Origin of the sequence: Spirillospora sp. CA-128828, from assembly GCF_050945415.1 — a bacterium.
Lineage (GTDB): Bacteria > Actinomycetota > Actinomycetes > Streptosporangiales > Streptosporangiaceae > Spirillospora.
Genome location: NZ_CP191986.1, coordinates 3,007,223 through 3,120,471, shown reverse-complemented (window position 1 = coordinate 3,120,471; position 113,249 = coordinate 3,007,223). Strand labels below are relative to the sequence as shown.

Annotated in this window: 104 protein-coding genes, 2 tRNA genes and 1 pseudogene (2 of these 107 running past the window's edge); 48 read left to right on the top strand and 59 right to left on the bottom strand. The window is 72.8% G+C overall.

Going from position 1 to position 113,249, the window contains the following annotated elements:
- Positions 1–401, top strand: the 3' portion of a protein-coding gene (locus ACQPXG_RS15500; RefSeq protein ID WP_433468377.1) for a hypothetical protein. The gene continues 196 nt to the left of window position 1, outside the view; 401 of the gene's 597 nt are visible here — the last part of the coding sequence; the start codon falls outside the window, past its left edge; it ends in the stop codon at positions 399–401.
- A gap of 70 nt (positions 402–471) precedes the next feature.
- On the opposite strand, the gene ACQPXG_RS15495 is transcribed toward ACQPXG_RS15500, so the two are convergent.
- The gene (locus tag ACQPXG_RS15495; protein ID WP_433468376.1) at positions 472–648 is read right to left on the bottom strand and encodes a hypothetical protein; all 177 of its coding nucleotides are present in this window, start codon (positions 646–648) and stop codon (positions 472–474) included.
- A gap of 69 nt (positions 649–717) precedes the next feature.
- Here ACQPXG_RS15495 and map point away from each other — a divergent pair, with 69 nt between their 5' ends.
- The 3 genes from map to ACQPXG_RS15480 all read left to right on the top strand — a co-directional run bounded on the left by map (position 718) and on the right by ACQPXG_RS15480 (position 3,386).
- Positions 718–1,569 (top strand): type I methionyl aminopeptidase, encoded by an 852-nt coding sequence (gene map, locus ACQPXG_RS15490; protein WP_433468375.1) that lies wholly within the window; start codon positions 718–720, stop codon positions 1,567–1,569.
- A gap of 103 nt (positions 1,570–1,672) precedes the next feature.
- Complete coding sequence (locus ACQPXG_RS15485) at positions 1,673–2,317, top strand: ComEA family DNA-binding protein (protein WP_433468374.1); 645 nt, start codon at positions 1,673–1,675, stop codon at positions 2,315–2,317.
- Positions 2,318–2,336: 19 nt separating this feature from the next.
- Complete coding sequence (locus ACQPXG_RS15480; protein WP_433468373.1) at positions 2,337–3,386, top strand: DNA polymerase ligase N-terminal domain-containing protein; 1,050 nt, start codon at positions 2,337–2,339, stop codon at positions 3,384–3,386.
- A 1-nt stretch (position 3,387) separates the two neighbouring features.
- Here the strand turns inward: ACQPXG_RS15480 and ACQPXG_RS15475 are convergent, their stop codons facing one another.
- Positions 3,388–4,011 carry an NAD(P)-dependent oxidoreductase gene (locus ACQPXG_RS15475; protein WP_433468372.1) on the bottom strand — a complete coding sequence of 208 codons (624 nt, stop codon included), beginning with the start codon at positions 4,009–4,011 and terminating at the stop codon, positions 3,388–3,390.
- Between the two features lie 85 nt (positions 4,012–4,096).
- On the opposite strand from ACQPXG_RS15475, the gene ACQPXG_RS15470 reads away from it, so the two are divergent.
- Together ACQPXG_RS15470 and ACQPXG_RS15465 are read left to right on the top strand one after the other, a co-directional pair.
- Entirely contained in the window at positions 4,097–4,447 is a 351-nt protein-coding gene (locus tag ACQPXG_RS15470; RefSeq protein WP_433468371.1) for a winged helix-turn-helix transcriptional regulator, read from the top strand.
- A 166-nt stretch (positions 4,448–4,613) separates the two neighbouring features.
- Positions 4,614–5,330 carry a metal-dependent hydrolase gene (locus ACQPXG_RS15465; RefSeq protein WP_433468370.1) on the top strand — a complete coding sequence of 239 codons (717 nt, stop codon included), beginning with the start codon at positions 4,614–4,616 and terminating at the stop codon, positions 5,328–5,330.
- Here the strand turns inward: ACQPXG_RS15465 and ACQPXG_RS15460 are convergent, their stop codons facing one another.
- Genes ACQPXG_RS15460 through ACQPXG_RS15450 form a run of 3 tightly spaced genes read right to left on the bottom strand, consistent with a single transcriptional unit; the run spans position 5,331 to position 7,974 of the window.
- Positions 5,331–5,852 (bottom strand): hypothetical protein, encoded by a 522-nt coding sequence (locus tag ACQPXG_RS15460; RefSeq protein ID WP_433468369.1) that lies wholly within the window; start codon positions 5,850–5,852, stop codon positions 5,331–5,333.
- The gene (locus tag ACQPXG_RS15455; protein ID WP_433468368.1) at positions 5,849–7,300 is read right to left on the bottom strand and encodes an ATP-binding protein; all 1,452 of its coding nucleotides are present in this window, start codon (positions 7,298–7,300) and stop codon (positions 5,849–5,851) included. The genes ACQPXG_RS15460 and ACQPXG_RS15455 overlap by 4 nt, the downstream gene beginning before the upstream one ends.
- A complete protein-coding gene (locus tag ACQPXG_RS15450; protein ID WP_433468367.1) occupies positions 7,300–7,974 on the bottom strand; it encodes a response regulator in 675 nt (224 codons plus the stop codon). The genes ACQPXG_RS15455 and ACQPXG_RS15450 overlap by 1 nt, the downstream gene beginning before the upstream one ends.
- 101 nt (positions 7,975–8,075) lie before the next feature.
- On the opposite strand from ACQPXG_RS15450, the gene ACQPXG_RS15445 reads away from it, so the two are divergent.
- Positions 8,076–9,803 (top strand): hypothetical protein, encoded by a 1,728-nt coding sequence (locus ACQPXG_RS15445; protein ID WP_433468366.1) that lies wholly within the window; start codon positions 8,076–8,078, stop codon positions 9,801–9,803.
- 4 nt (positions 9,804–9,807) lie between these two features.
- Here ACQPXG_RS15445 and ACQPXG_RS15440 read toward each other — a convergent pair whose 3' ends face one another.
- From ACQPXG_RS15440 to ACQPXG_RS15405, 8 genes and pseudogenes are all read right to left on the bottom strand, one after another.
- A complete protein-coding gene (locus ACQPXG_RS15440) occupies positions 9,808–10,743 on the bottom strand; it encodes a TIGR03621 family F420-dependent LLM class oxidoreductase (protein WP_433468365.1) in 936 nt (311 codons plus the stop codon).
- Positions 10,744–10,760: 17 nt separating this feature from the next.
- Positions 10,761–11,417, bottom strand: coding sequence for a response regulator (locus ACQPXG_RS15435; RefSeq protein WP_433468364.1), 657 nt, complete (start codon positions 11,415–11,417; stop codon positions 10,761–10,763).
- Positions 11,414–12,646, bottom strand: coding sequence for a sensor histidine kinase (locus ACQPXG_RS15430; RefSeq protein WP_433468363.1), 1,233 nt, complete (start codon positions 12,644–12,646; stop codon positions 11,414–11,416). Before ACQPXG_RS15430 ends, ACQPXG_RS15435 begins: the two co-directional genes overlap by 4 nt.
- Before the next feature lie 55 nt (positions 12,647–12,701).
- A complete protein-coding gene (locus tag ACQPXG_RS15425; protein ID WP_433468362.1) occupies positions 12,702–14,744 on the bottom strand; it encodes a cytochrome c oxidase assembly protein in 2,043 nt (680 codons plus the stop codon).
- A complete protein-coding gene (locus ACQPXG_RS15420) occupies positions 14,737–15,360 on the bottom strand; it encodes a copper resistance CopC family protein (protein ID WP_433468361.1) in 624 nt (207 codons plus the stop codon). The genes ACQPXG_RS15425 and ACQPXG_RS15420 overlap by 8 nt, the downstream gene beginning before the upstream one ends.
- A gap of 81 nt (positions 15,361–15,441) precedes the next feature.
- Entirely contained in the window at positions 15,442–16,551 is a 1,110-nt protein-coding gene (locus tag ACQPXG_RS15415) for a DUF5685 family protein (protein WP_433468360.1), read from the bottom strand.
- A 69-nt stretch (positions 16,552–16,620) separates the two neighbouring features.
- Entirely contained in the window at positions 16,621–17,919 is a 1,299-nt protein-coding gene (locus ACQPXG_RS15410) for a tetratricopeptide repeat protein (protein WP_433468359.1), read from the bottom strand.
- A gap of 14 nt (positions 17,920–17,933) precedes the next feature.
- A pseudogene (locus ACQPXG_RS15405) lies at positions 17,934–18,254 on the bottom strand (PucR family transcriptional regulator); the annotation flags it as partial.
- 199 nt (positions 18,255–18,453) lie between these two features.
- Between ACQPXG_RS15405 and ACQPXG_RS15400 the strand changes: the two are divergent.
- The 5 genes from ACQPXG_RS15400 to ACQPXG_RS15380 all read left to right on the top strand — a co-directional run bounded on the left by ACQPXG_RS15400 (position 18,454) and on the right by ACQPXG_RS15380 (position 23,403).
- On the top strand, positions 18,454–19,899 hold the full coding sequence (locus ACQPXG_RS15400) for an NCS2 family permease (RefSeq protein ID WP_433468358.1): 1,446 nt from the start codon (positions 18,454–18,456) through the stop codon (positions 19,897–19,899).
- Positions 19,900–20,023: 124 nt separating this feature from the next.
- A complete protein-coding gene (locus ACQPXG_RS15395; protein ID WP_433469973.1) occupies positions 20,024–21,211 on the top strand; it encodes a glycerate kinase in 1,188 nt (395 codons plus the stop codon).
- Positions 21,212–21,287: 76 nt separating this feature from the next.
- Positions 21,288–22,403 (top strand): alanine dehydrogenase, encoded by a 1,116-nt coding sequence (ald, locus tag ACQPXG_RS15390; RefSeq protein WP_433468357.1) that lies wholly within the window; start codon positions 21,288–21,290, stop codon positions 22,401–22,403.
- Between the two features lie 23 nt (positions 22,404–22,426).
- Entirely contained in the window at positions 22,427–23,017 is a 591-nt protein-coding gene (locus tag ACQPXG_RS15385) for a histidine phosphatase family protein (RefSeq protein WP_433468356.1), read from the top strand.
- A gap of 86 nt (positions 23,018–23,103) precedes the next feature.
- The gene (locus tag ACQPXG_RS15380; protein ID WP_258938790.1) at positions 23,104–23,403 is read left to right on the top strand and encodes a metal-sensitive transcriptional regulator; all 300 of its coding nucleotides are present in this window, start codon (positions 23,104–23,106) and stop codon (positions 23,401–23,403) included.
- Positions 23,404–23,406: 3 nt separating this feature from the next.
- Here ACQPXG_RS15380 and ACQPXG_RS15375 read toward each other — a convergent pair whose 3' ends face one another.
- Positions 23,407–23,937, bottom strand: coding sequence for a MarR family winged helix-turn-helix transcriptional regulator (locus ACQPXG_RS15375; protein WP_433468355.1), 531 nt, complete (start codon positions 23,935–23,937; stop codon positions 23,407–23,409).
- Positions 23,938–24,052: 115 nt separating this feature from the next.
- On the opposite strand from ACQPXG_RS15375, the gene ACQPXG_RS15370 reads away from it, so the two are divergent.
- Positions 24,053–25,594, top strand: coding sequence for an MDR family MFS transporter (locus ACQPXG_RS15370; protein WP_433468354.1), 1,542 nt, complete (start codon positions 24,053–24,055; stop codon positions 25,592–25,594).
- Positions 25,595–25,597: 3 nt separating this feature from the next.
- Here the strand turns inward: ACQPXG_RS15370 and ACQPXG_RS15365 are convergent, their stop codons facing one another.
- The 3 genes from ACQPXG_RS15365 to ggt all read right to left on the bottom strand — a co-directional run bounded on the left by ACQPXG_RS15365 (position 25,598) and on the right by ggt (position 28,849).
- On the bottom strand, positions 25,598–26,464 hold the full coding sequence (locus ACQPXG_RS15365) for an oxygenase MpaB family protein (RefSeq protein WP_433468353.1): 867 nt from the start codon (positions 26,462–26,464) through the stop codon (positions 25,598–25,600).
- Between the two features lie 88 nt (positions 26,465–26,552).
- On the bottom strand, positions 26,553–26,912 hold the full coding sequence (gene cutA, locus ACQPXG_RS15360; protein ID WP_433468352.1) for a divalent-cation tolerance protein CutA: 360 nt from the start codon (positions 26,910–26,912) through the stop codon (positions 26,553–26,555).
- Between the two features lie 50 nt (positions 26,913–26,962).
- On the bottom strand, positions 26,963–28,849 hold the full coding sequence (gene ggt, locus ACQPXG_RS15355; RefSeq protein ID WP_433468351.1) for a gamma-glutamyltransferase: 1,887 nt from the start codon (positions 28,847–28,849) through the stop codon (positions 26,963–26,965).
- A 385-nt stretch (positions 28,850–29,234) separates the two neighbouring features.
- Between ggt and ACQPXG_RS15350 the strand changes: the two genes are divergently transcribed.
- The 5 genes from ACQPXG_RS15350 to ACQPXG_RS15330 all read left to right on the top strand — a co-directional run bounded on the left by ACQPXG_RS15350 (position 29,235) and on the right by ACQPXG_RS15330 (position 35,861).
- A complete protein-coding gene (locus tag ACQPXG_RS15350; protein WP_433468350.1) occupies positions 29,235–31,418 on the top strand; it encodes an amino acid permease in 2,184 nt (727 codons plus the stop codon).
- Positions 31,419–31,606: 188 nt separating this feature from the next.
- Positions 31,607–32,440, top strand: a complete 834-nt coding sequence (locus ACQPXG_RS15345) for an NUDIX hydrolase (RefSeq protein WP_433468349.1) — start codon at positions 31,607–31,609, stop codon at positions 32,438–32,440.
- Positions 32,437–33,549 (top strand): molecular chaperone DnaJ, encoded by a 1,113-nt coding sequence (locus tag ACQPXG_RS15340; protein WP_433468348.1) that lies wholly within the window; start codon positions 32,437–32,439, stop codon positions 33,547–33,549. Before ACQPXG_RS15345 ends, ACQPXG_RS15340 begins: the two co-directional genes overlap by 4 nt.
- 12 nt (positions 33,550–33,561) lie before the next feature.
- A complete protein-coding gene (locus ACQPXG_RS15335) occupies positions 33,562–34,533 on the top strand; it encodes a hypothetical protein (protein ID WP_433468347.1) in 972 nt (323 codons plus the stop codon).
- A gap of 2 nt (positions 34,534–34,535) precedes the next feature.
- Positions 34,536–35,861 (top strand): adenylosuccinate synthetase, encoded by a 1,326-nt coding sequence (locus tag ACQPXG_RS15330; protein ID WP_433468346.1) that lies wholly within the window; start codon positions 34,536–34,538, stop codon positions 35,859–35,861.
- On the opposite strand, the gene ACQPXG_RS15325 is transcribed toward ACQPXG_RS15330, so the two are convergent.
- Complete coding sequence (locus tag ACQPXG_RS15325) at positions 35,816–37,252, bottom strand: purine-cytosine permease family protein (protein ID WP_433468345.1); 1,437 nt, start codon at positions 37,250–37,252, stop codon at positions 35,816–35,818. The two genes, ACQPXG_RS15330 and ACQPXG_RS15325, sit on opposite strands and share 46 nt — an antisense overlap.
- A 21-nt stretch (positions 37,253–37,273) precedes the next feature.
- The gene (locus ACQPXG_RS15320; protein ID WP_433468344.1) at positions 37,274–38,236 is read right to left on the bottom strand and encodes an isopenicillin N synthase family dioxygenase; all 963 of its coding nucleotides are present in this window, start codon (positions 38,234–38,236) and stop codon (positions 37,274–37,276) included.
- Positions 38,237–38,474: 238 nt separating this feature from the next.
- On the opposite strand from ACQPXG_RS15320, the gene ACQPXG_RS15315 reads away from it, so the two are divergent.
- From ACQPXG_RS15315 to ACQPXG_RS15295, 5 genes are read left to right on the top strand one after another with little or no spacing between them, the layout of a single operon-like run.
- Positions 38,475–38,897 (top strand): hypothetical protein, encoded by a 423-nt coding sequence (locus tag ACQPXG_RS15315; RefSeq protein ID WP_433468343.1) that lies wholly within the window; start codon positions 38,475–38,477, stop codon positions 38,895–38,897.
- Positions 38,863–39,204 (top strand): helix-turn-helix domain-containing protein, encoded by a 342-nt coding sequence (locus tag ACQPXG_RS15310; RefSeq protein WP_433468342.1) that lies wholly within the window; start codon positions 38,863–38,865, stop codon positions 39,202–39,204. Before ACQPXG_RS15315 ends, ACQPXG_RS15310 begins: the two co-directional genes overlap by 35 nt.
- Positions 39,144–40,151, top strand: coding sequence for an RNA-guided endonuclease InsQ/TnpB family protein (locus ACQPXG_RS15305; protein WP_433468341.1), 1,008 nt, complete (start codon positions 39,144–39,146; stop codon positions 40,149–40,151). Before ACQPXG_RS15310 ends, ACQPXG_RS15305 begins: the two co-directional genes overlap by 61 nt.
- A 39-nt stretch (positions 40,152–40,190) precedes the next feature.
- The gene (locus tag ACQPXG_RS15300) at positions 40,191–40,379 is read left to right on the top strand and encodes a hypothetical protein (protein WP_433468340.1); all 189 of its coding nucleotides are present in this window, start codon (positions 40,191–40,193) and stop codon (positions 40,377–40,379) included.
- A gap of 23 nt (positions 40,380–40,402) precedes the next feature.
- Entirely contained in the window at positions 40,403–41,107 is a 705-nt protein-coding gene (locus ACQPXG_RS15295; protein ID WP_433468339.1) for a 3-keto-5-aminohexanoate cleavage protein, read from the top strand.
- Positions 41,108–41,113: 6 nt separating this feature from the next.
- Here the strand turns inward: ACQPXG_RS15295 and ACQPXG_RS15290 are convergent, their stop codons facing one another.
- From ACQPXG_RS15290 to ACQPXG_RS15280, 3 genes are read right to left on the bottom strand one after another with little or no spacing between them, the layout of a single operon-like run.
- Positions 41,114–41,725 (bottom strand): Rv1733c family protein, encoded by a 612-nt coding sequence (locus ACQPXG_RS15290; protein ID WP_433468338.1) that lies wholly within the window; start codon positions 41,723–41,725, stop codon positions 41,114–41,116.
- A 43-nt stretch (positions 41,726–41,768) separates the two neighbouring features.
- Positions 41,769–43,382, bottom strand: a complete 1,614-nt coding sequence (locus tag ACQPXG_RS15285) for an MFS transporter (protein ID WP_433468337.1) — start codon at positions 43,380–43,382, stop codon at positions 41,769–41,771.
- Positions 43,379–44,056: an LppX_LprAFG lipoprotein gene (locus ACQPXG_RS15280; RefSeq protein WP_433468336.1), complete on the bottom strand. Its 678-nt coding sequence runs from the start codon at positions 44,054–44,056 to the stop codon at positions 43,379–43,381. The genes ACQPXG_RS15285 and ACQPXG_RS15280 overlap by 4 nt, the downstream gene beginning before the upstream one ends.
- A gap of 160 nt (positions 44,057–44,216) precedes the next feature.
- Here ACQPXG_RS15280 and ACQPXG_RS15275 point away from each other — a divergent pair.
- Positions 44,217–44,290: transfer RNA gene (locus ACQPXG_RS15275), tRNA-Ile, on the top strand.
- A 156-nt stretch (positions 44,291–44,446) separates the two neighbouring features.
- Here the strand turns inward: ACQPXG_RS15275 and ACQPXG_RS15270 are convergent.
- The 7 genes from ACQPXG_RS15270 to ACQPXG_RS15240 all read right to left on the bottom strand — a co-directional run bounded on the left by ACQPXG_RS15270 (position 44,447) and on the right by ACQPXG_RS15240 (position 51,935).
- On the bottom strand, positions 44,447–45,604 hold the full coding sequence (locus ACQPXG_RS15270; protein ID WP_433468335.1) for a Glu/Leu/Phe/Val family dehydrogenase: 1,158 nt from the start codon (positions 45,602–45,604) through the stop codon (positions 44,447–44,449).
- A 94-nt stretch (positions 45,605–45,698) separates the two neighbouring features.
- Positions 45,699–46,385 (bottom strand): GntR family transcriptional regulator, encoded by a 687-nt coding sequence (locus ACQPXG_RS15265; protein ID WP_433468334.1) that lies wholly within the window; start codon positions 46,383–46,385, stop codon positions 45,699–45,701.
- Positions 46,382–47,548, bottom strand: a complete 1,167-nt coding sequence (gene solA / locus ACQPXG_RS15260) for an N-methyl-L-tryptophan oxidase (RefSeq protein ID WP_433468333.1) — start codon at positions 47,546–47,548, stop codon at positions 46,382–46,384. Before solA ends, ACQPXG_RS15265 begins: the two co-directional genes overlap by 4 nt.
- A gap of 5 nt (positions 47,549–47,553) precedes the next feature.
- Positions 47,554–48,354: an amino acid ABC transporter ATP-binding protein gene (locus tag ACQPXG_RS15255; RefSeq protein ID WP_433468332.1), complete on the bottom strand. Its 801-nt coding sequence runs from the start codon at positions 48,352–48,354 to the stop codon at positions 47,554–47,556.
- Positions 48,351–49,298, bottom strand: coding sequence for an amino acid ABC transporter permease (locus ACQPXG_RS15250; protein ID WP_433468331.1), 948 nt, complete (start codon positions 49,296–49,298; stop codon positions 48,351–48,353). The genes ACQPXG_RS15255 and ACQPXG_RS15250 overlap by 4 nt, the downstream gene beginning before the upstream one ends.
- Positions 49,295–50,878: an aldehyde dehydrogenase family protein gene (locus tag ACQPXG_RS15245; RefSeq protein WP_433468330.1), complete on the bottom strand. Its 1,584-nt coding sequence runs from the start codon at positions 50,876–50,878 to the stop codon at positions 49,295–49,297. Before ACQPXG_RS15245 ends, ACQPXG_RS15250 begins: the two co-directional genes overlap by 4 nt.
- Before the next feature lie 28 nt (positions 50,879–50,906).
- Positions 50,907–51,935 carry an ABC transporter substrate-binding protein gene (locus ACQPXG_RS15240; RefSeq protein WP_433468329.1) on the bottom strand — a complete coding sequence of 343 codons (1,029 nt, stop codon included), beginning with the start codon at positions 51,933–51,935 and terminating at the stop codon, positions 50,907–50,909.
- A 214-nt stretch (positions 51,936–52,149) separates the two neighbouring features.
- On the opposite strand from ACQPXG_RS15240, the gene ACQPXG_RS15235 reads away from it, so the two are divergent.
- The 3 genes from ACQPXG_RS15235 to ACQPXG_RS15225 all read left to right on the top strand — a co-directional run bounded on the left by ACQPXG_RS15235 (position 52,150) and on the right by ACQPXG_RS15225 (position 56,385).
- Positions 52,150–53,757 carry a thiamine pyrophosphate-binding protein gene (locus ACQPXG_RS15235; protein ID WP_433468328.1) on the top strand — a complete coding sequence of 536 codons (1,608 nt, stop codon included), beginning with the start codon at positions 52,150–52,152 and terminating at the stop codon, positions 53,755–53,757.
- Between the two features lie 193 nt (positions 53,758–53,950).
- Positions 53,951–55,189, top strand: coding sequence for a CaiB/BaiF CoA transferase family protein (locus ACQPXG_RS15230; protein ID WP_433468327.1), 1,239 nt, complete (start codon positions 53,951–53,953; stop codon positions 55,187–55,189).
- Positions 55,186–56,385 carry an acyl-CoA dehydrogenase family protein gene (locus ACQPXG_RS15225; protein WP_433468326.1) on the top strand — a complete coding sequence of 400 codons (1,200 nt, stop codon included), beginning with the start codon at positions 55,186–55,188 and terminating at the stop codon, positions 56,383–56,385. The genes ACQPXG_RS15230 and ACQPXG_RS15225 overlap by 4 nt, the downstream gene beginning before the upstream one ends.
- Positions 56,386–56,430: 45 nt before the next feature.
- Here ACQPXG_RS15225 and ACQPXG_RS15220 read toward each other — a convergent pair whose 3' ends face one another.
- Both ACQPXG_RS15220 and ACQPXG_RS15215 read right to left on the bottom strand, forming a co-directional pair.
- Complete coding sequence (locus tag ACQPXG_RS15220; protein WP_433468325.1) at positions 56,431–57,450, bottom strand: HEAT repeat domain-containing protein; 1,020 nt, start codon at positions 57,448–57,450, stop codon at positions 56,431–56,433.
- Between the two features lie 13 nt (positions 57,451–57,463).
- The gene (locus ACQPXG_RS15215) at positions 57,464–57,976 is read right to left on the bottom strand and encodes a matrixin family metalloprotease (RefSeq protein WP_433468324.1); all 513 of its coding nucleotides are present in this window, start codon (positions 57,974–57,976) and stop codon (positions 57,464–57,466) included.
- A 365-nt stretch (positions 57,977–58,341) separates the two neighbouring features.
- On the opposite strand from ACQPXG_RS15215, the gene ACQPXG_RS15210 reads away from it, so the two are divergent.
- The 6 genes from ACQPXG_RS15210 to ACQPXG_RS15185 are packed head-to-tail and all read left to right on the top strand — an operon-like array spanning position 58,342 to position 72,798.
- A complete protein-coding gene (locus tag ACQPXG_RS15210) occupies positions 58,342–60,915 on the top strand; it encodes a DUF6603 domain-containing protein (RefSeq protein WP_433468323.1) in 2,574 nt (857 codons plus the stop codon).
- Positions 60,912–64,373, top strand: coding sequence for a hypothetical protein (locus ACQPXG_RS15205; protein WP_433468322.1), 3,462 nt, complete (start codon positions 60,912–60,914; stop codon positions 64,371–64,373). The genes ACQPXG_RS15210 and ACQPXG_RS15205 overlap by 4 nt, the downstream gene beginning before the upstream one ends.
- On the top strand, positions 64,370–68,596 hold the full coding sequence (locus tag ACQPXG_RS15200) for a hypothetical protein (RefSeq protein ID WP_433468321.1): 4,227 nt from the start codon (positions 64,370–64,372) through the stop codon (positions 68,594–68,596). The genes ACQPXG_RS15205 and ACQPXG_RS15200 overlap by 4 nt, the downstream gene beginning before the upstream one ends.
- A 2-nt stretch (positions 68,597–68,598) precedes the next feature.
- Positions 68,599–70,251 carry a hypothetical protein gene (locus ACQPXG_RS15195; protein ID WP_433468320.1) on the top strand — a complete coding sequence of 551 codons (1,653 nt, stop codon included), beginning with the start codon at positions 68,599–68,601 and terminating at the stop codon, positions 70,249–70,251.
- Between the two features lie 8 nt (positions 70,252–70,259).
- Positions 70,260–71,807 carry a WD40 repeat domain-containing protein gene (locus ACQPXG_RS15190; RefSeq protein WP_433468319.1) on the top strand — a complete coding sequence of 516 codons (1,548 nt, stop codon included), beginning with the start codon at positions 70,260–70,262 and terminating at the stop codon, positions 71,805–71,807.
- 43 nt (positions 71,808–71,850) lie between these two features.
- Positions 71,851–72,798, top strand: coding sequence for a hypothetical protein (locus tag ACQPXG_RS15185; protein ID WP_433468318.1), 948 nt, complete (start codon positions 71,851–71,853; stop codon positions 72,796–72,798).
- A 5-nt stretch (positions 72,799–72,803) separates the two neighbouring features.
- On the opposite strand, the gene ACQPXG_RS15180 is transcribed toward ACQPXG_RS15185, so the two are convergent.
- The gene (locus ACQPXG_RS15180) at positions 72,804–73,577 is read right to left on the bottom strand and encodes an enoyl-CoA hydratase-related protein (protein WP_433468317.1); all 774 of its coding nucleotides are present in this window, start codon (positions 73,575–73,577) and stop codon (positions 72,804–72,806) included.
- A 62-nt stretch (positions 73,578–73,639) separates the two neighbouring features.
- Between ACQPXG_RS15180 and ACQPXG_RS15175 the strand changes: the two genes are divergently transcribed.
- Together ACQPXG_RS15175 and ACQPXG_RS15170 are read left to right on the top strand one after the other, a co-directional pair.
- The gene (locus ACQPXG_RS15175; protein ID WP_433468316.1) at positions 73,640–74,032 is read left to right on the top strand and encodes a DUF7715 family protein; all 393 of its coding nucleotides are present in this window, start codon (positions 73,640–73,642) and stop codon (positions 74,030–74,032) included.
- Between the two features lie 16 nt (positions 74,033–74,048).
- Positions 74,049–74,345, top strand: coding sequence for an MTH1187 family thiamine-binding protein (locus ACQPXG_RS15170; protein ID WP_433468315.1), 297 nt, complete (start codon positions 74,049–74,051; stop codon positions 74,343–74,345).
- 9 nt (positions 74,346–74,354) lie between these two features.
- Here ACQPXG_RS15170 and ACQPXG_RS15165 read toward each other — a convergent pair whose 3' ends face one another.
- The 6 genes from ACQPXG_RS15165 to ACQPXG_RS15140 form a co-directional block, all read right to left on the bottom strand.
- On the bottom strand, positions 74,355–75,101 hold the full coding sequence (locus ACQPXG_RS15165) for a neutral zinc metallopeptidase (RefSeq protein WP_433468314.1): 747 nt from the start codon (positions 75,099–75,101) through the stop codon (positions 74,355–74,357).
- Between the two features lie 69 nt (positions 75,102–75,170).
- The gene (locus tag ACQPXG_RS15160) at positions 75,171–75,608 is read right to left on the bottom strand and encodes a MarR family winged helix-turn-helix transcriptional regulator (RefSeq protein WP_433468313.1); all 438 of its coding nucleotides are present in this window, start codon (positions 75,606–75,608) and stop codon (positions 75,171–75,173) included.
- The gene (locus tag ACQPXG_RS15155; RefSeq protein WP_433468312.1) at positions 75,605–77,071 is read right to left on the bottom strand and encodes a DHA2 family efflux MFS transporter permease subunit; all 1,467 of its coding nucleotides are present in this window, start codon (positions 77,069–77,071) and stop codon (positions 75,605–75,607) included. Before ACQPXG_RS15155 ends, ACQPXG_RS15160 begins: the two co-directional genes overlap by 4 nt.
- A gap of 60 nt (positions 77,072–77,131) precedes the next feature.
- Positions 77,132–77,941: an ABC transporter ATP-binding protein gene (locus tag ACQPXG_RS15150; RefSeq protein ID WP_433468311.1), complete on the bottom strand. Its 810-nt coding sequence runs from the start codon at positions 77,939–77,941 to the stop codon at positions 77,132–77,134.
- Between the two features lies 1 nt (position 77,942).
- Positions 77,943–78,992, bottom strand: coding sequence for a FecCD family ABC transporter permease (locus ACQPXG_RS15145; protein WP_433468310.1), 1,050 nt, complete (start codon positions 78,990–78,992; stop codon positions 77,943–77,945).
- A complete protein-coding gene (locus ACQPXG_RS15140; RefSeq protein WP_433468309.1) occupies positions 78,989–80,038 on the bottom strand; it encodes a FecCD family ABC transporter permease in 1,050 nt (349 codons plus the stop codon). Before ACQPXG_RS15140 ends, ACQPXG_RS15145 begins: the two co-directional genes overlap by 4 nt.
- Positions 80,039–80,172: 134 nt before the next feature.
- Here ACQPXG_RS15140 and ACQPXG_RS15135 point away from each other — a divergent pair, with 134 nt between their 5' ends.
- Together ACQPXG_RS15135 and ACQPXG_RS15130 are read left to right on the top strand one after the other, a co-directional pair.
- Positions 80,173–81,195, top strand: coding sequence for an ABC transporter substrate-binding protein (locus ACQPXG_RS15135; protein ID WP_433468308.1), 1,023 nt, complete (start codon positions 80,173–80,175; stop codon positions 81,193–81,195).
- Positions 81,196–81,206: 11 nt separating this feature from the next.
- Positions 81,207–82,031, top strand: coding sequence for a siderophore-interacting protein (locus tag ACQPXG_RS15130; RefSeq protein ID WP_433468307.1), 825 nt, complete (start codon positions 81,207–81,209; stop codon positions 82,029–82,031).
- 1 nt (position 82,032) lies between these two features.
- On the opposite strand, the gene ACQPXG_RS15125 is transcribed toward ACQPXG_RS15130, so the two are convergent.
- Positions 82,033–82,647 (bottom strand): response regulator, encoded by a 615-nt coding sequence (locus ACQPXG_RS15125; RefSeq protein WP_433468306.1) that lies wholly within the window; start codon positions 82,645–82,647, stop codon positions 82,033–82,035.
- Positions 82,632–83,786 (bottom strand): sensor histidine kinase, encoded by a 1,155-nt coding sequence (locus ACQPXG_RS15120; protein ID WP_433468305.1) that lies wholly within the window; start codon positions 83,784–83,786, stop codon positions 82,632–82,634. The genes ACQPXG_RS15125 and ACQPXG_RS15120 overlap by 16 nt, the downstream gene beginning before the upstream one ends.
- 74 nt (positions 83,787–83,860) lie before the next feature.
- On the opposite strand from ACQPXG_RS15120, the gene ACQPXG_RS15115 reads away from it, so the two are divergent.
- Positions 83,861–84,043, top strand: coding sequence for a hypothetical protein (locus ACQPXG_RS15115; protein ID WP_433468304.1), 183 nt, complete (start codon positions 83,861–83,863; stop codon positions 84,041–84,043).
- Positions 84,044–84,710: 667 nt separating this feature from the next.
- Complete coding sequence (locus ACQPXG_RS15110; protein ID WP_433468303.1) at positions 84,711–85,223, top strand: LppU/SCO3897 family protein; 513 nt, start codon at positions 84,711–84,713, stop codon at positions 85,221–85,223.
- Positions 85,224–85,512: 289 nt separating this feature from the next.
- Here ACQPXG_RS15110 and ACQPXG_RS15105 read toward each other — a convergent pair.
- Positions 85,513–85,585, bottom strand: a tRNA-Asn gene (locus ACQPXG_RS15105).
- Between the two features lie 141 nt (positions 85,586–85,726).
- On the opposite strand from ACQPXG_RS15105, the gene ACQPXG_RS15100 reads away from it, so the two are divergent.
- Positions 85,727–86,005: a YtxH domain-containing protein gene (locus tag ACQPXG_RS15100; RefSeq protein WP_433468302.1), complete on the top strand. Its 279-nt coding sequence runs from the start codon at positions 85,727–85,729 to the stop codon at positions 86,003–86,005.
- Here the strand turns inward: ACQPXG_RS15100 and ACQPXG_RS15095 are convergent.
- The 10 genes from ACQPXG_RS15095 to ACQPXG_RS15050 form a co-directional block, all read right to left on the bottom strand.
- Positions 86,002–86,496: a hypothetical protein gene (locus ACQPXG_RS15095; RefSeq protein WP_433468301.1), complete on the bottom strand. Its 495-nt coding sequence runs from the start codon at positions 86,494–86,496 to the stop codon at positions 86,002–86,004. The two genes, ACQPXG_RS15100 and ACQPXG_RS15095, sit on opposite strands and share 4 nt — an antisense overlap.
- Positions 86,497–86,514: 18 nt before the next feature.
- A complete protein-coding gene (locus ACQPXG_RS15090) occupies positions 86,515–87,834 on the bottom strand; it encodes an amylo-alpha-1,6-glucosidase (protein ID WP_433468300.1) in 1,320 nt (439 codons plus the stop codon).
- A gap of 127 nt (positions 87,835–87,961) precedes the next feature.
- Complete coding sequence (locus ACQPXG_RS15085; protein ID WP_433468299.1) at positions 87,962–88,768, bottom strand: HAD family hydrolase; 807 nt, start codon at positions 88,766–88,768, stop codon at positions 87,962–87,964.
- On the bottom strand, positions 88,765–89,877 hold the full coding sequence (locus tag ACQPXG_RS15080; RefSeq protein ID WP_433468298.1) for a cysteine protease StiP family protein: 1,113 nt from the start codon (positions 89,875–89,877) through the stop codon (positions 88,765–88,767). The genes ACQPXG_RS15085 and ACQPXG_RS15080 overlap by 4 nt, the downstream gene beginning before the upstream one ends.
- Positions 89,874–91,226 carry a phosphoribosyltransferase family protein gene (locus ACQPXG_RS15075; protein WP_433468297.1) on the bottom strand — a complete coding sequence of 451 codons (1,353 nt, stop codon included), beginning with the start codon at positions 91,224–91,226 and terminating at the stop codon, positions 89,874–89,876. Before ACQPXG_RS15075 ends, ACQPXG_RS15080 begins: the two co-directional genes overlap by 4 nt.
- Entirely contained in the window at positions 91,223–92,380 is a 1,158-nt protein-coding gene (locus tag ACQPXG_RS15070) for an HpcH/HpaI aldolase/citrate lyase family protein (RefSeq protein WP_433468296.1), read from the bottom strand. Before ACQPXG_RS15070 ends, ACQPXG_RS15075 begins: the two co-directional genes overlap by 4 nt.
- A 68-nt stretch (positions 92,381–92,448) precedes the next feature.
- Positions 92,449–93,027 carry a TerD family protein gene (locus ACQPXG_RS15065; RefSeq protein WP_433468295.1) on the bottom strand — a complete coding sequence of 193 codons (579 nt, stop codon included), beginning with the start codon at positions 93,025–93,027 and terminating at the stop codon, positions 92,449–92,451.
- 53 nt (positions 93,028–93,080) lie between these two features.
- Positions 93,081–94,202 carry a DUF475 domain-containing protein gene (locus ACQPXG_RS15060; protein WP_433468294.1) on the bottom strand — a complete coding sequence of 374 codons (1,122 nt, stop codon included), beginning with the start codon at positions 94,200–94,202 and terminating at the stop codon, positions 93,081–93,083.
- Positions 94,203–94,262: 60 nt separating this feature from the next.
- Positions 94,263–94,841, bottom strand: coding sequence for a TerD family protein (locus ACQPXG_RS15055; protein ID WP_433468293.1), 579 nt, complete (start codon positions 94,839–94,841; stop codon positions 94,263–94,265).
- Between the two features lie 31 nt (positions 94,842–94,872).
- Positions 94,873–95,448 (bottom strand): TerD family protein, encoded by a 576-nt coding sequence (locus ACQPXG_RS15050; RefSeq protein ID WP_433468292.1) that lies wholly within the window; start codon positions 95,446–95,448, stop codon positions 94,873–94,875.
- 219 nt (positions 95,449–95,667) lie between these two features.
- Between ACQPXG_RS15050 and ACQPXG_RS15045 the strand changes: the two genes are divergently transcribed.
- A complete protein-coding gene (locus tag ACQPXG_RS15045) occupies positions 95,668–96,918 on the top strand; it encodes a molecular chaperone DnaJ (RefSeq protein ID WP_433468291.1) in 1,251 nt (416 codons plus the stop codon).
- A 17-nt stretch (positions 96,919–96,935) separates the two neighbouring features.
- On the opposite strand, the gene efeB is transcribed toward ACQPXG_RS15045, so the two are convergent.
- The 8 genes from efeB to ACQPXG_RS15005 form a co-directional block, all read right to left on the bottom strand.
- The gene (gene efeB, locus ACQPXG_RS15040; protein WP_433468290.1) at positions 96,936–98,168 is read right to left on the bottom strand and encodes an iron uptake transporter deferrochelatase/peroxidase subunit; all 1,233 of its coding nucleotides are present in this window, start codon (positions 98,166–98,168) and stop codon (positions 96,936–96,938) included.
- Between the two features lie 26 nt (positions 98,169–98,194).
- Positions 98,195–99,325, bottom strand: coding sequence for an iron uptake system protein EfeO (efeO, locus tag ACQPXG_RS15035; protein WP_433468289.1), 1,131 nt, complete (start codon positions 99,323–99,325; stop codon positions 98,195–98,197).
- Positions 99,326–99,437: 112 nt separating this feature from the next.
- Entirely contained in the window at positions 99,438–99,902 is a 465-nt protein-coding gene (locus ACQPXG_RS15030) for a YbjQ family protein (protein WP_433468288.1), read from the bottom strand.
- A gap of 111 nt (positions 99,903–100,013) precedes the next feature.
- Positions 100,014–101,159: an RNA polymerase sigma factor RpoD gene (gene rpoD, locus ACQPXG_RS15025; RefSeq protein ID WP_433469972.1), complete on the bottom strand. Its 1,146-nt coding sequence runs from the start codon at positions 101,157–101,159 to the stop codon at positions 100,014–100,016.
- Between the two features lie 72 nt (positions 101,160–101,231).
- Positions 101,232–103,214 carry a DNA primase gene (gene dnaG / locus ACQPXG_RS15020; RefSeq protein ID WP_433468287.1) on the bottom strand — a complete coding sequence of 661 codons (1,983 nt, stop codon included), beginning with the start codon at positions 103,212–103,214 and terminating at the stop codon, positions 101,232–101,234.
- A 101-nt stretch (positions 103,215–103,315) separates the two neighbouring features.
- Complete coding sequence (locus ACQPXG_RS15015) at positions 103,316–104,842, bottom strand: M20/M25/M40 family metallo-hydrolase (RefSeq protein WP_433468286.1); 1,527 nt, start codon at positions 104,840–104,842, stop codon at positions 103,316–103,318.
- 81 nt (positions 104,843–104,923) lie between these two features.
- Positions 104,924–105,574, bottom strand: a complete 651-nt coding sequence (locus tag ACQPXG_RS15010; protein WP_433468285.1) for a Rid family hydrolase — start codon at positions 105,572–105,574, stop codon at positions 104,924–104,926.
- Entirely contained in the window at positions 105,571–107,178 is a 1,608-nt protein-coding gene (locus ACQPXG_RS15005) for an FAD-dependent oxidoreductase (RefSeq protein WP_433468284.1), read from the bottom strand. The genes ACQPXG_RS15010 and ACQPXG_RS15005 overlap by 4 nt, the downstream gene beginning before the upstream one ends.
- Before the next feature lie 319 nt (positions 107,179–107,497).
- Between ACQPXG_RS15005 and ACQPXG_RS15000 the strand changes: the two genes are divergently transcribed.
- The 7 genes from ACQPXG_RS15000 to ACQPXG_RS14970 all read left to right on the top strand — a co-directional run.
- A complete protein-coding gene (locus ACQPXG_RS15000) occupies positions 107,498–107,800 on the top strand; it encodes an urease subunit gamma (RefSeq protein ID WP_433468283.1) in 303 nt (100 codons plus the stop codon).
- Positions 107,797–108,123: an urease subunit beta gene (locus tag ACQPXG_RS14995; RefSeq protein WP_433468282.1), complete on the top strand. Its 327-nt coding sequence runs from the start codon at positions 107,797–107,799 to the stop codon at positions 108,121–108,123. The genes ACQPXG_RS15000 and ACQPXG_RS14995 overlap by 4 nt, the downstream gene beginning before the upstream one ends.
- Positions 108,116–109,846, top strand: a complete 1,731-nt coding sequence (locus tag ACQPXG_RS14990; RefSeq protein WP_433468281.1) for an urease subunit alpha — start codon at positions 108,116–108,118, stop codon at positions 109,844–109,846. The genes ACQPXG_RS14995 and ACQPXG_RS14990 overlap by 8 nt, the downstream gene beginning before the upstream one ends.
- Positions 109,846–110,538, top strand: a complete 693-nt coding sequence (locus ACQPXG_RS14985) for an urease accessory protein UreF (RefSeq protein WP_433468280.1) — start codon at positions 109,846–109,848, stop codon at positions 110,536–110,538. The genes ACQPXG_RS14990 and ACQPXG_RS14985 overlap by 1 nt, the downstream gene beginning before the upstream one ends.
- Before the next feature lie 60 nt (positions 110,539–110,598).
- A complete protein-coding gene (ureG, locus tag ACQPXG_RS14980; RefSeq protein WP_433468279.1) occupies positions 110,599–111,291 on the top strand; it encodes an urease accessory protein UreG in 693 nt (230 codons plus the stop codon).
- Positions 111,288–112,088, top strand: a complete 801-nt coding sequence (locus tag ACQPXG_RS14975; protein ID WP_433468278.1) for an urease accessory protein UreD — start codon at positions 111,288–111,290, stop codon at positions 112,086–112,088. Before ureG ends, ACQPXG_RS14975 begins: the two co-directional genes overlap by 4 nt.
- Before the next feature lie 80 nt (positions 112,089–112,168).
- Positions 112,169–113,249, top strand: partial view of an ABC transporter ATP-binding protein gene (locus ACQPXG_RS14970; protein ID WP_433468277.1) — the 5' portion only. Its footprint extends 194 nt past the window's final position; the window shows 1,081 of its 1,275 coding nt (coding positions 1–1,081); it begins with the start codon at positions 112,169–112,171; its stop codon lies beyond the right edge, outside the window.

The window sequence follows — 113,249 nt, the reverse complement described above, 5'->3', positions numbered from 1 at the left end:
GCGACGCCCCCGGCCTGGCGCCCACGCTGGTGCGCTGGCAACCGCCGGAGGGCGCCCCGGCGCATCTGCGGATCGGGCTGGAGCGGCTGGAGTCGGCCCGGCGCGGCGAGACCCTGTTCGTCGTCGCCGAGGAGGAGGCTCCCGTCCCGCTGCTGGAGCGGGTGGACGACGCGCGCCGCACCGGGGCGACCGTCCTCGCGCTGGAGGGCGGCGACCGCGAGCTGCGCGGCCTCGCCCACGAGGCGCTATCCGTCCCGCCGGACGAGTCGCTCATGTCGTTCGACGGCGCGCAGCACCTCGTCAGCGCGGCGGCCGGGCAGGAACCGGCGCGCGGACCGCGCGGGTTCCGGCACCGGCTCGCCCGGCTGCTCGACGCCGTCTCCGGCCCGGTCGTGGACTGAGGGGCACCGCAGCGAAGCGAGGATGCCCCTCAGTCCGGTGCGGGGGTCTGGGGGTCGTCCCCCAGAAGGGTCAGTCGTCGTTCTGGCGGCGCCACGCCTCGTTGCGCTCGCGGGCCAGGGCGAGCGCGCCGGCCGCGGCGCTCTCGGTGTCGTAGGGGCCCATCCGGTCCTTGCCGGGGCAGCCGGGCCCGTGCTCGACCTTCATGTGCTTCAGGCAGAACCACCAGTCACCCTCGTCACCGGCCATCGGCGCTCCTCTCGATCTCGCGTCGCGCGGGACTCGTTGCCGCGATCGCGCTGACTACACTCCATCACTATGACGACCCAGTTGCTCCGGCCCGGACACGTTTCCCCGATGCGCAAGGTCCCGTCGAGCATCCCGCGCCCGGAGTACGTGGGGAAGAAGCGGCCGAAGACGGGTGAGCCGGACGTCAAGACGCCCGAGATCATCGAGCGGATGCGGGTCGCCGGCAAGATCGCCGCGCAGGCGCTGGAGGAGGTCGGCAAGCACGTCCGGCCGGGCGTCACGACCGACGAGCTGGACGTCATCGGGCACGAGTTCATGCTCGACCACGGCGCCTACCCGTCCACGCTGGGCTACCGCGGGTTCCCCAAGTCGCTGTGCACCTCGATCAACGAGGTGATCTGCCACGGCATCCCGGACGACACGGTCGTGCGCGACGGCGACATCATCAACATCGACATCACGGCCTACATCGACGGGGTGCACGGCGACACCGACGCGACGTTCCTGTGCGGGGACGTCGACGAGGAGTCCCGGCTGCTGGTGGAGCGTACGCACGAGGCGGCCATGCGCGGCATCCGCGCGGTCAAGCCGGGACGGGCACTGAACGTGATCGGGCGGGTCATCGAGTCCTACGCCAAACGGTTCGGGTACGGGGTCGTCCGCGACTTCACCGGGCACGGGATCGGCACGACGTTCCACTCCGGGCTGGTCGTCCCGCACTACGACGACGCGTCGGCCACGACGATCATCGAGCCGGGCATGACGTTCACGGTCGAGCCGATGCTGACCCTCGGTACCCACGACTACGACATCTGGGACGACGGCTGGACGGTCGTCACCAAGGACCGCAAGCGGACGGCGCAGTTCGAGCACACGCTCCTTGTGACCGAGGACGGCCACGAAATCCTCACCCTGCCGTGACCCCCCTCTTGATCTAGAGTCCGATTCGCCCCACATCCGGCCGGGAGACTCTCTAGAGATGAACGCCCCAGCGCCGTACGAGCCTAGGGTTCCGTCCGACAGCATGCCGCCGGGGCGGGCGGCGCTGAGCGTGACGTGGGCGGCGCTGCCGTTCCTGTCCCTCGGCTACGCCACGCCGTTCACGTTCGCGGCGGCGCTGCTGTGGCGGCGGAGCCTGCATCTGCTGGTGTCGACGGCCGCGTACGCGGGCGTGTTCGCGCTGGTGCTGTACCTGCTCCCGGACATCGGCGCCAAGCAGGGCACCGAGCGGGCCGTCGGCGTGCTGCTGTTCGTCCTGGCGGTGGTGGGCTGCGGGCACGCGTTCCTGATCCGGCGGCGGGTGTTCGACCCGCACGGGCTGTCGGCGGTCGACAACGAGGCGGTGGTGGAGCGGGTCAAGCGCAGCCGGCTGCTGCGGGACAAGGCGCGGGAGCTGGCCGCGGCCGACCCGGGCCTCGCCAAGGAGCTGCGCATCGGGCGTCCGGACCTGCCGCGCCAGTACAACGACGGCGGGCTGATCGACGTCAACCACGCTCCCGCGGAGGTGCTGACGCTGCTGCCCGGGATCACCCCGGAGCTGGCGGACAGGATCGAGCGGGTGCGGGCGGAGACGGGCGGGTTCATGTCGGCCGAGGAGCTGTCCGCGGTCGCCGGGCTGCCGCCGGCCCTCACCGGCGATGTGGCCGACTACGCCGTCTTCATCCGCTGATCGCGGGTATGCACCGGGCGTGACCCCGAAGAAGCCGAAGAAGGACGCCGGGAAGAACGCGCGGCCCCGGGAGCGCGAGCGCGGCGACCGGCTCGCCGAGTACCGGGGCAGACGGGATGCGGGACGGACGCCGGAGCCCGTCCCGGAGGAGAAGGCGGTGCCGCGCGGCGACGACGACACCTTCGTCGTCCAGGAGCACCACGCGACCAGCCTGCACTGGGACCTGCGGCTCGAACGCGACGGCGTGCTCGTCTCGTGGGCCGTGCCGAAGGGCCTGCCGTGGAGCCCGGAGACCAACCACCTCGCCGTGCACACCGAGGACCATCCGCTGGAGTACGCCACGTTCGAGGGCGAGATCCCGCGCGGCGAGTACGGCGCCGGCACGATGACCATCTGGGATCGCGGGACGTACGAGACGGAGAAGTGGTCCGAGCGCGAGGTGAAGGTCGTCATCCACGGCTCGCGCGTGTCCGGCCGGTACGTGCTGTTCAGGACGCGCGGCAAGAACTGGATGATCCACCGGATGGACCCGCCGGCGGACCCGGACGCCGAGCCGCTCCCGGAGTCGCTGCGCCCGATGCGCCCGGTGGAGAAGAACCGCCTCCCCCGCGACCAGGACGCGTGGGGCTTCGAGTTCGCGTGGGGCGGCCGGCGGCTGGCCGCCTACGTCGAGGGCGGCCGGACGCGGTTCACCGACGCCCGGGGCCGCACCGTCGACGGCCCCGGCGGGCTGGGCTCCCGGCTCGGCGCCGAACTGGGCTCGCGGCCCGCGCTCCTCGACGGGGAACTGGCCGTCCTGGACGGCCGCGAGACCTACATGATCTACGACCTGCCGCACCTGGACGGGCGTCCGCTGCTGGACGTCCCCTACGAAGACCGGCGGAGACGGCTTGACGACCTCGGCCTGTCGGGCAACCTGTGGCAGACGGCCCCCTGGTTCCCCGGCGACGGCGACGCCGTCCGGGAAGCGGCACGCGACCAGGGGCTGCCCGGCGTCGTCGCCAAGCGCCTGGACTCCCGCTACGACCCGGGCGAGGAGTCCGGCGCCTGGCGCTTCATCCCGTCCTGACCTAGTACGCGACCGTGATCCGGCGCTGGACGGCGTTGTTCTTCTCCAGCTCGTCGACCAGGGCGATGGCGTAGTCCTCGGCGCTGATGCGGCTGTTGCCCTCGGCGTCGCTGAGGAGCTGGTCCCCACCCAGCCGGAACGTGCCGGTGCGCTCGCCCGGCTCGATGATCGCGGCGGGCGAGATGAAGGTCCAGTCCAGGTTGCCGGCCTCGGCCCGGATGACGCCGAGCTGCGCGGCCGCGGCGAGCGCCTCGTTCTTGTAGAGGTCGGGGAACTCGGGGGTGTCCACGAGCCGGACCCCGGGCGCGACCTCCAGGCTTCCGGCGCCGCCGACCACGACCAGGCGGCGGACGCCGGCCCGCCGCAGGGCGTCGAGCACGCTGCGGGTGGTGGCCAGCAGCGGCCCCTCGGTCTCCGAACCGTCCCTGGGCGGCGGAACGGTCAGCACGACGGCGTCATGCCCCTCGGCCAGCCCGGCGATCGCGGCGGAGTCGCCCGCCTCGGCCTTGACCGTGCCCTCGTTCCCGCTGCGGGTGACGCCGGTGACCTCGTGGCCGCGGTCGCTCGCCTCGCCGGCGATCCGCCGGCCGACCATGCCGGTCGCGCCGATCAGCAGAATCCTCATGATGACCTCCTCGAACGTCGTTGACGACGAAGGTATCCATCAGATACTGGTTACTTCAACGTGACATTGGTACCCTTTGGAAACTATGAAGGGCAACGCGTTCGACCCCAACTGCCCGACCCGGCTGATCCTGGACCGGATCGGCGACAAGTGGTCGGTCCTCGTCGTGCTCAGCCTGAGCGACGGACCCCGCCGGTTCACCGAACTGCGCGACCTGATCGGCGGCGTCACGCCGAAGGTCCTCACCCAGACGCTCCGCACCATGGAACGCGACGGCCTCCTCACCCGGACGGTCTTCGCCGAGGTGCCGCCGCGCGTCGAGTACACCCTCACGCCGCTCGGCCACTCGCTCCAGAAGCCCATCGGGGCCGTCACCGAATGGGCGGAGGAGAACGTCGAGGCGGTCGTCTCCGCCCGGGAGCGCAACGCCGTCTGACCGCGGATCCAGTGGAACCGGCGCGGCCCGTCCCGCATCAAAGGGGCACGCATCAAAGGGACGCGGTGCCCCGTACGGCGCGTCGTCGCTGAGAACGATCAGGAGCGGGTTAGAGTCCCGCCCTGAGACGGGCGGCGATACGCGCTGAAAGGCGGGGGAACGGCACATGATGGGCAAGACGCATGCCCTGAGCGGTGCGCTGGCGTGGCTGGCCGCCGTCCCGGTGATCGCCCAGGAGCGGCTGCTCGGCGAGCACGCGGTCTCGCTGTCGCCGGAGCAGATCGCGGCGGGCGCCGTGGTCTGCGCGGGCGCGGCGATCCTGCCCGACATCGACCACCACAACGGCCGCATCGCCAACACGTTCGGGCCGATCACGCACCACATGTGCAAGTGGGTCGGGAAGCTCTCGGGCGGGCACCGGCACGCGACGCACTCGATCCTGTTCGCGGTCGGCATCGGCTGGGCGATGGACGCCCTCGCCACCCACTACGTCTACGCCTGGTGGGCCTGTCTCTTCATGATCGTCGGGCTGGGGCTGCGCGGCGTCGGCCTCGACTTCGAGGGCAAGGAGCCGCAGTCGGCGCTGGCGGACTGCGCGCTCGCCCTCATCGCCGTCTGGCTCATGCACAACCTCGACATGAGCTTCGTCGGGTTCGCGGTGACGCTGGGCTGCCTGGCGCACGTCGCCGGCGACTGCCTGACCCCGAAGGGATGCCCGGTGTTCTGGCCGCTGCCGTGGCGCGTCGACGTCCCCGTCGTCCCGAGGACGGACGGGAAGGTGGAGCGCTGGGTGGTGATGCCCGTGCTGTCGGTCGGCATCGCGATCCTCGCCGTCCGGTCGGTGCTCGGCGACGTCACCACCCAGTGGCTGACACGGCGCTGATCAGCCGAGCAGGTCGGAGAACCGGTCGCAGGTCACGATCTCCCATCCGTTCTTGTCCGGGTTCGGGGTGCCCCACAGGTTGACGCGCTCGATGCCGGGGATGGCCTGCGCCGTGCACGCTATCTGGGCCATGGCCAGCCGCGACCAGATCTTCGCCGGTTTCCCGGAATCGGCCGGCCGGACGACCAGCTGGGAACGCTCGCCGATCGGATTCGACGACGCGACGACCGAGTACGCCTCAAGCGGACCGTGGACCTCGGTGCGCAGCCCCATGGCGCGCTCCTGCGTCGTCGGCGGCACGGCCAGCTGCTCGGCGGCCAGGAACGGGTGACCGGGCAGCCCGGGCCGGACCACCGGCACCAGCCGGGAATCCTTCACCAGGTAGATGGTGATGGTGGCGGCCCGCCCGTTGGCGATCGGGCGGGTGCCCGCGCTCAGGATCCCCGTGGGGCGCACACCGCACCCGGACAGGGCGGCCAGCGCCGCGGCCGCCGCCCACACCCGAACGCTCCGCCGTCTCACGCCGGCTCCTCGTCCTCGCGCCGGGCGGGCAGCCAGAGCGTGAACACCGCTCCCCCGTCCGGGCCGTTGGCCGCCTCCAGCCCGCCGCCGTGCAGGACCGCGTTCTCCTTCGCGATCGACAGGCCGAGCCCGCTGCCCTCGCTGCGGGACCGGGCCGCCTCCGCCTTGACGAACCGGTCGAAGGCCACGGCGAGCAGATCGTCCGGCAGCCCCGGGCCGCCGTCCGCGACGACGATCTCCACACCCGCGGCGCCCGCCCGCTCCGCCGCTCCGAAGCGCAGCGAGACCGGCGGACCGCCGTGCTTGAGCGCGTTGCCGGCCAGGTTCGCCACGATGACGTCCAGGCGGCGCGGGTCCACCCGGGCGAACAGGTCCGCGGGGCCCTCGACCGCCACGTCGTCCGTCCAGCCGCGCGCGGCGAGGGTGCCCGCGACCGCGTCCGCCATGTTCACGTCGTCCAGGACGAGCGCGGCGGCGCCCGCGTCGAACTTGCTGATCTCGATCAGATGCTCGACCAGCAGGCCGAGCCGCCGGGTCTCGCCCGCGACGAGCTCGGCCGGGCCGCCGTCGGGCAGGCCCGCGGCCTCCTCCGCCAGCAGGCCGGTCATCGCGATCATCGAGGTCAGCGGGGTGCGCAGCTCGTGCGAGACGTCCGCGACGAACCGGCGGGACGCCGCCTCCATCGCGCGGAGCTCGGTCACCGTCCGCTCCATCGCCTCGGCGGTGCGGTTGAAGGTGCCGGCCAGGTCGGCGAGCTCGTCCCGCCCCCGCACCTCCACACGGGTCCCCAGTTCGCCTTCGCCGAGGGCGCGGGCGGCGGCGCCGAGCCGCCGCACCGGACGCAGCACCCCGCGGGTGGCGAGCAGGGCGAGCAGGAGCGCGGCCATCAGCGCCAGCGCGTCCGCGACCGCCAGCACGCGGGTGAAGGAGCGCAGGTCTGCGGCCTCCCGGGTGAGGCTCGCGGTGACGAACACCATCGGCGGCGTCATGCGCTCCGGCTCGTCCGCCGTCGTCGTGTAGCCGGTGACGAACGCGCCGACGAGCAGGTAGGGACGGCCTTTCCGCACGACCCGCTGGAACACCATGCCCTTCATCGCCCGGCGGGCGAACTCCCTGGTGACGGGGACGTCGAGGAACTCCGGGGGCGGTACGGGAACGGTCCCGTCCAGCGTCACGCGCACCGCGACCGCCTTGCGTCCGGGGCCGCTGAGGTCCTCTTCGAGTTCGGCGCCGATGCTGGCGCTCATGTCCGGGGGCAGCTTCGGCGGAACGTGCTGGGCGAGGGTGCTGCGCACCTGGGTCAGCACCGCGTCCTGCGCGCGCTGCAGCATCACCCGGCGCAGCAGCACGTAGGAGATGCCGGACGCGAGCACGGACGCCAGCAGCGCGACGGCGGTGAAGGCCGCGGCGAGCCGCACCCGCAGCCCGGTGAACCGGAGACGCCGCATCACGGCGCCGTGAACCGGTAGCCGAAGCCCCGGACGGTCTCGATCAGCCGCGGCTCGGCCGGCTCGTCCTCGATCTTGGCGCGGACGCGCTGCACGCAGGCGTCCACGAGCCGGGAGTCGCCCGGATAGGTGTGCTCCCACACCTCGGCCAGCAGGTGCTGGCGGGTGAGCGCCTGGCCGGGACGGCGGGTCAGCTCCAGCAGGAGCCGCAGCTCGGTCGGGGTCAGGCGCAGGTCGGTCCCGGCCTTGGTGACCTTCAGCGAGGTCCGGTCGATGACGAGGTCGCCGTGGACGGACCGGTCGACGCGGGTGTGGTCGGCGCGGCGCAGGACGGCGCGGATCCGGGCGTCCAGGACGCGGGGCTCGACCGGCTTCACCACGTAGTCGTCGGCCCCCGCCTCCAGCCCGAGGACGATGTCGAGGTCGTCGCCGCGCGCGGTCAGCAGGATCACCGGGAGCGAGTCCTCCCGGCGGATGCGCCGGCACACCTCGATCCCGTCGATGCCGGGGAGCATCACGTCCAGGATCGCGATCTCGGGACGCCGCGCCCGCAGCGCCTCCAGCCCGTCCTCGCCGGTGGCCCGGGAGGTCACGCCGTGCCCCTGGCGGGTCAGCGCCAGCTCCAGGGCCGCCCGGGCGGACGGATCATCCTCGATGAACAGAATGCTCGCCACTCGGACATTATTGGACGTCCACGGTCGCCCGGCGCGCCGTGTCACAAGATCCGGACATCACCGCCACAAGATCATGACAGCCCGCCGGAACCGTGGGGCGCATGACGCTCGCGACCGTTCCGCCCCGCCAGGACGTCCCGCCCGCTCCCCCGCGTCCCGCCCGCCGTCCTTCCCGCGCCCTGCCGTGGCTGCTCGCGGCCGGGGTCCTCGCGCAGGCGGTGGTGCGGCTCTGGTTCGCCTGGGCCCGTACGGCGCCGGCCGCGAACCCGGACGAGACCGGCTACCTGGTCGCCGCCCGCCTGCTGGCCGGCGGGCCGGGCGCCGACCTCTCGGGGAACACCTTCTACCAGGGCGGATACCCGCTTCTGCTGACTCCGGCGTACTGGGCGTCGCACGACCCCGCGACGGTCTACACGATCGTCATGGTGATCAACGCGGCGCTGGGCGCGGCGCTGTTCCCGCTCGGATACGCGGCCGCGCGGCGGTTCGGGCTCGCCCGCCGGCCCGCCCTGCCGCTCGCCTTCGCCGCGGCGCTGCTGCCCGCCACGACGTTCTTCGGCGCCTTCGCGCTCGCGGACGCGGTCCTGCCGACGCTCGTCCTGGCCTGGCTGCTGGTGCTGGACCGTTTCGTCCGGAACGGCCGGGCCGTGGACGCCGTTCTCGCGAGCCTGGTCGCGTCCTCCATGGCCGCCGTGCACACCCGCGGGACGGTCCTCCTCGTCGTCCACGCCGCGGTCGTGGCGGTCATGGCGCTGCGCGGACGGCTTCGCGCGGCGCTCGCCGGGGGCGGTGCCGCGCTCGGCGGATACGCGGCGGGCGCGGCGCTGAACGCGCACATTCGCGCTGAGCTGTACCCCGGCGGCACACGGAATCTCGGCGGCATCCTGGAGTCCCGCCTGACGACGCTTCCCGGACAGGAATGGGCGCTCTCGGGAGCCGCCGGGCAGATCTGGTACCTGATCGTCTCCACCTGGGGGCTGGCCGGGGCCGGCCTCGTGATCGTCGCGGTGACGCTGGCGCGGCGGCGGACGCCGGCGGCCGACCGGATCATGGCGGGCACGCTGCTCGCCGCGACCGGCGGCATCGCCTACGCCTCGTCGGCCGCGCTGCCGGACGAGCACCGGGTCGGCAACTTCGCGTACGGCCGGTACCTGACCTGCCTCGCGCTCGTCTACGCGCTGGCCGGGGCGGCGGCGCTCCTGCGGGCGGACGGCCGGACGGCGATCCGGACGGCGGCGGCGTCCGTGCTGCTTTCGGCGGGCACCGGGGTCTGGGTCACCGCCTACGCGGGCGAACGGCTCCACACCCACACGTTCATCGGCTTCGACTTCCCCGAGGTCATGTTCCTCACCGACGACCGGAGCGCACTGCGCCTGCCCGAGGCCACGCTCGCCGCGTGCGCCCTGTTCTGCGGACTGCTCTTGCTGTCCCGGCTCAACAGGACGGCCGCGACCGCCATCGCGATGGCCGGGATCAACCTGGCGGCGCTGACGTTCGCGATGGGACCGCCGTCACGACGCGTCCGCCCGGAACCGCCGCTCCCCGGCCCGGCGGCCGGGAAGGTCGTGGCGGACGTGTCACTCGGCTGGGAGGTCAAGACCGCACTCATGTACCCGGTGTGGTGGACGCGCATCGGCTCCATCGACGTCCGCGACGGGCGGCCGCCCGCGCCCGGCGTGTGCGCGGTCGTGGTACGCCGCCCGGAGGGGACGGCCCCGGAGGCGACGTGGCCCGCGCATCCGGCGGGCTGGCGGCCGCACGCGGGACGGTTCTGGTCGATCGGATGGGTGAGCTGGCAGGACCCGTCCTGCGCGGCGGCCGCTCAGTAGCGCGTCAGACGCGTTCGATCACCGGGCCGAAGACGTCCATGAACGGCGAGTGGACCGTGATGTAGGAGAACCCGAACCGCTCGCGCCGCTCCCGGATCTGCGCGGCGATCTGCGCCTCAGTCCCGAGCAGGACGAAGGGGGTGTCGAGGATCTCCTCCACGGCCATGTCCGGCATGCGCTCCGCGTGGATCCGCTCGGCCTCCGCGCGCCGGTCGGGCGTCACCTGCACATGCTGGACGAGGACGTTCCATTCGATGTCGTCCACCCGGTCCCCGGCCTGCTCGCGGACGAACCGCACCCGCTCCTCCGCCTCCGCGGCCGTGCCCAGCCGGAACGTCCCGGGCGGCTCCCCCTTGAGCTGGTACGCCCCGGCGATCCCGACGATGTCGGCGTACCGGGCGGCGGTCCGCAGGACGGTGTCGCCGGTGCCGCCGACGAGCAGCGGCGGCCCCGACCCGCCGAACCCGGTGCGCTGGACGGGCGCCAGCTCGGCGAGCCCGAAGAACTCGGCGACCGGCCTGTGCCGCTCGTAGCCGTCCCCGCCGAGGACCCGGCCGGTCTCCTCGATCAGGCCGGCCATCCGATCCGCGCGGGCGCCGAACGGCTCCCAGGGGATGCCGGCGGCGTCGAACTCCCACTTCATGTGCCCGGCGCCGATGCCGAGCTCCAGCCGCCCGCCGGTCAGCCGGTCGGCGGTGGCGATCTCGCGGGCGAGCAGGTGCGCGTTCCAGAACCCGGCGTTCAGCACGAGCGTGCCGACCCGCAGCCGCTCGGTCGCGTCCGCGGCGGCGACCATGGTCGGGAACGGCGCCGGAGCGCCGAGGTGGTCGGGCACGAGCGCGGTGTGGTAGCCGTACCGCTCGCCGCGGCGGCAGCGCTCGGCGAAGTCGCCGGGGGACGCGATGTCGAAGAAGTTGAACCCGAACCGGAAGTCCCTCATGCGATCACCCTGCCACGTCATTTTGGGGTGATGAAGGCCGTCTCGTAGGCGAAGATCACCGCCTGGGTGCGGTCGCGGGCCTGGAGCTTGGCGAGGATGTTCCCGACGTGCGTCTTCACCGTCTGCGGGCTCACGAACAGCTCCTGGGCGATCTCGGCGTTCGAGTGGCCCTTGGCCATCAGCCGCAGCACGTCGCCCTCCCGCTCGGTCAGCCGCCCGTGCCAGCGCGCGCCGCCGCCCTCGCCGCCGGACGTACCGTGCAGCGCGGCCAGCTCCCGGATCGCCGCCGGGAACAGCAGGCTGTCGCCGTGCGCGACCATCCGGATCGCCTGCAGGATCTCCTCCGGCCGCGTCCGCTTGAGCAGGAAGCCGTTCGCGCCCGCCTTCAGCGCGTCGTAGACGTACTCGTCGTTCTCGAACGTCGTGACGACGATGATCCGCGGCGGCTCCGGCTCGGTGTCCAGGATGCGGCGGGTCGCCTGGATGCCGTCGAGCCGCGGCATCCGCACGTCCATGAGGATCACGTCCGGGCGCAGCCGCCGCACCTCGCCCGGCACCTCCGACCCGTCGGACGCCTCGCCGACGACGGTCAGGTCGTCCTCGGCGTCGATGATGGCCGCGAGCCCCGCCCGGATCAGCCGCTCGTCGTCGACCAGCAGAACCTTGATCGTCATGTTCCGGACCTTAGCGGCAGCGAGACCCGGAACCGCCAGCGGTCCCCGTCGGCCCCGGCGGTCATCTCGCCGCGCAGCACGGTCACGCGCTCGCGGACGCCGCCGAGACCGCGGCCGCCGCCGTGGTCGGCGCCGTCCCCGCCGTGCTCGCCGAGCGGGTTGCTCATCTCGACCTCCAGCCGTTCGCCGTCCGTGCCGAGCCGGAGCCGCACCGGCACCTTCCCGGCGTGCCGCAACGCGTTCGTCAGGCCCTCCTGGACGATCCGGTACGCCTCCCGCGACACCGCCGCCGGCACGTGCTCCACCCCCGGGTCCACCTCCGCGTCCAGGGTCACTCCGGCGATGCGCGTCTGCTCCAGCAGCCGGCCGAGGTCCTTCAGCGTCGCCTGCGGCGCCGGACGGGACGGGTCGTCGCGCAGCAGCCCGAGCACATGGTCGAGGTCCTCCAGCGCGGAGCGGGCCGACTCCTCGATCGCGCCGAGGGCCTCGCGGGCGAACCCCGGGTCGCTGTCGAGCACCCGACCGGCGGCGCCGGCCTGCAGCGTCACCACGCTCAGCGCGTGCCCGACCGAGTCGTGCAGCTCCCGCGCCAGCCGGTTGCGCTCGGCGAGCCGGACCGCCTCGGACTCGACGGCGGCGAGCCGCTCGGCGGCGGTCGGCCCGAGGAACCACGGCGCCAGCCGGGACAGCAGCGCGCCGGCCGCGACGATCAGCGCGAGCAGCACGGCCAGCGACGCCAGCCCGATCGGCGGTGCGGGCCACTGGTGCCAGGCGTCCTCCCAGCCCCAGGCCTCCAGGAACCGGGTGTCCCAGCTCACCCCCGGCGCCAGGAGCATCACGACGGCGAACGGCGGCACCGCCAGGCTGAGCCCGCTGACCACCACGCCGACGCCGAGATGCAGGGTGAACCAGGCGGCGGCCCGGATCCGGCTCTCCCACGAGGCCGCCGACCCGGGCACGAGCGCCGCTGCCGGGCCGCTCAGGAGTTCCTTGGCGAGCGAGCTCTCCAGCAGCCGCACCGTCGGTACGAGCCCGGTGACGAATGTCGCCGCCGCCGGCATGACGACCAGCATCAGCACGGCCTTGACGGCGCCGTTGGCGAGCGGCAGCAGCGGCATCATGCTGATCCCGAGGAACCAGTACGGCATGAGCAGCGCGCCGCCCACGACCAGGTGGGACCAGCGCCGCCAGGTCGTCCGCTCGATCAGCGGCCGGAGCACACGGAGCACACATCGATCCTGGCAGACGGAGCGGCACGGCCACTCCCCCGCGAGGGGGAGAAGCTCAGGCGTTGCCCTTGCTCGTCTGCTCCCCGGCGGCCCGGTCGCGCTCGGCGAGCTTGGCGAGGCGGGCGTTGTAGGCGGCGAGCTCGTCGTCCTCGGCGCGCCCGCCGGGCTTGGCGGCCCGGTCGGCCTTGCGGTCCATGCGCCGCGCCTGCCGCTGATCGTCCAGGTACCACTGGACCGCCAGGACGAGCAGCACGATGAACGTCGGCACCTCGCCGAAGCCCCACGCGATCGCGCCCCCGGTGTGCTGGTCGTGCAGGATCGTGGTGCCCCACGGCGGGTCGACGGAGGTGTACCAGCCGCGGGCGAGCGCCTGGCTCATGTTCATCAGGGCGATGCCGAAGAACGCGTGGAACGGCATCGTGACGAACAGCAGCAGGAGCCGCCCGGGGTAGGGCAGCTTCCGCGGCGCCGGGTCGACGCCGAGCAGCACCCAGAAGAACAGCGATCCCGAGGCCAGGAAGTGCACCGTCATCGCGATGTGCCCGAGATGGTTGCGCATCGCGGCCTCGAACAGCGGCGTGAAGTACAGCACGAACGTGCTCGCCACGAAGATGATCGTCGCGACCGCCGGATGCGCGATGACCGCGAGGTACCTGCTGTGCAGCATGGCGGTCAGCCATTCGCGCGGGCCGCGGTCGCCGCGGATCCGGGCGGGCTTCAGCGCCCGCAGCGCCAGCGTCACCGGCGCGCCGACGACCAGGAAGATCGGCGTCAGCATGTTCAGCACCATGTGCTGGGCCATGTGCACGCTGAACAGGATCGGCGCGTACCTGGCGACGCCGGTCTGGGTGACGGCCACGATCGTCACGAGCCCGAGGACCCAGGACACGGTGCGGGCCAGGGGCCAGGAGTCGCCGCGCCGCCGCAGCCGGACGACGGCGGCGAGGTAGAGGCCGCCGAGGACGACGACGAGCGCGGCGAAGAACAGGTCGAACTGCCACAGCGTCAGCAGCCGCACCGGGGTGACCTCCGGGGGCATGTCGTAGCCGAGCAGCGACTTGACCGCGGACTCGGGCTCGGCCGGCGCGGGCGGCGCGGTGCGGGCGAGCGCGACGGCGAGGCCCATCGCGGCGGCCATCACGGCCGCCTCGGCGGAGGCGAACCGGGCGAACGCCCGCGGCCTGCCGGCGTCCAGCGCGGGCAGCGTCCGGTTCCGGTGCCAGTGGCCGAAGAAGCCGAGCACGCCGAAAGCGACGATCTTGCCGAGCGCCAGCCGCCCGTAGTTCGTCTCGACCAGTTCCACCGGGTCGGGCAGCCGCGCGATCACGTTCACCAGGCCGCTGACGCCGACGGTGATGTAGCACCACACGGCCATGCGGCTGAACCGGCCCGCCATGAGCGGCAGCCGGTCGCGGCGCAGCAGCGCGTGCACGCCGACGATGGCGAGCCCCCCGACCCACGGAGCGACCGCCGCCACGTGCAGGGCGACGCCGGTCGTCGCGACGGAGTGGTTGGCGGCCGAGGCCGAGTGCCCGGTCAGCGGCGCGGGCAGCAGCGCGATCCCCGCCATGGCGAGCAGCCCGAATGCGGCGGTCGGCGTCGTGGTGGTGCGCGCCAGCAGCGCCACCACCACGGCGAGCAGCACCACGATCATGAGGGCGGTGCCCTGCGGCAGCGAGCCGACATAGCTGCTCAGCTCGCTGCCGGTGAGGACGTCCCCGACCGGCTGCCCGAGGACGTCCGCGACGGTGAACACGAGGGTGGCCGCCGCGGCGGCGGCCCAGCCGGCGGCGATCCAGGACGCCGCGTTCAGGTAGCCGACGGCGTCCTTCGACAGCCGCGCGGCGCCGCGCCCGCCCTCGACGGGCAGGAACGCGGCGGCGGCGAGCAGGGCGCCGACGGTCAGCGCGGACAGCAGGTCCATCGCCGTCCGGGAGACGGGCAGCCCCCACCGGGTGAGGGCGCCCGCGTCGCCGAGGCCGGGGATGACCTTCTCGGTGACCGAGCCGCCGAGGACGAGCCCGGCCACCAGAACCGCGGCGGAGGCCGCCAGGGCGACCGCCCCGGCCCGCCAGACGCCCAGGCTGCCTTTACTCACTTCCGGTTGCCGCCTGGTGCTTGCGCTTGGCCCTGTACACGATGCCGACGCCGATGCCGACGCCGACGAGCAGGCCGACTCCGATCAGAACCCACAGCACGGCCCCGGAATCGGACTCCTCAGTGGCGACGGCCTGTTCCTGGTCGGCCTTGGGCTGCTGCCCGCCGCCGGCGGCGGCGGGCTGGGACGGCGCGGTGCCCGCCCCGCCGCCCACCACGGTGAACGTCAGGTCGTTCTTCTCGATGGGGTGCCCGTCCTCGCCGACGACCCGGTAGGCCACGGTGTAGGACCCCGCGGGCAGCGGTCCCGACAGCTTCTGCGTGACCGTCGTCCCCGAGTGCTCGGCCGCGCCCGACTGGAACTCCTTCTTCCCGCCGTCGGTGACGACCACCTTCGCAAGGCTGATCTTGTCGCTGAAGACCAGCTTGACCTCGGTGACCGAATCCGCCTCCTTGCCCTTCCCGGGCGTGCTGCTGACGAGCTGCGTGTGGGCCAGGGCGGGCGAGGCGGTGACGGCGCCGAACGCGAGCGCGAGGGCGGCGACGAGACCGAGACGGCGCACGGGCCGACGGGGCTTGAGGATGTTCATGGACGGCCGGGTTCTCCAGTGGGTCAAGGGCTTCACCTACCCTACTGAGCCCGCCGCCATGGCACGTCCCGGGTCGGACGGAGGGGTGTTCCGGGGAACCGCCGCCTGTCAGTCGCACCCGCAGTCACAGTCGCAGCAGTCGCAGTCGCAACAATTGCAGCAGTCGCAGCAGCCGCCGTCACAGCCGTCGCACCCGTCACAGCCGTCGCAGTGCCGGGTGCACCAGCAGCGGTCGTCGCACGACTCGCCGTGGTACTTGCTCCACTCGGGCTGGAAGAGCCCGCAGGTCCCGCAGACGAGCGTCCCGGTGAAGCACGGGATCGGCAGGCCCGGACGCGGCGGCCGCGGCCCGTGCCTCGACAGCTCGGGCGCGGTGAAGGTGCGGTCGACCGAGCGGCGCACCTCGCGGTCCAGGAGCGCCCGGACGAGGCGCGGCCTCTCCAGTTCCACGTCGGCGAGGGCGAGCCGCAGGCCGTGCAGCGCGTCGTCGGCGTGCCGGCGGGCCTCGGCGGGTGTGGTGCCGGTGGCGAGCAGCGGGTTGTAGGCGCCCGCGGCCTCGTCCTCCGCGAGGTCCTCGACGGCGTCGAGGAGGTGCGCGAGGCGCCCGAAGAACCGGCCCGCCTCGGCGAGCGCCTCGGCGTTCGCCTCCTTGCCTGCGACGACGGCGGTGTGCGCGAACACGGCCGCGACGGCCGTCTCCGTGGGCTCGGTCAGATCGAGGAGGCCGAGGCCGGGCGCCGCCTCCAGGGCGGGCTGCCGGGCGACGGCGTCACGCAGCACCGACGGGTCGAAGCCGACGGCGGCGCCGGTGCGGCCGCCCGCACCGTCCCAGCGGTCGGCCATCCGCCCCGCCGCGGCGGCGACGAGGCGCCGCGCGTACGGCCCGTCGCCGTCCGCCACGTGGTCGCGGGTCTTCCCGGCGGCGAGCAGCAGGGACGCGGCGGCGGCGAGCCGGGCGCCCTGCGCCTTCGCCGTGACGACCTCGGCGGTCTTCATCCCGCGCAGCGCGCAGGGGCCGGCCTTGCGGCGCGGCGACAGCTCCGGCGCCTGCGCCTCCACCAGCACCGACACGAGCAGCCCGTCGTAGTTCGTGACGAGCCGCGCGGCCTGGCCGTGCTCCGCCCGCAGCGTCAGGCACAGCCCGCACAGATGGGCCATCCAGTCCTTGAACAGAGAACCGCACAGAACATGCCGGCATGGCCGGACGATACCGAGCACCTACAACTCCCCCATCTCAGGCGACCGCAGCATTAACTCATGGACGCGGCGGCGCCCTGAACGGTTCGGCTAGACCCCGACGCAGGTCAGCGCGCGGCGGTAGGCGGCCATGCGGGGCTCCTCGGCGGCGCCGGTCCCGGCCAGCACTTCGGCGAGGTCGAACCACGCCTGCGCGGCCTCCCGGGAGGACTCCATCTCCTCCAGGCAGGTCGCGGCGCGGGTCAGCACCTCGACGGCCCGGTCACGGCGGCCGAGCCGCACCGCCGCCTCGCCGAGCACGGTCAGCGCCCCGGCGGTGGCGCGGCGCGGGGCGTCCCCGAGCAGCTCCAGGGCCTCCTCGGCGAGCGCCACCGCCTCGGCGGGACGGCCGAGCGCGGTCTCCGCGCGGGCCAGCTCCGTCAGGCACCAGGCGACGTCGATCTCCCCGGACGAGCTCGCGCTGATCTCGCCGCGCACCCGGATGAGCAGCTCGCGGGCGCGGGCGGCCTGGTCGGGCCGGGCGCGCAGCAGCAGCCCGGCGTAGATCACGCGGAGCCGGCCGAGGTTGCGCGGGTCCTCGCCGTCCCCGGCGAGCATGAGCGCGCGTTCGGCGAGCGCGACGCCGTCCTCGTACTCGCCGCGGATCTCCGCGACGTAGGCGGCCTCCCAGTAGGCGATCATGCGGGCGCGTGGGCTGCCGATCCGCTCGGCCCGCTCGACCAGCTGGCCGGCGAGCTGGCGGGCCCGGACGAGGTCGCCGCGCTCGATGAACGCCGACAGCAGCGCCGCGCCGAGGTGCACGGCGGCGTCGGTGGAGTCGGCGCCGGTCGCGATGAGGTGCCGCAGCGCGCTCTCGGCCGCCTCCACCCCCGCGCTCAGGTCGCCGCGCTCGCGCAGGCAGCGGCTCAGCGCGACGTGGACCTTCGCCCAGTGGTCGAGGTCGGCCTCGGCGGACGCCTCCTCGGTCAGCGCGGTCAGCCCGGCGATGGCCTCCTCCAGCTCACCGGCGGCCTCCAGCGCGAGGGCGTGGCCCCAGCGGGCCTGGTGCAGCATCTCCGGCAGCGCCACCGCGTCGGCGCTGGCCAGCACCTCGGCGAACCGGGCCCGCGCCTCGGCCGCCGCGCCGTTGCTCAGCGCGATCTCGGCGTAGTCGAGGGTGACGCGCAGCTCGTCCACGACGTCCTCGCTGACGCCGCTGACGAGGTAGGTCGCCGAGCAGTTCAGCTTCGCCGCGAGCAGCTCGACCACGCTCGGGGCCGGCACCCTCTTGTCGCTCTCGATCAGCGAGATGTAGCTGTCGGACAGCTCGGGGAAGGCGAGCTGCGCCTGGCTCACGCCCTGCCGGATCCGCAGGGCGCGGATGCGCTGCCCCAGTGTCTCCCGATCCATCGTGTGACCACCGCCTACAGTCTGCTACGGGTGCTCGCCGGCCGCGTCGCGCGAAGGGCGAGGAAGAAGTCGACTCGATCCTCAAGTGTGCCGAGATCCCGGCCGGTCAGGTCCTCGATTCGCCGGATTCGGTACCGAAGCGTGTTCACATGGACGTGCAGCCGCGTCGCGCTGCGGCTCCAGGACCCCGAACAGGACAGGAACACCTCCAGCGTGTGCACGAGCTCGGCCTGCCTGCTGCTGTCGTACTCCTCCAGCGGCCCGAGCATCCGGGCGCGGAAGGACGAGCGCGTCCGCTCCGGTACCGAGGCCAGCAGGCGCACGTAGGAGTCCAGGGTCACGTCACCACTCCGGCCGGGGCTCGCATTCGCACCAGGGCAGGCTATAGCGGACGCATCGCCCCCGTCACGCTGCGAAGAGCGGGAATCACGTCGCGACACCTCCCGCGGGTCAGCCGGTCCCTCGACGGCCGGCCGGGACGGCTAACCTGTGCTCGCCCAGCCCGAGATCACGCTGCGGAAGCGGAGCGCCCTCATGTCCAAGACCAGTACCGCGAAGACCGACGATCCGCCGCCGGCCGGCGGGCGCGGGCCGCTGGAGCGGCTGTTCGACCTCACCGGGCGCGGCACGACCGTGCCGCGCGAGCTGCGCGGCGGCGTCACCACGTTCTTCGCGATGGCCTACATCATCCTGCTGAACCCGATCATCCTCGGCGGGGCGAAGGACGTCACCGGAGCGACGCTGTCGATCCCGCAGCTGACCACGATGACGGCGCTGTCCGCCGCGGTCACGACGGTGATCATGGGTTTCGTCGGCAACGCGCCGCTCGCGCTCGCCGCCGGGCTCGGCATCAACGCGGTGGTGGCGTTCCAGGCCGCGCCGGTGATGACCTGGCCGCAGGCGATGGGCCTCGTCGTGATCGAGGGCGCGGTGATCGTGCTGCTCGCGCTCACCGGGATCCGCGAGCGGATCATGAACTCGATCCCGCTGGCGCTCAAGCACTCGATCGCGGTCGGCATCGGCGCGTTCATCGCACTGGTCGGCTTCTACGACGCGGGGTTCGTCACCTCCAGCGCGACGAGCCCGCCGCTGACCCTCGGCACCGGCGGCCACCTGCGGACGTGGCCGGCGCTGGTGTTCGCGCTCACCCTGCTGCTGATGATCGTCCTGTACGTGCGGCGGGTGCCCGGCGCGATCCTGATCAGCATCATCGCCGGGACGATCGGGGCGGTCGCCATCCAGGAGAACGTGTCCATCAAGGAGGGCGGCTGGGGCGTGGTCACCCCGAACATGCCCGACAAGCTGTTCGCCGTGCCCGACTTCGGGCTGTTCGGGGAGATCGACCTCTTCGGCGGGTTCGGCCGGGCGGGCGTCATCACCGCGCTGGTCGTGCTGTTCACGCTGGTGCTGTCGGGCTTCTTCGACGCGATGGGGACGATCCTCGGCATCAGCGACGAGGCCGGCCTGGTGAGCGAGAAGGGCGAGGTGCCGCGGCTCGGCCGGATCCTGTCCGTCGACGGCCTGTCCGCCGCGTTCGGCGGCATCACGAGCTCGTCCGCCAACACGGTGTTCGTCGAGTCGGCGGCCGGCGTCGGCGAGGGCGCCCGCACGGGCCTGGCCAACATCGCGACCGGCGCGCTGTTCACGGTGACGCTGTTCCTCACCCCGCTCGCCGCGACCGTCCCGGCGCAGGCCGCGGCGCCCGCCCTGGTCGTCGTCGGCGCGCTGATGATGACGCAGGTCGCCAAGGTGACCTGGGACGACACGGACATCGCGATCCCGGCGTTCCTCACGATCGTGCTGATGCCCTTCACCTACTCGATCACCATCGGGATCGGCGGCGGGATGGTGGCCTACGCGCTGATCAAGCTGGCCCGGGGGAAGGTCCGCGAGGTGTCGGTCTGGCTGTGGCCGGTGGTGGCGCTGTTCCTGGTCTTCTTCGCGATCGACCCGATCGAACAGTGGCTGAACGTGCGGTGACCGGCGCGCGACGCGATTCTCCGGCCCATTCGTAAGTCTCGGATGCTCTTGCGGGTGTCAAATAGTGCCGTCATGGCGTAAGCAGAAGGTAGGGCCTTACCCCCCCGGCGTGAAAGGCGTGGCTGTGGTGTCCGCGGACTCTCCCTCCCACCCGTCTCCGCCAGGTCACGTCCTGCTGGCGCCTGACAGGTTCCCGGGAGCGCTGACCGCGGCGCGGGCGGCCCGGCATCTCGCGGCCGGGCTGCGCCGGGCGCGTCCCGGCCTGCCGGTGGTGGAGCTGCCCGTGGCCGACGGCGGCGACGGCACCGTCGAGGCGGCGGTGGCGGCGGGCTGGCGGCGGATCGACGTCGAGGTCTGCGGGCCGACGGGCCGCCCGGTCGCCGCCCGGCTCGCGCTGAACGGGCACAGCGCGGTGGTCGAGCTCGCTGAGGCGTCCGGGCTGCGCCGGCTGCCGGGCGGCAGGCCGCGCCCGCTCGTCGCGTCCAGCGTCGGGACCGGGCAGCTGGTCGCGCACGCGGTCCGGCTCGGCGCGCGCCGGATCGTCCTCGGCCTCGGCGGCGGCGCCTGCACCGACGGCGGCGCCGGACTCGTCCAGGGGCTCGGCGGCCGGCTGCTGGACGCGCTCGGCAAGGACCTGCCGCCCGGCGGGGCGGCGCTGCGCTCGCTGCACGCCCTCGACCTGCGCGGTCTCCCCGACATGTCGGACATCGAGGTGGTGGTGGCGGGCGACTCGGCCGGGCCGCTGCTCGGCCGCACCGGGGCCGCGGCCGTGGACGGCCCGCGCCGCGGCGCGACCCGCGACGAGGTGCGGCTGCTGGACGCCGGGCTGCGCCGCTGGGCCGACCTGGCGGAGGCGGCGGCCCGCACGGCGGCCCGCGACCTGCCCGGCGCCGGCACGTCCGGCGGCGTCGGCTTCGCCGCGCTCGCCTTCCTCGGCGCGACGATCGAGCCCGGCCCCTCGCTGATGCTCGATCTGCTGGGGTTCGCCGAGAAGGCGCGGGGGGCCCGGCTGGTCGTCACCGGCGAGGGCACCCTCGACACCCGGTCGCTGCGCGGCAGCGCGCCGATCGGCGTGGCCCGCGCCGCCGCCCGCGCGGGCGCGCCCGTCGTCGCGGTGGCCGGCCGCCGCGGCCTCACCGGGGAGCAGCTGCGCAAGGCGCGGATCCAGGCGGCGTACGCGCTGGCCGACATCGAGCCCGACGACGAGCGCCGCGTCCGCCGCGCCGGGCCGCTGCTGGAGCAGCTGACCGTCGCGATCGCCGACGAATGGCTCCCGCCTTACATGGTGTCGTCGAAAGGGTCGATGCCTTGACACACTGCACATAGCCGAGGGTTTCTCCGCCACGCACGCTGTAGAGAGGTCCTGGTCAGCGTTGACGGAGGAGCCTGTGAAGATCGGCGTCCCACGAGAGATCAAGAACCGCGAGTACCGGGTGGCGATCACCCCGGCGGGCGCGCACGAGCTCACCCGGCACGGCCACGAGGTGTTCGTCGAGCGCGGCGCCGGGCTCGGCTCGGCGATCCCGGACGACGACTACGCCGCCGCGGGCGCCAAGATCCTGGACGGCCCGGACGAGGTCTGGGCCGAGGGCGACCTGATCCTCAAGGTCAAGGAGCCGGTCGCGCCCGAGTACCACCGGATGCGGGACGGCCAGGTCCTGTTCACCTACCTGCACCTGGCCGCCTCCCGGGAGTGCACCGACGCGCTCCTGGCGGCCGGCGTCACCGCGATCGCGTACGAGACCGTCCAGCTCCCCGACCGCTCGCTTCCGCTGCTCGCCCCGATGTCCGAGGTCGCCGGGCGGCTCGCCCCGCAGGTCGGCGCGTACAACCTGATGTCCTTCAACGGCGGCCGGGGCGTGCTGCCGGGCGGGGTCCCTGGCGTCGCCCCGGCGAAGGTCGTCGTCATCGGCGGGGGCGTGTCCGGCCTCAACGCCGCGCAGATCGCCGTGGGCATGGGCGCGGACGTCACGGTCCTGGACGTGGACGTCGACCGCCTGCGCCACATCGACGCGATCTACCAGGGCCGCCTGCGGACGCTCGTGTCCAGCGCCTACAGCGTGGAGCAGGAGGCCCGGGCCGCCGACCTCGTCATCGGCGCCGTCCTCATCCCCGGCGCGCGGGCGCCCAAGCTGATCTCCACCGACCTGGTCGCCGCCATGAAGACCGGCTCCGTGCTCGTGGACATCGCCATCGACCAGGGCGGCTGCTTCGAGGACTCCCACCCCACCACGCACGACGACCCCACCTACAAGGTGCACGGCTCTACGTTCTACTGCGTGGCGAACATGCCCGGTTCCGTCCCGAACACGTCCACCCACGCCCTCACCGGCGTCACACTTCCCTACGCCGTCCAGATCGCCGACAAGGGATGGCGCAAGGCCCTGCACACCAACGCCGCCCTCGCGCTCGGCCTCAACACCCACGCCGGCACCCTCGTCTACGACCATGTGGCCGAAGCCCACGGCCTCCCCTACACCCCCCTCACCTCGATCTTGGCCTAGGGACGTCCCTCTAGAGTTGGGGCGTGGGCGAACTGATCCTGGTACGGCACGGGGAGACCGAGTGGAGCCGGGCGCGCCGGCACACCGGGCGGACCGACCTTCCGCTGACCGCACAAGGTGAGAAGCAGGCGCGGTCGCTGCGCGGGGCGCTGGACGGGCGGCGCATCGTGCGGACGCTGGTCAGCCCCGCGGAGCGGGCGCGGCGGACGGCGGAGCTGGCGGGGCTCGGGGTGGACGAGGTGGACCCCGGCCTGTGGGAGTGGGATTACGGCGGCTACGAGGGGATGACCACGGCCGTGATACGCGAGGAGCGTCCCGGCTGGTTCCTGTGGGACGACGGGATCGTCCCGGGTGACGCCGAGCATCCGGGCGAGACGGTCGAGCAGGTCGGCGAGCGGGCGGACACGGTCCTCGCGCGGGCACGGCCGCTGCTCGCGGACGGCGACGTCGCACTCGTCGCGCACGGTCACGTCCTGCGCGTGCTGACGGCGCGGTGGCTGGGCCTGGAGCCGGCGCAGGGACGGCTGTTCGCCCTCGGCACCGGGACCGTGTCGGCACTCGGCGCCGAGCACCAACGGCCGGTGATCAGCGCCTGGAACGTCCCGGCGCCCTAGTCCGGGCCAGCGCATAGGGTACCTGGTGGGGGATCTCCCCCAGGGGTACCCGGGCGTGCGCCCTTGGAAGGATTGCGAGGACGGAGATGGCGACCAGCGAGACCCCCACCCGCGGGTACACCGCCACGAAGGACCAGTTGCAGACCCGGCTGGCCCGGATCGAGGGCCAGGTGCGCGGCATCGACCGGATGGTCGACGAGGACCGCTACTGCATCGACATCCTCACTCAGATCAGCGCCGTCCAGGCGGCGCTGGACAAGGTGGCGCTGGGCCTGCTGGACGGGCATGTGCGGCACTGCGTGGCCGAGGGCGCCGAGGAGGGCAAGGGCGAGGCGATGTCCACCGAGCTGATGGCGGCCGTCGGGCGGCTGATGCGCCGCGGCTGAGCGTCACACGCCCGGGTGACCGCCCGGGCAGCCGCCGCCGTCCGGGGCGCGCAGCCCCGTGCGCTCCATGGCCTCGACCAGGATGCGCCAGCCGCGCAGGAAGTGCGCCCGCTCGTCGGGGGCGAGCCGCTCCAGCGTCATCCGCAGCGGCCGCAGCCGGCGCCAGGCGAACCGCTCGATCATCTCCCGGTGCGCCTCGGCCAGGCTGACGATCATGCGCCGGCGGTCCCGCTCGTCCGGGCGGCGCTCGACGAAACCGCCGCGCTCCAGCTCCCCGACCAGCTGGCTGACCGTGGCCGGGTTGAGCGCCATGTGCCGCGCGAGCACGCCCACCGGCATCGGCCCGTTCAGCACGAGCTGCATCAGCGCCGGGACGTGCCGGGGTCCGAGCCCGGCGGCCTTCACCCGGTGGACGAGTTCTTCGGCGTCCGCGTGACCGCCCTTCATGCCGCGGACCATCCGGCCCATGAGCTGGACCAGTTGCTCCAGGTCGGCGTCGACCGACGAGGCGGCGGCAGAGCGATCCTCGGACATACCTTGAAGTTCAACATATTCCGTGATGCACTGCAAAATGTTGAACTTCAAGGCGTTTCACGCCTTGACCGACGGGGACACGGGGCAACCGAGACTTCAGGCAAGGGGGCCGACCATGGCCGAAAGCCCGTCCACCGAACTGGCGCCGCCGGGCGGCGCCCCCGGCTCCGAACGCCTCGACCGGCAGACGATCCTGCTCGGCCTGGTGATCGTGTCGGGGACCGTGATGGCGATCCTCGACACCACGATCGTCAACGTCGCGCTGGAGACCCTCGGCCGCGACTTCAGCACCGACCTGTCGACGATCCAGTGGGTCATCACCGGCTACATGCTGGCGATGGGCACCGTCATCCCGCTCACCGGCTGGGCCGTCGACCGGTTCGGCGGGCGCCGCGTCTGGATGACGTCGATCGTGCTGTTCGTGTTCGGGTCGGTCCTGTCCGGCGCGGCCTGGAACATCGAGTCCCTGATCGTCTTCCGGGTCGTGCAGGGGCTCGGCGGCGGCATGCTGATGCCGACCGGCATGGCCATCCTGACGATGGCGGCCGGGCCGCGCCGGATGGGCCGCATCATGAGCATCGTCGGCGTCCCGATGCTGCTCGGGCCCGTCCTCGGCCCGGTGCTCGGCGGCTGGCTGGTCGAGGACGTCGACTGGCGCTGGATCTTCTTCGTCAACCTGCCGGTCGGCGCGCTCGCCCTGGCACTGGCCTGGTGGAAGGTGCCGCACGACCACGGGGAGCACACCGCGCAGGCGCTGGACTGGCGCGGGCTGGTCCTGCTGCCGCCGGGGTTCGTCCTGCTGATCTACGGGCTGTCCACGGCGAGCAGCAACGGCGGGTTCGGGGAGCCGTCCACGATCGCCTGGCTCGTCGGCGGCGTCGTCCTGGTCGGGCTGTTCGCGCTGCACAGCCTGCGGCTCAGGGAGCGCTCACTCATCAACGTGCGGCTGTTCGCCGACCGCACGTTCGCGACCGCCGCCGTCGCGGTGTTCTTCGTCGGCATCGCGCTGATGGGCTCGATGCTGCTGATCCCGCTGTACTACCAGATCGCCCGCGGCGAGGGCGCGTTCGCGGCGGGGCTGCTGCTCGCCCCGCAGGGCCTCGGCGCCGCGACCGCGATGCCGCTGGCCGGCGTGGTCACCGACAAGCTCGGCGCCGGGCGCATCGTGCCGGTCGGCATCGTGATCCTCGTGCTCGGCACCATCCCGTTCGCCATGGTGGGCGCCGACACGTCCTACTGGCTGCTCGGCGGCGCGCTCTACGTGCGGGGTCTCGGGCTCGGGTGCACGATGATGCCGACCATGTCGGCGGCGCTCACGACGCTGAGCCGGGCGATGGTGTCGCGGGCCAGCAGCACCCTGAACATCATCGTCCAGCTCGGCGGGTCGGTCGGCACCGCCCTCCTCGCCGTCATCCTGTCCCGCCAGATCAGCGACCGGATCCCGCAGGCCGCGGGCGGCGGCGGCGCCGAGGGCGGCATGGGCGGCATCCCCGAACAGGTACGCGAGCAGGTCGCGCCGAAGCTGGCGGACGCGTTCGGCCACACGTTCTGGGTCGCGCTGATCCTCACCGCCGTGCTCATCCTCCCGGCGCTGCTGCTGCCGCGCCACGGCGCCCACGAGAACGACGCGGTGCCGGACGCGCCCCCGATGGGGTGAGCCTCAAGAGGCGATCGACCAGGGGGCCAGGCCCGCCTCGTGCGCACGCGTGAGGCGCCTGGCCCTCCGGGCGTCCGGCGAGTACCGGAACCGCTCGGGGACGACGTGCGTGGTGCGGTACAGGCCCTTCAACGTCAGCGTCGCGGCCAGGTCGGACGTCGGCAGCCCCGGCAGCCCGTACATGCGGCGGGCCCAGCGCGGCAGCGTCGAGACGACCAGCATCCCGAGGCCCGGAGCGGCGAGCTTCAGCGGCAGCAGCGGACGCGGGACCACCGGGCTGAACATGCGGCGCAGCCCCTCGCGCGCCTCCCGGCACGCCCAGATCCGCCGCCGCATCTCCTCGTAGTACTCCCTCATCTCCGAAACGGAGGCGGGCACGTCGGCCGGGTCGAGGCCGACGACGGCGGCGGCCCGGCGCTGCTCGTCCACGAACGTGTCGGCGTCCCGCGCGGTCAGCGGCACCCCCGCGCGGCGTGCCACGTCCAGGTACGAGTCGACCTCGCCCATGTGGACCCACAGCAGGTTCTCCGGGTCGTCCACCGGGAACGTCTCGCCGGTCCGCATGTCGAGGCCGGTCAGCTTGGAGTGCAGCCGGCGGACGCGGCGGCCCACCCGCTCGACCTCCTCCTGCGTCCCGTAGGTGCGGACGCGGACGAACTCGACCGTCCGGCCGAGCCGCGCCCAGGCGGCGGCGGGATCCATGAGCTCGGAGTTCTGCGCGGTCCCCCACATCGTGCGCGGATGCAGCGCCTGCAGCAGCAGCGCCCTGATCCCGCCGATGAACAGCACGGGCTCGCCCATGACCTCCCAGGTCACCGAGCCCGGCCCGAACAGGCCGTTGTCCGCCCGCTCCTCGCTCGTCTCGTGCACGCCGACCGCCTTCCGTCGCCGCGGCCGGCGAAACCGCGCCGACCAGGGTAATCAGACATTTACCCTGCCATGCCCGGCGCCACACGATCTAGAGGGAAGCGTCATCGGCCTCTTCGTCGCTCTCCGCGGGCTCGGTCTGCTCGGTGACCCAGGCGAGGTAGTCCATGCTGCCCGCCACCACCGGCGTCGCGATGATCTCCGGAGTGTCGTAGGAGTGCCCCTCGGTGATCAGGGAGGCCAGCTCGTCGAACCGGTCGGCGGAGGTCTTGAAGAGCACCATCCACTCCTCCGCCGACTCGATCTCGCCCTCCCACCAGTAGGTGCTCGCGATCGGACCCACCAGCTGCGCGCAGGCCGCGAGCCGCTCGGCGACCGCCGACCGCGCCAGCTCGGCGGCCTCGGCGCGGGAGTCGGTCGTGGTCGTCACCTGCACGTAAGAACGGGCCATGGCACGACTCCTTCCCGTTCGCCGTCCGCGCACGCCCCCGGTACGGAGGGCTATCGGGCCGGCCGGACGACCAGCGCGCTGCCGCCGCCCCGCCGCGTCGGCTCCGCCACCGCCTGGACGAGACCGGGCCGCAGGAACTCCAGTCCCGTCGCGGCGCCGATCACGCCCGTCGGCGGGCCGGGGAAGAGTTCGAGGCGGTGCCCGCGCGCGGCGAGGTCACGGCCGTACCGGTCGATGAACGCCTGCTCGGCGAACACCTGCGGGGTGTTGCGCTGCGTCGCGCGCGGCGCGCCGAGCGCCGTGGGCAGGTCCATGCCGAGGTCGATCCGGTTCATCAGGATCTGCAGCACCGTCGTGATGATCGTCGACCCGCCGGGCGTGCCGAGCGCGAGCTTCGGGCGGCCGTCCTGGAGCACGAGGGTCGGGGACATGCTGCTGCGCGGGCGCTTGTGCGGGCCGGGCAGGTTCGGGTCGGGCGCCTGGCCGGGCGCCGGCGGCTGGAAGGAGAAGTCGGTCAACTCGTTGTTCAGCAGGAACCCGCGCCCGGGGACGGTGATGCCGCTGCCGCCGAACTGCTCGATCGAGAGGGTGTAGGAGACGGCGTTCCCCCACTTGTCGGCGACGACGAGGTGGGTGGTCTGCGGACCCTCGACCGCCAGCGCCCTGGTCTGGGTGCCCGGCGGGACGCACGGCTCGTAGCTCCCGTCCGGCGAGCCGGGGGCGACGGGCGCGGCGGCGGCCTGGTCCGGCTTGATCAGGCAGGCGCGCTCACGGGCGAACCCGGACGACAGCAACTCGTCGAGGGGAACGTGGACCTTGTCGGAGTCGCCCACGTAGCGGCCGCGGTCGGCGTAGGCGAGCTTGGACGCCTCCAGGTAGTAGTGCAGGGCCGTGACCGGGTCACGGGGGTCGAGCCGGAAGTTGCCCAGGATGTTGAGCGCCTCCCCCACCGTCGACCCGCCGGACGACGACGGCGGCATGCCGTACACGTCCGTCCCCCGGTAGGGCACGTGGGTGGGCGTGCGCCGCACCGCCCGGTAGTCGGCGAGGTCGTCCCGCTCCATCAGCCCGGGACGGACGGCGCGGGTGGCCTTCTGGTCGACCGGCGGCCTGGCGACCGTCCGGGCGATCTCCGCGCCCAGCCCGCCCTCGTAGAACCAGTCCGTGCCGCGCCTCGCCAGCTGCCGGTAGGTGGCGGCCAGGTCGGGGTTGCGGAACACCGAGCCGACCTCGGGCACCTTCCCGCCCGGCAGGAACAGCTTCCGGGTCGGGACGATGTCGCGGAAGCGCGCCTCGTTCACCGCGGTCTGGTCGTGGAACTCCTGGTCCACCACGAAGCCGCGGTCGGCGACCTTGATCGCCGGGCGCAGCAGGGTGCCGAGGTCGCGGCTGCCGAACCGGCCCAGCGCGAGGTCCCACTGGGCCAGGGTGCCGGGCACGCCCACACTGAGGCCGCTCGTCACGGCCTGGTCGAACGGGAGGGGCTTGCCGGTCGCCGGGTCGATGAAGGAGTCCTGCCGCATCCGCTCCGGCGCGAACTCGCGGCCGTCGAACGCGTAGACGCGGCGCGTCCTGGCGTCGTAGTAGGTGATGTAGCCACCGCCGCCGATCGCCGACACGTACGGCTCGGTGACCCCGAGCGTCGCACTCGCCGCGACGGCGGCGTCCATGGCGTTGCCGCCGCGCTTGAGGACCTCCAGGGCCGTCCGGCTGGCGTCCGGGTCGACCGTGGAGACGGCGCCGCCGTACCCCGTCGCGACCGGCTGCTTGACCGGCGGCTTCGGGTGCCCCGTGCCCGGCGCGGCGCCCGCGGCGGCGGGGACGGTGAGGGACGCGGTGACCGCCAGCGCGGCGACGAGGGCCGTGCGGCGCGTGCCCCGCGACCGCCTTGAGGACCGGGACGTGGACGACGGGCGCAAGGGCGATGAGCGGAACACCGGACCTCCAGACGAACGCGGCGTCCTTACGGTGCCACCGATCTTCGTCCGGCGCCACCGTCCGCACCGGCCGGCCCCGGACGCTTTGCGGCCCGTGGCGTTGGCCGGGCGGAGAAAGATCATAAAGCGCTTTCCCCTTTGGAAATGGGGCGCATTCGATCGGAACGGTCCACCGGAAAAAGGTGTTCGGCGGCGCTGCGCCGAGCGTGAGGAAGTCACCGCGGCACGTCGCCGACCTGCGGCTTGGCAGTATCCGACAACAGCGAGAGGCCACCAATCCTGACCAAAACGTTGCGATTATGCTCATACCTGGTGAATTCTTAGGGACTTCGGCAAGCCGTCACCTCGCGAACAGCGGCGCGGGTTCGGGCCTTGGGGGATACCTATGACCTTGGACATGCGCATGCGCAACAACATGTTCCGCCGGCTGCCGGTCGAGCAGGCGACCGGCAGGCTCTACGGCGGCCGGCACCGGCTCCGCGTGGTCTACCGGACCCGCGATCTCGTGGTGCTCGGCCTCGGCGTCATGATCGGCTCCGGCATCTTCAAGATCGCCGGCGAGCAGGCGTCCTCGACCGCGGGCCCCGGCGTGCTCGTCTCGTTCCTCATCGCGGGCGGCGTGTGCGTGCTCGCGGCGCTCGCCTTCGCCGAACTGTCCTCGATCATCCCGGTCGCGGGCAGCGCCTACTCCTTCAGCTATGTCGCGTTCGGCGAGGTGTGGGCATGGGTCGTCGGCTGGGCGCTGATCATGGAGCTGCTGCTGGCCGCCTCGGTGCTCGCGCGGGTCTGGTCCCTCTACGCGACGCAGGCGCTGCACGACTTCGGGGTGCCGATACCGGCCTGGCTGGGCGACCTGATCGGCCAGCAGAAGGGCCCGGACCTGTTCGCGCTCGGCATCCTGCTGCTGGTCATCCTGATGCTCGCCACCGGCAGCCGGATGAGCCTGAAGTCCCTGTGGTTCATGGTGCTGGCCAAGGTCATCGTGATCGGGCTCGTCATCGCCACCGCGCTGAAGTTCTTCCACCCCGGCAACCTCACCCCGTTCCTGCCGCCCTCCCAGCCCGCGCCGAAGGGCGACCAGACGGTGCTGGACGCGGTGCTCGGCGCGGTCGGCGGCGGGAGCCCGCACGTGTTCGGGGTCTGGGGCATGTTCGCGGCCGCGCCCGCCATCGCGTTCGCCTACATCGGGTTCGACCTGATCGCGACGGCCTCGGAGGAGACCGACGACGCCCCCCGCAAGGTGCCGCGCGGAATCCTGACCGCCCTGGTCACCACCATCGTGCTGTACGCCGCCGTCGCCGTCGCGCTCGTCGGCATGGTCGGGATGGACGGCATCGCCGATCTCAACCCGGACAAGCTGCTGCTCGCCGCCGCGTTCGACTCGGTCGGCGCGGGCGCGATGGGCAAGATCGTCGACGTGGGCGCGATGCTCGCGCTGACCACCGTCATCCTGGTCCTGGTGATCAGCCTGACCCGGGTGGTGTTCTCCATCTCGCGGGACGGGCTGCTGCCGCGCCCGCTCGCCTCGATGAGCCGCTACAAGGTGCCCTCCCGCGCCACCCTCCTCGCGGGCGGCGCGGCCGTGGTGATGTCGCAGACGATCGACGTGCTCACGCTGGAGCAGCTCGTCGTGCTCGGCTCGCTGTTCGCGTTCCTGTTCGTCGCGGCCGCGGTGCTGGCGCTGCGCCGCACCCGGCCCGACCTGCACCGGCCGTTCCGGATGCCCGCGGCGCCGCTGGTCGTCATCGTGACGATCTTCGCGGTCGGCTGGCTGATGCTGAACCTGAACGTCCAGACGTGGGGGTACTTCGCCGTCTGGATGGCCGTCGGGATCGTGCTCTACCTGGCCTACGGGCGCCGCAAGAGCCAGATGAAGCTGCTGCTGGACGCGCCGCCGCCCGCGCGTCGGGCCGCCGCCTCACTGGCCCCGGCCCCGCCGCCGGGCATGCTCCCCGCACCCGGGTCGGCCCCGCCGCCGGGAGCGCGCGACACCTATCTCTCCCCCGGGCAGTACGGGACGGGACCCCGGCCGACCGGCATGCCGGAGAGCCCCTACCCGGCCGGCCGGTACTCGGCGGGACGGCAGCCCGGCGGCCGGTTCACCCGCCCCGGCGAGAGCGCCCCGGAGCGCTACGGGCGCGAGAGCCGCATGCCGCAGGGCCGCCCTGAGGACCGCTATTCCCCCGGCCCGTCCGACACCCCGTACGCGATCGAACCGGGCGGTCACGAGTCCGGCGGCCACAACCCCAGTGGCCATCCTTCCGGTGGCCACCGGCCGAGCGGCCGCGAGACGGGCGGCTACCCATCCAGTGGGTACCAGTCCGGTGGTCCTCAGCCCGGCGGCCGCGAGTCGGGCGGGTACGAGACAGGCGGGTACGACCCCGGCGACTACCGATCCGGTGGTCGCCAGTCCGGTGGTCCTCAGCCCGGCGGTCGCGGGCCCGGTGGTCGTGAGTCGGGCGGGTACGAGACAGGCGGCTACCAGTCGGGTGGCGACGAGTCCGGGCCCTACGGCTCCGAGGGCGGGGAGCCTCAGGAACCGCCGCAAGGCGGACGCCACCGCCGCTGAGACCGCACCGGAGAGAACTTCCGTTTTGTGAGGTCCCGCCGAACACCGAGGGCGCCACCCCGATGCCGGGGAGGCGCCCTCGACTCATCCCGGGAGAACGGACTGGACAGCCGCCCCGCCCCGGGTTATGTTCTTCTCATAGAGAGATGAACTCATTCTGAGACTTACTCACTACGAGAGGGACGCGGATGATCCCGGACCCGAAGCGCGACGAGAGCGAGTTCCTGGCGAACTACGACCCGCGCGACTACGACCCGGTCTCCGTGACGGTGGACGTGGTCGCGCTCACCATCCGCGACGGCGCCCTGCATGTCCTGCTCGTCCGACGAGGAAATGCTCCGTACGCAGGGATGTGGGCGCTGCCCGGCGGCTTCGTCCAGGCGGGCGGCCCGCTCCAGGGCACCGACGCCGAGGACCTGCCCGACGCGGCCGTCCGTGAGCTGGCCGAGGAGACCGGGCTCAGCGCCAAGGGCGGTGTGCTCGGCCGCGTCCACCTGGAACAGCTCGGCACGTACGGCTCTCCGGGCCGCGACCCGCGGATGCGCGTCATCTCGGTCGCCTACCTGGCGTTCGCGCCCGAACTCCCCGATCCCGAGGCGGGCGGCGACGCGGCCGATGCGGCGTGGGTCCCGGTCGGCGCGCTGGGCCTGGCCGAGTCCGGGGACCAGCGTCCCGGCACCACCCGGCGGCTGGCGTTCGACCACGCGCGGATCCTGTCGGACGGGCTGGAGCGGGCACGCGGGAAGCTGGAGTACACGCCGCTCGCCACGGCCTTCTGCGGCGGCGAGTTCACGATCCCCGAGCTGCGCGCGGTGTACGAGGCGGTGTGGGGCGAGGAGCTGCACGCCGGCAACTTCCATCGCAAGGTCCTGTCGGTGCCCGGCTTCGTGGAGAGCACCGGCGCGACGTCCGATCGGGGCGGCCGGCGCGGCGGACCCCGGCCCCGGCTCTACCGGGCCGGCGACGCCCGCCTCCTGCACCCCGCCCTGCTGCGGCCCAGCCGTGAGGAGGAGATCAGATGAGCGGAGCGAACCGGGGCGACACCACGCGGGGTGGAACGGCTCAGTGCGAACTGGACGACGCGCTGGCGCGGCTCGACCGGGTCCGCGTCCCCGCCGATCTGTTCGGCGACGACGAGGCGGAGGCGGTCCGGCGCTACCGGCGGCTGGCCAGGCTCGTCCACCCCGACGCGACCGGCGGCCGCACCCGCGACGCGTTCATCAGGCTGAACGCGCTCTGGCGCACGTACCGGCGCGGCGACGCGGCGGTGATCGCGACGCGCCGCCGCGCGTACCGGCTGGACGGCGACCCGATCAGCGGCGATCTCGCCGAGCTGTACTGGGCGACATCGGAGCCCGGCCCGATCCGGAGTGGGGGGACGGCCCCCCACACGTCCCGGAAGGGCCAGGCGGTGCTGCTGAAGATGCCGCGCGACCCGCGCGACGGGGACCTGCTCGAACGCGAGGCCGTGGCGCTCCGCCAGCTTCCCAGGGACGGCGACGGGAAGTACCTCCCGTACGTCCCGCGGCTGGTCGAGTCGTTCCGGCACCGGGACGCCTCCACCGGCAGGCAGCGGCAGGTCAACGTGATCGCCGCGCTGGACGGGTTCCACAGCCTGGCCGAGGTCGAGCGGGCGTTCCCGGACGGCGTCGACCCCCGCGACGCGGCCTGGATGTGGCGGCGGCTGCTCGTCGCCCTCGGCTTCGCGCACCGCGCGGGCGTCCTGCACGGCGCGGTGCTCCCCGACCACGTGCTGATCCATCCGGAGAAGCACGGCCTGGTCCTGGTCGACTGGTGCTACTCCGTCCCCGGCTGCTACGCGCACGCCGACCCTTCGGGGCGCGTGCCCGCGATGGTCGACCGCTACGCCGGCCGGTACCCGCCCGAGGTGCCGGGACGGCGTCCGGCGAGCCCGGCGACCGACATCTTCATGGCCACCCGGTGCATGACCGGCCTGATAGGCGACAAGGCGCCGAAGGCGATGCGCTCGTTCGCGCGCGGCTGCACGCTGCCCGCGCAGAACCGGCGCCCCGCCGACGCCTGGCGGCTGCTGGCCGAGTTCGACGAGCTGCTGGAGCGGCTCTACGGCCCGCGCCGCTTCCGCCCCTTCCACCTGCCCGTTCCCCGCTGAAGGAGAGAGATCATGGGAAGCGGAAACTGGTCCACCGACGTCTACGCCGCCGGCGCGAGCTACCGCGCGTCCACCGGCGCCAGCGCGTTCGCCTACTCCGACTCCGGCGCCACCGCCGTCCACCCCGACCTCGACCCGCGCGGCGTGACCGCCCGGGAGAGCCGGGACTCCGAGGACCACCCCGAGTCACTGGCGATCGGCGTTCTGTTCGACGTGACCGGCTCGATGAGGACCGTGCCGCGGACGCTGCAGACCAAGCTGCCCGACCTGCTCGGGCTGCTGCTGCGCAAGGGGTACGTCGAGCACCCGCACATCCTGTTCGGCGCGGTCGGCGACGCGACCTGCGACCGGGCGCCGCTGCAGATCGGGCAGTTCGAGGCCGACAACCGGATGGACGACGACCTCGGCAAGATCTTGCTCGAAGGCGGGGGCGGCGGCCAGATGCGCGAGTCCTACGAGCTGGCGATGTACTTCATGGCCCGGCACACCTCGATCGACTGCTTCGAGAAGCGCGGCAGGCGCGGCTACCTGTTCATGATCGGGGACGAGCTGGCCTACCCGCAGGTCAAGCGGCGCGAGATCGCCGGGATCATCGGCGGCGAGCCGGACGAGGACGTCCCCGTCGCCGGGATCGTCCGCGAGCTCCAGCGGATGTACGACGTGTACTTCATCATCCCGGAGGGCGCCTACCACGCCGGCAGCCGCGAGCTGAAGGACTTCTGGCAGGGGCTGCTCGGCCAGAACGTCCTCTACCTGGACGACCTGGACGCCGTGTGCGAGACGATCGCGCTGACCATCGGCCTCGCCGAGGAGGCCATCGACCTGAGCGAGGGCTTGGAGCACCTCGCGGAGACCGGCTCGGACGCCGGCGCCTCGGTGTCGCGCGCGCTCGCCCGGCTGGACGCGTCCCGCGCACCGGTCGCCGTCTCCTCCACCCCGCCGGGCCTGGACGGGGACGGCCCGTCCAGGACGACCCGCCTCTGACCATGGGCCACGTGATCGTCGTCGACCTCGGCTACGGGGACGCGGGCAAGGGCACGGTCGTCGACTACCTCTGCTCCGCGACACCTGCCGGCCTGGGCGGACGGCCCACCAGGGCCGCCGGTGAAACAGGGGTGGCCGCGGTCGTCCGATTCAACGGCGGCGCGCAGGCGGCGCACAACGTCGTCGCGTCCGGCGGGCGGCACCACACGTTCGCCCAGTTCGGATCGGGGACGTTCACGCCGGGCGTCCGGACCCACCTGTCGCGGTTCATGCTCGTCGACCCGCTCGCGCTCGCCGCCGAGGCGGACCACCTGCGGGCGCTGGGCGCCGGCGACGCCCTCGACCGGCTCACCGCCGACCGGGACGCGCCGCTGACGACGCCGTACCACCGGGCCGCCAACCACGCGCGGGAGTCGGCGCGCGGCGCTGCCCGGCACGGGTCCTGCGGCATGGGCATCGGCGAGACGGCGTCCTACGCCCTCGCGCACGACGACGCGCCGCGCGTCGGCGACTGCCTGTCGCCCGCGCGGCTGCGGCGCCGGCTCGCCGCCGTCCGCGACTGGTACCGCGACACGTTCCCGGACGGCGGAGACGTCCCCGGCGTCGAGGCCTGCGCCGACGCCTTCACCGCCTTCGCCGGCCGTGTCCGGATCGTCGGCGCCGAGCACCTCCACGGCCTGCTCCGCACCGGGAACGTGGTCTTCGAGGGCGCCCAGGGCGTCCTGCTGGACGAGTGGCACGGCTTCCACCCGTACACGACCTGGTCGACGACCACGTTCGCCAACGCGGAGACGCTGCTGGCCGAGGCGGGCGAGTCCGCGGCGCGGCTCGGGGTGCTCCGCGCGTACGCGACCCGCCACGGCCCCGGGCCGTTCGTCACCGAGGACCCGGCGCTGACCGCGGACCTCCCCGATCCGCACAACCGCACGGGACGCTGGCAGGGCGCGTTCCGCGTCGGCCACCTCGACGCCGTCGCGCTCCGATACGCGCTGGACGTGACGGGCGGCGTGGACGGCCTGGCGGTCACGCACCTGGATGTAGCGGGGGCACGTCCAGATCTGCGTGTCTGCCTGTCCTACGACATGGACGCCGGACGGGTCGGGCGGCTGGAGACGGGCCCGCCCGACCTGGACCGCCAGGCCGCCCTGACCGCGCGCCTGCTCAAGGCGCGTCCCGTCTACGCGCCGTTCGGGCCGTCGGCGGAGACGATCGAGGACGTGCTGCGCGTCCCGGTCGTCCTCCGCTCCCACGGCCCGTCCGCGGCGGACAAGCGCGCGACCGGTCAGCCGTTCGCGCGGAACCCGGGGACCTTGCGCAGCACCAGGTAGAAGACGGCGGCGAGGACGAACCCGGCCGCGAACGTGATGTCGCCGAACGACGGGTGAGCGTCCGGGACCAGGCCGACGTACTTCTCCTGGTTCGAGAACAGCCAGACCGAGATGACCATGCCCGCCGCCATCGCCGCCGGGCCCGCCCAGCTGCGGTGCCGGGTGTCGAACATCATCCGCTCCAGCGCCTCGTCCGAGGCCGGGGAGCGGCGGCGCAGCAGCATGTCGGCGAGGACGACGCCCAGCCACGGCCCGATCCAGTAGGCGATGACCAGCAGGAACGCCTCGTAGTCGTGGCCGGCGTCGTCCAGGCCGAAGTAGGCGACGACGAGCCCGACCGCGCCGAACCCCAGCGCGACCAGGGCGCGCTGGAGGCCCACCGGCAGCGGCAGCCTGATGCCCGTCGCGACGAACGACATCGAGCCGGAGTAGATGTTGATCGCGTTGGCCCCGATCGCGCCGATCGTGATGACGAGCAGGGTGAGGTTCGCGACGAGCGACGGCAGGTGACCGGTGAACGCGCCGGTCGGGTCCGCGAGGGCCTTGCCCCCGAGAGTGACCGACGCCGCGCCGACGATCTGCAGGACGGTGCAGCCGGCGAAGATGCCGAGCGCCGCCGACAGCCCGGCCGCGCGCGGGCTCGTGCCGGGCGGCAGGTAGCGGGTGTAGTCGGCCGCGTAGGGGTTCCAGCCGGCCGCGTATCCGAAGCTCGCCCCCACCACGATGAGGAACGCCCCGACGCCGCCCGGCCCCGAGCCGGCGGGAGCGGGCGCGCCGAAGTCGGCCTTGGCCAGGACGATCACGGACGCGACGGCGAAGACGACCGCGAGCAGCGGGAACGCGTACCGCTCGTAGGTGTGGACGAGGTTGTGCCCGAAGAACGCGACGCCCGCCTGGAGCGCGACCACCACGGCCAGGCACAGCGGTTTCGGCAGCCCGGTCAGCGTGTTCAGGGCGAGCGATCCGCTGACGCTGTTGACCGCGAACCAGCCGACGCCGCCCGCGATCGAGTTGATCGTGGACGGCAGCGCGTTCCCCCGGTGCCCGAACGGGACGCGTCCGAGCACCATCTCCGGGACGCCGTAGCGGGGGCCGCGCGCCGACAGCACGCCGTGGGTCACCGAGCCGAGCGCCGTCCCGGCGACGATCGCGGCGGTGGCCTGCCAGAACGTCAGCCCGAACGCGGCGACGGCGAGCACCCCGAGGAAGATCGTCGCGAACTCCAGGTTGGGCGAGGCCCACGTCCAGAACAGCTTGCGCGGCCGGCCGTGCCGCTGGTCGAGCGGGATGAATCCGGCGCCGCCCGGCTCGACGGCGGCCACCCGGTCGCCGTACTCGCCCTCCCGGACGACGATGCCGGCGACGTCCCGCGGTTCCCTGGTCTCGGTCATGGGGGGCCTCTCTTGCAGGGGTCAGCCGATGGTGATGGCGTTGAGGCGTTCGAGCAGGAACTCGTGGGCGCGGACGGTCCCGCCTCCGGCCCGCCGCCCGGCCGGCGGGGCGAGCGGCTCGATGCGCGCGTCCGGGTCGCACTCGTAGAAGAACACCAGCGACACGAGCTCCTCGTCGGGGGCGCTCGGGTCGGGCGGCAGGACGCGGTGCCGGTTGGACGTCCAGCGTCCGCCCGTCCAGTGGGCGAGCAGGTCGCCGACGTTGATCGTGAAGGAGTCCTCGACCCAGGGGGCGTCCACCCAGCCCGCCTCCGCGGAGTACACCTGGAGGCCGCCGACGCCGTCCTGCCGGTCCAGGACGGTGACGGTGCCGAAGTCGGTGTGCGGGCCGATCCGGAACTGCCCCGGCTCCGGCTCCCCGAGCTGCGACATCGGCGGATACCGGTTGATGTTGAGGGTGAAGGACGGGTGGCCGGCGCGTCCGGTGAAGAAGACGTCCGGCAGCCCGAGCGCGGCGGCGCAGAGCCGCAGCAGCTCGTCCGACAGGTCCTTCATCCGGGCGAGGTAGCCGGTGAGCAGCGGTTCCAGCTCCGGGACCTCGCCGGGCCACACGTTGGGCAGGAACCACTCGTCGTCGAACACCGGGTCGCCGATGCGGCGGTCGGCGCCGACCGCGAACGTCTCCTTCAGGTCGGGCGGCGTCTCCGTGCCCTCGGCGTACCCGTTGGCCTCGACGCCGGGCGGCAGCCAGCCCCGCTCCCCCACCGTCACCGCGTACGCGCGCTTGGTCTCCTCCGGCAGGGCGAAGAACCGCTTGGCGGCCGCGCGGATCGCGGCCCGGTCCGCGGCCGGCACGCCGTGCCCGGTGATCACCAGGAAGCCGATCTCGCTCAGCGCCGCGTCCACCCGGGCGGCCACCGCGGCGCGCTCCCGCTCATCGCCGTGGAACCAGGGGGTCAGGTCGATGACGGGGACGGCCTTCATGGAACGTTCCTTCCGGACGATGAACCAGGCAATGCGCCTACTATCACCCGAGATCGACTCCGGATCATCCCCCGTCCCGGACACGAAACCGTCACGCCGCAAGATTTAACGGCGCGGCAACACCACCCCCGGCGAGCTCCGCATGGCCGGTTCCGGACGCCCATTGATCCGCGGCCCGCACGAGACCAAGATCTCGCTGAACGATCCCGAAGCACGGCGGATCATCCGGAGGTGGACCTTGCGTCTCCCCCAGCGCACCCTGTCGGCGTTCGCGGCGCTCGCCGCGTCCCTCGCCCTCCTGACCGCCCCGGCTTTCCAGCCGGCTGCTGTCGCGGACGCCGGCGACGGCTGCGACCCGATCGACCCGGCCGCGTGCCTGCTGCCGTTCCCGAGCGACTGGTACACGGTCGCGGACGGCGGGACGGCGACGGGCCGCCGCGTCCATCTGCGCACGACGCTGAAGAACGCGCTCGGCGTCCCGGTGTCGCCGGACGAGTGGAACCGCGCGGACGGCTTCTCGCCCGGCTCGATGCTGCTCAGCCTGGTCCCCGGCCTCGACCTGGCCCGCACGGGCGCCGCGCCGATCGGCTTTACCTGTTGCCTTCAGCGTTTCCTCCCCGTCCTTCATGGCGGGGAGGAAACGCGGCACGGTGCTGCATGACGTTCTCCGGGTTTTGTCGGTCCGGGTTTTGTCGGTGGCGGCCGGTAGCTTTCCGGGCATGTCTCGCTACCGTCTGCAGCCGACGCCCGCGCAGGAGCAGGCGTTGCTGGAGCATTGCGGGCATGCCCGGTTCGTGTGGAATCTGGCGGTCGAGCAGCATGCGGGCTGGCGGCCAGGCCGCCGGTCGGCGCCGGGGTTCGCCGCGCAGTGCCGCCAGTTGACGCAGCCAGGGCAGAGTTCGCCTGGTTGCGGGCGGGGTCGGCGGCGGTGCAGCAGCAGGCGCTCAAGGACTTCCACCAGGCCATGAGCAACTTCTTTGCCGGTACCCACCGGCGTCCGACCTGGCGCAAGGCCGGACGCCACGAGGGGTTCCGGGTCGTGGCGGTCAAACCCGGCGACGTGCGGCGTGTCTCCCGCCGGGTGAGTCAGGTGAAGGTCCCCAAGGTGGGGTGGGTGCGGTTCCGCTGGTCCCGGCCCGTCCCCAACGGCGCCAGATCGTTCCGGGTCACCCGTGAACGGGCGGGCCGCTGGCATGTCGCGTTCGCCGCGATCCCCGACCCCATCCCCGCACCCGGCACGGGTGAGGCGGTGGGGGTGGACCGGGGCGTGGCGGTCAGTGCTGCGCTGTCGACCGGCGACCTGCTCAGTGCGCCTGGCCTGCGGGCCGGTGAGCGGGTCCGGCTGGGGCGGCTGCTGCGCAGACTCGCCCGCGCCCGGCCGGGGTCCAGGCGGCGTGCCGGGGTCAAGGCCGCGATCGCCCGGCTGAAAGCCCGCGAGACCGACCGGCGCAAGGACTGGGTGGAGAAGACCTCCACCGATCTGGCCCGCCGGTTCGACGTGATCGGCGTCGAGGATCTCAACATCCGGGGTATGACCCGTTCTGCGCGCGGCTCGGTGGAGGCGCCGGGCCGCAACGTTCGGCAGAAGGCCGGGCTGAACCGGGGCATCCTGGCCAACGAGTGGGGCGCTCTGGTGCGGCGGCTGGAGGACAAGGCGCCCGGACGCGTGGTGAAGATCGATCCGCGTAACACCTCGCGGACCTGTAGCGCCTGCGGGCATGTCGCCGGGGAGAACCACAAGAGCCAAGCGGTCTTCTCGTGCGTGGCCTGCGGGTTCCGGGGCAACGCCGACGTGAACGCGGCAATGAATATCCGCGATACGGCCGCAGGGCATGCGGTCACTGCACGGGGAGGCCCACCGCTGGGCAGGCCTGCGAACCGTGAACCTCAACACGACCTGCCCCTCACCGGGTAGTGGTCGCTGTTGGAATCCCCCTAGTTCCACAAGGGGAGGATGTCAAGACGGCAACAGCCAGGGCGCGGGATCATAGGCGGCGCGCCCACGGCCGTCTCCCCGACGTCCGCCGCGCCGTCCTCGGACCCGCGCAACGACGCCGGCGCCCGCAGGCAGAAGGCGACGTTCTTCAAGACCGGCACGGTCGTGGACGTGTGCGGCGGGGGACCCTGCGTCATCACGCCCTGACCTGCACCTGAGAGGATCGGTCCATGCTCCAGGTCTGCCCGAACGGAAGCCGGGCCGAGGGCGTGCCCACGTCCCCGGACGAGATCGCCGCGGCGGTCCGCGCCGCCGTGGACGTCGGCGCGGAGGACGCGCACCTGCATCCGAAGGACGACGCGGGGGCCGACACGCTGGAGGCGTTCCGCGTCGCCGAGACCGTCACCGCCGTCCGGGCGGCGACCCCGTCCATCCGCGTCGGCGTGACCACCGGCGCCTGGACCGAGCCCGACCCGGTCGAGCGCGCCGCGCTGATCCGCTCCTGGACGGTCCTGCCCGACCACGCGTCGGTGAACTTCCACGAGGAGGGCGCCGAGCTGGTCGCCGAGGCGCTGTTCGAACGCGGCGTCGCCATCGAGGCGGGGGTCTTCTCCGGCACCGGGGCCGCGGAGCGGTTCCTGCGCTGGCCGCACGCCCACCACGTGCTGCGGATCCTCGCGGAGGTCACCGACACCGACCCGGAGACCGCGACCGGCGCGGCCAAAACGCTCCTGCACGAGCTCGGCACGCACCTCTCCCGCCCGATCCTGCTGCACGGCGAGGACGGCGGCGCCTGGCCCGTGCTGCGCCTCGCCGTCCGGCTGAACCTGGACGTGCGCATCGGGCTGGAGGACACTCTCCACCTGCCCGACGGCTCCCCCGCCGCCGACAACGCCGCCCTGATCCAGACGGCCCGCGCCCTCCTCGCCCCCTGAGGGGCGTCAGGACCGCGGGTTGTGGCCGGCGGAGTCCATGCGCGCCCAGTCGGCCTCCCACAGGGCGTCGCGGTGCCGGTCGCAGCGGCGGCGGACCAGGGCGTACACGAACAGGAGGGGCAGCGCGCACCCGAGCACGGTGGCGCCGGCCGCGTAGGCGGCGTCGGTCACGGTGCGGCTGTGCGGCCGGGGACGGACGGTCGGGTCGCCCTGCCGGTCCACCCAGATCGTCCGGTGCGCGCCGACCTTCGCGTTCTTCCAGCTCGGCAGCGTCCCGACGCGGGACTTGCCGCCCGCGCCCGGCCAGCTGGCCTGGACGGTCTCGTGGATGTAGCGGTCGCCGGAGGAACCGATGCCGCCCGTCGAGGTGACCGTGGCGACCACCTGGTGGCGGTCCGCCCGCTCCGCGTGCTCCGCGGTCTTCCCCGCGGCATAGGACCAGGACCCTGTCCAGGCCGCGAGCGGCGGCGCGACACCGAGCAGCACCAGGAGGAGCCCGAGGGCGATGAGCCGCTGGACGCGGTCGACGCGGCGGCGCAGCTCGTTGTGCTCCATGCCGAGTCGCCGGCGCAGCCTGATGAGCGGCGTGCCTCCGCGGCCGATGCCGGACCTGCGCATCTGCTCTCACCTCCCCGGGGAGTGCCCTCCCGGCAAGAGGCCATTAGCCGTCTTTTCTCAGAATATTCCCGCGTTCGTTGATCGGCACATCGGGTCCGCCCGAATCATTTCCCGGAGCGGGTCCGATATGCCCAGCCGATGACCGAATCCGGCCGCCGTCCGGGTCCGCGCCCGGGTCTGTGCGGCTCCGCCGCGTCCCGGTGGCCAGCGCCAGCAGCGCGCCGAGGACGCACATCCCCGCGGTGATCCAGAAGATCTCCCGGTACTCGGTGCGCAGCGCGTCCCGCAGCGCCGCGTTGTAGACCTCCATCCGGCGCGCGAACTCGCCCTTCGACATCAGGAACGGCAGCGGCGGCTTCAAGTCCGCCGTCAGCGCGTGGAAACGGTGGAAGCCCCACGCCGTCAGGGCCGAGATGCCGAGCAGCATTCCCATCATCCGCGCCACGACCACCGCCGCCGACGCGACGCCGTGCCGCGCCGCCGGGACGAACCCCAGCACCGCCGACGACACCGGCGCGATCACCAGCCCGAGACCGAGGCCGGTCACCACGAGATCGGCGTCCATCCTCGGCAGCGGCCCGTACGAGGCGTTCGCCAGGTCGGCCGGCCAGCTCGCGATCAGCAGGTAGCCGCCCGCGGAGACCGCCATGCCGGCGACCATGGGCCACCTCTCCCCCACCCGCCTGGCGATCAGGCCGCCGGCCACCGCCGCGACCGGCAGCGCCACCAGGAACCGGGTCAGCAGCAGCGCGCCCTCCGTGGCGTCCTTGTGGAGGACGGTCTGCGCGACCAGGACGACGTCCACGAGCGTCACCATCAGCGCCGCACCCGACAGCAGGCTCACGCCCAGCGTCGCCAGCAGCGGCCCGCGCCGGACGCCCGACAGGTCCAGCAGCCGCGTCCCGGACCTGATCTCCCAGAAGACGAACAGCACGAGGACGGCGGCGCCCGCACCCAGCATGGGCGGCCCCCACGACGGCAGCGCCGCCTTCTCCGGCTCCGGGTTGTAGACGGCCGCGACCAGCAGCCCCAGGCCGAGGGCCAGCAGGAGCCCGCCGACGACGTCGACCCCCGGCCGCGGCCCCTCCCTGCGTCCGCCCGGCACCGCGTACTGGACGGCCGCCATGGCCGCCACCACCAGCGGCAGGTTGATCCAGAAGATCGCCCGCCAGCCGAGCGCCGCCGCGACACCCGCCCCGTACAGCGGGCCGAGCACGCTGCCCAGTTCCTGCGCCGCGCCCACCGCGCCCAGCACCACCGGACGCTGCCGCTCGTCCCACAGGTCACCGGCCAGCGCCATCGTCACCGGCAGCAGCGCGCCGCCCGCCACACCCTGCACCACCCGTCCCGCCGTCAGCACCGGGACGTCGTGCGCCAGCGCCGTCACCACCGACCCCACGGCGAAGAACACCAGGCACGCCTGCAGCAGCGGCCGCCGCCCGAACCGGTCCGACAACTGCCCGAGCAGCGGCATCGCCGCCACGTACCCCAGCAGGAACCCCGTAAGGACCGGCGTCACCCGCTCCAGCCGGTTCACCGGAATCCCGAGATCCTTCACGACCGGCACCAGGATCGTCGTGACGACATAGGCGTCCAGCGCGGCCAGCAGCACCACCGCGCCGCCGGCCCCGATCGCGACCCGGCGACGCTCCCTCACTTCGGCGCGCTGATCTTGTAGGGGGCGTCGAACCCGGTGAACGAGATCACCACCGCGCCCTGCCCCTCCGGGAACTCCCCCCGCACCTTCACCAGCCGGTGATCGGCCCGGTTCACCCAGACCTGACCGTCCATGTCGTCGTTGATACCCGGAATGAGGCCCGCGACCTGCTCCTTCGGGAGCTTCGCGGCCACCCGGTAGGTGTCCTTGCCGTCCACCTTCTCCACCGCCTCCGGGCGCGGCGACCGCGCCGACGTCAGCAGCTTCGCGATCCCCCGCTGCGGATCGAGCACCGCCGACGGGTCGTACACCCGCGCCGCCAGGGCCTTCGGCAGCTTCCGCCAGCCGCCCGTCCCGGCGTCCAGATAGATGCTGTCGCCCACCGCGACGACCTTCATCTCCACGTTCTGGCCCTGCTGCTCGATCGTCAGCGTCCCCTGCGCGTCCCCGCCGCGCAGCAGCTTCATGTCACCGCTCTTCACGAGCACGGGGGTCCGGCCGTCCGACTTCAGCGTGAACGCGGCACTCTTCAGGCCCCCCATGGCCTGCGCCGCCTGCCGCAGCGTCTGCGCGGCGTCGAAATCCGCCTTCTTCCCGGACCCGCCACCATCACACGCGCCGGCGAACACCAGCGCCAGCAGCACCGGACCAAGGACAAAGATGCGTCTCGACATACGCCGGACCCTACCGACGGGTACCCGCACCCGTCACTCGGTACCAGGTATGACATCGCCCCATCGGAAGGATGACATCCCCGTTCACGGTGGCCGCCCCGAAACGGCCGCCGCTAAGATGACACCCGGCAACGCCCCCACCGTCACGGGGGGACGCCCTGGGGCGGTAGCTCAGCTGGTCAGAGCAGGAGACTCATAATCTCCCGGTCGCGGGTTCGAGTCCCGCCCGCCCTACGGATCCGGCCCCGCATGGTCGGAGCCGCTGGCTCCTTCCCTTCGGGCTCCTTCGGTGTGTCTTCCCGGGGGGCGACCCCCGGACCCTCGAAGTGGGGGGCTCCGCCCCCACGCCCCCTCCCGGATCAGGTCCCGGATCAGTGGCGAACATGAACGCTAGCCCGGGATGGCGGAGGCGGATCGGCCCTTGAGGGCCATGGCCTCACGGACGCGTCCTCGGGCGAGCGCGTACGCCGCCTCGTGGGGAAGGACGCCGGTCCGGTCGGTCTCGTCGAGGACGAGCCGGGTGTTGGCGCGCATCCGTTCCGAGACGCTGCGGAACACCTCGTCGGCATCAGGCCGGAACGCGGACACGCGCATGTCCATGGCGAAGGCGGCGGCCACCACCCCGCCCGCGTTGGCGATCACGTCCGGGACGACGGTGACGCCCCGTCCGGCCAGGATCCGCCGCGCCTCCGGGCTGGTGGGCAGGTTGGCGCCCTCCACCACGAGGCGCGCGGGCAGCTCGGCCGCCACGTCCGCGTCGATCACGTCCTGGGTGGCGGCGGGCACCAGGATCTCGGCGGAGGCCAGCAGCTCCGCGCCGGGGTTCTCCGGGCGCCCGCCGTACGCCTTGACCAGCGCGTCGCCGTGCTCGGTGCGCAGCCGGAGGAGACGGTCCACGTCGAGGCCGTCCGGGTCGGTCAGGGCGCCGAAGCGGGTGGACACCGCGACGATGGCGGCGCCGAGTTCGGTGAGCCGGCGGGCGGCCGCCGCGCCCACCGCGCCGAAGCCCTGGATCACCGCCCGGGCGCCGGCGAGGGAGATCCCGGACCGCGCGGCGGCGGCGTCGGCGGCCTCGGCGACCCCGTACCCGGTCACCCCGAGCTGGTCGTAGGGGAGCCCGCCGAGCGCCGCCGGGGTCCCGACGGCGGCGCCGCGCGTCCCGAGCTCGTCCTGGACGACGGCGGCGTCGCGTTCGGTGAGCCCCATGTCGAGGCCGAAGACGTACTCCTCGGGCACCTCGTTGTGCAGCGCCCGGGCGAACGCCCGGAGTACGGCCTCCTTGCCGGCGGACTCCGGGTCGTACCGGATGCCCGCTTTGGCCCCGCCGTAGAACAGATCGACGGCGGCCCACTTCCAGGTCATGTTGCGGGCCAGGCGGGCCACCTCGGCGACCGTCACGCCGGGCGCCATCCGGGTGCCGCCCTTGCCCATCCCGCGGGCGGTGTTGTCGATGACGAGGACGCCGCGCATGCCGGTGGGCGCATGCGAGACGCACACCACCTTCTCGGGGCCCCACTCGTCCATGGATTCCAGCGGTTCGTAGCTCATGTGTCCTCTTCTCGTCGGAGGGCAGGCGGCAGCAGTCCGTGCGGTGACGGACTCGAAGCAGGGCGGTCGAATGGAGGGGTGAGCCCCCCGGGGGTCAGCTCTCGTCGGCGATGATCTGGCGCAGCGCCTCGACCGCGTGGTCGCGGTGCTCGGCCAGCGCCTTCACCAGCCGGTCGCCGTCGCGGTCGCGGACCGCGTCGACGATGCCGGCGTGCTCGTGCTCGACCAGGTCGCGGTTGCTCGGCGCGTTGTAGTAGACCGAGCGGTAGGCGTCGGTGGAATCCCAGAGGGAGCGGATGATGCGGACCAGCCGCGGCATCCGGGACGCCTCCAGGAGCGTGAAGTGGAACCGCCGGTTGGCCGCCGTCATGGTCAGCAGGTCGCCGCGCGCCGCGGCCTCCTCGACCTCGTGCTGGGCCGCCACGATCCGCTCCAGGTCGGTGTCGGTGACCCGCTCGACGGCGAGCCGCGCCGCGTCGGACTCCAGCAGCGCGCGGATGCGGTAGACCTCCAGCAGGTCGGGCAGGGACAGCTCGGCCACCATGTAGCCGTGGTGCGGCCTGTGCACGACCTGGCCCTCGCCCTCCAGGATCTTCAGGGCCTCGCGCACCGGCGCCCGGCTCACGCCGAGCCGTTCCGCGAGGGACTCCTGCCTGATCGCCTGGCCCGGCTTCAGCTCCCCGGCGATGATGATCTGGCGCAGTTCGGCGAGGACGTACTGCTGCACCGTCAGCGGCCGCGGAGCCGCGCCGATCCGCCCGCCTCCCGGCACTGTGCTCATCCGTCCTTCCCGGGGTCCGGCGGGTCGCCCGCCGCGAACCGCTCCGGCGCCATGAAGTCCAGTGGGGCGCCGGTGCCGTCCGCCAGCATGTCCGCGACGTCCGCGGCCAGCGCGGAGGCGTACTTGAAGCCGCGGCCGGAGAACCCCGATGCGATCGAGAGCCTACCGCCGCCGATCCTGCCGACCAAGGGGTCCCCGTCGGGGGTGTAGAGATCGGTGAAGGCGTCGGCGCGGATCGGATCGGGATGCAGGCCCAGGAGCAGCTCGGCCACGGCCGAGGAGACGGCCGCGATCTCGGCGCGGCTGTGCCGCCGCTCGATCGCGTCCGGGTCCGGCACGGGCATGGCGGGGACGGCGCCCGCCACCTTGACGCCGGCGCCGTCCAGGGACGGCGCCCCGTAGAGGTGGACGCCCGCGCTCTCCCGGATGAAGATCGGGAAGCGGCCGGGCGTGTACTCCTCGGGCCGCCGGGCGAGGAACCAGGTCAGCAGCAGGCGGTGCGGCCGCAGCCGCCTCCGCAGGCCGTCCGGCAGGAACCGGCCGGTCCACGATCCGGCGCACAGCACCGCCTGGCGCACCCGCCACCGCTGCTCGCCCGCGCGGATCTCGACGTGGTCGTCGTGCTCGACGACCACGTCGATCTCGGTGCGGCGGAGCACGCGCGCGCCGTGCCGTTCCGCCTGGTCGGCCGCGGCGACGACGGCGGTCTCGCAGCGCAGGAACCCGGCCTGCTCGTCCAGCACCCCGACCTCGCCCTCCAGCAGGCGGTGCTGGGGGTAGCGGGCGCGCATGGCGGGACGGTCGAGCACCTCCACGGGGGTGCCCGACTCCTGGGCGCTGGCCAGCAGATTCCGGATGTAGTCCTGCTCGGGGAGGCCGATCGACAGCCCGCCGCACGCGCCGAGCAACGGCACGCCCGCCGCGGCCTCCAGTTCCCGCCACTGGCCGAGCGCACGCCGCAGCAGGCCGGTGTAGCGGGCGCCCTCGGCGTAGGCGACCCGGAACAGCCGGCTCTCCCCGCCCACCGCGGCCCGGTCGTGGCCGGGGGCGTACCGCTCGAACCCGATGGCCGGCACGCCGCGGCGCGCGAGCTGCCACAGCAGGGCGGCGCCCACCGTCCCGACGCCGATGACGCCGGTCTCGGCGTCGATGGGTCCGGTCATCGCGATCACAGCACCTTCGACAGGAACGCGCGGGTCCGCTCGTGCGCGGGCGCGGCGATGACGCCGCGGGGCGGCCCCTGCTCGACGATCACGCCGCCGTCGATGAAGACCAGCGAGTCGGCCACCTCCCGGGCGAAACCGATCTCGTGCGTCACGATGATCATTGTCATGCCCTCCTCGGCGAGCGTCCGCATCGTCTCCAGCACCTCGCCGACCAGCTCCGGGTCGAGCGCCGAGGTGGGCTCGTCGAAGAGCATCACCTGCGGCCGCATCGCCAGGGCGCGGGCGATGGCCACCCGCTGCTGCTGCCCGCCGGACAGTTGCGCCGGGTAGTCTCCGGCCCGGTCGCGCAGCCCCACCCGGTCCAGCAGCTCCAGCGCCCGTTCGCGGACGTCGGCGGCGGGCTCGCGTTTCACCTGCCGGGGCCCCTCCATCACGTTCTCCAGCGCGGTCTTGTGCGGGAACAGGTTGAAGCGCTGGAAGACCATGCCGATGCCGGCACGCTGCCGCGCCACCTGCTTCACCGAGAGCTCGTGCAGCTTCCCGCCGCCCCGGCGGTAGCCGATCAGCTCGCCGCCGACGCGGATCTGGCCGCCGTCGAGCTTCTCCAGATGGTTGATGCAGCGCAGCAGGGTCGACTTGCCCGATCCGCTCGGGCCGATGATGCAGCACACCTCGCCGGACGAGACCTCCAGATCGATTCCCTTCAGCACCTCCTGCGGGCCGAACGACTTGCGCACGCCGCGCGCGCGGATCAGCACCTCGCCCTGCGCGCCGGACCGTGTGGTCGCTCGCGTTTCGGTCATGGTGACACCGCCTTCTCCGGTGCGGGCTCCGCCACGATCGTCCGCCGCCCGCGCCACGGGGGGCGGCGCCGGGACGCGCCCGCATCGCCGCGGCCGTAGAAGCGCTCCAGGTAGTACTGCCCGACGCTCAGCAGCGAGGTCATCGCGAGGTACCACAGGGCGGCCACGATCAGCAGCGGGACCGTCTGGTACGTGCGGGAGTAGATGATCTGCGTGGCGTGCAGCAGGTCGGCCGCGCCCAGCACGCTGACCAGCGAGGTGTTCTTCAGCATCGACACCGTCTGGTTGGCGGTGGGCGGCACGATCACCCGCATCGCCTGCGGCAGCACGATCCGGCGCAGCGTCTGGGCGGGCCGCATGCCGATCGCCTGGGCCGCCTCGGTCTGGCCGCGGTCGATGCTGAGCAGGCCGCCGCGCACGATCTCGGCCATGTAGGCGCCCTCGTTCAGCGACAGCCCGAGCAGGGCGGCGACGAACGGGGTGATGAACCCGTTGGCGCTGCCGGAGACGAACTCGGGGCCGAAGGGGATCCCCAGCGAGAGCCGCGGGAACAGCGCCGAAAGGTTGAACCAGAAGATGAGCTGGATCAGCAGCGGCGTGCCGCGGAAGAACCACACGAACGCCCACGAGGTCGAGGACAGCACCCGGCTCCGCGACAGCCGCATCACGGCGAGCACGATGCCGAGCAGCACCCCGAGCACCATGGAGATCGCGGTGAGCTCGACGGTGAGCCACGCCCCCTTGGCGATGGCCTGCGCGTTGAGGTAGAGCCGGACGACGCCCCATTCGAAGTTCTCGTTGGTCACGAGCGTGTGCACGAGCATCGCCCCGAGCACGCCGATGGCCACGATGCCGACCAGGTTGAGCGGGCTGCGCCTGGGGACGACGGGCAGCTCCTCGTCGCGGTCGGCGGCGGCCGTCCCGACCCGGTCCGCAGTCGTCATCGGCCGTTCCCGGCGGGCGTGGGGCGGCCGTCCCCGGAGAGGGTGAAGCCGAGGTCCACGGTCACCTCCGCCACGTCCATCTGGGCGCGCTGGAGGACCCCGGAGTAGTCCCAGTTGACCGACTGCCAGCTGGTGAACTGGTCGATGACCCACTGGCCCGACTGGCGGCTGCCGTTGCCCGACAGGCCGTTCCCGCCGAACGGCAGGTGCGCCTCGGCGCCGACGGTGGAGTTGTTGACGCTGATCATCCCGGCCCGGCAGCCCCGCCGGAACCGGTGCGCCGCCGCGACGCCGCGCGTGTAGATCGCCGCCGACAGCCCGTAGCCGTGCCCGTTCGCCAGCTCGATCGCCTCGTCGAGCGAGGCGTACCGGCCGAGCCCGACCAGCGGGCCGAACGTCTCGGTGCCGTAGAGGGCGTCGCCCGGCCGGATGCCCGACACGACCGCCGGGTGGCAGTACAGGCCGGCGGCCGGGTCGCCGGTGAACCCGGCGCGCGGGTTGTCCGCGGTGATGCGTCCGGTGCCGGTGGAGCCGTGCAGCTTGTGGTGCTGCTCCACGAGCCCGAGGTAGGACTCGAAACGCGGCAGGTAGCGCGGCTCGATGAGCGGGCCGTAGAACACCTCGGCGTTCGGCTCCCCGATGGGCAGGGCCGAGACGGCGTCGGCGAAGCGGCCGAGGAACTCGTCGTGCAGCGAGTCGTGGACCCACACCGTCCCGAGGGAGGTGCAGCGCTGCCCGGCCGTGGCGAAGCCGGAGAAGACCGCGCCCCGCACGGCCAGGTCGAGGTCGGCGTCGGGCTCCACCACCATGGGGTTCTTGCCGCCGAGTTCCAGGCAGGGCGACTGCAGGTGCTCGCCGCACAGCGCGCTGATCCGCCGTCCGACCTCGGTGGAGCCGGTGAACCCGACCTTGTCGACCAGGCCCTGCTCCAGCGCCTGCGACAGCCCCTCGAACGTGGCGGGCCCGTCGGCGTGGACGAGCTGGACGACACCGGCGGGCACCCCGGCGTGCGCGAAGATCTGGGCGAGCGCGTCCGCCACCGCCGCGGCGGGCTCGGCGGGCTTCCACACCACCGTGTTCCCGCACAGCAGCGCGGGGACGATGTACCAGGACGGCACCGCCGCAGGGAAGTTCGCCGCGGTGATGACGGCGGCCACGCCGAGCGGCTTGCGGTAGGTGTAGAGCTCCTTGTCCGGCATCTCGCTCGGCACGGTCTGCCCGTACAGCCTGCGGCCCTCGCCGAGGAAGAAGTCGCAGGTGTCGATGATCTCCTGGATCTCGCCGAGCGCCTCCCCCGCCGGCTTGCCGATCTCCCGGGTCAGCAGGGCGGCCAGCGCCCCCTTGTTGGTGCCGACGAGCCGTCCGATGTTGGCGATCACCTGGCCGCGCACCGGCGCCGGGGTGGCGGCCCAGCGGCGGCTCGCCTCGCGGGCCTGGCGGCAGGCCTCGGCGAACGTCTCAGGGCCCGCCAGTTCCACGGTCGCCACCACGTCGTCGAGGTCGGCCGGGTTGACCGAGGCGTAGGTGCGGGCGCCCGGCCCCGCGGGCTTGCCTGCGAGGAGGGAGGAAAGGGTCTGCATCGTGATGGTCTCCAGACGGATGCGGGGGTCAGGACGCGGACTTCTCCAGTTGCGGGCGGTCGATCATGGCCGACTTCAGCCCCCACTTGGCGAAGATCTGCTGGGACGTGCCGGACTTCATCAGGGCGGTGAGGCCCGCCTGCACGGCCGGGGTGAGGTCGGAGCCCTTCGGCAGGCCGACGGCGACCGCGCTGCGGTTCATCTCGGTGACGAGCTGGAACTTGCCGGGCGTCTGGATCGCCGCGTACGCGAGCACCGGGGTGTCGGCGAGGACGCCGTCGGCCCGGCCGCTGCCGAGCTGCACGAGCGCGTCCGTCTGGCTCGGCAGGACGACGGGCTGCACCGCGGGCTTTCCCGCCGCCTGGCACGCCTTGGAGAAGCCGGGCAGCCGCACCGCCTCCTGGATCGAGCCCTGCTGGACGGCGATCTTGTGTCCGCACAGGTTGTCCGCCGACAGCTTGTCCGGGTTGCCCTTGGCCACCGCCAGCGAGGTGCCCCAGGCGCCGTAGTCCACCATGTCCAGCACCTTCAGCCGTTCCGGCGTGGCCGACATGCTGGAGATCGCCATGTCGTACCGCTTGGCGCCGAGACCGGGGATGATGCCGTCGAGCTGGACGTCGTCGATCTGCGTCTGGACGCCGAGGACGCGCCCCAGCGCGCGGGCGAGGTCGGCGTTGAGCCCGATGATCGTCTTGTTGTCGGACGCGTAGAACTTGGTCGGCGGGCTCGACACGTTCATGACCACGACGAGCTTCCCGGCGGACTTCACCCGCGCCGGCAGCCTGCCGGCGGCGGCCGGGTCCGGGGCCACTTTGTCGAACGCGTCGAATTTCGCCGCACCCGCCGCGTCCGCCTTGCCCTTGCCGTCGCCGGTCGTGCCCGGCTGCCCGCTGCTGCAGGCGGCCGCCGCCAGGGTGACCGCGAGCGCCGCGGCCGGAACGCCGAGGAGGCGGATGCGGCGTCCTGCGGGCCGGGACGTGCCGGACGGCGGCGTGCGCTCGCCGGAACGGTGCACATGCTCGGCCGGGTCCGTGGAGCGTCGGGGCGAGTGGGTCATGGCGTGGCCTCCTCAGGGCGCGGGCCCTGTCGTTTCGGTGGCGGAGCTGTGCGCTGCCATCCGTTTCATTGGTTCGGAGCTCTTGTCGTCGAACGGGATGGCGGGCTAGGACAGTCAGGCGAATGTATAGTGGATCCAATTTTCCGCGCAAGACCCTTCTCGGCTGCTTTCGAGACCGCCGGGGGCGGGGATGGGAGTGGCTCAGGTGAAGCGGATGACCGTCGCGGGAAGCATTCTGGACGCGCTGGCGTCGGCCGGGACCGAGCGCGTGTTCGGCCTTCCGGGCGTCCACAACCTCGCGTTCTGGCAGGAGCAGGCCCCGGGACGGCCGGACATCGTCGGGGTCAGGCACGAGCAGACCACCGTGTACGCCGCCGACGGCGCCGCGCGCGCGACCGGGTCGCCGGGCGCGGCCCTGACGACGACCGGCCCGGGCGCGGCCAACGCGGTCGCCGCGTTCGGTGAGGCGGCCGCCTCGCACAGCCCCGTCGTGCTCGTCGCCAGCGAGATCGCCACGACGCTGCGGCGCCCGGGCGTCGTCCGCGGCGTCCTGCACGAGAGCGCGGACCAGGCGGGGCTGTTCGAGCCGCTCGCCAAGGCCGTCTACCGGCCGCGCACCGCCGCCGAGGTCGCCGAAGCGGTCTCCGAGGCGCTCACCACCGCGCTCACCTGGCCGCAGGGCCCGGTCTACCTGGACGTTCCCACCGACGTGCTCGCAAGCCCGGGCGTCCCCGTCCCGCCCGCCGGCCCGGCGCGCACCGCGACCGACCCCGCCGCGCTCGCCGCCGCCGTGGCCGAGATCGACCGCGCCGGACGGGTCGTGCTGTGGGCGGGCGGCGGCGTCGTGCAGGCCGGCGCCGAAGCCGAACTGGACGCACTGGCCCGCCGCCTCAAAGCCCCCGTGGTCTCCACGTTCGCCGCGCGCGGCGTGCTCCCGGACGGCCACCCGTACCTGGTGGCCGCACCGCCGCACGAGCCCGAGGTCGCGGCGCTGATCGCCGACGCCGACCTGATGGTGGCCGTGGGCACCGACTTCGACGGGATGAACACCCGCAACTGGACGATGCCGCGCCCGCCCCGGCTGGTGTCGGTCAACTGCGACCCGGTGGACCTGGCCAAGAACTACCCGCCGGACGTCGCCGTCCGGGCGGACGCGCTGGCGGCGCTGCGCGAGCTGTCCGGCGCGGTCGCCGCGCGGCCGGAGGGCTGGGCCGACCCGGCCGCGCTGCGCGCGAAGGTCCGGGCCAGGCTGCGCGCCGAGGACGGCGACGGGCCGCTCGACCTGGTCGAGGCGGTCGAGGACGCCTGGCCCGCCGAGGGTGCGATCGTGGCGGACATGGCGGTCGCCGGGTACTGGATCGGCGGGTACGCCTCGATGGGGCGGCCGCGCCGCCTGCAGTACCCGGTCGGCTGGGGCACCCTCGGCTACGCCCTCCCCGCCGCCATCGGACCGGCGGCGGTGTCCCGCACGCCGACCCTGGCCGTCTGCGGGGACGGCGGCCTGATGTTCGCGGTCGGCGAGCTGGCGACGCTCGCGCAGGAACGCCTGCCGGTGACCGTCCTGGTCGTGGACGACGCCTGCTACGGGATGCTCCGCTACGACCAGGAACGCTTCGGGCATCCAGAGCAGGGGGTCCACCTGGCGACCCCCGACTTCGTCGCGCTGGCCGGGAGCTTCGGCATCGACGCCCGCGACGTGGGCGACGCCGGCGAACTGCCCGCGGCGCTGCGGGAGTCCGCGGCCCGCGGCCGCCCCGCGCTGCTGCGCCTTCCCGCCGCGCTGATCCCGCCCCGCACCACGTCCCCGCGCTGGCGCGACTGACCCGCGGCCACCTCGCCCGGGCCGTCCCGTCCCGACCACCCCTCCATGCCGATCCACGAAAGTGAGCCGCCAATGACTGCGGTCTCCGCCAGCAGAGATCCGGGCACGGCCCTGAGCCGCATCCAGGTACCCGGCTCGTCGCCGAGCGCGCCGCCGACCCCTGGCACATCCGCCGGGAGGACGGAGACCGGCCGTGAGTGAGCACCAGCGCGAGCATCCGGCCGAGCATGCGCGTGTGCGCGATCAGCCGACCGGGGACGGCCCGCTGGCGGGACTGCTGGTGGCCGATTTCAGCAGGGTCCTCGCGGGCCCGCTCACCACCATGACGATGGCCGACCTCGGCGCTACCGTGATCAAGGTGGAACGGCCGGGCGAGGGCGACGACACGCGCAGCTGGGGGCCGCCGTGGACCGCGCGTTCCAGCTCCTACTTCGAATGCCTCAACCGCGGCAAGCACAGCATCGCGCTCGACCTGGCCGACCCCGCCGACCGCGAGGTCGCCACGGAGCTGGTCCGCCGCGCCGACGTGCTGGTCGAGAACTTCCGGCCCGGCGTGCTCGCCCGGCACGGGCTGGACTACGACGGCGCCCGCAAGCTCAACCCCCGCCTGGTGTACGCGTCCATCTCCGGCTTCGGCAGTGCGGCGGGAGCGGACCTGCCCGGGTACGACTTCGTCGCGCAGGCCGCGGGCGGCCTGATGAGCATCACCGGCGCGGCCGACGGCGACCCCATGAAGGTCGGCGTCGCCCTGGTCGACGTGCTGACCGGCAAGGACGCCCTGATCGGGATCCTGGCCGCGCTGCGCGGCCGCCGGCTGACCGGCGAGGGCGGGCACGTCGAGGTGAGCCTGCTGACCAGCCTGCTCGGCGGCCTGGCCAACCAGGTGTCGGCGTTCCTGACGACCGGCGAGGCGCCCGTCCGGATGGGCAACCGGCACCCGAGCATCGCGCCGTACGAGACGCTCCGCTGCGCGGACGGGCTGCTCGCGGTGGCCGTGGGCACCGACGCGCAGTTCCGCCGGTTCGCCGAGGTGCTCGGCCTGCCCGGCCTCGCCGGCGATCCGCGGTTCGCCGCCAACGCCGACCGCGTCGCGCACCGCGCGGAGCTGGCCGAACGGCTGGAGGACGCGCTGGCGGCCCGCGGCGTCCGCGAATGGGAACCGGAGCTGGCCGCCGCGGGGATCGCCTGCGCGCGGGTCAACGACATCCCCGCCGCCGTCGAACTCGCCGTCGAGCTTGGCCTCGCCCCCCTGCTCGACGTCGGCGACGGGCACCCGCCGCAGGTGCGCTCGCCCATCACGTTCTCCGGGGCGGCCCCCGGGCCGCCCCTCCCGCCCCCCGACCTGAACCAGCACGGCGACCCGATCCGCGCGTGGCTGCGGTCGCCGGGCCCCTTCCCCGACCGCCCGACCCCGTCCGAGGAGAAACGATGACCCAGGAGGGCCCGCCAGTGACCACCCCGTTCAACCCGTCCGACCCGCTGGACATCGACGCGTTGCTGAGCGACGAGGAACTCGCCGTCCGCGACACGGTGCGCGGCTTCTGCGCGGACCGCATCACCCCGCACATCGCGGACTGGTTCGAGCGCGGCGAACTGCCCGCCGCCCGCGAGCTGGCCCGGGAGATGGGCAAGCTGGGCCTGCTCGGCATGCATCTGGAAGGCTACGGCTGCGCCGGGACGAGCGCGGTCGCCTACGGCCTGGCCTGCCTCGAACTGGAGGCGTGCGACTCGGGCATCCGCTCGCTGGTGTCGGTGCAGGGCTCGCTGGCGATGTTCGCGATCTGGCGGTTCGGGTCGGAGGAGCACAAGCGCCGGTGGCTGCCCCGGATGGCCGCCGGCGAGGCGATCGGCTGCTTCGGCCTCACCGAGCCCGACGCCGGATCCGACCCGGGCTCGATGCGCACCACCGCCCGCCGCGACGGCGGCGACTGGGTGCTGAACGGCCGCAAGATGTGGATCACCAACGGGTCGATCGCCGACGTGGCCGTCGTGTGGGCGCGGACGGAGCAGGGCGTCCAGGGATTCGTCGTCCCGACCGACACCCCCGGATTCGCCGCGCCGCTGATGCACCGCAAGCTCTCGCTGCGCGCCTCGGTCACCAGCGAACTGATCCTCGACGACGTCCGCCTGCCCGCCTCCGCCGCCCTTCCCGGAGGCACCGGCCTGCGCGCGCCCTTGAGCTGCCTGAACGAGGCCAGGTACGGGATCGTCTGGGGTGCCACGGGAGCGGCCCGCTCAGCGCTGGCGGCCGCGCTGGACTACGCCAAGTCCCGGGAGCAGTTCGGCCGGCCGATCGCGGCGTTCCAGCTGACCCAGGCCAAGCTCGCCGACATGACACTGGAGGTGCACAAGGCGCTGCTGGTGGCACTGCACCTCGGCCGCCTCAAGGACGAGCACCGGCTCCGGCCCGACCAGGTCAGCTTCGGCAAGCTCAACAACGTCCGGGAGGCGCTGGACGTCTGCCGCACCGCCCGCACCATCCTCGGCGCGAACGGCATCTCCCTCGAATACCCCGTGATCCGCCACATGGCCAACCTCGAGTCCGTCCTCACCTACGAGGGGACCTCCGAAATGCACACCCTCGTGCTGGGCCAGGCCCTGACGGGAACCCCCGCCTTCCGCGGCTGACCAAGATCCCCGAGGCCCTGCCTCGCCTGCCGAGGCAGGGCCTCTTCAACGCAACGGCGGATCCGCTTCGGGGCGACGGTCCGGCACGCGCCGCGGCTCAACGGTGGTCAAGCCCGCCCGGCCGAAGATCTCAAGCCCGGTGTCCGACAGCACGGCCCGGACGGCGCAGGCGGGGTTTCCCGGCCGGCGGACCGCGCGCAGCTCGGCGGTGACGGTTCCGTCAGGCAGGGACGTTGCATCGCCCGTGTAGACCTGGTCGCCGGATGTGCGGGTGACGGCGACCGTGAGCCGCCCGTCCTCCCCTGGCCGGGTCAGGACGAGCAGGGCGACGGACACCGAACCGTGCTCGAGGTTCTCGGCGGCGACGACGGCGGCGACATCGGGACGCTCGAACAGCCGCCGCCGGGCCGTCCCGTCCTGAAGATCCTTGCGCATCGCCACTCCAAGGACCCGCCCGCCGCACGCCACGTCGAAGAGGACGTGTTCCTCCGGCACCACCCAGGGGAGCCGGCGGTGCACGGCCGCGAGGAAGTCGGAGGTGCGCAGCGCCCCGGAGGGAGCCGCCACGAACGCGGTGGAGGCCGCGCCGGGGGCAGGCAGACCGTCGACCGCGGGAAGGCGGGCCGCGGGCTCGGGGAGCCCGAAGCGATGGGCGAGCAGCGCCGCGGCGAACTCGGCCCGGCTCTTGATCAGGTCGTTGGCGGCGTAGGTCTGTTCGAGTCTGTCGAGGACGGCCAGGTCGCCGGGCTCTCCGAGCTGGCCGATCGTGGTGGCCGCGGCCACCGTGAGATGTTCCCCGGGGTCCCGCAGCCCGCGCACGGTTTCCGCGGCACGGGGTGCTTCCAGGTGGGCCAGGGTTCTCAGTGCGGCCGCCCGCACCGCGTCGGTGACGTCGGGCGCCGCAACGGTCTCCTGGAGCAGTCCCGCCCGGTCGGGGATGTCGACGTCATGGTTGGCCAGCAGGCTCAAGGCCGACGCCGCCGTCAGGTCGGCGGCGTCGCCGCGCACCGCGTCGCGCAGCAGCTCGGGTCGGAGACGGCGGGCGGGGACATCGACGTACACCATGATCAGGGGCTCCTCACGGCAGGCGGGTGAAGCAGTGCTGAGCGATCTGGGCGCCCTGTCCGAAGGTGAGCCGCGGATCCGCGACCGGTCCCCCAGAGTCCACGGAGGGGTACATGAGGTTGTTCGGATCGTTGTCGTGGGCGAGCCCGAGGTAGTGCCCTATTTCGTGGGCCAGGCCGACATTCGTCGCAGGGCCCGCCATCTCCACCACTGCGCCGGTCATACTCGGCCACGCCAGATTCTTGTCGCACGGCCCTGTAACGGGAGAAAGTCCTGCCGTAGGTCCCGCATATCCCTTGACCAGGAAGACGTCGATCCCGTCGTTGGGAATCGACCACTGGGAGGTCAGCCACTCGGCTTCGGAATCTTGATCGACATATGCGTAGCCCTGCGCCTGAGCGAGCGGGATCGAGTAGGTGAAGAACCCGAAGAGGTCGAAACCGACCTGCCAGTAGATGCGGCGGGCGGACCAGGTGGCGTCGTTCATCACCGTGAGGTCGTCGTTGGTGAAGTTCTCCCAGCCCACGTAGATCAGGTTGATGCTTACATGCGGCATTAGCGCCCCCGATCACAGGCTCACAGATAGTGCACTGCCGACCTACGCAATAGCGCCTCCCATCCGGCGTCACTATTTGGCAGGTCGCCCCTGTAAGGGCAATCTGTCACGACACGCAGTCAGGTGACAGTACGTGGCCGGACTTGGCCGTTGGGTAGTCCTGCCCTTGCCTTGAGGGATTGGCCCGGCGACCATCGGCCAAAGTGTGTGGGCCTCCGCTTCCAGGACGTGGCTGGGGTTCCGTCTCGATATCCCGGGGGCGATCTCGTGCACTTCCACTTCATCAAGTGGGTCTTCGACCGGCACCTCGGTCTCGCGACCCCGCAGGCGCATCAATGAGCCTCGCCGGACTCGCGGCGGAACTCCGCGCGGGCCTCGCATCGGCCGCGTTCACCGGGCTCGACCCGGAGGCTCGCCGCCGTGAACTGGCCCGGGTGCTCGGTGTCGCCGAGCTGACCCCCAAGGCCCTGATGGTGCGGCTCGCCGCCGCGGCGGCTCCCGGCGGCCTGTGGCCGGCCCTGGTGAACGTGCTCGTTCCCGGGGTGACGCAGGGGCCGCGGCTGGACATCCCGGGCGTGGCCTCCTGGGCGGGCGATCAGGTCATCGTCGCACCCGGTCCCGTGCCGGCCGAGTTTGTGATCGACTTCTCAGTCGGCCCGGTGCGGCCGGTCGCCGGCTTCCAGGCCATGACGGTCACCCTGCGGTTGACCATCCCGCCCGATCCGGCCGCGTCCGTGCTGGTCTTCGGGGTGCACGGCCTGTCGGTCGGCCTGCCGGGCGATGACCTCGTCCGGATGCTGGTCCCCGGCGGTCTTGCTTTCCAGTGCGAGGTGACGGGGCGGATCGACGCGACCGGGGTCGCCTTCGACGGCGGCGGGCGGGACGGAGTGACACCGCGGCTGACCAGCGCGCCGCCGGGCCTGTCCGCGCCCTCGCTGCACCTGTCGCCGCGCGCCGGCGGGCTGCGGGTGACGGTCGCGTTCGGGGCCGCGCTCTTCGGCGTCGCCGACGCCGCGGTTCACGACGTGGGGGCGGACGTCACCTCCGAGGGGCTGGCCCCTGTGCCGCCGTCGGGTGCGGGGCTCCGCCTGGCGCTCGGCCCGGCCAAGGGCGCCGGCTTCCTGGAGAACCGTGACGGACGGTATGCGGGCGCGCTGGCGCTCTCGCTGGGTGCGATCGACGTCCACGCCTACGGCATCGTCCGCACCGACCCCTTCTCGCTGCTCGTCGTGATCAGCGCGCAGTTCTCGCCCCCGCTCGAACTCGGTCTGGCGCTCACCCTCAACGCCGTCGGCGGGATCCTCGGGATCGGGTACGCGATCGACCGCGACGGGCTCGCGCGTGCCGTGCAGGCCGGCCAGCTGGACCACATCCTGTTCCCCGCCGATCCCGCCGCGGCGGCGCCGCAGATCCTCGCGACCCTGGAGGACGTCTTCCGGCGGCGGCCGGGCGGGATGGTGGCCGGGCCGACGTTCCGGCTCGGCTGGGGACGCCCGCACTCGTTCGTCACCGCCGATGTCGGGGTGGTACTGGAGCTGCCCAGCGGGGCCGTCGCGATCCTCGGCCGGCTGCGGATCGCCCTCCCCCATCCGGAGGCGCCGATCATCGATCTGCGAGCGGGCATCGCCGGGTACATCGACGCCGCCGACGGCCTGGTGGAGTTCACCGGCGACCTGGCCGGATCGCGCCTCCTGCTCTCGCCCATCGACGGCGGGCTGGTGCTGCGCATGAAGGCGGGCGAGTCGTTCGTGCTGTCCGCGGGCGGGTTCCACCCGCGCTTCCCGGTGCCGGAACGCTTCCCCGTGCCGAAACGGCTGTCCATAGCGATCGCCGACAGCCCCTTCCTGAAGATCATCTTCACCGGCTATTTCGCGATCACCCCCGGCACGGTCCAGGCGGGCGCCTCGCTCACCGCCGACATCGGGACCGGCGGCACCGGCGTCCGCGGGCGGCTCGGATTCGACGCGCTGGTCAGATGGGAGCCGAGCTTCGGCGTCATGCTCGACCTGTACGGCGCGTTCGACCTGCGGGTGGCGGGGGCGAGCCTGTGCGCGGTCGACATCCGTGTCAGGGTGGAGGGGCCGACGCCCTGCTGGCACGCGGCCGGGCGGGCCAGCGTCTCGTTCCTCTTCTTCGACGTCAGCTTCGGCTTCGACGAGCACTGGGGCTGCACCCACGAGGTCACCGCGCCGCCCCCGCCCGATGTGGCGCGCCTGCTGGAGCAGGCCGCCGCCGATCGGCGCAACTGGGCCCCGCTGCTGCCGCCCGAGGGCGGATCCCTGGTGACGCTGGCGGCCGACGACCGGCTGCTGCATCCGGTCGGACGGGTCAGGTTCGCCCAGCGGGTGGTTCCGCTGGGCGTGCCGATCACCAGATTCGGCCCGGGCAGGCTGCCCGAGGCCCGTGCGTTCGACGTCACGGTCGCGTTCATCGGCGGCTCCGGTACGGCCGTGCCGGTGCGGGACGACTTCGCCCGCGCCGACTTCTTCGACCTGCCGGACGAGGCCAAGCTGACAGAACCGGCCTTCGAGAAGCTCCGCTCCGGCGCCGAGCTCGCCCCGCCCGCCTCGGCCCCTGGGGCGCCCGCACAGAAGGCCAAGGTCTGCTACGAGACCAAGTGGGCCGATGACCCCGAACCGCGGCCTCGCTGGCTCGTCACCGACCAGGCCATGGCGGTGGCGCTCGCACACAGCGCGGTCGCGCGCAGCGCCGTGCACGCGGAACGGACCAGATACGCGGCGCCGCCCGCACCCAGCCGCCTCAAGGCCCAGTCGTACGCCATCGTCAAGGCCGGGACGCTCACCGAGGAGGGCGCGCTTCCTCGTACCGCCACACTCACCGAGGCCAAGGCCGCGATCGCCTTCCGAAGCGAGCTCTCCACGGTCCCCGCCTACGAGGTGCGCACGTGACCGAGTACACGTTCCTGTCCTGGGCCCGTTCCGGCGCGGCCGCCTCCCTCGCCGACCCCGACGACCTGCGGCGGACCGCCCCCGTCCGAGGACGGCTCGGCGCGTCGATCTCGGTGACCGGCGGCGCCCCGCTGCCTGTGCCGATGGACCTGTACGGGCCCGCCGACGTGCGCGCCCTGGACCAGCGGCAGATCGTCCGCGTCTATCCGCTGCCCGGAACCCCCGACGCGGAGACCACCAGGTTCCCCTTGGTGGAGTTCGACCGCGAGGACCTGCCGTGGATGTTCACCCCGCTGGCGCCCGGCGCAGCGGGCGCCCTGCGGCCCTGGCTCGCGCTCGTCTGCGTGCCTCAGGACTTCCGTCCGGTCCGGGAGACGGGACGGAGCCTCCCTGTGCTGCGCGTCCCCGCGAACGAGCTTCCCGATCCGGCCACCCTCCACCTGTGGGCGCACGCTCAGGTCCTGGCGGGCGACCCGCGCGGAACGGTGTCCCGGCTCCTGTGCCCGCGCCGCCTGTCGCCGCACACCTCGTACGTGGCCTGCGTCGTGCCCGCCTTCGAGGCCGGGCGGCGAGCCGGGCTCGGTGAGCCGGGCGGCGGCGACCTCGCGCCCGCCTGGCCCCAGCCGGGCCAGGCCGTCCTGCCGGTCTACTTCTCCTGGACGTTCGCCACCGGCGAGGGCGGCGACTTCGAGACCCTGGCCACACGGCTGCGGCCCTGGCCGCTGCCCGACTCGGTGGGCACCCGGACGCTCGATGTGCGCCGTCCCGGCCTGTTCGACGGGCCGGGCGAGATCACCCAGCGGGTCGAGAGCGCCCTGCGCCGGCCCGGCGCGGGTCCGCGTGAGCCGTGGCCGGCGACACCAGGGAGCGCCGCATGGCGGACCCGTCTGGCCGGGGTCCTGGCCGGGCCCGGAGACGCCGGCGACCCGGACGCGGAAGGCGACGAGGATCCACTGGTCACGCCGCCCCTGTACGGCGGGTTCCACCGGCCGCCCGCCCGGGTCGACCCCGCGGCCACCGGCTGGCTGGACACGCTCAACCTCGACCCGCGCTGGCGGGTCGCCGCGGGTCTCGGCACGCGTTCGGTACAGCGCGAGCAGGAGGGCCTGATGGCCTCGGCCTGGACGCAGCTCGCCGACATCCGGGCGGCCAACCGGTTCGTCGACCTGGCCCGGCTCGCCCGGCTGGTGAGCACACGGCTGCACGGCAGGCACGTCCGGACACTGTCGGCCGACGAGGTGCTCCACCTGGCCGCCCCCCTCCAGGCGAGGGCACCGGTCGGCGCCGGGACGCTGCGCGGGCTGGTCGAGTCGAGCGCGCTGCCGACGGCGCTCGCCACCGTCGGGTTCCGGCGGGCCACCCGTCCGCACGGGAGCCTGAGCAGGCGGGTCGCCGCGGCGGGCGCGCTGCGGCGGGTGCCGTTCGCCTCGGCGCTGACCGCGGTGGCCGGGTCGGCCGCCGGGCTCAAGGTCGCCCGCCGCGACCCGGACGGCACGGTGGCGCTCCGGCCGGCTCCCGAGCAGGTGGTCTCCGGCGCCCGCCTGGAGGCCGTACGGCAGGTCGTCGGCTCGTACACCTGGAGCGACCTGGCGGCGCAGGCCACCCTGCGGGCCGCCGCCCGCGAGGTGCCCACCGAGCGGCTGGCCGCGGCGACCGACCTGCAGCAGAGCACCCTCGACTCGGCCTTCCGGCTCGCCGAGGTACCGGAGATCGGCGTGCCCGCCGCCTACTACCGGGACGCGCGCCTCCTGCCGGACGGCGGGCTTCGCCTCCCCAACGGCCGCGTCGCCGCGTCGGCGCTGGCCGCCTTCGGCGCCGGCCCCGGACCCGCCGCCCAGGGAGGCGCGTTCACCGGGGCCTGGACCGGCCCATGGGACTCCACTCCGGCGTTCGACGCCGGGTCCTGGCGGGGCGACAGCACAGGGGAGTTCACCCGCGACGGCGCCCGAACCGGTGCCTGGCGGGGCCGTTTCGAGGGGACCTGGGACAGCGTGTCCGGCGCCGGTTACGACGGCACGTGGAAGGCCGTGTTCGCCGGGGACTGGGAGTGCGACGGCGACCGGGGCGAGTGGCGAGGGCTGTGCACCGGTACCTGGGAGGGCGCGGGGATCACTTCCGACGGCGTCTTCACCGGTTCGTGGCGCTCCCGCGAAGGCCGCCACGGTGCCTGGCACGGCCGCTGCCCGGGCACCTGGGACTGGGACGCGAGTGGCACGTCCGGCACCTGGCGGACCGAGTGCGCCGGTGGCTGGGAGTTGTCCGAGGGAGCGCCCCAAGGCGAGGGCGGCTGGACACCGGAGGGGATTCCGGGCGTCCTTGAGGGCTGGCGGCCCGAGCGGGGCATCGCGCTGGACCGGGTGTTCGACCCGGGGTTCCTCGACCGGCAGTCAGGGCGGCTCCCCGCCCCGGCCGTACTCGACGTCACTCCGCCTGACGCCAAGCAGATGGCCGTGGAGATCCACGATCTGCTCGTCCTGCCTCCCGACGCCCCCGCGGTTCCGGCACGGGAGACGTTCCCCGCGGCGCGGGCGGTGGACGCGGTGGTGGAGCTGACCGATCCGGCGCGCGCCATCCCCACCGTGGTCGGCTCCCGGGTCGAGGGCGGTGAGGAGGCCGTCCAGTGGGCGCCGACGTTCCCCGCACCGATGTGGCCGCCACTCGCCGAACAGTCCACGGAATGGCTGCTGGCCGGGCTCGAACACGTCCCGCCCGACACGGCCACCCTGGCGGTGACCAACCCGGCGTTCGTCGCGGCGTACCTCGTGGGCCTCAATCACGAGTTCGCCCGCGAACTGCGCTGGCGGGAATACCCGACCGACCAGCGCGGCACCTACTTCTCCGCGTTCTGGGGTGAGGCGCCCGACATCGGCCCGATCCACGGCTGGGACCGCGCGCCCGCTCTGGGCGAGCAGGTGGCGGGTCCCCCGGCCCGGATCGTGCTGGTGCTGCGCAGCGCGTTGCTGCGGCGGTACCCCGGCGCCCTGATCTACGCCGCGCCGATCCTGGACCGTGAGCCGGACGACTCCCGCGCGGTGCACTACCTCTTCCGCGGATCGCTCGACCCCGACACGGCCTTCCTCGGGTTCGACCTGACCAGGGAGCAACTGCTGGCGACGCCGTGGTGCTTCGTGATCGCCGAGCAGCCCTCCGAACCCCGGTTCGGCATCGACGACCCGCCCGAGCAGGACCCTCTGTGGGGCCGGCCGTACCAGGCGCCGCCGGAGACCGTCCCGCCGAACCTGGCCGACGACTGGAACAACCTGGACTGGAGTCACCTGTTCGACGGCAAGGAGGCCTTCGACGCCGCCACGCACGCCCCCGGGACGGTGCGGCCGAACGTCGGACACGGCGGTCTGGTCTGGGGAGCGGGAGGCTCGTCCGGGGCGGCCCGCCAGTGCTTTCAGCAGCCCGTACGAGTCGTCCTGCCCGCCGCGAAACTCCTGGAGGAGCCGGCATGAGCGGCGCCGACCCGAACCTGGCCCGCCTGGACACCGGGGTTCCGCTGATGCTCGCCCCGGTTCGCCTGGAGACCCGGCTGCGCGGCGCCGAGCTGCTGGTCCGGATCTTCCCCGACGACCTTCATGCGCAGTCGCACGACCCAGGGCTGACGGACGGCGAGGCGCAGCAAGGGCGGCGCTACTGGACGGCCGTGTGGCGCGCCGGGCGGCACGACGACGCGGCGGCGCGGATGGCGTGGGACCAGCTCGCCGGAACCCTCGGCCCGGCCCGCGCCCGGCATGTCGCACGCACCCTCGCCCCGCCGGTGGACGACCGGCCGGAGCAGCCCGATCCGGCGGCGACCCCGGCATTTCCGGACCACGCCGCCAGACCCGCCGGATGGGGGAACGCCGCGACCGCGTCGACCCTGCCGGACGTCTTCGTCGCCCGCGCCTATCAGGGCACGCTCCTGGCCGGGGAGGCTACCGGCGGCCCCGTGCCCGGCACGGTGCGGATCGGGCCCGACCCGAACCCCGCCGCGGGGACGGCCCCCGACGAGGGGCTGCGGTGGATGGTGGACTTCGGCGAGGCCGAGGCCAGTGGCCTCGCCGTCCGGGTGCCGCTCGACCGTCCCGGGTTCGATCCGGCGCGGCGGCCCCTGCTGTCCCGGGTGATCGTGGTCGGCGTGGCGGACTCGCTCGACGCCACCGCCGCCGCCGGCCGCGTCGCCGGCCTGCTGTCCGGCCACGCGGCCGCGGGAACCGCCGCGTTCGTGCCGCAGGGCACACCGACGAACAACACGGCGGACGGCCCGCAGCCCGACCCGCCGCCCGCCGCGGACGAGCTGCTGCATCCGTCCGTACCGGAGGATCCGCTGGTCAACGCGGTCGTCACGGCGCAGGCGCTCGGCATCGCGACCGCGCCGCTGGCCGCGCTGCCGGGGGCGGCCGAACCCGAGCAGGCGGACGCCCGCGCGCTGCAGCTCGCGCTGTGGAGCGCGACCGGCGACTACTTCGTCGACCAGTTGCTGGAGAGCGAGTCCCAGACGGAGGAGCTCGGCATCGACCGTGAGTGGCTGCGCGCCCACTACGCCGACCACGTCCGGGCGCGCGGGCCGCTGCCCGTCCTGCGGCTCGGGCGGCAGCCGTACGGGATCCTGCCGGTCACGTCCACGCGGCAATGGCAGCCGGACGCGGACGCCGAAGCGCCCGCACTGGCCGCACTCCACGAGGTGATCACCACCGTGTGGCCGTTCTGGCGAACGGGCGTCCAGCAGGTCCCCAGAATCGGCGGGCCCGACGACGACGATGACACCCTCGACCTCCCGAAGCCGGAACGCGACGTGCTGCGTGCGCTGGGCGTCGCCCCGGTGTCGCGGGCGGCCGAGGTACGCACGGTCAGGGGTGCGCTGAACGCCTGCTTCATCAACACGTTGCTGAACATCACGGACGGCTGCCGCGGCGGAGTCGAGACCGTCATCTCGCGCGCCCTGAACCGGGGGCTCGGTCTCCGCTACGACCCCGTCATCACCCATCACCAGAACGAGGCCAAGGCCACCCGTCTCTGGATCCCCTACGCCCGCCTGACCGGGGACGACGCCGTCGACAAGCTGGCCGGGTTCCTGGAGGACGTGGTCGAGCGGTTCCACGTGCCCGGCCTCGCCGTCGGCCCCGATCAGGCCGGAACGTTGCTGGAGGCGATGCTGCGGCACGCCGCGAACATCGAGTACGCGCGGGCAGCGGCGGCGGTGGCCCACCATGGCGGGCTGCTCGCACGGCCCAGGCTCACGATGCCGGAGGTGCTGCTCGCGCCCGCCCTGGCGCCGGGCATCGCCGAACGGGCGCGCGTGTCGCTGAAGGCCGTCACGCCGGCCTCCACCCTCGCTATGCGAGTCGCCACCGGAACAGTGGAGCAGACCCTGCAGGCCGACCGCGCCACGCTCGCGGGATCGGTCGCCACGGCGGCCGCCAAGTTCAACGGTGTGCTGAAGCTCAACGTGGTGGAGCGCCCGTGGAGCGCCCGGCTCGCCGAGATCGACGCCGCCCTGCGGTACCTCGGCGAGCGGGCACGTACCTGGCGCGACCGGGGCGGGGACGCGTTCACGCAGGTCGAGCGGCTCTTCGGTGAATGCCTCGACCTGTGTTCGCACCGCCTCGACGCCTGGGTGACGGCGCAGGCCACGGCCCGCCTCGCGGCGATGCGCGAGAGCCGCCCGACCGGGCTCCAGCTCGGCGCGTACGGCTGGGTCGAGGACCTGTCTCCGCGCGATGAGGCCCGGCGCAGCGACGGACACGTGCTCGCCCCGTCCATCGCTCAGGCCACCACGGCCGCGATCCTGCGCAGCGGCGCGCGGGCACACCCGTCCGATCCCGGCGCGTTCGCGGTCGACCTGTCCTCACACCGGATGCGCGCGGCGATGGCCGTCCTGGACGGTGTCCGGCAGGGGCAGCCGCTCGGCGCTCTCCTCGGCTACCGGCTCGAACGGCGGCTGCACGACCTCAGGGAAGAGCACGACGTCGAGCTCGACAGGTTCATCGCCCCACTGCGGAAGATGGCGCCGCTGGCCGGTGTGCTGCATCCCGGTCCGGGCGCCCAGGAGGTCGTCGCGGCCCACGATGTCGTGGACGGCGCCCGGCTCGCCGACAAGCCCGTGTCCGATGTCCTGGCCGGGCTGGCCCCGGCGGCGGCCGAACGTCCGCATGTCGAGGCGGCGCTGCGCGCTCTCCACGACGACGTGGACGCCCTCGCCGACCTGCTCCTGGCCGAGAGCGTGCACCAGCTCGTGAACGGCAACCCCGACCGGGCGGGCGCCACGCTCGACACGCTCGCCGCGGGCGGCAAGGCGCCGCCCCGCCCTGAACTGCTCGATCAACCCCGGTCCGGCCTGCCCGTCACCCACCGCGTCCTGATCGCCGTCCCAGCGGATCTGCCGCCCGCACCCGGGTGGTCGAACCCGGCCCAGCGTGCCCGGCCGCGCGCCCAGGCCGAGCCGTATCTGGACGCCTGGGCCGGGCATCAACTCGGCCGGATCGGGCGGTTCCGGGCAACCTGGTCGTTCGACGCCCGCGAGCTGACGACCGAGCACGACTGGCCGCTCGGCGAGCATTGCGCGCTGGACGTGGCGGCGCTGGCCGCCGCGGGAGCGCTGCGCGCCGCCCTGGCGGCGCGGATCCCGGTCCCGCCCGGTGTGCCGCCGGGGACGGCGCCGGTGTTCGACTGGCCGGTGTCCGAGATCGAGGAACTCGGCCGGGCGGTCGCGGCGGTACTGGCGGCGGGCCGTCCCGGCACGGCCGCCGACCTCGCCTCCGCCTCCGCACCGCCCGCCGCCACGCCCCCACCCGGTCCGCAGCCGGCGACGAGCCTCAAGGCACGGGCCGATGCCGCATTGGACGGCCTGCGGGCCGCCCTGAACGAGCCCGGGAAGCTGGAGGGCTACGGCGTCGCCGCGCCGCCACTGCCGGGCGCAGATCCCGAGGAGCAGACCGCCGGGGCCGTACAGGCCGGTCAGGCGCGAGTGCAGGCGGCCGAGGCGGCGCGAACACCCCAGGGCGTCCTCGAAGCCGTCTTCGGATCCGGGTTCCGGGCCGTCGAGCCGTTCACCCCGCCCGACGGCGCCGCGCTCACCGCGTCGTTCGGTCCCGGCCTGGACCGCGGAGACGCGCGAGCCGACGACTGGCTGGAGCGGATGGCCCCGGTACACGATGCGACGGCCGCCCTCGCCGACCTGGTCCTCTACACGGCGGCAGCCGGCACCGGACACCCGCTGCGGATCGGCCAGACGCCGTTCCACGCGGGCGATCACTGGGTCGGGACGCATCCCGCGCCGGGCACCGGGCTCGCCGTCCACGGACCCGACGGGCTCGACTTCTCCAGACCGGTCGCGGTGCTCGTCGTGGACGCCTGGACCGAGGTGATCCCGGCGCCCCGGCACACGGCCGGGGTCTCGTTCCACTACGACGCTCCGGGCGCGCGACCACCGCAGGCCGTGCTCCTGGCGGTGCCGCCCGTGCCGGGCGCGGCGTGGACGGTCGACGCGCTCACCTCCGTCGTCGGCGAGACGCTCGATCTGGCCAGGCTCAGACTCGTGGATCTGCGCTCCATCGGCTGGCTCGGGCGCTATCTCCCGGCGCTGTACCTGCCGCAGACCGCCCTCGGCACCGCACCCTCGATCGACCTCAAGCAGCTGATGCGGCACATGGTCGTCACCGGTGTCCTCGCCGAGATGCTCAAGAGGGAGGGCTGAGCATGCCAGACGGGCTGCATTTCGCGCAGTTCCACCGGCTGGAGCCGATGACCAGGCCCCCGGGAACGGGCGGGCAACTGGACGAGGCCGTCGAGGCCAGGGTCGCCGACCCGCTGTTCCTGCTCGCGCGGCAGTGGCAGCTCGCCGAGTTCCAAGGTGAGGACGGCGGCTCTCCCGTCGCGGCGCAGCTGAAGGTGACCAGTGCGCCCTTCACCCGGTTCCGGCCGGAGAACGCGCAGGCCGCCCTCCCGCTGCCGGACGGCGTGCCCCTGGAATTCCTCGTCGAGGGGGACGACCGCGAGTTCACGATGCGCGATGCGGCCCGCGCCGGGCTCCGATTCCTGGGCGCCATCGACCGCGAGCTCCGAGCCGCCGTACTGGAGAAGTGCCCGCTCCGGAAACCGGACCCCGTGGACACGGCGGGCCAGAGCATGTACCGGGTGCTGTCCCGCCGGGCGCCCGACGGCGGCGAGCTGGAGGAACGACTGGCCGACGGGTGGCGTCCCGCCGGCATGGCCGCAGCGCAGCGGCAGCGCTTCGATGCCGCGGCCCGCGCCTGGCGGACCTGGTTCGCGGCCGAGCACGCCCCGGCCACCCCGCCTTCCAGCTGGGTCGCCGAACGGCTGGAGCATCGCTTCGGCGTCGGCGCGTCCCTGGACGGGACCGAGCGGGTGCTCGCCGCCCCGGAGTACGGCGGCGGCAAGGTCGAGCCGTACCAGCTCGACCTCGGCGGCGGAACCCTCGGAACGCCCGCGACGACGGCCGGGACGACGACCCTGGAGACGCTCCCCACACGCGCCACCTACCCCGGCATGCCGTCGGACCGGTGGTGGGAGTTCGAGGACGGGCACGTCAACCTGCCCGCCGTCGGCGCGGGGCCGCCCGACCTGGCCAGGCTGCTCGTCGTGGAGTTCGCCAACGTGTACGGCGACGACCACTGGGTGATCCCGGTCGACCTGCCCGTCGGAAGCCTCCACCAGGTCACCGGCCTGACGGTCACCGACACGTTCGGCGACACCCTGGCGGTCCCGCCCGTCGAGGACCCGGCCTGGTCGATGTTCCGCCACACCGACTCCGTCACCGGCCGCCCCGGGCCTCCCCTGCTCGCCCTGCTGTCCGCGGGGTTCTCACAGCTGGAGGGAGCCGCGGTGGAGGAGGTCCTGATGGCAAGGGACGAGATGGCCAACCTGGCCTGGGCGGTCGAGCGGACCGTGCGCGGGGCGGACGGGCGGCCCCGCCGGCGCTCCGGCGAACGCCACGACGACGAGCCGCCCCCGGCGTCGGCGGACCGGCTGGCCTACCGGCTGGTGACCGGCGTTCCACCGCACTGGATCCCGCTCGTTCCGGTGCCGCTGACGGCCGGGTCGCCGGCGATCCGCTTCCGGCGCGGCCAGATCCCGCACTACCGGGCCGACGGCACCCGCAAGCCCCAGGTGAAGGCTGTCGGACGGCTGCTGGAGCCGTCCCGCAAGCGGTTCTACATACGTGAGGAGGAGCTGCCGCGTTCCGGGCTCACCGTGACGCGCGTACCGGTGGCGACGCGTGGCCGGGACGGCAGGCTCTACCGGTGGACGGCACGGCGCGTGAGCACCGGTCTTGGTGAGGCGGCCAGCGGCCTGGCCTTCGACGAGGCTCTCCCGGGGGCCGTCCCGTGAAGCACTCGATGTCGGTATGGGCACTGGCCCTCACCCCGGACGGCACCGAGATCGTCAGCACGGACACCGGCGGCGGCCTGCGCCGCTGGCATCGCGAGCGGGAAGAACCGCTGGGCGAGCCGGCCGCCGCGCACCGCCGCACGATCTGGGCTGTGGCGATCAGCCCCGACGGCGGCGAGATCGTCACCGGAGGCAGCGACGGCACCGTCCGGCGCTGGGACCGGCGGACCGGACGCCCCCTCGCGGATCCCATCGACGCGGGTCAGGACTGGGTGCGCAGTCTCGCCGTGACCGACTCGCAGATCCTGTCCGGAGGACAGGACGGCACGATCCACCGCTGGAACCGGAACACCGGAGAGCGGGCCGGTTCGCTGGCCCTGAACGGCCCGGTGTGGGCGCTCGGCGCGGCCCGGGACGGTGCCGAGGTCATCGCCGGCGGCGCCGCGCTGGCCCGCTGGGACGGGCGGCGGACACCGTCGTTCCACCGTCCGGCATCGATCTGGTCCCTCGCGGTCACCGCGGACGGCACCGAGATCGTCACGGGCGGGGCCGATGGCGTGGTCCGCCGCTGGAACCGGATCACCGGGGAGCCCGCGGGGGAGATCAGCCCCGGTCACCCCGGCGGGATCCGGGCGCTGGCCGTCACCGCCGACGGTGCCGAGATCGTCACCGGCGGGCTGGACGGCACCGTGCGCCGGTGGGGCAGCCTGACGGGACGGCCGGCCGGTGACCCGCTCACCTGCGGCGGCGCGGTCTGGACGCTGGCCCTGACGCCCGGCGACGACGAGATCGTGGCCGGCGGACGGGATGGGGTGATCCGCCGCTGGAGCCGCGGCGCGGGCGTGCTCGTCCCGGAGCCGGGCGACGTCCCGGTCCCGGCGGACTACGACGCCGACCAGCGGACCGACGAGGCCCTCTGGCGGCCGCGGGACCGGACCCTGCACGTCCGGCCCTCTTCAGGTGGACCGGTCTGGCACCACGGCGTCCCCGCGGCGCCGGTGCCCGCCGGCGATCGCCGCTGGGTCACCACGCTCGCGAGCGCACTCATCAATGCCGGCGTCGAGGCATGGAACGCGGGCGACCACCCGCGGGCGTTCGCCGACTTCGATGACGCTCTCCTCGCCGTGCGGCCCTTGGCCGGCACGGACCTCGCCGCCCATGGCCCCACACTCATCGCCTGGATACACGACCCGATCGGCTGGATGCTCGGCGCCGACGGCCGCCACGAACGGCGAGCCACCCTCGCGGAGGAAGCAGTGAGCACCGCACGTGAACTCGAACAGAAAAGAGTCCTCGCCCTGGCCCTGCTGGACTGGGGGATCGCCCTCTACTCCATCCCCGCCAGGCAAGGCGAGGCCGTCGATCACTTCAACGAGTCCCTCGATGTGTTCCGGCCGCTGGTCAACGAGGATCTGGCGACGTACGGCCCCACCTTCGTCGCGTGGGTCCACGACCCGATCGGCTGGATGCTCGGTGGTATGGGCCGCAACGAACGCAGGGCGGAACTGGCCGAGGAGGCCGTCGCCATCGCGCGCAGACTCGACGAACTCCCGTGAACACGACCGCCCGCGAGGATGGCGCCCGGCCTGAGGAGCGAACATGACGATATTGGACAAGATCGTAATCGAGCTGGACGCCCTCACCGGTAAGGCGGATCAGACCTACGACGGTTTCTGTGCGCGTGTCGCCGCGGAGACCGCACAGGCGTTCCCCGGCGGCTGGGTCGGGTTCGCCATCCCCGGTGGGGTGATCGGCGAACTCCGGGATCTGCTGCGCCGCGCCGAGTCGCGGCTGAGCCCGTCCGAGCGGGGCGAGATCCGCAGCTCGGTGGTCGGGATCCAAGGGCTCAGGAAGTTCGACCAGGCCGCGGCCGGCCCGCAACCGCCGGTTCCCGGGCACGGCTGGGGATTCTGCCTCGACATCTCGGGCGGCAAGGCGCCGTACCTCATCCACGAGCGCGGTGAACACAACCTCGACCTGGCGATCGGGCCGGTCTATCACGCGATCGCCCGGACCATGCTGCATCGCGACTCGGTCATCCCCTCGCTCGGCCAGTCGGCCGGCCCCAACGTCGCCGACGTCTACGACCGGCTGCGTGAAGAGAGCGAGGCGTTCAAGACCTACTTCCGTTTCATGATGATGAGCCTGAGCGACATCGATGCCTTCGCTCGGGCGAACCCGCACCTCGGGCTTCCCGCGGCGATCCTGCTCAAGCCCGCGGTGGTCGCCCACTGGACCCATCTCGCCAACCGCCCGGGGTTCGTCCTGAACGACCTGACCGGGCTGCGCGACCAGATCTACCCGCTCCCCACCCTCCCCCGGGTCGGCGCGCCCGGTATGGAGGACCGGCCCTTCACCGGCGGTGACCCCGGAGAGGGATTCCTCGATCACCTCCCCCGCTCGCTCGTCATGGCACTGACGGCCGAAGGCATGGACTGGGGAGCCTGCCATCTCGGCGCGGAGTCGGGCGACCTGATGCACTTCCAGTTCACGCGGGGAGCCTTCGACCAGCAACTCAAACTCGCCACCCAACGCGCGCGTCCATGAGTTCGTCAGGCGGGCCAGGTGGGGCGGCGCTTCTCCAAGAAGGCGGTCATGCCCTCCTGGGCTTCCGGGGTCTGACTTGAGGCGGCCATCACCTCGATCGCGTAGGTGTAGGCGTCCTGTTCGGGGCGGTCGAACTGGGCGTACATGGCCTGCTTGCCCAGCGCCTTGCTGCGGGGGCTGCCCTGGGTCGCGCGCTGGAGCAGGTCCTGGGTCGCCTTGTCGAGCTCGTCGTCGGGGACCGCGTAGTTGATCAAGCCCCACTCGGCGGCCGTGTTCGCGTCGAAGATCTCGCCGGTGAGCGCCATCTCGGCGGCGCGCTTGCGGCCGACGTTGTGGGAGATGGCGACCAGGGGCGTGTGGCAGAACCAGCCGCCCTTGCCGCCGGGGGCGGCGAAGCCGACGCTCTCGGCGGCCACGGCCAGGTCGCAGCTCGCCACCAGCTGGCAGCCCGCGGCGGTGGCCAGGCCGTGCACGCGGGCGACCACCACCTGCGGGATGGACTGCATGGTCCGCATCAGGTCCGTGCAGACCCGCAGGAGGTCGCGGACGTCGGCGTGGGACGCCCCCGCCATGTCGGCGAAGTCGTGCCCGGCGGAGAAGACCGGGCCGTTCGCGGCGAGGATCACGCCGCGGGCGTCGGTGGACCCGGCCTCGCGGAACGCGTCGGTGAGCTCAAGGAGGAACGTGCGGCTCAGGGCGTTGCGGCGGCGCGGCCGGTTCATGGTGATCGTGGTGAACGGTCCGTCACGATGAAGCAGGACGTCATTGTCTTCGCTCATGGTCCAGACGTTACGTCAGACCCTCGTCGTACGGTGGAGTCGCGTCCACGTGCCGAGGGGGTATGGCCTTGAAACTGCTCACCGCCACCAACTCCAGCCAGGGATTCCGCGACAACGACTTCGACTGGTGCGTCGAAGGCGAGCTCGTCCACATCGGGATGGTGTGCGCCAGCGACCAGGACGACCCGGACGGCGGCTGCGGCTGCGGCCGCTCCTTCGCCGGGCTGAACTCGCACCGCGCCACGACCACCGCGATGGTCCGGGAGATACCGGGCTTCACCGACGAGGACTACGTGCTGGCCATCCGCTCCAGCCTTGAGCAGCAGGGCTGTGACGCGTCGTTCGCCGAGCACGAGGCGGCGCTGCTGCGCTGCCTCGTGCGCGACTGGCCGGTCGGGGTGATCGTCGAGCGCCGGCTGGATGAGATCGTGGTACGGCAGGTCGTCCAGCCCTAGATTTCGGAGGTGCGCGATGCTCGTCGCGTTCTCGGTGACCCCGCTCGGCGCGGGCGAGGAGGTCGGCGAACTCGTCGCCGAGGCGGTCCGGGTGGTGCGGGCCAGCGGCCTGCCCAACCGGACCGACGCCATGTTCACCACGATCGAGGGCGAATGGGACGAGGTGATGGCCGTGGTGAAGGCCGCCACCGACGCCGTGGCGGCGCGGGCGCCCAGGGTGAGTCTGGTCGTCAAGGCCGACATCCGGCCCGGCGTGACGGGGGCGCTCGACGCCAAGGTCGAGTCCGTGGAGCGGCACCTCCGCCGGTCGTGAGCCCCGCCGTCAGGTGAAGCAGGCCCGCACGCCGTTCTCGCCGCCGCGGGAGAAGCTGCGGAGCCGCTGGACGGACGAGCCGTGGTCGCCGGGCTTCGTCCACGGCGCCTTGTCCCCGATGACCTGGAAGGCGTCCACCAGCTCCTGCTCGTCGCCGTCCTCGAACTTCAGCGTGCCGTCGTCGGACGAGCCGTAGAGGACGGCCCCGGCCAGGCAGTCGGCCTGGAGTTCGGCGGCGGGCGACACCAGGCCGCGGCGGAGCCGGTTCTGCACGGCATGGCCCCACTCGTGCGCGATCACCAGATAGACCCAGGCGTCGCCGCGGGCGTAGCCGGACCGCATGAGGTGGGCGTCCCAGGCGACGAAGTCGCCGGCCGGGCAGTAGGCGGCGTTGTCGCGTTCGAGGGGCTCGCCGTCGCAGGTCGGCGTCGAGCCCGGGTCGCGGCCGTCGTAGAGGCCGACGACGCGCGGTGAGCTGTACGAGCCGGTGAACAACCGCTCCCAGTGCCGCCGCCAGTAGTCGTCGGTGGTCGTCTCCGCGGTGCGGACGTCCTCCTGGAACTCGTTCTCGTCGAACTTCCCCGGGGGCGACTCCTGCGAGGCGGGTGCGGGGGTCGCGACCCGCGTGCCGTGCGCGCCGGGCGCCGCCGGGGCGGCCTCGAAATCGCAGGCGCCCGCCAGGGCGGCGGCCAGTGCGGCCGCGCCGGCGAGCGCAGCGAGCCGCCACCGCGAACAGGTCCGTGCGGTCTCCCTCATGCCGGGACATACGCATGCGAACCCGCGGAAGGCCGAACACCCGCCCGATTCGCCCCGCCAGGCGGTCGGCTAGGTCTCCTGGGGGGTCGCGACGAGACGGGCGGCGACGCGGTCGAGGACGGCCAGGTCCTCGGGCGGGAGGTCGTACAGCTCCGGCGGCGGGGTGTCGAGGATGCGCTCGGCCTCCGCGGCCGCGGCGCGTCCGGCCGCCGTCACGGTCACGATCTTGGAGCGGCGGTCGGCGGGGTTCGGGGTCCGCTCGGCCAGGCCGCGCCCGACCAGGTCGTCCACCACGATCGTGGCGTACGGGCGGTCGGTGACCAGCGCCTCGGCGAGGTCGCGCAGCGTCAGCGGCCCGGTCGCCGCGGCGATGCGGCGCAGCGCCTTGACCCGGAAGAAGCTCATGCCGAGCGCCTCGGACGCCTCGCGGCGCCGGTCGCCCCGCTCGTGCAGCAGGATCCGCAGGTTGTGCCACGCCCGGGCGGCGGCGTCGGCGGGCTCGGTCATCGGGCACTCGCTCCCGTCTCCTGGCGTGCGTCCGGTGCCGCGTCACCCGCCTCGAACAGGGCGGAGGTGCGTGCGGCGCTGCGGGCGGCGCGCCGGCCCGTGGTGACCGTGCCGAGCACCAGGACGGTGGCGGCGCACCCGGCGAGGATCCAGTATGCCGGGCGCGCGGCCGACACGAAGGTCGACGCGGCGTACGAGCCGGACGTCCCCGCGGCGAGCACGGCGCCGATCACCGCGACGCCGAGCGCCTGCCCGACCTGCCGGCTGGTGGAGGCGACGGCGGCCGCGACGCCCGCCTGGGCGCGCGGCATCCCGGACACGGCGGTGTTCGTGATCGGCGAGTTGACCATGCCGAACCCGACGCCGAACAGCACGTACGCCGCGACCAGCGTGAGGTCGCGGGTCTCGGCGTCGAACGCGGCGAACAGCAGGGCGCTGGCGAGCATCGCCCCGCCGGCGATCTGGAGCGGGAGCCGCGGGCCGCGGCCGCCGACGAGCCGTCCCGACAGCGGGGCGGCCGCGGCGGTCATCGCGGCCATCGGCAGCAGGTACAGCCCCGCCTGCAGCGCGGACATCCCGCGCACGTTCTGCAGGTAGAGGGTGTTGAGGAACAGGAACCCGCCGAGCGCCGCGAGCCCGCTGACGGCGATGATGGTCGCGCCGGAGAACGGGACGCTGCGGAAGAAGCGCAGGTCGATCAGTGGTTCGGGGGTGCGCAGGGCGTGCAGGACGAACCCGGCCAGCGACGCCACGGCCAGGATCGCGGCGCCGAGGACGGCCGGGTCGCGCAGGCCGCGCCCGGGCGCCTCGATGATCGCGTAGGTCAGCGAACCGAGCAGCACGATCATGAACGCCTGCCCGGCCGGGTCGAGCCGGCGCGGCCGCGGGGCCCGCGACTCGGGGACGAACAGCGCGGTCAGCGCGAGCGCGGCCAGCCCGATCGGCACGTTCAGCCAGAAGATCGAGCGCCAGCCCACGGAGTCGACCAGCAGTCCGCCGACGAGCGGTCCCATCGCCATGCTGAGGCCGACGACGGCGCTCCAGACACCGATGGCGCGGGCCCGCTCGCGCGGCTCGGTGAACACGTTGGTGATGATCGACATGGCGACCGGGTTGAGCATGGAGCCGCCGACCGCCTGCACGACGCGGGCGCCGACGAGCCAGCCGAGGGACGGCGCGAGGCTGCACAGCACCGATCCGGCGACGAACAGCGCGAGGCCGGTCTGGAACACGCGGCGGCGGCCGATCCGGTCGGCGGTCGAGCCGGACAGGATCAGCAGCGACGCGAGGACGATCAGGTACGCGTCGATCGTCCACTGGAGCCCGGAGAGCGAGCTGCGGAAGTCGTGCTGCAGCGACGGCAGGGCGACGTTGAGGATCGTGTTGTCGAGGCTGACGATGAGCAGGCTCAACGAGCAGATGGCCAGCACCAGAAGCCGGCGTCGGGGACTGAGTTCGGGCACACCGCCTCCAATCGTTGTAGCCCTACAACCATTTGAAGCCTACAACGATTCCCGGTGTGGTCAGTGCGGCGCGGGCGTGCGGGCGCGGGCGGCCGGAACGACCAGCGGGTTGCCGGTCTCCGGGCAGTCGATCACCCGGCACGGCAGCCGGAAGACCTGCTCGACCAGGTCGGACGTGACCACCGCGGCCGGTTCGCCCTCGGCGACGATCCGGCCGTCCCGCATCGCGATCATGTGCGTGGCGTACCGGGCGGCGTGGTTGAGGTCGTGCAGGACGGCGACGACCGTGCGGCCCTCCTCGTGCAGCCGCGCGCACAGGTCGAGCACCTCGATCTGGTGGGCGATGTCGAGATAGGTCGTCGGCTCGTCCAGGAGCAGCAGCGGCGTCTGCTGGGCGAGCGCCATCGCGATCCAGACGCGCTGCCGCTGCCCGCCCGAGAGCTCGTCCACGTGCCGGTCGGCGAGATCCTGGACACCGGTCGCGGCCATCGACTCGGCGACGACCCGCTCGTCCTCCTTCGACCACTGCCGCAGCAGGCTCTGGTGCGGGTACCGGCCGCGCGAGACCAGGTCGGCGACCGTGATGCCCTCCGGCGCGATGGACGACTGCGGCAGCAGGCCGAGCGTCCGCGCCAGCTTCTTGGCGGGCCAGCCGGCGATGGGCCGGCCGTCCAGGACGACCGTCCCCGCGGACGGCTTGAGGATCCGCGCCAGCGCCCGCAGCAGCGTCGACTTGCCGCACGCGTTCGGGCCCACGATCACCGTGAAGGAGCCCTCCGGGACGGCCACGTCGAGGTTCTCGGTGATGGTGCGCTTGTCGTAGGCGAGCGTCAGCCCGGTTCCGGTGAGGCGCGCGTTTGCATCCTTCAATTCAGATCCGTCCCGTCTTGCGTTCGGTCACGAGGAGCCAGACCAGGTATCCGCCGCCGAGCAGCCCGGTCACCACGCCGACCGGGAGCTGGTGGCCGGGGAACGCGCGCTGGGCGACCCAGTCGGCGGCCACCAGCAGCGCCGCGCCCATGCACGCCGCGGGCAGCAGGTTCGGCCCGGCCGTGCGGGTGAGCCGGCGGGCGAGCTGCGGCGCGGTCAGCGCGACGAACGCGACCGGGCCGGCCGCCGCCGCGGCGAGCGAGGTGAGCAGCACGGCCGCGGTGAGCAGGAGCAGCCGGACCCGCTCGATGGGGACGCCGAGGCCGTGCGCCGCGTCGTCGCCCATCTCCAGCATCCGCAGCGCCCGGCCGCAGCCGGCGAGGACGAGCGGGCCGAGGACGGCGAGCGCGGCGATGACGGGCCCGGCGTCCGCCCAGTCGCGGCCGTCCAGGCTGCCGGTCAGCCACAGGACGGCGCGCGCCGCGTCGGTGATCTTCGCCTGGGTGAGCAGGTAGCCGTTCACGCCGGTGAGGACCGCGGCGACGCCGATGCCGACGAGGATCAGCCGCTGCCCGTGCGCGCCGTGCCGCCCGGCGACCGCGTACACGACCAGCCCGGTCGCGAGGCCGCCGCCCGCCGCGCCGGCCGCGACCGCGACGCTGCCCGCGCCCGTCAGCACGATCACGGCGAGGACCCCGGTGGCGGCGCCCTGGCTGAACCCCAGGATGTCGGGGCTGCCGAGCGGGTTCCGGACGAGCGACTGGAAGATCGCCCCGGCCAGGCCGAGCGCGGCGCCGACCGCGAGCGCGGCCGCCACCCGCGGCAGCCGGATCTGGTTCACGATCAGGGAGTCGGCGGGCGAGCCGTGCCCGAACAGGGTCCGGACGACGTCGGCGGGGCTCATCGGGAAGTCGCCGCTGCCGATGAGGAGCACACCCGTCCCCAGCGCGACGCCGAGGCAGACCGCCGCGACGGCGAGAGCGCGTGGGCGGAAACGGAACGACGGCCCGCCGGGCGTGCGGATGACGGCGACATGCGGCGTCCTGCTCATGCGGCGGCCTTCCGCGGGCGCCGGACGAAGTAGAGGAACACCGGGCCGCCCGCGACGACCATCACGATGCCGACCTGGAGCTCGGACGGCCGGACGACGACCCGGCCGAGGACGTCGGCCGCGAGCATGAGGGCCGGCGAGAGGAGCGCGCAGTACGGGATCAGCCGCCGCAGGTCGGGGCCGGTCAGCGCGCGGACGAAGTGGGGCACCATCAGCCCGACGAAGATGATCGGCCCGCACGCCGCCGTCGCCGCCCCGCACAGCAGGGTGACCGTGACGATCGCGGCGATCCGGGCCCGGCCGGGGGACGCGCCGAGCGCGCGGGCCGCGTCCTCCCCCATGGCCATCGCGTTCAGCGGACGGGCCAGCAGCAGTGCCGTCACGAGCCCCACCAGGACGAACGGCGCGACCCGGACGACGGTGTACCCCTGCGCGGAGGCGAGGGAGCCGACCGTCCAGAAGCGCATCCGGTCGAGCGACGCGGTGTCGAGGAGCTGGACCGCGTTCACGTAGGAGAACAGCGCCGCGTTCAGCGCCGACCCGGCGAGCGCGAGCCGGGCCGGGGTGGCGCCGCGCCCGCCGCCGACCGCGTAGAGCAGCACCGCGACCGCGCCGGCGCCCGCGAACGCGAACCAGACGAAGCCGGTGAACGAGGTGACGCCGAGGAACGAGATCGCCGACACGACGGCCGCGGACGCTCCCGCGTTGATGCCGAGGAGCCCGGGGTCGGCGAGCGGATTGCGGGTCAGCGCCTGCATCACGGCGCCGGCGAGCCCGAGGGCCGTCCCGGCGAGGAGGCCGAGCAGCGTGCGCGGGACGCGCATGTCATGAACGACCGTGGAGGCGGCCGAGTCGGTGTGGAGCAGCCCGTTCCACACCTGCGCGATCGACAGCGGCTTCGCGCCGACCGCGAGGCTCAGCACGACGGTGGCGAGCAGGAGCAGCACCGCGGCGACGAGCCCGGCCGCCCACGGCGCGCCCCGCGCCCGCCCGGCGGACGGCCGCTCGGCGGGTGGCGTGAGCGGCGGCGACTTCGTCGACAACACCTGGTGGGCTCCGGGGGGACGTGCCGGGGACCGCCGTGACGGGTCCCACTCTGGACAAGATCTTAGGTTAGGTTAACCTAAGCTCGCATCGGCCACTATCCGGCCGCAGTAGTTGATTTGGGAGAACGTCCGTAATGTCGAACATCGGTGCTCGGCACCTCACCCGCCGCGGTTTCCTGGGCGCGAGCGGCGCCGTCGCCCTCGGGGCGTTCATCAGCGCGTGCGGAGACGGCGGAGGCGGAACGGCCTCGCCCCGCGGCGGCGCGTGGGAGTTCACCGACGACCGCGGCACGAAGGTCGACCTCAAGGCGCGCCCGCAGCGGGTCGTCGCCTACGTCGGCGCCGCCGCCGCCCTCTACGACTTCGGCGTCGACCGGCAACTCGTCGGCGTGTACGGCCCGACGAAGCTCAAGGACGGCAAACCCGACCCGCAGGCGGGGAACCTGCCCGTCGGCCGGCTGGAGATCATCGGCAACGCCTACGGCGAGTTCAACATCGAGAAGTACGCGGCGCTCCGCCCCGAGCTCCTCGTCGACAACATGTTCGTGCCACCCGACCTGTTCTACGTCCCGGCCGAGAGCAAGGACAAGATCTTCGCGCTGGCGCCGAGCGTCGCGATCTCCACCGGAGCCGTGTCCCTGCCGAAGCCGATCGAGCGGACCGCCGCGCTCGCCGCCGCCCTCGGCGCCGATCTGAAGTCCGCGAAGGTCACCGCCGCCAAGACCCGGTTCGAGAAGGCGTCCGAGACGCTGCGCGCGGCGGCCGAGGCAAAGCGCGGGCTGAAGGTGCTGGCGGCGTCCGCGAGCCCCGACCTCTTCTACGCCTCAAGCCCGGGCAAGAACACCGACCTCATCTACTTCAAGGAACTGGGGGTCGACCTGATCGTCCCGGAGAAGCCGGGCAAGGACGGCTACTTCGAGGAGCTGAGCTGGGAGAACGCCGGCAAGTACAAGGCCGACGTCATCATGCTCGACTCCCGGACCCAGGCGCTCCAGCCGAAGGACCTCGGCTCCAAGCCGTCCTGGAAGGACCTGCCCGCGGTGAAGGCGGGGCAGGTCATCGCGTGGCAGCCCGAGCCCCGCTTCTCCTACGAGGGCTGCGCGCCGATCATCGAAGCCCTCGCCACGTCCCTCCGGTCCGCCGGGAAGACCGGCTGAAAGGAAGCGTGATGACGACCCCGGCCCACCCGTACGCGTTCTTCGACCTGCACGTCCTGCGGTCCGAGCGGCTCGGCCCGTCCATGGTCCGGATCACCTTCGGCGGCGCGGCCGGTTTCGGCACCGGCGGACGCGACCAGCGCTTCAAGCTGTTCCTCCCGCACCCGCATCAGGACGCCCCCGTGATGCCGGAGAACAGCGACGGCGACACGTGGTTCGCCGACTGGCGGGCGCTCGACCCGGCCGAGCGCGGGATCATGCGCTCCTACACCGTGCGCGACACGCGCCCCGGCGAGCTCGACGTCGACTTCGCGCTGCACACCGACGGCGCTTCCGGCCCGGCCGCGCGCTGGGCCGCGGCGGCGGGCGCGGGCGACCGCGTCACCGTCCTCGGCCCGACCGGCCCCGACAACGGCGGCTACGACTTCCGGCCGCCGCCCGGGAGCCCGGTGGTGATCGCGGGCGACCTGACCGCGCTGCCCGCCATCGCCGGGAACCTCGCCTGGCTGCCCGCCGGGACGGCCGCCCAGGTGTGGATCGACGTCCCGCACGCCGAGGACCGGCAGGAGTTGCCGGCGGCCGCCGACGCGGAGATCACCTGGGTCTCCCCCGGCAGCCTGGTCGACGCGGTCCGCGCGGCCACGGTCCCGGACGGCGCCTACGCGTGGATCGCGGGCGAGTCCGCCGTGGTCAAGGCGCTGCGCCGGCATCTGGTGAACGAGCGCGGGCTGGACCGCCGCGCCGTCACCTTCACCGGCTACTGGCGGCGCGGCGCCACCGAGGAGGACCTGCTCTCCGAGGTCGTCGCCGGCGGCAGCCCCGCCACCGAGGAGTGAGTCACGGCGCCGGCAGGATGCCGTGCTCCAGCGCGGCCATCACCGCCGCCGTCCGGTCCGAGACGCCGAGCTTGCCGAAGATCCGCAGCAGGTGCGTCTTCACGGTCGCCTGGCCGATGTAGAGGCGCTCGCCGATCGCGGCGTTGGTGAGGCCCTCCGCGACCAGGGCGAGCACCTGCGACTCCCGCACCGACAGGACGGGCGGCGGCGCCGCCTCGCTCGCCGCCGCCAGCCGGGCCGACACCTCCGGCGACAGCACCCGCCGGCCGGCCGCGACGTCCCTGACCGCCGCGGCGAGGTCGGCCCGCGAGGCGTCCTTGAGCAGGTAGCCGGCGGCGCCGGCCTCGATCGCCCGGACGATGCCGGCGTCGTCGTGGAACGTCGTCAGCACGAGGATCCGGTGCCCGGGCAGCCGCTCGATCGCGCTGACCCCGTCCCCGGACGGCATCCGCAGGTCCATCAGGATGACGTCGGGACCTACGGCCGGCACCACCGCGACGGCCTCGTCCCCGGACGCGGCCTCCGCCGCCACCTCGATGTCCGCCTCCGCCGCGAGCATCCCCCGCAGCCCCTCCCGGACGATCGGATGATCGTCGACGATCATGACGCGGAGCACGGCACCGCCACCTCGACCCTCGTGCCGTCCCCGCCCGCGACCGTGAACGTCCCGCCGGCCTGCTCGACCCGGCTCCGCATCCCGCGCAGCCCGAACCCCCGGCCGGCCTCGCCCGGCTCGAACCCGCACCCGTCGTCGGCGACGGTCAGCCGCACCGGGTCGCCATAGACCAGCGACATCCGCACCGACCCCGCCCCCGAATGCTTCCGGACGTTCGCGAGCGCCTCCTGCGCCACCCGCAGCAGGACGACCTCCACCGCGTCCAGCGGCCGCGGTTCCCCCTCCACGACCAGATCGACGGGAAGGTCGAAGTCACGGGCCATCTTCCGCAGCGCCTCCACGAGCGAACCGCCGTCCAGCGCGGGCGGCGCCAGCGCCGCGACCAGGCCGCGCGTCTCGGCCAGGTTCTCCCGCGCCGCCCGGGCGGCGAGCTCCAGATGCCGGTTCGGGCCGACCTCCGCCTCCGCCGCCTGCAGCAGCATCGTGATGGACGTGAACCCCTGCGCGATCGTGTCGTGGATGTCGCGGGCCAGCCGCTCCCGCTCGGCGAGCACACCCGCCTCCCGGCTCACGCCGGCCAGCTCGTCCCGCGTCCGGTCCAGCTCCTCGATCAGGCGCATCCGCTCGCGGTTCTGCCGGCCGAGCCGTCCGATGAACACGGCGAGCAGCACGCTGCACGCGAGCGCCGCCGTGATGATCACGACCGTCACCGCCCGTCCCGCCCCGGACGCCGCCAGCGCGAGCCCGACCGGCCCGGAGAACAGCACGAACATCAGCGCGAAGCCGCGGGCCGTCCCGTACATCATGTAGACCTGCGGCGCCAGCGCGGCGAGTCCCGTCGCCGTCACCGGCGCGACCAGCGTCGCGGGGACGAACATGCAGATCAGCGCGACAGCGTAGATCCTGCACCCGGGCCGCGGCACCTCCTGCGACCGCAGCGCCTTCCGCCCGATCGCCACGTACGCCAGGCTCAGCAGGACGAGCAACGCGATCGCCGCGGCCCGCCTGCCCGGCGGCACCGCGTCGGCGGCCGTCGCGGCGATGGTCCCGACGAGCACCATCGCGAAGTAGGCGTCCCAGAACGGATACGAGCGCTGCCAGACGTTCTCCGCCCGCGCCACCCCCGGATCACCGGTCATGCCCCGATCACCCGCCCCCGTTTCCACCGACCGGTGGATAGTACTGCCCTCCACGTCACACGATCATCGTGACCATGAACAAGAACCCCGTCCGGCAGGCCCTCTTCGTCCTCACCATCGTGTACGGCCTCGTCATCGGACTCCTCGCCGTCCTCGACGTGGACGCCCTCGGCGTCGTCGCCGCCGCGGGCGCGGTCCTCATCGGCCTCGGCTGGGGCTTCTCCGGCATGTTCACCCGCCACAAGCCCCAGAACTGACCAGGCCCGACGTTGGACGACGGACCCCGGGAACGGCCGCCCGAACTCGATCACCCCAGCCAGGCAGGGAGACAACGCCGATGGGCACGACTCCCCACCACGGCTCCCACGAGGCACTCGAAACAATCGGCTCGTTTTCTCACCGCGGGCCCGGCCACAGTGCCGGGCCCGCTTCATGCCGGTCAGCCCACCCGCATAGCCGCCAACCCATCGTTGTTCTCTAAGAGCGCGTCTCACGTAGCCACAGTGCGGTCTGCGGAATAGCGCGGGACCATGCCGTCGGCGCCAAGCGCGGAACAAAGACACGAGGAACATCGCGCCGCCCCAGCGGCTCAGCCTCCTGGGCATCTCATGCCGCCTCACGACTGACCATTACCTCATGTGGCCCTCGATGCGCCCTGGTGCGTGCCCTGGCGTGCGGTCCCCAGAGTCGCCCGGAAGGCAGGGTTCGTCATCCATTCAATTCCGCCCCGCACGCACCGACTGCCCTGGAACCGATGAAGGCATAAAAGCGTCCCAATCCTCATGAGGGATTCTGATGACCGAATCACTAACGCCCGGCCGACCATGCGCGGAAGGTAAATACCCGATGAGGACGAGGCCTCAAAAACAGCAGGCGCCCCCGCCGAACGCGTCACCTGCTCTGACCAGGCAAACCAAAATATGGTTGATCACCGCGAGTGTGATGATCTTGTCAGCCCTGGTAGGTGTGCCTGTGGTCGGTCATCTGGTCAACGGTCCTTCTCCCGAGCCGGGTGACTGCCTGGAGGCGAAGGGGCGGGGCGGCAAAACCGGATACACCAGCGAGTTCCGCATCGTTTCCTGTACCGCGCCGACTGCCGCATACAAAGTGGCCATGTTCGGCGGCCACCTAGGCTGCGACGACAACACCTACGGTGAAACCTCCGCTTCAGGAAGGACGAGCGGCCGGTACCTGTGCCTGATGCTGAACGCGAAGGTCGGAGACTGCTTCTACCAGGAGGTCGGGTTCCCCACCGGCAAGGCCACCAAGGTGCCGTGCGGACCGTCAGCGACCTATCGGGTCGTCGCCGTAATACCGGGCAAGGCCCACCACACCGCCTGTGGCCCGGATGTCAATCCACTGGAGAGCGATCCCGCCAAGCCCCTCGCGTTGGTCTACCCTCGACCACCGCTCACGATCTGCACGACCGGCATCTGACCGGCCTGCCGCGCCGAACACCCCGCAGACCGCAAGCAACTACGGCCGGTGATCAAGCAAGGCACCGAAGCGAGACGCGTTTTTCGTGATGAATCAGGCGAGTGGCTCCCCTCCAAGGGAGCACAAAAGGCCCCTGCCCACGATCGCAGCGGAGCCTGACCACGAGCCGCAACCAGGAGGGGGCGTGGGGCGGAGCCCCCACATCGGGGGTCCGGGGGTCGCCCCCGGGGAACACTGCGGGCCCCGGCGAAAGCAAGCGAAGCGCGCTGAGCAGCCGAAGCCGCCTCGGCTCCCGCGATTGGACTCGAACCAATAACCTGCCGGTTAACAGCCGGCTGCTCTGCCGATTGAGCTACGCGGGATCGTGCGTCCGGTGGGGTCGTGGCCCCCTGCCGGCGGGTCTAGGTTAGCGCATGTCCGGGGCTGTTCGCGCACCGTTATGGGTGGGGGCGGCGCTGGCGGGTATGGGGGTGTCACGATTCCGCCGTCAGTGGGAGTTGGACATGAAGACCCGCATGATGTTCATGGCAGGAGCCGCGGTCGGCTACGTCTTCGGGACGAGGGCCGGGCGTGAGCGGTACGAGCAGATGAAGCGGTTGTCGAAGCAGGTGTCGGAGAACCCGAACGTGCAGGAGGCCGCGGGGATGCTGCGGTCGAAGGGCGAGGAGTTCGCCGGGGCGGCGCGCGGCAAGGCCGGGCAGCTGAAGGAGCGGGTGCCGGAGCAGATGCCGGGGCGGCACAAGGTGTCGGACGAGGAGCAGCCCCCGGTGTATCCCGGTTAGAGGCCGGTCTGGCGGCGCAGGTCCTCAAGGACCTGCTCGGCCTGGGCGCGCAGGCCCGGGTCGGTGGGGTCGAGTCCGGCGTCGAAGACGAACGTCCAGCGCACGTCGCCCCCCGCGGCGGGGCGCCGGCCGGCGATGCGGACCTTTCCGCCGCCGGGTAGCACCGCCTGGTGGGTGACGGCGATGGTGGCGGTGACGCGTTCCCGGACGGTCTCCGGCACGGAGCCCGGGTCGGTGAGCCGCACGTGGTGCTCGGTGCCCCCGGAGGTCTCCTTGACGTGCAGCCAGCCGTCCTTCCAGGTGGCGTGGTCGACGCGTTCCCAGGGGATGCGGGCGAAGCCGCCGGACGGGGTCGGGACGTGCAGCGCGGTGACGGTGGCGACGACGTGGGAGCCGCCGCGGGTGGGGGCCGCGGCGAGGACGCGCTCGCCGCGTTCCAGCGCGAGCGTGTCGCGGACCGCGGCGGGCAGGGGACCCCGGAGTAGACGCATGGCCCCAACGGTAGGCGATCAGGCGGCCTGCGGGGCGCGCCGGGCCCCGAGGAGGTCGAGGACGAGGGCGGCCGACCAGGCGTAGTCGTGGCTGCCGCGTCCGGTGCCGTCGAACGGGTCGAAGAACTCGCGGAAGCCGGACTGGCGGACGAGCCGCATGGTGGAGCCGTAGAGCAGGTCGGCGACGACCGGGAGCCCGTGGCCGAGGGCGCCGTACCAGACGAGCCAGTTCGTGCTGATCCAGGTGGGGCCGCGCCAGTATCCGCCGCGGTCGAAGGCGGGCGCCTGGATGTCGCAGGTGGGGACGGGGTAGCCGGCGGCGCCTGCGAACCGGGCGGACAGCAGCAGGTCGACGAGGGTGCGGACGATCGGGGCGGGCAGTTCGGGGTCCAGGAGCGGGCCGAACGCGCCGACGGTGATGACGGGGAGCAGTCGGTCGTCGCGCAGGTCGCGGGCGCGGAAGCAGCCGGTCTCGGGGTCCCAGAGCCGGTCGAGCATGGCCTGGTGGACGCGCTCCGCGCGTTCGCGGTGCGGGACGGGGTCGGCGCCGACGATCCGGGCGATGTCGGCGAGGGCGTGCGTGGACGCCAGGTATGTGGCGTTGACGAGGGGGTCCTCGACGGCGAAGGGGTGCGTGTCGCGGAAGTAGCCGGGCCGGTAGCCCGCCTCCCGCATGAGCGCGACGAGCCGCACGTAGCGGTCGTAGTCCTCGCCGTTCGGCAGCGTGTGGGGGCGGAGGCCGGGCGCGTAGGAGGACGGCGGGAGCTGCAGGGCGCCGAGGGGGCGGTCCCAGGCGGGGCTGTTGTCGAGGCCGGACTCCCACGGGTGGCAGATGGCGACGAGGCCGCTGGAGCCGAGGTCGCGGCAGCGGGCGAGGTAGCGGTGCTGGGCGGTCAGCATCGGGTACAGGCGGGCGAGGAAGGCCCGGCTGCCCTCGCCGTCGGCGGCGCATTCGTGCAGGCGGAGGGCCGTGAGCGCGTGCAGCGGCGGCTGAGTGAGGCCGGAGGTGTGGACGCCGCGCGGCGCGTCGCGCTGCCGTTCGCTGCACCACAGTTCCGGGCCGGGGAAGAAGGCGTGCCGGTCGAGGCTCGTGTTGAACACGATGTGGGGGAGCATCCCGTCCGCCCACTGGCCGCGGAACAGGGAGAGGAGCTCGGCCTCGGCGCGGTCGCGGCGGTGGCGGGCGAGCCCCATGCTGATGAAGGCCGAGTCCCAGCTCCACTGGTGCGGGTAGAGGCCTGGCGACGCGGCGGTGGCGGTCCCGGTCCAGTTCGCGTCGAGCACCCGCGCCGCGGCCTTCCACAGCGCGGTCTCGTCGCCGGTCAGACGGGAGCTCATGTGGTCCAGGTGACCTCCTCCTGAGCGAGAGAAGGGTTCACCGTGATTGTCGCCCTCAGATGGCGGCCACGGCGACCCCTGGAGCGGCGTCGGTTCTCAACGGATGACTTCCGTGGTTCGTGATTATTTACGGTGCCGCCGCGCGTTCCAAGAGCCAATAGGCGATCTCCTCGCCGGCGGCGATGCCGCGTGCGGCGGTGACGGCGGTGTCCGGGGACGTCCAGCCGGTGTCGTGCAGTTCGCCGTGGGCGGGGCGGATCGACCGGCCGGCGGCTTCGAGCAGCTCGATGTCCAGGAGCGAGTCGCCGGTGGCGAGCATCGTGGACGCGCCGGTGCGGCGGGCGACCTCCCCGGCGGCGGCGGCCTTGGACAGGCAGGCGGGCAGGCAGTACACCTTCCGGCCCTGCAGCGACGTCCGCCAGCCGCGTTCGCCGCACCATCCGGTGAGGTCCTCGACCCACCCGGACGGCAGCGAGGCGCGGTCCACGACCGTGTAGGCGAACAGGCCGGACGCGGTGCGCCGCTTCAGCACGAAGTCGCCGGAGACACGGGTGAGGTGGTCCTGGACGTCCGCGAGCGGCGCGCACCCGCCCGAGACCCGGTTCCGGACGGTAGCCGCCCATTCCGGGTCGTCCTCGCCGTCCACGAGGAGGTGGCCGCCGTTCGCGCAGATGGCGTACGAGGGCGGCTTCTCCAGCAGATGCACGCGCCGGTACTGCTCCGGTGTGCGGGTCGTCGTCGGGACGAACGTGGCCGCCGTCGAGAGGGCTTCCAGCGTGCGCGCGGCCGGCTCGGTCATGTAGGAGAGCGGCGCGCCCTGGTAGAACTCCACGCACAGCAGGCGCGGCATCGTCTCGTCCGGCCCGTCCAGGCCGAAGGCGGCGGCGGAGTAGATGAGCGTGCGGTCCAGGTCGCAGCACACGAGGACGGTCACTGGACGGCCCCCTGACCGAACCGCGGGTGTATAAGCCCCATGCACGCATAGGGGAACCTGCCGGGCTCCACGTCATGGACGGGCACACCCCGTTCGCCGGCGAGCAGCCTGATGTGCGTCACCTCGGGTCCGGCGTCGGCCCGCACGAGCACCTTCCATGGGACGCGCCGCAGCAGCACCCGCGTGGTCTCCCCGATCCCGGGCTTGACGAGGTTCAGGTCGTCGATCCCTTCCGCCTCGGCACAGCGCCGGACGGCCTCCCACCCCGACCAGTCGGGGGCGCGGCCGGCCGCGCGGAGGTCCGGCAGGTCCTTCGCCACGCGCTCGGCCACGTCCGGGAACCGCGCGCAAATGGTGTCGAGGAAGACGGCCGACACGTCGTCCGGGGCCAGTTCGGCATAGAACTTCGCGCCGTGGAAGTCGCCGGGCCCGATCAGTGAGTCGTTCAGGACCGTGCGGCTCACCAGGCCCGACACGGTCGAGTTGAGGCAGGCGGAGGGGATCAGGAAGTCGTCCCGCGTGCCGTAGAGGGACGTGCACCGCCCCGGATCGGCCAGCACCGCTAGATCGGGCGGGAACGGATGCGATGCCAGGGCGGCGGTGAGTTCGCGCGTGATGGCGCCCTTGCCCGTCCAGCCGTCCACGAACATCACGGACGCCGGGTCGTGGCGCCCGGCGAGATATCGCAGCGCCACGGTGTCGATGCCGCGCCCGCGCACGATGCTGACCGCGTAGTGCGGGAGGTCGAGGCCGTGGGCGAACCTCGCCCAGCGGCGCATCAGGATCCCGACCGGCGTCCCGGCCCGCGCCAGCGACACCAGGACGGTGCCCGGTCCGCGCTCGGCGAGGATCATCTCGGTGACCAGCCCGGTCGCGTAGGCGAGCCGTTCGGCGGACGCCTCCAGCGCCTCGTGGAACAGCCGCCGGTACTCGGGGCCCGGCTGGTACTCGACCGGAAGCGACTCGGCGTAGTGCGCCCGGCCCGACTGGATCGCCGCCTCACGCTCCTCTGTGGGCGCTTCGAGCCGCACATGGGAGAGGTCCTTGAGCAGCCACGTGACGTCCTCCGCCGGGTAGCTGCCAAAGGACGGCCCGTACAGCGGCTTCACGCACACCTCCCATAGGCGGGGACGGTCGCGACCAGAACCGGCGTAAGCGCGCGCAGCCGTTCCAAGAGCCCATGAGTGAGGGCCGAGGTGTCGCCGACATCGTCCACGACGAACACGATCCGATCGAACCCGCGTTGACCGGCGCCAGGAGCGACGTTGTAGGCGTACCGCTCCCCTGGCCCATCAGAGGGATCGTCATGCGATGGGAAGGCGAGCCGCGTCCGGATCGCATAGCCAGGGTCGTCCACGGCCAGGACGGGTGAACGCGTCGTCGTCGAGTAGCGGACGTCCACGTGCGGCAGCGCGTCTGCGAGCGCCTCAGCGAGACGCAGCGGCGCGTACATCAGCTCCTCGAAACCGAGCACGAGGACGCGGGAGGCTCCATCGAGCCCCGCCGCGAGGACGTCGCCCATCCGCTCCAAGTCCTTCTCCAGCCGTGCCCGGTGCTCGGGCAGGAATCCGTGCCGCCCCCCATCCGGCAATCCGGCGGGCCATTCCAGCCCGACCCGGGAGACCTCGAACCGGGGGCCGCCCTCCTCCGACACATCTGAAGAGATTCCGGCGACGAGTTTTTTCCCCGCTTCCAGGATGCCGTCCGGAAGCTCGACATGCCCTCCCGCCAATGCCACCGCGTCAATGCGGGCACCCATCTGGGCGGCGAGCGCGTCCATGCGGGCCCGATCGGCAGCGTCCCGCAAATCGACCAGGGCCGCCAGAACGTAACGGCTCCTGGGACGGACGGCATGCAGAGCCTCGATGGTGTTCAGCACCGTCCGGCCGGTGGAAAGCTCATCGTCCACCAGAACCACCGGGGCGTCACGGTCGAACGCGGTCGCGTCGCCAGGCAGCAGCAGATGGCTGGTGGCGTGACTGTGCTCCTCCTCGAACCCGCCATAGGTGACGAATCCTTCAACGGGACGCCTCGTGGAGTGCAGGTAGTAGGCGCCGCCCAGAGCGTCCGCGACCGAATGCCCCAAGGCCGTGGCGGTCTCGGCATAGCCCAGCACGATCGCGTCCACGGGTGCCTGAGGTGCGCGCATGAGATCGCGAAGAGCGGAGGCCGCCCCCGGAACACCATGCAGCCCGTCCAAGAGAAGCGAACCGGGATGGGACGGCTCCTCCCCTCGCAGGCACGCGCGCACAAGCTCGCCCAGCAACAACCCCGACCCGTACACAAGCCGCGGATCGGTCGGGACATGCTTGCCCAGCACGGCGGAGACCAGCAGATGCGCCCGCTTCGGGTTGCGGCGCACGGCGAGCCCGACAAGAGACGAAAGCCCGGCACCGCCAGGGCTGGCGCCGTCAGTGAGGCGTACGCCGAGACGGGACGCCACCCAGGAGCCGGTCACCGGACGTCCGCCGCTTCCAGCAGCTCGACGAACGTGACGCCCTCCGCGGCCACCCCGAACACCCGGGCGCGCAGCATCAGCCGCTGGGCCCACGCCCGGTGCGGCTTGGCCTCGTTCATCTTGTTGGCGTACGAGCTGGCCATCGCCCCGCCCCCGGTGACACCGAGGATGTCGGCGGCGTCGCAGTACTCCTCGTGCGTCACCACCGACAGGGCGTGCACCGCCGCCACATGGCTCGGATGGATCACGGTCTTGCCGGTGAGGCCGTTCGCCTTGTCCAGGTGCACCTCGCGGATCAGCCCGTCCAGGTCGGAGGTGATCAGCCGCTGCCGCAGCGGCGCGGCCCGCTGCCGGTCGAACGGCGACTGCCGCAACTGCGGCTTGAACATCCGCTCCCCCTGCGAGAAGTACTCCCAGACGGGTCCGGTCACGATGTATCCGGTGCCGTCGGCGCGGCCGAGGATGTTGACCACGTCGCAGATGACGCCCGCGACCGGCCGGATGTCGTAGATCGTCAGGTCGGGCGGACGGCGCAGCCCGTAGGCGGCGGACATGTCGGTCGCGCCGAGCCGGACCGCGAGGATCCGCGACCGGTGCTTGGCGAGCAGCCGCGCCACGTCGTACAGCATCTCCGCGCGGGTCTCGGCGTACACGGCCTCCGGGCTCTCGATCACCGGCATCGCCAGGAGCCGGCGCCCGGAGCGGGCGGCCGCGTCCTCCAGCGCGTCCAGGAACGCTCCACCGCCCGTCGCGGTGAACTTCGGCAGCACGAACCCGGTGACCAGCTCGGCGGCGTCGCCGAGCCGGCCGATCAGGTCGGCGATCTGCCGGGGGTCGCGGACCCGGACGAACAGCAGCGGCACGTCCCCGCCGCGCTCGCGCAGCGTCCGCAGCTGCGCGACGAGGTTGGCCTCCCCCGACCCGACCTCGTCGTCGCCGATCGCGTCCTCCAGGCACACGACCATGCTCATCACGCCCCGCCGCGCGGCCCGCCCGATGTCGGCGGCGAGGCGGGGTCGCGTGGCGGGGCAGTACAGCGTCGCGCCGAGCGCCACCGCCAGCACCGCCGGGTCGTCGTGGCGTCCGAACGGGCGCGGGTGCCGGTAGAACAGGTGCTTGCGACGCGCGGCGTCGATGTGGTCGAAATGCCGCATGGACAAGCCGTTAAGGGCGGTTGCCGGGGGGTGTGGGGGGTCGCCCCCCACCGGAGGAACGTCCCGGATCACAGGTGGGTCGACACGGCCGGCAGCAGGTGCTGGAACGTGCGCCCGGTCGCGGTCGCGCCGATCGCGGTCATCGACCAGCCCTGCCCGTCCCGCGACACCTTGGCCATGATCTGCGCGCTGTGCTGCCCGGCGCCGCTCAGGTCGTAGCGCGCGATCTCCTGGCCGGTGCTCTCGTCCACCAGCCGGCAGAACGCGTTCGCGATCTGGGAGAAGTCCTGGCCGGTGAACGAGTTGACCGTGAACACGAGCTGGGTGACGTTGGCCGGGACGCTCTGCAGGTCGACGTTGATGACCTCGTCGTCGCCCTCCCCCGCGCCGGTCAGGTTGTCGCCGGTGTGCTGGACGGACCCGTCCTTGCTGCGCAGCTGCCGGAACCACACCTGGTCGGAGAGGTTCCCGCCGGCGTCGAACAGCAGGCAGGACGCGTCCAGGTCGATGGACTGCGTCTTGCTCTTGCCGAACATGCCCTTCTTGGCGACGGCGTCCCAGCCGAGACCCATCTTGACCCGGCTGAGCGTGCCCCCGCCCGGCTTGGCCAGCGAGACCTTCTGCCCCTTCTGCAGCGAGATCGACATCGTCGGCTCCTTTGGTGATCGATGTGTGTCGCGGGGTGGGGGGAATTCGCCGGTCAGACGTTGCTGGAGTGCAGCTGCTTGTCTCCGCCCGACGCCGTGCCCGAGGAGTCCGAGTCCTCGTTCCGGTTGCGGAACACGGAACTGGCGAACGCGGCGATGATCAGGCCGGCGCCGAGCCCGCCGGTGATCCACTCGGGCACGTGGTGGCCGATGCTGACCAGCATGCACACCGCGAGGGCCCCGATCGCCCAGTGCGCGCCGTGCTCCAGGTAGATGTACTCGTGCAGGGTGCCCTTGCGGACCAGGAACACCGTCAGCGACCGGATGTACATGGCGCCGATGCCCAGGCCCAGCGCGATGACGATCGGGTCGGTGCTGATCGCGAACGCGCCGATGACGCCGTCGAAGCTGAACGAGGCGTCCAGCACCTCCAGGTACAGGAAGAGGAAGAACCCCGCCTTGCCGGTGGCCAGCGCCAGCGAACTCGGACCCGAGCGACCGCCGCTCTCCCCGGCCTCCCCGCCGTCCTCGTCGTCCTCGTCATCGTCGTCGCTCGCCTCGGAGAACAGCTCGCCGAGCCCGTTGACCAGGATGTAGGTCACCATGCCGAGCACGCCTGCGATCATGACGTTCCCCGGGTCGTCGGCCGACAGCCACGCCACGAACGCCAGCGAGCCGCCCGCGACGACGACCGACAGCTGGTCCAGCTTGCCGATGCGGGCGAGTGGCCGCTCCAGCCACGGCAGCCATTTGTCGGCGCGTTCCTCGAACACGAAGTCCAGGAACAGCATCATCAGGAACATGCCGCCGAACGCCGCGATCATCGGGTAGGCGTCGTTCATCAGCTGGTGGTAGCGGTGCGAGTCGTTGAGCGCCAGGTCGAACGCCTCGTAGGGGCTCAGCTTGGCGGTGATCCCGACGATCAGCAACGGGAAGACCAGCCGCATGCCGAACACCGCGATGGCGATGCCGATGGTGAGGAAGATCTTCTGCCAGAACTCGCTCATCCGGTCGAGCACCTTGGCGTTCACCACGGCGTTGTCGAAGGACAGCGAGATTTCGAGGACGGCCAGCACGGCGACCAGGGCGAGCCCGGTCGGCCCGTCATAGAGCAGGGCGATGAGCAGGCCGACGACCGTGACGCCGAAGGACCAACCGAAGGTGCGAAGAATCATGCGCGTATTTCTGTTAGAGAGGACGGCCGGGCGGGGCGGCCGGGGTGCGGGGGCCGGCGGTCAGCCGACGTTGACGCCGAAGTCCATCGCGATGCCGGCGAGACCGGAGGCGTACCCCTGTCCGACGGCCCTGAACTTCCATTCGCCGTTGTGCCGGTACAGCTCGCCGAAGACCATGGCCGTCTCGGTGGACGCGTCCTCGGTGAGGTCGAAGCGGGCGAGCTCGTTGTTGTCCGTCCGGTTGACGATCCGGATGTAGGCGTTGCGGACCTGCCCGAAGCTCTGCTGCCGGTTGTCCGCGTCGTAGATCGAGACGGGGAACACGATGCGGTCGCAAGGGGCGGGCACCGCGGTGAGGTTGACGTGGATCGACTCGTCGTCGCCCTCGCCCTCACCGGTCAGGTTGTCGCCGGTGTGCTCGACCGAGCCGTCCGGGCTCTTCAGGTTGTTGAAGAACACGAAGTGCTGGTCGGACATGACCTTGCCGGTGTTCGCGAGCATCAGCGCGGACGCGTCCAGGTCGAAGTCGGCGCCGGTGGTGGCGCGGACGTCCCAGCCGAGGGCGACGGTGACCGCGGTGAGGTTGGGGGCGGCCTTGCTCAGTGAAACATTGCCGCCCTTGGCGAGTGAGACTCCCATGTTCGGGCCAGTCCTTTCCTGATGAGCCTGTTCAGATGTTGACGCCGAAGTCGGCCGCGATGCCCGCCAGACCGGACGCGTATCCCTGGCCGACCGCCCTGAACTTCCACTCCGTCCCGTTCCGGTACAGCTCTCCGAAGACCATCGCGGTCTCCATCGAGGCGTCCTCGGACAGGTCGTAGCGCGCCATCTCCGTACCGTCGGCCTGGTTGAGGACCCGGATGTAGGCGTTGCGGACCTGCCCGAAGTTCTGCCCGCGGCTGTCGGCGTCGTAGATCGACACCGCGAACGCGACCCGCTCGGCCGTGCCCGGCATCGCGCCGAAGTCGACCTTGAGCTGCTCGTCGTCGCCCTCGCCCGCGCCGGTGGTGTTGTCGCCGCTGTGCTCGACCGCGCCGTCCGGCGTGCGCAGGTTGTTGAAGAACACGAAGTGCTGATCGGTGATGATCTTGCCTGAGGCGTCCAGGACCATCGCGGAGGCGTCGAGGTCGAAGTCCGTTCCGGTGGTGGTGCGCAGGTCCCAGCCGAGACCGACGTTCACCGCGGACAGGCCGGGGGCCTGCTTGGTGAGCGAGACGTTGCCGCCTTTGCTCAGGCTGACGGGCACGATGGGCCTCCCAGATCACATGCCGTATCGGACGCCGTCCCGGCGCCCAGCCTTATCGACGTAGCAGCGATGCTATCCGTTCCATCCTTTATGAAGGGATGACGGCGACCTTTGTGATCCGGTTGCCGCTCGGCGGACGCTCCGCCCTCCGCCGGCCCCGCCCGTCTCACGCATGCGGAGGGTTTGCGCAAGACTGGGGGCGGACGAAGGGAGGCTGCGTTGCGGGGACCGGGTGACCAGCGCCGCCGGAGCGGCCGCGGGGCACAGGCTGCTGCCGGGGCCGTCGAGGCCAGAGAGGCGGCCGCGGCCGCCTTCTACGACATGGACCAGGCACAGAAGTACATCGACGGGCGCGTCACCGTGTTCGAGGACCTGGACGCCAAGGCCGCCGCGCCCGCGCGGCGGGAGTTCAGCGGGCTCGCCGAGGCCGCCGACGCCGCGTCCGTCGCCTACATCTCCGTCCTGGACGCGCACGACCTCGATGACCGGGACCGGTCACCGGCCGAGTACGACGCCGCCCGGCGCGCGTTCGTCGCGTCCACCGAGCGGCTGCAGCACATCACCAGGAACCTGAACGGATTCGCCGAGCGGCTCGCGCCGCAGATGGCCCGGCTGGAGTCCGCGCTCGACCAGCTCCCGCCGCGGCTCACCGCCGCCCGCGACGCCGTGGCCGCCGCCGACACCGCCGTGGCCGCGGCGAAGGAGGCCGGGATGGACGCCTCCGAGCCGGAGGCGGAGCTGGAGCGCGCCCGGCAGGTGCTGGCGCAGCTCGGCTCGCAGGGGCTCGGCGGGCTCGGCCTGGACGGCGCCATCCGCAAGGCCGACGAGGTCCGCGACATCGCCGAGCGGGCGCGTGAGGCCGCCGCGGAGCTGCCGCAGATGGCGCAGAAGGTCCGCAACTCGCTCGCCTCCGCCCGGACGCGGGTGGACGTCGTCGCGAACCGCGCCGGGCCCGTCAGGGAGGCGATGCGGATCCTGGTCCGCGGCTACTCCCAGTCGTGCTGGCAGGACCTGAAGGGCGCGCCCGAGTCCATCGAGGCGGCCGTCACCCGGGCCCGCGAGCGGCTGAACGAGGCGTCCGCGTACGCGGCCCGCACCGAGTGGCGGCAGGCGCAGCAGGCGCTCACCGCGGCGCGCACCGAGCTGAACGCCGCCGACCGCCGCGCCGGCCAGGTCACCGGCCGGGTGGACGAGCTGAAGGCGGTCGCCGAGGACCCGTCCCGGCCGGCCGAGGGCGTCCACTTCGCGGTGCGGGACGCGCAGCGGCTCGCCATGTCGCAGCCGGGCGGGCCCGCGCCCCAGCACGTCCAGGTGCTGGACTCGCTCGTCGAGCGGCTGGAGCGCGCGCCGGACCGGCTCACCGGGGCGCACCCGGACTACTGGGCCTACCTGCAGGAGCTGGAGTCCATCAAGACGACCGCCGGCGACGTGGTGGCGCGCATCCGGGCGGAACGCGCGCAGCAGGGCTAGGCGAACAGCAGGGTCGGCTAGGTGAACAGCGTGTCGCCCCAGTGGCCGCCTTCGCGGACGCCGGGCGGGCACGCGTAGACGCCGGATCCGACGTGCTGGATGTACTCGTTCAGCGCGTCGGCGGCCAGCGAGTTCTGGATCTTGATGAACCCGGTGCGCGGGTCGCGCTGGAAGGCGATGAAGAACAGGCCCGCCTCCAGCCGCCCGAGGCCGTCGGACCCGTCGGTGAACGAGTAGCCGCGGCGCAGGATCCGCGCCCCGTGGTTGGAGTCGGGGTGGGCCAGCCGGACGTGGGCGTCCGGCTTCATCTGCGCCAGGACGGGCTTGTCGCGCTCCCTCTCCTGCCCGACCGGCGCGCCCTCGCCCTTGTTCCGGCCGAAGATGTCCTCCTGCTCGCGCAGCGACGTCCGGTCCCAGGTCTCGATGTGCATCCGGATGCGCCGCGCGACGAGGTAGGAGCCGCCCTCCATCCAGTCGGCGCCGTCGCCCTTGCCCGCCCACACGTGCCGGTCGAGCAGCGCCTTGTCGGTCTCGGCGATGTTGTCGGTGCCGTCCTTGAACCCGAACAGGTTGCGCGGGGTCTGCGCGCTCGGCGTCGTCGAGGACGTCTTGCCGAAGCCCAGCTGGGACCAGCGGACCGCGACCACGCCGAACCCGATGCGGGCCAGGTTCCGGACGGCGTGCACCGCGACCTGCGGGTCGTCCGCGCACGCCTGGACGACGATGTCGCCGCCGCTGCGGTCGGGGTCGAGGTTGTCGCCGGGGAAGTGCGGCAGGTCGACGAGGGCGGGCGGGCGGCGCGCCTTGATGCCGAACCGGTCCTTGCCGTCCTTCTCGAACAGCGTCGGGCCGAACCCGATCGTCAGCGTGAGCCGGGACGGCGGCAGCCCGAGCGCCTCGCCGGTGTCGTCGGGCGGCGCCACCGCCGGCCCGGCGACCGCGCCGTCCCCGACCGGCCTGCCGGCGGTCATGGCGGCGGCCGCGTCCGTCCACTCCTTCAGCATCCGGACGAGCCGGTCGCGGTCGCCGGTCGTCACGTCGAACGCCGCGAAGTGGAGCCGGTCCTGGACGGGCGTGGCGATGCCCGCCTGGTGGGCGCCGCGGAACGCGATCGCCGCGCCCGCGGCGGTGTCCTCGTCGGCGGACGCCACCCGGTCCAGGCCCGCCCCCGCGGCGGCGCCGACGAGCAGGCTCGCACCGGAGAAGCCGAGCATCCTGCGCCGGGACAGCCCCGGCCGTGTCTCCGTCATCTCGCCACCGTCCCCTTCGTCCCGGGTCACTTCGCGACGGCTTCGGCGAGCTTGGAAAGGGGCTCGCCCAGCGCGTTCACGGCGTCGGCCAGTTCCTTGCGGTCGCCCTTGCCGACCTTGTCGTAGGAGACGTAGCCGTCGCCCTTCTCGTGCTTCTTCAGCAGCGCCTCGACGGCGGCGAAGTTCTCGTCGAGGTCCTTCGCGAGCTGCGCGTCCCGCTCCTGGACGACCGGCTTGAGCAGCTCGTAGATCTTCTTGGCGCCGTCCACGTTGGCCTTGAAGTCGACCAGGTCGGTGTGGCTGAACGCCTCCTCCTCGCCGGTGACCTTGCCGGTGGCGACCTCGTCCAGCAGTTCCTTCGCGCCGCCCGCCATGTCGTTGACCGGGTCGAGGGTGAGGCCGGGCAGCCGCGACTTCAGCGTCTCCAGGTCCTTCAGCAGCTGGTCGCCGTACTTCTCCTTGCCCTTGACCGAGCCGTCCTTCCAGAGGGCCTTCTCCAGCAGGTGCCAGCCGGACCAGTCCTTCTTCTCCTCCGGCTTGAGGTCGGCCTCGCGGGCGTCGACCTTGGGGTCGATGTCGCCGAACTTCTCCGCGACCGGCTCGATCGTCTCCCAGCCGACGCGGGACGGCGCGTACAGCTCCTTGGCCTTCTCGACGTCGTCGGCCTTGACCGCGTCCACGAACTTCTTCGTCTTGGCGATCGTGTCGTCGAGCCGGACGACGACGAACGCCTTGTAGTCGGCGGCGGCCTTGTCGAGCCGCTGGTCACCGCCTGCCGCGGCCCCGCTGACCGTGACGTTCTGGGACGGGCCTTTGCCGGTCTGCCCGGCGCTGCACAGCAGCTTGAACTGGCCGGCGGGCAGGTTCACGACGAAGTCGACGCTGGTGCCGGGCCCGATGTTCTCCCGCTCGGCGAGGATCTTGCCGTCCGGCTTGAGGACCTCGAACTCGTTGACCTTCGAGCCCTTGTTGGTGACCTTGAAGGTGGTCTTGCCCGCGGGCAGGTCGGTCTTGGCCACCTCGCAGGAGTCGTCGGTGGCCGTGACCGCGATGCCGCCCGCCGCGTCCGTCTTGTCGCCGTCACCGCCGCACGCCGTCAAAAGGGACATCGACACCGTGGCGGCGCCGGCGAGCGCGAGGACGGACACAGGACGCATCAGGGACTCCAGGGGGCGCGCAGATGGTTAGGCTTACCTAAATTAGCGAAAGCTAACCTCAGCACGTCAAGTGGCCCCCGCGACAGTGAGTCATCCCACGTCGCGGGCCCCCTCAGCGCGGGCGGTCCTGCAGGCCCATCGTGAGGTTGCGCGCGACCATCGGCGGGCCACCGGCCTGCGGCTCCCCGTACGGGGGCATGTGCCCCTGCTGCGGGGGCTGCTGCTGGTACTGGGGCGCCTGCTCGCGCTGCTGCCCCGCCGGCTCCGCCCAGACGGCCGTCCCGTAGGCGCAGACCTCCAGGACGCTGCCGACCGCGGCGGTGTCGAACCGCATGCCGACCACCGTGTTCGCGCCCTTGCGGCGCGCCTCCTCGCCGAGCCGGTCCACCGCCTCCCGGCGCGCCGCGGCCAGGCTCACGCCCGGCTGCTCCCCCGTCACCCGGAACGTCGCACTGCTACCGGCCTGCCCGGGGTGCGGAGCCGAGCCCTGATCCGCTTGGACGGCCGTACCGAGGACCTCCCCGAGCACGCTCCTGATCTCGTACCCCGCCACGCCATCAGTCGTCACGATCAGCATGTCCACCACGGTAAATCAACGTTCGGACGAAATGCGACGCAATGCCCAGATGACGGCCGGCCGTGGACGGTCCTCCCGGCCGCGCGGCGGGCGCCGCCGGGAGGACGCCCGTCAGTCCAGGTACTCGCGGAGCATCTGCGCCCGGGACGGGTGGCGCAGTTTCGCCAGCGTCTTGGACTCGATCTGGCGGATCCGCTCCCTCGTCACGCCGAACTCCCGCCCGACCTCCTCCAGGGTGCGCGGATGCCCGTCGGTCAGGCCGAAGCGCAACTGGATGATGCGCTGCTCCCGGTCCGACAGGGTGCCGAGGATGTCCTCCAGCTGGTCCTGCAGGAGGATGAACGCCGCGGCCTCGATCGGCACCACGGCGTCCGCGTCCTCGATGAAGTCGCCGAGGTCGGAGTCCTCCTCGCCGATCGGCGACTGCAGCGACACCGGTTCCTGCGCGATCCGCTGGATCTCCACCACCCGGACGGGCGACAGCCCCATTTCCAGCCCGATCTCGTCCGGGCTGGGCTCCCGGCCGAGATCCTGGTGCATCTGCCGCTGCACCCGGACCAGCTTGTTGATCGTCTCCACCATGTGCACCGGGATGCGGATCGTCCGGGCCTGGTCGGCGATGGCCCGGGTGATCGCCTGCCGGATCCACCAGGTGGCGTAGGTCGAGAACTTGAACCCCTTGGTGTAGTCGAACTTCTCGACCGCACGGATGAGTCCGAGATTTCCCTCCTGGATCAGGTCGAGGAAGAGCATTCCCCGGCCGACGTAGCGTTTGGCGATCGAGACCACCAGCCGCAGGTTGGCCTCGATCAGGCGTTGCTTCGCCCGCGTACCGTCGCGGGAGAGCAGTTCGAGGTCGATCAGCTCGCCGCGGGCGAGGACGGCGGTACGCGCCATCTTCTCCTCGGCGAACAGTCCCGCCTCGATCGATTTCGCGAGTTCTACTTCATCTTCTGCCGTGAGCAGCGGTACGCGACCGATCTCTCTCAGGTAGATCCGAACCAGGTCGCTCGTCGGCGCCCGCTTGCCGAGGTCTCCCTCATCCGCTCGCGTGACGTCCTCGGTCTCCTGCTGAGACTCGAGGACCTCCACCCCCTGCTCTGCGAGCATCCGGACGACCCGCTCCAGGGAGTCGTCCGGCAAGTCCGAGCGATCGAGCGCGGCAGCGACGTCCTCGACGGTCACACCGCCGCGTTCTCTGCCACGTGCGACGAGGTCCGCCACCTGATCAACCGATGGCGCCTCGCTTGGCAGCACCGAAGGGCCCACGCAGACAGTCTGCGTCAAACGGGGCCTAGATCACAGGACCTATTTTTGCGGTCCGTTGACCTACTGTGATCCAAGCCCTCTCTCCCGCAACACCCGTCTCTGCTGCTCAAGCGCGACAAGATCGCCGAAGAGCCGGTGGTACTCCTCCTGCGCCTCGACCGGATTCAGCCGCCCGAGTTTAGATTTCGCGTCGGCGATCATCCGGGTGAGCTGGCGTTCCTGTATCCGGGCCAGCAGTTCCGCGGCATAACGGTCGTCCGATTCCTGGGCGGACCGGACCGGTTCCACCCCGAGCTTGGTGATCATGTCCCTGACCTGGTCGTTCGGCGCCCGCTCCAGCAGGCGCGAAATCCACTCCGGGACGTTCCCCGCCGCCGTCACACCGCCCGCCTCGCCGATCACCGCGCGCACCGCCGCGTGCGGCGGCGCGATGAACGCCTCCGCCGGGACCTCCTCGAACGCCGGCCCGAGCAGCGCCGGCCGCTGGACGGCCAGTTTCAGCAGCTCACGCTCCCGCTGGACCTCGGGATCGGCCAGGTCGAAGGCCGGCCGCCGCGGCTCGCCGCCGTCTCCGTTCTCGCCCCGCCCGTTCTGCGCGTGCCCGGCGGCGGGTCGGCCGTGCGCGGACGGGCCCCGCGGGTCCGGCCCGCGGCCGTTCTGCCCGCGGCCGTTCTGCCCGCGGCCGTTTCCGGGCTGGGGGCGGCCCTGCCGGCGGGCGGCCAGCTCCCGGACGCGGCGCAGCACGAACTGCTCGTCCATGATGCCGAGCCAGCGGTCCAGGTTGACCGCGTACATGTGCCGCCGGGAGCGGTCCTTGATGGCGGCGACGACGGGGGCCGCCGCGTCCAGCGCGCCGAGCCGCCCCTCGACCGTGTCGAGGTCGTGCTGCTCGATCGCACTGCGCACCGCGAACTCGAACAGCGGCAGCCGGGACGCCACGAGGTCGCGCACCGCCGCGTCGCCGTGCCGGATGCGCAGGTCGCACGGGTCGAGCCCGTCCGGCTGGACGGCCACGAACGTCTGCGAGACGAACTTCTGCTCGTCGTCGAACGCGCGCAGCGCCGCCTTCCGCCCGGCCGCGTCGCCGTCGAAGGTGAAGATCACCTCGCCGCGGAACTCGTCCTGGTCCATCAGCAGCCGGCGCAGGACCTTGATGTGGTCGTCGCCGAAGGCCGTCCCGCAGGTGGCGATCGCCGTCGGGACGCCCGCCAGATGGCAGGCCATCACGTCGGTGTAGCCCTCGACCACCACGGCCTGCCGCCGCCGCGCGATCTCCTTCTTCGCGAGGTCGGCCCCGTACAGGACCGAGCCCTTGTGGAAGAGCGGCGACTCGGGGGTGTTCAGGTACTTGGGGCCGTCGTCGTCCTCGTAGAGCCGACGCGCGCCGAACCCGATCACGTCGCCGGACAGGTCGTGGATCGGCCACATCAGCCTGCCGCGGAACCGGTCCATCGGGCCGCGCCGCCCCTCCTTGGCGAGGCCGCCGGCGATGATGTCGCGGTCGGCGAAGCCGCGGCCGCGCAGGTGCCGGACGAGGCCCTCCCACTCCCGGGGCGCGAACCCGACGCCGAAGTGCTCCGCGTCGGCCTGCTCGAAGCCGCGCTCGGACAGGAACGTCCGGCCGATCATGCCCTCCGGGGAGGCCAGCCGCTCGGTGTAGTACTCGGCGGCGGCCTTGTGCGCCTCGACGAGCCGGGCGCGCTGCCCGCCGTCCTGCCGGGGACCGCGCCCGCCGCCCTCCTCGTAGCGCAGCTGGATCCCGGCCTGGGCCGCGAGCCGCTCCACCGACTCGCCGAACGACAGGTGCTCGATCTCCTGGACGAACTTGATGACGTCGCCGCCCGCCTCGCAGCCGAAGCAGAAGTACAGCCCGCGCGAGGGCGTCACGTTGAACGACGGCGACTTCTCGTCATGGAACGGGCAGAGGCCCTTGAGGTTCCCGCCGCCCGCGCTGCGCAGCTGCAGGTACTCGCCGATGACGTCGGCGATGGACGAGCGCTCCCGAACGAGTGCGATGTCCTCATTGCGAATCCGGCCTGCCACGACCAAGGAGTCTACGGCGGCCCCACGACATCGCGGGCATCACATCTGAACCCGGCGTCGGTGCGCCCCCGTCCCGTCGCGGGGCGGGGGCGCATCCCGTCTCAGCGCACCCGGAAGCGGTCGAAGAGGCGGTACATGAAGTCCGTGCCCTGTTTGAGGGCGTCGACCGTGATGCGCTCGTCGTTGCCGTGCATGGCGATCAGCTGGTCGTTGTCCACCACGTACGGGTAGACGCCGTACCCGGGGACGCCCTTGGACGTCCACGGCGACAGGCTGGTCCCGGCCTCGAACAGTGCCGGCGCGAACACGGCGTCCGGGTAGGTCTTGGCGGCCGCGTCGCCGATCGCCGTGAACAGCGGGGAGTCCAGGCTGGACGGCTGCTTGGCCCACGTCTGGTCCAGCCGCTTGAGGGCGTCCTCCTCCGACTCGCCCGGGTTGCCGGCGAGCTTGACCGTCACGTCGCGGTCCGCGAGCCGCTTGCGGAACGCGGCGAGGAAGTCGCGGGGCCGCTGCCCGCCCGGCACGCCCCGGCAGTTGATCCGCAGCGTGGCGGTGGACGGGACGACGTTCTCCTTGTAACCCGCGTCCTCGATCACGAAGGCGTGGGTCGTCCGGAGCAGGGCCTGGTGGAGCCACGGGTACGAGCTGCGCTTGACCACCAGCGCGGCCGCCCGTTCCCGGGCCTGCTGCGACTTCGCGGACAGCAGCAGCCGCAGCGCGCGTTCGAACGGGCCGTCGTCGGTGGCCTTGGCCAGAGCCGAGAAGTACTCGCGGGTGACCGGCGTCAGGGCGACGGGCGCCAGCCAGGTGTCGACCTCGGCGACGGCGCGGGAGAGCTTGGCGATGGCGGAGTCGGGATTGGGCTTGGACGAGTGGGTGGCGGTGCCGTCGGCGACGAGATCGAGGTTGAAGTAGACCTTGTCCTGGCGGGTCACCGTGATCAGCATTGGCGTCCTGCGGTCCTTCTGCGCCAGGAACCAGCCGCCCTCGGTGAGCACCATGCCGGCGTTGATCTTGTCCCAGTGGTGCTCGGCGAGCCAGCCGGAGCCGTACTGGCCGGCCTCCTCGTCGCAGTCGGTGAGCACGATGATGTCACGGTCGAACTTCGCGCCCTCGTTCACGTGCCGCAGCAGGGCGCTGATGTTCGCGGAGTTGGCGCCCTTCATGTCCAGGGCGCCGCGGCCGTAGATCTCGCCGTCCTTCACGATCCCGGCGAACGGGTCGACCGACCACTTGTCACGTTCCACCGGGACGACGTCGGAGTGCCCGAGCAGGAGCAGCGGCGGCGCCGCCGTGGTGCCTTTGATCCGGGCGATGAGATGGACGTTGTCCTTCTGCGGCGTCGGAATGATCTCGGCGGGGACGCCCGCCGAGTCCCAGACCGCCTTGAGCATCTCGGCGTACGGCCGGGTGACGCCGCCCTGGCCGTGGTTCTGGGTGTCGAAGGACAGCATCTTCTTCAGCAGGGCCAGCGGGTCGAGGTCGGCCGGCGCGGGCTTGCGCGCGAGCGCGGCCGGCGCGGCGGCGGCGGTGCCGCCCGCGAGGACGCCGCCCGCGAGCAGGACGGCACCTGCGCCGGTGCGGTGCAGGAAGGCGCGGCGGGAGACGGGGGCCGGGGAGTCGGACAAGGGAGCTCCTCCTTCGATGGGCGGGAGCGCCCGGCGGTGAGGCCGCAGGACGCTCCCGGACCGTGGACGGACGGGGCCGCGCTACCGGAACGCGGCCACGACCTCCACCTCGACGAGCCAGCCTGGCACAGGGAGGTTCTCGATCTCCAGGGTCACCCGTGACGGCCGTGCGGGGTTGACGTACATGGGAGGGGCGGGCGACGCGGTGCCGAGCGGCACGTTCACGGGCATGCCGGTCGACAGGTCGGTGTTGGCGAAGTACTGCCGGTAGGCGCGGTTCCATCCGGCGAAGTCCGCCGTGTCGGTGCCGGGGGCGTTGGCGAGGTAGGCCCGCATGGAGATCACGTCCCGGAGCGTGAGGCCCTGGACCTTGAGGTTGTCGGTGATCTGCTTGAGGACGTTGAGCGACTGGGCCTCGGTGATGGTGACGCCGGGCGGCGGCGTCGTGTACTCGCTGTAGCGCTCGGGGCTGCCCGCCGGGGCCGAGGTGTTGACCTCCTTGGGGCCGAGGCCGCTCGCGGTGTAGGTGGCGACGCGTCCTCCGACGGCGACGCCGCCCGCGATGGCCGGGTTGTTCTGCCCGGCGGGGAGCGCGGGACGCACCTCGTTGGGACGGGGCGGCTTCTCGGGGCCTTCGGGCGCGGCGGACGCGACCCCGGCGACCCCGGCGACCCCGGCGAGCACGGCGGTGACGAACCCGCAGACGAGAATCCTGCTTGGAGGCACGGTCATCCCTTCAGGACGCGCTGGTGGAGCTCGGTCACGACCTTGCGCGCGGACTCGAACGAGCCGTGCTGCCAGGCGATCTCATAGCTGAGCCAGTCGCCGGCGTAGTAGACGTTCCCCTGCGGCTGGTTGAGGAGCTTGTACTCGGGGCCGCGGGACGGCCAGCTCACCCAGCCGCCCTCGATGTGCGGCTGCCGGATCCAGGCGATGGACGCGGACGCGGCGATGCCCTGGCGGTATCGGTCGCCATGGATCTTCGCCCCCTGGTCGAGGGCGCGGGCGAGCCGTCCGGCGTGTCCCAGCTTCGCGTAGGTGTCCGCCTGCGCGCCGAAGTTGTAGTAGCCGACGAGCAGGCCGGAGCGGCCGTGGTAGTTGTACGAGGGGTACCAGATGGTGGAGATGTCCAGGTCGGTGTTCGTGATGCCGCCATAGATCTTCTCCTCGGTCTCCCACCAGCGGTTCCGGTACTCCAACCCGATCTTGCCTGTGGAGACCGGGACGGGCGTTCCCAGCGCGGACTGGACCGCCGCGCCCAGATTGTGCGGGATCTTCGCGAGGACCTGCGGCGGCAGGGCGGCGATGCAGTAGTCCGCCTCCAGCAGCCGGGTGCGTCCGTCCGCCTCGTACTGGATCCGCACGCCCTCAGCGAGGTTCGTGATCTTGGTGACCTTGGCACCCGTGCGGATCCGGTCCTGCCCGACGGCCTTGGCCAGCGCGCGCGGAATGGCGTCCATGCCGCCCACGGGCTGGAACATCAGCATCGCCTGGCTGTAACCGAACTCGAAGGAGAAGTAGCGGCCAACGTCGCTGGTCAGGACGTCCGACAGGGAGGGCGGGGGCCCGAGGATCGTCCCCTCCACGTCGGCCGCCCCCGGGTCGACGCTGAAGCCGCGCCGGTCGCTGCCCTTGTACGCGTACCCGTCGGTCTTGGCCCCGATGGCGCCGAAACCCGACAGGAACGACAGCAACTTCTCCTTGTCGGTTGAGGTGAGGCGCTCGTTTAGTGCGCCCTGGTCGGTCGCCTTGGCGAGCAGTTCGGAGATGTACCCGTAGACGTCGGCCTTCGCGGTGCGCCACCGCACAGGGGACTTCATCCCGGCCGACTCGTTGAAGAGATATGCCTGGGCGTTCGCATTGGTGAAGACCTCCAGCGGGACGCCCAGTTCCCGGCAGTAGTCCATCGTCGTCATCCACTGCGCGATGCGCGCCGGGCCCGCGTTCATGTAGGTGCCGTCACCGAACCCGACCCGCTGGGTCTCGCCGCCCGTCTCGGTGAGGCGGTCGCCGCCGCGCAGCGTGCGGTTGCGGCCCCCCACCCGGTCCTGCGCTTCCAGCACGGTGACCCGGTAGCCGGCCTTGCCCAGTTCGTACGCCGTGGCCAGCCCGGCGACGCCGGCGCCGAGCACCACGATCTTCGCGGCCGCACGGCCGCGCAATCGGAAGTCCGATTCCTGCGGGGGCTGGAAGGCGACGCGGGTGCGCGCCTCCGCGCTCGGGGCGAGGCCCAGCGCGCCCATGGTGGCGAACATGGCGCCCGCCCCGCCGGTGGCCCCGACCCGGGTGAGGAAGCCACGTCTGCTGACACTCGTCGGCTCAGCCGAAGTCGCCAAGGAGCACCTCCAAGATCTCGTCGTCCGGGAAGTCTGGGACCGTTCCATTTCGAGGGACGCCGCGATCTGTAAGAGACGTGTTGCCGACCGGCTCCTCCGGTGATCAACCGGTTTCGGAAGCCTCACCGGCACGGACGGGGACCCATGCCGCGGCCGGCCTGATGCCACCGATCGGCCGGTCGTCGACCCCGCCGCCCGGTTGCCGGGGTTCGCGCCTCACGTGACGGAAATGTTTCGGCGGCGGCCGGATGTGAAATTGCTGTTAAAAGCACAACCCGGCCGGTCATCACGGTTCGGCGGGGGGTTAGCGTCCTGAGGTGTGCTGATCACTCCACACGAGCAGGAACGTCTGCTCATCCACGTCGCGGCGCAGGTCGCGCGGGACCGGCGCGCGCGCGGGCTGCGGCTCAACCATCCCGAGGCGACCGCGATCATCGCCGTCCACGTCCTGGAGGGCGCCCGGGACGGACGGACGGTCGCCGAGCTCATGGAGTCCGGCCGGACCGTCCTCACCCGCGAGGACGTCATGGACGGCATCCCGGAGATGCTCGACTCCGTCCAGATCGAGGCGACGTTCCCCGACGGCACCAAGCTCGTCACCGTCCACCGGCCCGTCCCATGAGCGGCGAAGCCGTCGTCCCGGGCGAGATCGTCCACGGGGAGGGGGCCGTGGAGCTCAACCCGGGCCGCCCCCGCGTCATCGTCACCGTGGTCAACACGGGCGACCGTCCCGTGCAGGTGGGGTCGCACTACCACTTCGCCGTGGCGAACCCGGCGCTCTCGTTCGACCGGGACGCGGCGTGGGGCCACCGACTGGACGTGGCGGCCGGGACGGCCGTCCGGTTCGAGCCCGGCATGACCCACGAGGTCGGCCTCGTTCCGCTGGCGGGGCGGCGGGACGTCCCCGGACTGCGCAAAGAGAAGGCGGGACCGCTCGATGACTGAACCCTCTCCGCCCGTCCTCTCCCGCGCGCGCTACGCGGCCCTGTACGGCCCCACCGCCGGGGACCGCATCAGGCTCGCCGACACCGACCTGTTCGTCGAGGTGACCGAGGACCGCAGCCGCGGACCGGCGGGTGCGGGCGACGAGGTCGTGTTCGGCGGCGGCAAGGTGATCCGCGAGTCGATGGGCCAGGCGCGCACCACCCGCGCGGACGGCGCGCTCGACCTTGTCATCACCGGCGCCGTCGTCCTGGACCACTGGGGCGTCGTCAAGGCCGACGTAGGCGTCCGGGACGGACGGATCGTCGCGCTGGGCAAGGCCGGCAACCCGGACACGATGGACGGCGTCCATCCGGACCTCGTCATCGGCCCGACCACCGAGGTGCTGGCCGGGAACGGGAAGATCCTCACCGCCGGGGCCGTGGACTCGCACGTCCACCTGATCTGCCCGCAGTTGCTGGAGGAGGCGCTCGGCTCCGGAGTCACCACGCTCATCGGCGGGGGGACGGGGCCCGCGGAGGGCACCAAGGCCACAACCGTGACCGGCGTCTGGTACCTGCACCGCATGCTGGAGGCGCTGGACGGGTGGCCGGTCAACGTGGCGCTGCTCGGCAAGGGCAACACCGTCTCCGAAGAGGCCATGTGGGAGCAGCTGCGGTCCGGGGCGTCCGGCTTCAAGCTGCATGAGGACTGGGGCTCGACCCCGGCCGCGATCGACGCCTGCCTGCGCGTCGCGGACGAGTCGGGCGTCCAGGTCGCGCTGCACACCGACACGCTCAACGAGGCCGGATACGTGGAGTCCACCCTGGCGGCCATCGGCGGACGGTCGATCCACGCCTACCACACCGAGGGTGCGGGCGGCGGGCACGCGCCCGACATCATCACCGTCGCGTCCCACCCGAACGTCCTGCCGTCCTCGACGAACCCGACGCGCCCGCACACGGTCAACACGCTCGACGAGCACCTCGACATGCTGATGGTGTGCCACCACCTCAACCCGTCGGTGCCCGAGGACCTGGCGTTCGCCGAGTCCCGGATCCGGCCGACGACGATGGCGGCGGAGGACGTCCTGCACGACCTCGGCGCGATCGCGATGATCGGGTCGGACTCGCAGGCGATGGGCCGGATCGGCGAGACCGTGATCCGCACCTGGCAGACCGCGCACGCGATGCGGCGCCGGCGCGGCGCGCTGGAGGGCCCGGCCGACAACCTGCGGGCCCGCCGGTACGTGGCCAAGTACACGATCAACCCGGCGATCGCGCACGGCCTGGACGCCGAGATCGGCTCGGTCGAGCCCGGCAAGCTCGCCGACCTCGTCCTGTGGGACCCGGCGTTCTTCGGGGTGCGGCCCCACGCCGTCCTGAAGGGCGGGGTGATCGCGTGGGCGGCGATGGGGGACGCGAACGCCTCGATCCCGACGCCGCAGCCGATCCTGCCGCGCCCGATGTTCGGGGCCGCTCCGGGCGTCGCGGCGGGCACGTCCGTGCACTTCGTGTCTCCCGCCGCGCTGGACGACGGGCTCGCCGACAGGCTCCCGTCCGTCCGGCGGAGGCTCGTCCCGGTCAAGGACACCCGGCTGGTGGCCAAGGCCGACATGCGGCTGAACGACGCGATGCCCAGGATCGAGGTCGACCCGGACACGTTCACGGTGTCGATCGACGGTGACGAGGTCGAGCCCGCCCCGGCCACGGAGTTGCCGATGGCGCAGCGCTATTTCCTCTTCTGATGACCGGGCTGCCCGCACGGCTGCTGCTGCTCGCCGACTCGCGCCTGCCGGCCGGCGGGCACGCGCACTCCGGCGGGCTCGAACCGGCGGTCGCGGCGGGGACGGTCCGGGACGTCGCGTCCATGGCCGGCTTCCTTCGCGGGCGCCTCGCGACGGCGGGTCTCGTCGCCGCGGCCCTGTCGGCGGCCGCCTGCCGCCACGCCGCGGAGTCCGGCCCGGAAGACGAGGCGTCCTGGCGTCTCCTGGACGCCGAGACCGATGCCCGGGCGCCGTCCCCCGCACAGCGCCGCGCGTCTCGCTCCCAGGGCCGGTCCCTGCTGCGGGTCGCGCGGACGACCTGGCCGCATCCCGCTCTCGACGTCCTCGGCGCCCTGTCCGGGGGGCCGCACCACCCCCTCGTCCTCGGCGCCGCCACGGCGGCCATGGACGGAACGCCGGAACAGGCCGCCGCCGTGACCGCGTACGGGACGGTGACCGGCGCCGCGTCCGCCGCCGTCCGGCTGCTCGGCCTCGACCCGCTTGCCGTCAACCGGGCCCTCGACTCGCTGGCCTGCCGGGTGGACGCGGTCGCGGCCGAAGCGGCGAAGTATGCGGGACGTCCCTGGGCGGAGCTCCCCGCAGCGTCCGCGCCCATGCTCGACCTCTACGCCGAGCTCCACCTCAGCGCCGACCTGCGCCTGTTCGAATCCTGAGACCGCGACAGTGAACCGCACGCCACCGAGACGCAAGCGCCCGACCCCGACGGAGGAGCCATGGGAGCCGTTCACCACCACGACCCGTACGAGGCCGCGCCCGCGGCGGACCGCGCGCTGCGGCTCGGCATCGGCGGCCCGGTCGGCAGCGGTAAGACCGCGCTGACCGCCGCGCTGTGCCGGATGCTGCGCGACGAGCTGGAGCTGGCGGTGGTGACCAACGACATCTACACCACCGAGGACGCCGACTTCCTGCGCCGCGAGGCCGTCCTGCCCGACGACCGGATCACGGCCGTGCGGACGGGGGCCTGCCCGCACACGGCGATCCGCGACGACATCTCCGCCAACCTGGACGCGGTCGAAGCGCTGGAGGCGCGGCACGGGCGGCTCGACCTGATCATCGTGGAGAGCGGCGGCGACAACCTGACCGCGCTGTTCAGCCGCGGCCTCGCGGACCGGCAGATCTTCGTGCTGGACGTGGCGGGCGGCGACGACGTCCCCCGCAAAGGCGGTCTCGGCGTCGCGGCGGCCGACCTGCTCGTCGTCAACAAGACGGACCTGGCGCCGCTGGTCGGCAGCGACCTGGACATGATGGCCCGCGATGCCGCCCGGGTCCGCGACGGCCGCCCGGTGGCGTTCACCTCGCTCCGCGAACGCCCGGACTCCCCGGAGGTGACCGCGTGGATCCGCACGATCCTCGACGAAGCCCGCGGACGCACGCACCCGGACACCGCCACCATAGCCGCACCGTGACGCGCGGGTACCGGGCCCGGGCGGCCGTGGCCGCCGAGCGCGCCGCGGACGGCCGGACCCGGCTGACGCGGCTGCGGTCCGACGGCCCCCTCGCGCCGCGTGCGGCGGATGACGCGGTCTACCTGGTCGGTGCGGCCGCGGGTCCGCTCGGCGGCGACGAGCTCGACCTCGAGCTGACCGTGGGGGCGGGCGCGCGTCTCGCGGTCCGCTCGTCCGCCACATCGGTCGCGCTGCCGGGCGACGGCCCGTCCGGGCTGACGGTCCGGGCCGTGGTCGGGCCGGGCGGCCACCTCGACTTCGCGCCCGAGCCGACCGTCGCGGCGGCGGGATGCGATCACCGTGCGGCCGCCTCCGTCGCGCTCGCCGCCGGAGCGACGCTGCGCTGGCGCGAGGAGCTGGTCCTCGGCAGGTACGGCGAACGGCCCGGCCGCCACACCGGCCGGCTCGACGTGACGTACTGCGGCGCGCCCCTGCTCCGGCACGAACTGTGCCTGGACGACCCCGGGACCTACGGGAGCGGCGCCGTCCTGGGCGGTGCGGGGGCGTCCGGTGCCGTCCTGCTCGTCGGCGAGGACCTGACGCGGGAGCCGTACGCCGCCGAAGGCCTGTCCCTCCTCCCCCTGGCCGGCGGCGGCGCGCTGATCAGCGCGACGGCGGAGAACTCGGCCGTGCTGCGACAACGGCTCGTCCACGGGGAGTCCGTGGCATGGACGGCCGGCGAACCGGACCCGAACAAGACCATGTCAACCGGCATGGCCACCGGCATGGCCGGACCCGGCCTAGTTAATGATCGGTAACTCTTGGTGGGCTATGGACAAACGCACCGTCGCACGATGGGATGACGGACCGAAGTTCTGCCCACTCCCAGGCGGCCCCGATGACGGAAGTTGTGCTCGACGGCGTCGACAAGGTCTATCCCGGCGGGCAGGCGGCCGTCCGGAACGTCCGCCTGCGCATCAACGACGGGGAGCTCTTCGTCCTGCTCGGGCCGTCCGGGTGCGGCAAGTCCACCATCCTGCGGATGATCGCCGGCCTGGAGGAGATCACCAGCGGCGACCTGTGGCTGAACGGGATCGTCGCCAACGAGCTGCCGCCGCGCGACCGGAACGTGGCGATGGTGTTCCAGGAGGGCGCGCTCTACCCGCACCGCACGGTCAAGGGCAACATGATGTTCCCCCTGGAGGTGTCGGGGGACGACCGTGCCGAGGCCACCGCGAAGGTCGTCGAACTGGCTCGCGCGCTCGGCATCAACACGATGATCGACCGGATGCCGGGCACGCTGTCGGGCGGCCAGCGGCAGCGGGCCGCGATCGGGCGGGCGCTGATCCGCGAGCCGTCGCTGTTCCTGATGGACGAGCCGCTGTCGAGCCTGGACGCGGGGCTGCGCACCGAGCTGCGCGTCGAGATCGCCGCGCTGGTGCGGTCCACCGGCACCACCACCGTCTACGTCACCCACGACCAGGTCGAGGCCATGACGATGGCCGACCGGATGGCGGTGCTGCGGGACGGCGTCCTGGAGGACGTCGGCACCCCCGAGCAGATCTACGAGGACCCGGCGACGGTGTTCGTGGCCGCGTTCCTCAGCTCGCCGCCGATGAACCTGCTGCAGGCCACGCTGTGGGCCGTCGAGGGCGAGGGGCTGCTGCTCGACCTCGGGCCGCAGCGGCTGACCGTCCCGTGGGACGACCCCCGGGCGTCGGCGCTGATCAGCCAGCACGGCCGGCCGGTGATCGTCGGGATCCGGCCGGACACGCTGATGCCGATCGCCCCCGGCTCCCCGGCCCCGCCCGGCACCGTCCTGTCCGGGCAGGTCCGCGCGCTGGAATTCCACGGGCACGAGTGGCTCGCCTACGCCGAGGCGGGCATCCCGACGGTCGACGCGGGCGAGGTGGGGCGGCCGGAACCGGCGGAGACGTACGCGCCCGAGCGCCCCGGGCTGCGCGGCCGGCTGCGGGCGA

Coding starts and splice junctions, on each gene's coding strand:
- ACQPXG_RS15495 (WP_433468376.1), bottom strand. CDS start 648: ATGGCCGGTGACGAGGGTGACTGGTGGTTCTGCCTGAAGCACATGAAG.
- map (WP_433468375.1), top strand. CDS start 718: ATGACGACCCAGTTGCTCCGGCCCGGACACGTTTCCCCGATGCGCAAG.
- ACQPXG_RS15485 (WP_433468374.1), top strand. CDS start 1,673: ATGCCGCCGGGGCGGGCGGCGCTGAGCGTGACGTGGGCGGCGCTGCCG.
- ACQPXG_RS15475 (WP_433468372.1), bottom strand. CDS start 4,011: ATGAGGATTCTGCTGATCGGCGCGACCGGCATGGTCGGCCGGCGGATC.
- ACQPXG_RS15470 (WP_433468371.1), top strand. CDS start 4,097: ATGAAGGGCAACGCGTTCGACCCCAACTGCCCGACCCGGCTGATCCTG.
- ACQPXG_RS15465 (WP_433468370.1), top strand. CDS start 4,614: ATGATGGGCAAGACGCATGCCCTGAGCGGTGCGCTGGCGTGGCTGGCC.
- ACQPXG_RS15455 (WP_433468368.1), bottom strand. CDS start 7,300: ATGCGGCGTCTCCGGTTCACCGGGCTGCGGGTGCGGCTCGCCGCGGCC.
- ACQPXG_RS15445 (WP_433468366.1), top strand. CDS start 8,076: ATGACGCTCGCGACCGTTCCGCCCCGCCAGGACGTCCCGCCCGCTCCC.
- ACQPXG_RS15440 (WP_433468365.1), bottom strand. CDS start 10,743: ATGAGGGACTTCCGGTTCGGGTTCAACTTCTTCGACATCGCGTCCCCC.
- ACQPXG_RS15435 (WP_433468364.1), bottom strand. CDS start 11,417: ATGACGATCAAGGTTCTGCTGGTCGACGACGAGCGGCTGATCCGGGCG.
- ACQPXG_RS15410 (WP_433468359.1), bottom strand. CDS start 17,919: ATGGATCGGGAGACACTGGGGCAGCGCATCCGCGCCCTGCGGATCCGG.
- ACQPXG_RS15400 (WP_433468358.1), top strand. CDS start 18,454: ATGTCCAAGACCAGTACCGCGAAGACCGACGATCCGCCGCCGGCCGGC.
- ACQPXG_RS15380 (WP_258938790.1), top strand. CDS start 23,104: ATGGCGACCAGCGAGACCCCCACCCGCGGGTACACCGCCACGAAGGAC.
- ACQPXG_RS15375 (WP_433468355.1), bottom strand. CDS start 23,937: ATGTCCGAGGATCGCTCTGCCGCCGCCTCGTCGGTCGACGCCGACCTG.
- ACQPXG_RS15370 (WP_433468354.1), top strand. CDS start 24,053: ATGGCCGAAAGCCCGTCCACCGAACTGGCGCCGCCGGGCGGCGCCCCC.
- cutA (WP_433468352.1), bottom strand. CDS start 26,912: ATGGCCCGTTCTTACGTGCAGGTGACGACCACGACCGACTCCCGCGCC.
- ACQPXG_RS15350 (WP_433468350.1), top strand. CDS start 29,235: ATGACCTTGGACATGCGCATGCGCAACAACATGTTCCGCCGGCTGCCG.
- ACQPXG_RS15345 (WP_433468349.1), top strand. CDS start 31,607: ATGATCCCGGACCCGAAGCGCGACGAGAGCGAGTTCCTGGCGAACTAC.
- ACQPXG_RS15340 (WP_433468348.1), top strand. CDS start 32,437: ATGAGCGGAGCGAACCGGGGCGACACCACGCGGGGTGGAACGGCTCAG.
- ACQPXG_RS15335 (WP_433468347.1), top strand. CDS start 33,562: ATGGGAAGCGGAAACTGGTCCACCGACGTCTACGCCGCCGGCGCGAGC.
- ACQPXG_RS15330 (WP_433468346.1), top strand. CDS start 34,536: ATGGGCCACGTGATCGTCGTCGACCTCGGCTACGGGGACGCGGGCAAG.
- ACQPXG_RS15325 (WP_433468345.1), bottom strand. CDS start 37,252: ATGACCGAGACCAGGGAACCGCGGGACGTCGCCGGCATCGTCGTCCGG.
- ACQPXG_RS15320 (WP_433468344.1), bottom strand. CDS start 38,236: ATGAAGGCCGTCCCCGTCATCGACCTGACCCCCTGGTTCCACGGCGAT.
- ACQPXG_RS15310 (WP_433468342.1), top strand. CDS start 38,863: ATGGCGGGGAGGAAACGCGGCACGGTGCTGCATGACGTTCTCCGGGTT.
- ACQPXG_RS15300 (WP_433468340.1), top strand. CDS start 40,191: ATGTCAAGACGGCAACAGCCAGGGCGCGGGATCATAGGCGGCGCGCCC.
- ACQPXG_RS15295 (WP_433468339.1), top strand. CDS start 40,403: ATGCTCCAGGTCTGCCCGAACGGAAGCCGGGCCGAGGGCGTGCCCACG.
- ACQPXG_RS15290 (WP_433468338.1), bottom strand. CDS start 41,725: ATGCGCAGGTCCGGCATCGGCCGCGGAGGCACGCCGCTCATCAGGCTG.
- ACQPXG_RS15280 (WP_433468336.1), bottom strand. CDS start 44,056: ATGTCGAGACGCATCTTTGTCCTTGGTCCGGTGCTGCTGGCGCTGGTG.
- ACQPXG_RS15270 (WP_433468335.1), bottom strand. CDS start 45,604: ATGAGCTACGAACCGCTGGAATCCATGGACGAGTGGGGCCCCGAGAAG.
- ACQPXG_RS15265 (WP_433468334.1), bottom strand. CDS start 46,385: ATGAGCACAGTGCCGGGAGGCGGGCGGATCGGCGCGGCTCCGCGGCCG.
- solA (WP_433468333.1), bottom strand. CDS start 47,548: ATGACCGGACCCATCGACGCCGAGACCGGCGTCATCGGCGTCGGGACG.
- ACQPXG_RS15255 (WP_433468332.1), bottom strand. CDS start 48,354: ATGACCGAAACGCGAGCGACCACACGGTCCGGCGCGCAGGGCGAGGTG.
- ACQPXG_RS15250 (WP_433468331.1), bottom strand. CDS start 49,298: ATGACGACTGCGGACCGGGTCGGGACGGCCGCCGCCGACCGCGACGAG.
- ACQPXG_RS15245 (WP_433468330.1), bottom strand. CDS start 50,878: ATGCAGACCCTTTCCTCCCTCCTCGCAGGCAAGCCCGCGGGGCCGGGC.
- ACQPXG_RS15240 (WP_433468329.1), bottom strand. CDS start 51,935: ATGACCCACTCGCCCCGACGCTCCACGGACCCGGCCGAGCATGTGCAC.
- ACQPXG_RS15235 (WP_433468328.1), top strand. CDS start 52,150: ATGACCGTCGCGGGAAGCATTCTGGACGCGCTGGCGTCGGCCGGGACC.
- ACQPXG_RS15225 (WP_433468326.1), top strand. CDS start 55,186: ATGACCCAGGAGGGCCCGCCAGTGACCACCCCGTTCAACCCGTCCGAC.
- ACQPXG_RS15220 (WP_433468325.1), bottom strand. CDS start 57,450: ATGGTGTACGTCGATGTCCCCGCCCGCCGTCTCCGACCCGAGCTGCTG.
- ACQPXG_RS15210 (WP_433468323.1), top strand. CDS start 58,342: ATGAGCCTCGCCGGACTCGCGGCGGAACTCCGCGCGGGCCTCGCATCG.
- ACQPXG_RS15200 (WP_433468321.1), top strand. CDS start 64,370: ATGAGCGGCGCCGACCCGAACCTGGCCCGCCTGGACACCGGGGTTCCG.
- ACQPXG_RS15195 (WP_433468320.1), top strand. CDS start 68,599: ATGCCAGACGGGCTGCATTTCGCGCAGTTCCACCGGCTGGAGCCGATG.
- ACQPXG_RS15190 (WP_433468319.1), top strand. CDS start 70,260: ATGTCGGTATGGGCACTGGCCCTCACCCCGGACGGCACCGAGATCGTC.
- ACQPXG_RS15185 (WP_433468318.1), top strand. CDS start 71,851: ATGACGATATTGGACAAGATCGTAATCGAGCTGGACGCCCTCACCGGT.
- ACQPXG_RS15180 (WP_433468317.1), bottom strand. CDS start 73,577: ATGAGCGAAGACAATGACGTCCTGCTTCATCGTGACGGACCGTTCACC.
- ACQPXG_RS15175 (WP_433468316.1), top strand. CDS start 73,640: ATGGCCTTGAAACTGCTCACCGCCACCAACTCCAGCCAGGGATTCCGC.
- ACQPXG_RS15170 (WP_433468315.1), top strand. CDS start 74,049: ATGCTCGTCGCGTTCTCGGTGACCCCGCTCGGCGCGGGCGAGGAGGTC.
- ACQPXG_RS15165 (WP_433468314.1), bottom strand. CDS start 75,101: ATGAGGGAGACCGCACGGACCTGTTCGCGGTGGCGGCTCGCTGCGCTC.
- ACQPXG_RS15160 (WP_433468313.1), bottom strand. CDS start 75,608: ATGACCGAGCCCGCCGACGCCGCCGCCCGGGCGTGGCACAACCTGCGG.
- ACQPXG_RS15145 (WP_433468310.1), bottom strand. CDS start 78,992: ATGAGCAGGACGCCGCATGTCGCCGTCATCCGCACGCCCGGCGGGCCG.
- ACQPXG_RS15135 (WP_433468308.1), top strand. CDS start 80,173: ATGTCGAACATCGGTGCTCGGCACCTCACCCGCCGCGGTTTCCTGGGC.
- ACQPXG_RS15130 (WP_433468307.1), top strand. CDS start 81,207: ATGACGACCCCGGCCCACCCGTACGCGTTCTTCGACCTGCACGTCCTG.
- ACQPXG_RS15120 (WP_433468305.1), bottom strand. CDS start 83,786: ATGACCGGTGATCCGGGGGTGGCGCGGGCGGAGAACGTCTGGCAGCGC.
- ACQPXG_RS15115 (WP_433468304.1), top strand. CDS start 83,861: ATGAACAAGAACCCCGTCCGGCAGGCCCTCTTCGTCCTCACCATCGTG.
- ACQPXG_RS15100 (WP_433468302.1), top strand. CDS start 85,727: ATGAAGACCCGCATGATGTTCATGGCAGGAGCCGCGGTCGGCTACGTC.
- ACQPXG_RS15095 (WP_433468301.1), bottom strand. CDS start 86,496: ATGCGTCTACTCCGGGGTCCCCTGCCCGCCGCGGTCCGCGACACGCTC.
- ACQPXG_RS15090 (WP_433468300.1), bottom strand. CDS start 87,834: ATGAGCTCCCGTCTGACCGGCGACGAGACCGCGCTGTGGAAGGCCGCG.
- ACQPXG_RS15070 (WP_433468296.1), bottom strand. CDS start 92,380: ATGCGGCATTTCGACCACATCGACGCCGCGCGTCGCAAGCACCTGTTC.
- ACQPXG_RS15065 (WP_433468295.1), bottom strand. CDS start 93,027: ATGTCGATCTCGCTGCAGAAGGGGCAGAAGGTCTCGCTGGCCAAGCCG.
- ACQPXG_RS15060 (WP_433468294.1), bottom strand. CDS start 94,202: ATGATTCTTCGCACCTTCGGTTGGTCCTTCGGCGTCACGGTCGTCGGC.
- ACQPXG_RS15055 (WP_433468293.1), bottom strand. CDS start 94,841: ATGGGAGTCTCACTCGCCAAGGGCGGCAATGTTTCACTGAGCAAGGCC.
- efeB (WP_433468290.1), bottom strand. CDS start 98,168: ATGACGGAGACACGGCCGGGGCTGTCCCGGCGCAGGATGCTCGGCTTC.
- efeO (WP_433468289.1), bottom strand. CDS start 99,325: ATGCGTCCTGTGTCCGTCCTCGCGCTCGCCGGCGCCGCCACGGTGTCG.
- ACQPXG_RS15030 (WP_433468288.1), bottom strand. CDS start 99,902: ATGCTGATCGTGACGACTGATGGCGTGGCGGGGTACGAGATCAGGAGC.
- ACQPXG_RS15010 (WP_433468285.1), bottom strand. CDS start 105,574: ATGACCGTGCCTCCAAGCAGGATTCTCGTCTGCGGGTTCGTCACCGCC.
- ACQPXG_RS14995 (WP_433468282.1), top strand. CDS start 107,797: ATGAGCGGCGAAGCCGTCGTCCCGGGCGAGATCGTCCACGGGGAGGGG.
- ACQPXG_RS14990 (WP_433468281.1), top strand. CDS start 108,116: ATGACTGAACCCTCTCCGCCCGTCCTCTCCCGCGCGCGCTACGCGGCC.
- ACQPXG_RS14985 (WP_433468280.1), top strand. CDS start 109,846: ATGACCGGGCTGCCCGCACGGCTGCTGCTGCTCGCCGACTCGCGCCTG.
- ureG (WP_433468279.1), top strand. CDS start 110,599: ATGGGAGCCGTTCACCACCACGACCCGTACGAGGCCGCGCCCGCGGCG.